The following is a 115,343-nucleotide window of genomic DNA, read 5'->3' as shown; positions in this document are numbered from 1 at the left end:
GTCTGTACACCTACGTATTTCGCGGCACGCCGCTCTACGTGCAGCTGCTGTTGATCTATACCGGCGTGTACAGCCTCGCGTTCGTGCGCTCGCACAGTCTGCTCGACGCGTTCTTTCGCAGCGGCTTTCACTGCGCGATCCTCGCGTTCGCGTTGAACACCTGCGCGTACACGACCGAGATTTTCGCGGGAGCGATTCGCTCGACCTCGCATGGCGAAGTCGAGGCGGCGCGCGCCTATGGCATGAGCTGGTTCACGATGTACCGGCGCATTGTGATACCGTCCGCGCTGCGTCGCGCGCTGCCGTTGTACAGTAACGAAGTGATCCTGATGCTGCACGCGACCACGGTCGCGTTCACGGCCACGGTGCCCGACATCCTGAAGGTCGCGCGCGATGCGAATTCGGCGACCTACCAGTCGTTCAACGCGTTCGGGCTCGCGGCGTTAATTTACCTCGTGGTGTCGTTTGCGCTGGTTGCGTTGTTCCGGCGCGCCGAGCGCCGTTGGCTCGCGCATCTCGCGGTGCGCACGCATTGAGCGCGCGTCGACATTGCAGCGGGCGCCGCGCGCTTGCGCACGGCGGCGTGCGCACCAGACCGATCCGTATCTTCACTGGGAGAGCATCTTGCTCCATACCACTCAAACCGAAGCTTGCAAGCTCGCCGTACAGGACATCCACAAGCGCTATGGCGACAACGAGGTGCTCAAGGGCGTGTCGCTGAACGCGAACAAGGGCGACGTGATCAGCATCATCGGCGCGAGCGGCTCGGGCAAGAGCACCTTCCTGCGTTGCATCAATTTTCTCGAGCGGCCGAACGCCGGCCAGATCATCGTCGATGGCGAGGCGGTGAAGACGAAGACCGATCGCGCCGGCAATCTCGAAGTCGCTGACCACAAACAGTTGCAGCGCATCCGCACGAAGCTCGCGATGGTGTTCCAGCACTTCAATCTGTGGTCGCACATGAACGTGCTCGAGAACATCATCGAGGCACCGATTCATGTGCTCGGTCTGAAGCGCAAGGAAGCCGAAGATCGCGCGCGCGAATATCTGGAGAAGGTCGGTCTCGCGCCGCGTCTCGAGAAGCAGTATCCGTCGCATCTGTCGGGCGGCCAGCAGCAGCGGGTGGCGATTGCGCGGGCTCTCGCGATGCATCCCGACGTGATGCTGTTCGACGAACCGACTTCCGCGCTCGACCCCGAACTCGTCGGCGAAGTGCTGAAGGTGATGCAGAAGCTCGCCGAGGAAGGCCGCACGATGATCGTCGTCACACACGAAATGGGCTTCGCGCGCAACGTGTCGAATCACGTGATGTTCCTGCACCAGGGCCGCACCGAGGAGGAGGGCAATCCGGCCGAGGTGCTGAGCGCGCCGCGCAGCGAGCGCCTGAAGCAGTTCCTGTCCGGCAGCCTGAAGTAACGCGCGGCCTGCTTTCACGGACACCCGATGGCCCGTACGTCCAGCCCGGCTCGCACGACCCAGGTCGCGATCGTCGCATTGCCGCCCGTGTCGATGTCGGGCGTCGGGCCGATCGTCGACGCGCTCAATCTCGCCAATGAAATCGACGGCCGCGCGCTGTATCGCGTGCAGGTCTGTTCGTGGGACGGCCGCGCGGTGCCGCTGTCGGGCGGCGCGCAATGGCCGGCCGATGCCGCGTTCGGCGACGCGATCGCGTGCGACTGGCTGATCATCGTCAGCGAGCGGTTCCAGCAGTTCGCCGACTACCGTCTGTTTCTCGCGAGCCTCGCGCGCGTCGGCCAGCGCACGCCGCTCGTGACCGGCATTCATCACGGCGTGTGGTGGCTCGCGATGGCGGGGCAACTGTCCGGCTATCGCGTCAGCGTGAACTGGGAAACCTATCAGCAGTTCTCCGAACAGTTCGAACGCTCGATCGTCACGCAGCAGATCTTCGAAATCGACCGCGATCGCGCGACCTGCGCGGGCGGTCAGGCGACCGTCGACTTCATGCTCGCGATGATCGGCCGCGAGCACGGACCCGAATTGGCGGAGCGGATCGCCGATACGCTCGGCGTCGGGACGTTGCGCGCCGGCGAGGAGCGTCAGCGCATTCCGTTCGTGACCGCGCCGGGCGAGCGTCATCCGCGCCTGAACGACGCGCTGCTGCTGATGGAAGCCAATATCGAGGACCCGCTGACCACCGATGAAATCGCCGGCCTCGTCGGCGTCTCGCGGCGGCAGCTAGAACGCCTGTTTCGCCAGTATCTCGGCTCGATGCCGTCCAAATACTATCTGGGGCTGCGGCTGTCGAAGGCGCGCATGCAATTGCAGCGCACCAGCAAATCGGTCGTGCAGATCAGCCTCGCCTGCGGGTTTTCGTCGGCGGCGCATTTTTCGAATGCTTATCGGGAGCGCTTCGGCGTCACGCCGCGCGAGGATCGCCGCAACTGGATCGAGCGGCAGACCGGCGCGCACGGCGGCGCGAGCGAGCCCCGGCCGGCCGCGCTGATCGAGCGGCCCGAGCTCGATTGATCCAAAGCGGCGCGAGCAATCGGGCATGGCTCGTGCGTGAGCTGGAAGCCGTCTGAAAGCGAAGCCGGGGCACGTCCGGCGCGGGCTGCGCGGCCGCACCGCCCAAGCCCGGCACGAGCGCGACACAAACCCGACACGAACCGCTCACAGAGTACGAACGAGACGCCTGCTCGAAAAGTGCCCGCCGCACCCGCCGTGGCGCGACGACGCGCGGAACCTCATAGAAAGCGTCGCGTATGCGCAAGACGCGCCGCGCACGGTTTCCTACACTAGCTGTATTACCTGTCACCCGTAAAAGGATTAGCCATGAACGACCTGACTGTGACACGCCAGACCTTCGACGAAGTCATGGTGCCGGTGTTTGCCCCCGCCGCCTTCGTACCGGATCGCGGTCTCGGCTCGCGCGTGTGGGACACGCAAGGCCGCGACTATATCGACTTCGCCGGCGGCATCGCCGTCACCGCGCTCGGTCATGCGCATCCGGAGCTAATGAAGGTACTGCATGAGCAGGGCAGCAAGCTGTGGCACATCGGCAATGGCTACACGAACGAACCGGTGCTGCGACTCGCGAAGCGCCTCGAAAGCCTCACGTTCGCCGACCGCGCGTTCTTCGCAAACTCGGGCGCCGAAGCGAACGAGGCCGCGTTGAAGCTGGCGCGCCGCGTCGCGTTCGACCGCTACGGCGCGCAGAAAGACGAAATCATTTCGTTTACGCAGTCGTTCCACGGCCGCACGCTGTTTACCGTCAGCGTCGGCGGCCAGCCGAAATATTCGGAAGGCTTCGGCCCGGTGCCGGCCGGCATCACGCATCTGCCGTACAACGACATCGCAGCGGCGAAGAAGGCGATCGGCGCGCAGACCTGCGCGGTGATCGTCGAGCCGATCCAGGGCGAGGGCGGCGTGATCCCGGCGGATCCGGCGTTCCTCAAAGCACTGCGCGAAGCGTGCGATCAGCACAACGCGGTGCTGATTTTCGACGAAGTGCAAACCGGCGTGGGCCGCAGCGGCTTCTTCTACGCGTATCAGGACACCGGCGTGACGCCCGACATCCTGACCACCGCTAAGGCGCTCGGCAACGGCTTCCCGATCGGCGCGATGCTGACCACCAAAGAGCTCGCCGCGCACTTCAAGGTCGGCGTGCACGGCACGACCTACGGCGGCAATCCTCTCGGCTCGGCGATCGCCGAAAAAGTGGTCGAACTCGTCAGCGACCCGAAGCTGCTAGAAGGCGTGCGCTCGCGCAGCGAAGTGCTGAAAGGCCATCTCGCGAAGTTGAACCAGCGGTTAGGGCTTTTCAGCGAAGTGCGCGGCAAGGGTCTGCTGATCGGCGCCGAACTGAACGACGCGTATCGGGGACGCGCGAAGGACTTCGTCACCGCGGCCGGCCAGCACGGCGTGATCATGCTGATGGCAGGCCCGGACGTGCTGCGCTTCGTGCCGTCGCTGATCATGCCGCTCGACGATATGGCCGAAGGCTTCGCGCGTCTCGAGAAGGCGTTCGGCGAACTCGTCGGCGCGAATGCGCAGGCGGCGTCGCATTGATGTTCGGACAGCTCCGCACGCCCACGCCGATGCGGCGATTCACGCGTCACATTCAACAGGAACGATGATGTACTTCGTACGTCCCGCCCGCCTTGCCGATCTCGATGCGCTCGAGCATATGGCGCGCACCGCGCAACCGGTGCTGCATTCCCTGCCGCACGACCGGCGCGCGCTCGAAGCGCGCGTCGCGTTGTCGGAAGACTCGTTTCGCGCGGAGGTCGACTTTCCGGGCGAGGAGTTCTATCTGTTCGTGCTCGAAGATTCGGACACCGGCAAGCTGATGGGCACCGCGAGCATCGTCGCGGCGGCCGGTTACGCGGACCCGTTCTACGTGTTTCGCAATGACGCGCTGATTCATGCGTCGCGCGAGCTGCATGTGAATCGCAAGATTCACGCGCTGACGATGTCGCACGAGCTGACCGGCAAGAGCCGGCTCGCGGGCTACTACATCGACCCGTCGCTGCGCGGCGACGCGGCCGCGCAGCTGATGTCGCGCGCGCGGATGATGTACATCGCCGCGAATCGCAAGCGCTTCACGCCCGAGGTGTTCTCGCTGCTGCTCGGCGTCACCGACGAAAACGGCATGTCGCCGTTCTGGGAAGCGGTGGGCCGCAAGTTCTTCGGCCGCAATTTCGCCGACATCGAAGTCGAATCGGGCGGCCGCAGCCGCACGTTCATCGCCGAAGTGATGCCGACCTATCCCGTGTATGTGCCGCTGTTGCCCGAAGCGGCGCAGCGCGTGCTGGGCGAGCCGGATGCGAACGCGCTGCTCGCGTATGAGATTCATCTCGAGGAAGGCTTCGAGACCGATCGCTACGTCGACATCTTCGACGCGGGTCCTGTGCTGACCGCGCAGATGGATCGCAGTGTCAGCGTGAAGCACAACGAGACGCGCGTCGTGCGCGAGGCACCGGCGCCGCACGGTGCAACGTACCTGATCGCGCACAACGGCGCCGCCGGCGAGTTCCGTTGCGTGCTCGGCGAGCTCGCGCCGGGCAAGGAGTCGGGCGCCGCGTTGTCGCCGGCGGCGCTCGCCGCGCTCGGGGTACGGGAAGGCGATACGGTGCGCTGCGTGCCGCTGCATCAGCCGCAGGACGAACAATCGGGAGACGCGCAATGATCGTCGTTCGCGTAGTGCAACGAGGCGATGTGGATGCGCTGATGAGGCTCGCGCAGGAAACCGGGCCGGGCCTGACCACGTTCAAGCCGGATCGCGATGCGCTCGCGGCGCGGGTGGAACGCGCGCGCCGCACGATGGAAGATCGGGCCGAGCCGCACGAGGCCGGCTATTTCTTCGTGATGGAAGACACGGCCACCGGCGACGTGGCGGGTGTCTGCGGGATCGAAGCGGAGGTGGGGCTGCAGCAGCCGTTCTACAACTATCGCGTGAGCACGGTCGTGCACGCGAGCCAGGATCTCGGCATCTGGACCCGCATGCACGCGCTGAATATCTCGCACGACCTCACCGGTTATGCGGAAGTGTGCTCGCTGTTCCTGAGCCCGCGCTATCGCACGAGCGGCGTCGGCGGCTTGCTGTCGCGCTCGCGCTTCATGTTTCTCGCGCAGTTTCGCGAGCGCTTTCCGCAGCGTCTGTGCGCGGAGCTGCGCGGCCATTTCGACGAGCAGGGCACGTCGCCGTTCTGGCGCGCGGTCGGCTCGCACTTTTACCAGATCGATTTCAACGCCGCCGACTATCTGAGCTCGCACGGCCGCAAGGCGTTTCTCGCCGAGCTGATGCCGCGCTATCCGGTGTACGTCGAGCTGTTGCCGGAAGAGGCGCAGCGCTGCGTCGGCCTCACGCATAGCGACACGATCCCCGCGCGCCGGATGCTCGAAGCCGAAGGGCTGCGCTACGAGAACCACGTCGATATTTTCGATGCGGGTCCGGTGCTCGAATGCCATATCGCCGACTTGCGCACCGTGCGCGAGAGCGTGCTGGTCGCGGCTGAGATCGGCGACGCGGCAGAGCCGGCCGCGCAGGACGGACTGAAGTCGATGGTATCGAATACGTCGCTCGGCGATTTTCGCGTCGGCGTCGTGGCGGGCGTGGCGCGCAACGGTGTGTTCCGCCTCAGCGCGGCCGAAGCCGACGCGCTTCGGGTAAAGGCAGGCGATCCGCTGCGGGTGCTGCCGGTGAAACACAAACAAGGATGATCATGAGCGAGCTTTTCATCGCCGGCGAATGGGTCGCCGGCACAGGACCGGTATTCGCATCGCACAATCCCGGCACGGGCGCGGTGGTGTGGCAAGGCAATAGCGCATCGGCGGACGACGTCGATCGCGCGGTACGCAGCGCGCGCCGCGCATTCGCCGCATGGTCGGCGCTGTCGCTCGACGCGCGTTGCGCGGTGGTGCGCCGCTTCGCCGCGCTCGTGACCGAGCGCAAGGAAGCGCTCGCCGAAGCGATCGGCCGCGAGACAGGCAAGCCGCTGTGGGAAGCGCGCACCGAAGCGGCGTCGATGGCCGCGAAGGTCGAGATCTCGATCCAGTCGTACAACGAGCGCACCGGCGAAAAGCGCACGGCGATGGCGGACGGCACCGCCGTGCTGCGGCATCGTCCGCATGGCGTGGTGGCGGTGTTCGGGCCGTACAACTTCCCGGGCCATCTGCCGAACGGGCATATCGTGCCCGCGCTGATCGCCGGTAACGCGGTCGTGTTCAAGCCGTCCGAACTCGCGCCCGGCGTCGCGGCGCTCACGGTGCAAATCTGGCGCGATGCGGGGCTGCCCGCCGGCGTGCTGAATCTGGTGCAGGGTGAGAAGGACACCGGCGTCGCGCTCGCGAATCACCGGCAGATCGATGGACTCTTCTTTACCGGTAGTTCGGATACGGGAACATTGCTGCACAAACAGTTCGGCGGCCGTCCAGAGATCGTGCTCGCGCTCGAAATGGGCGGCAACAACCCGCTCGTGATCGGCCCGGTCGCTGACCTCGACGCCGCCGTGCATCACACGATTCAATCGGCGTTTCTGTCGGCGGGGCAGCGCTGCACGTGCGCGCGCCGCATCTTCGTGCCCGACGATGCGTTCGGCGAGCGTTTCCTCGCGCGCCTGACGGAAGTCACCGCGCGCATCGGCGTCGGCGAATACAACGCCGAGCCGCAGCCGTTCATGGGCGCGGTGGTGTCGGCGCGCGCGGCCTCGCGTTTGATCAGCGCGCAGCAACGTCTGCTCGCGAGCGGCGCGAAGGCACTGTTGAAGATGGAGCAGCGCGATCCGCAACTCGGCTTCGTGACGCCCGCGATTCTCGACGTGACCGACGTGAAGGACCTGCCCGACGAGGAGCACTTCGGCCCGCTCGCGCAGATCATCCGCTACCGCAACTTCGACGACGCGCTCGAACAGGCGAACGATACGCAGTTCGGTCTGTCCGCGGGCCTGCTCGCCGACGACGAAGCGCTGTGGACGCATTTCCAGCGCACGATTCGCGCGGGCATCGTCAACTGGAACCGGCCGACCAATGGCGCTTCGTCGGGCGCGCCGTTCGGCGGGCCAGGCCGCTCGGGTAATCATCGGCCGAGCGCGTACTATGCGGCCGATTACTGCGCGTACCCGATGGCCTCTGTCGAAAGCGCGCAACTGAACATGCCCGCGAGCGTCTCGCCGGGTCTTCAATTCTAAGGATCGACGATGCTGCAAGCCACTGAAGCCAATTTCGACGGCCTGGTCGGCCCGACTCACAACTACGCGGGCCTGTCGTTCGGCAACGTCGCGTCGCAGAGTAACGAGAAGTCGGTCGCGAATCCGAAGGCCGCGGCGCGCCAGGGTCTGCGCAAGATGAAGCAGTTGGCGGACCTCGGCTTTCATCAGGGCGTGCTGCCGCCGCAGGAGCGTCCGTCGATGCGGCTGTTGCGCGAGCTCGGTTTTTCCGGCGACGACGCTTCGGTGATCGAGCGGGTCGCGAAGAACGCGCCCGAACTGCTCGCGGCGGCGAGTTCAGCATCCGCGATGTGGACCGCGAACGCGGCGACGGTGAGCCCGTCCGCGGATACGCACGACGGCCGCGTGCATTTCACGCCGGCCAATCTGTGCAGCAAGCTGCATCGCGCGATCGAGCATGAATCGACGCGCCGCACGCTGCGGGCGATGTTCAGCGACACCGACCGCTTCGTGGTGCACGAGGCGCTGCCCGGCACGCCCGCGCTCGGCGACGAGGGCGCGGCGAATCACACGCGCTTTTGCGAGCAATACCGGGCGCGCGGCGTCGAATTCTTCGTGTATGGCCGCAGCGAGTATCGTCGCGGGCCGGAGCCGAAGCGCTATCCGGCGCGTCAGACGTTCGAGGCGAGCCGCGCGGTCGCGCATCGTCATGGCTTGCAGGACGCGGCGACCGTCTATGCGCAGCAGAACCCGGAAGTGATCGACGCGGGCGTGTTCCATAACGACGTGATCGCGGTCGGCAATCGCAACACGCTGTTCTGCCATCAGCTCGCGTTCGTCGATCAGCAAGCGGTGTACGACGAGTTGCGCTCGAAGCTAGCGAGCCTTCACGCGGGCTTTAACGTGATCGAAGTGCCCGACGCGCAGGTCAGCGTCGCCGATGCGGTGACGTCGTATCTGTTCAACAGCCAGCTGCTGACTCGGCCCGATGGCAAGCAGGTGCTGGTCGTGCCGCAGGAGTGCCGCGAAAATCCGCGCGTCGCCGCGTACCTGGATGAGCTGACTTCGCACAGCGGTCCGATCGACGAAGTGCTCGTGTTCGATCTGCGCGAGAGCATGAAGAACGGTGGCGGCCCCGCCTGTCTGCGCCTGCGCGTTGTACTCGACGACACCGAGCGCGCGGCGGTCGCGCCGGGCGTGTGGATCGACGACACGCTGTTCGGCCGACTCGATGCGTGGATCGAAAAGCACTATCGCGATCGGCTCGCGCCGGCCGATCTCAGCGATCCGCAACTGCTGGTCGAATCGCGCAGCGCGCTCGATGAGCTGACGCAAATCCTCGCTCTGGGCTCGCTGTATGACTTCCAGCGCTGATTACGCGATCTCCGCCCCGAGCGCGATGCTCGACGATTTTCTCGCGTGGACGCTCGCGGGTTCGCGGCCTGCCGCGCATCACGCGCAAGGCACGTGTGCGAACGGTGTGCGCTGGACGTGGCAGGGCGACGGCGTGCTCGTCATCGAGCCCGCGCAGCAGCATGCGGGCGGCGTCCGCAGTGTCCTCGTCTCGGCCGGCGTGCATGGCGACGAGACCGCGCCGATCGAACTGCTGTCGCGCATCGTCGCCGATATCGCACAGGGCCGCGCGGCGCTCGCCTGCCGGCTGCTCGTGATTCTCGGCAACATCGATGCGATGCGCGACGGCGGCCGCTATCGCGACGACGATCTGAACCGGCTGTTCAGCGGCCGTCATCTGCAACTGCCGCACAGTCACGAAGCGCCGCGCGCGGCCGCGCTCGAACAGGCCGCGACGCGCTTTTTCGCGGACGCGTCCGACGCGCCCGGCGCGCGCTGGCATATCGACATGCATACAGCGATCCGCGCGTCGGTATTCGAGCGCTTCGCGCTGTTGCCGCATACCGGCAAGCCCTTTTCGCGCGCGATGTTCGAATGGCTCGGCGACGCGCGCATCAGTGCGGTGCTGCTGCACACGACGAAGGGCAACACCTATTCGCACTTCACCGCGCAAGCGTGCGGCGCAGATGCGTGCACGCTCGAACTCGGCAAGGTGCGGCCGTTCGGCCAGAACGACCTGACGCGCTTCGAGGGCGCGGATCTCGCGGTGCGCGCGCTGCTCGCCGGCACGCGAATGAACGCACGAGGCGACGCGCAAGCTGCGCTGCCGCGCGTGTTCACCGTCGTCGATCAGCTGACCAAGCAAAGCGACGCATTCGAACTGCTGCTCGCGCCCGACGTGCCGAACTTCACGCCGCTCGCCAAGGGCACCCTGCTCGCGCGCGACGGCGACTATCGATACACGGTCCAGCGCGACGAAGAGCGCATCGTGTTTCCGAACCCGGCGGTCAAGCCCGGCCTGCGCGCCGGTCTGCTCGTCGTCGATACCACCGCCGAGACGCTGCCCAAGCTTGTCTAGACAGGTCCCGTGTACAATCGCGGGCTTCGCGGCTGACGCATCTACCGGTTACGCCGGCCGCGCGAGTCCGAAGCGCGGCCGGCGTAATCCGCCTGTGCGCGCCGAATCGGCTCAGTTTCAGTCAACACCGTAAAGGAACACCCGTAATGAAGAAGAATTGGCCCAACCTGGCCGCGCTCGCGCTGTTCGCGACGGCGGCCTTGACGGCAGGCACCGCGTCGGCGGCTGAGATCAAGGAAGTGCGCTTCGGCGTCGAGGCTTCGTATGCGCCGTTCGAATCCAAGTCGCCCGCGGGCGAGCTGCAGGGCTTCGATATCGACGTCGGCAATGCCGTGTGCGCGAAGCTGAAGGCCAAATGCGTGTGGGTCGAGAATTCGTTCGACGGCCTGATCCCGGCGCTCGAGGCGCGCAAGTTCAGCGCGATCAACTCGGACATGACGATCACCGACCAGCGTCGCCAGGCGATCGACTTCACGGATCCGATCTACACGATCCCGAATCAGATGATCGCGAAGAAGGGCAGCGCTCTGCAGCCGACGCCCGCATCGCTGAAGGGCAAGCACGTCGGCGTGCTGCAGGGCACGATCCAGGAAACCTATGCGAAGGCGCGCTGGGCGCCGGCCGGTGTCGATGTCGTGCCGTATCAGACCCAGGACCAGATTTACGCGGACCTCGCGTCGGGTCGTCTCGACGCGTCGTTCCAGGACGCCGAAGCGGCATCGAAGGGCTTTCTGAAGAAACCGCAGGGCGCGGGCTTCGAGTTCGCCGGTCCGGCCGTGAGCGACGACAAGCTGCTCGGCGCGGGTGTCGGCTACGGTGTGCGCAAGAACGACAAGGCGCTCAAGGATGCGCTGAACGGCGCGTTGAAGGAACTGAAGGCCGATGGCACGATCGACCGCCTCGCCGCCAAATACTTCGACGTGAAAGTCGTGCTGAAGTAACGCTGCATCGAAATGTGCAAAACGGCCGCTGATGCGGCCGTTTTGCTTTTTGCACGCGGGTCGCAAACGTTCAACAAATATTTCGAGATATTGCCTTGTAAGCCTGTTCGTGGCCAATCACGCTGCGATAAAATTGCGACGCACGTTGCCGCGCGTCGACGAGCTTCCAACGTCACAGAAACGCGCTTACGTGCAGCGAAAAAACAGAACATAGCGGCCAGGCGCCAGCGGCGCCGAGCGGGGGACTGGAATGACCACCATCGCAATCGAGACTCTGAGCCACGGCGGCACGACCGACGACGCGTCGCTCATCGCCAGCTACGCGCGGCAGCCCATTCTGAATCGGGACGGCATGCTGTGCGGTTACGAGATCAAGGTGCGTGCGCCCGAGCTGCAGCTCGCCGACGCGGACCTCAGCGCCCCACGAACCCATACCGATCTTCATCCCGACGCGGACACGTTGCCGGGTCGCGCGCCTACGCCGGTGCAGCGCGTGGCGCGCGCGATCGTGCGCGGGCTCGTGCAAAGCGACGTACGAGGCGCGCTGACTGGCCATTCGGCCTACGTCGACGTGAGCCGCGAGCTGCTGCTCGACGACGCGATCCTGCGACTGCCCGCCGAGCGCTTCATGCTCGAGCTGCCTTCATCGCTCGAAGTCGATGACGAGTTGATCGCGCGTCTCGTGTATCTGCATGGCCGCCGCTATCGCTTCGCGCTCGACGACGTCACACAGCCCAACGAGACTTTCGCGAAGCTGCTGCCGTACGCCGAAGTCGTCAAGATCGACGTCCCGCGCACGCCGCGCGCGCTGTTGCCGAAGCTCGCGAGCGTGCTGAAGTCGGCGGGCAAACTGCTGCTCGCATCGGGTGTCGATGCGCAGGCCGACTTCGAAACGGCGCATGAGCTCGGCTTCGACCGCTTTCAGGGCTATTACTTCGCGCGGGCGCAAAGCGCATCGAGTCGCAGCGTCAGCGCGCCGCGCCACGCGCTGCTCAATCTGCTGCAACTGCTCGCGGGCGACCCGACGGTCGCGCAGCTCGAAGCCGAGCTGAAGCTGAATCCGGTGCTCGTCATGCATCTGATGAAGCTCGCGAATTCGAGCGGTCTCGCGGTCGGTCACAAGGTGACGACGCTGCGCGACGCGATCAACGCGACGGGCACCGATCGCATCGCGCGCTGGACGCAGCTGCTGCTCTACGCCGACGGCCGCAAGGTCGCGCTCGAAGACGACCCTCTGCTGCAACTCGCGGCCACGCGCGCGCGCTTCATGGAGCTCGCGATCGAACGCATGCCCGAAGCGGGCCGCGACGAAGCCGACGCGGCCTTCCTGACCGGCGTGTTTTCGTTCGTCGATGCGGTGTTCGGTGGCTCGCTCGAAAAAACGCTGAACATCCTCACGCTGTCGCGGCCGATCCAGGCCGCGATCCTGCATCGCGAGGGCAGGCTGGGCCTGCTGCTGAGCGCGGTCGAGGCGCTCGAAGTCGGCGCATGGGAGCGCGTCGCCACGCTATCCGAACGTCTTGCGCCGTTGACGCTGGAAGAGGTCGCGCAGATGGGTCTCGCGGCCGGCGCATGGGCCGGTGTCGCAGATCGCAGCGCGGAAGGACTGGAGCGGATCGAGGATTGAGTGGGGTGAAAGCCCCACAGATGCCCGGATAAAATCGTTTTCGGGCAAACACGGAAAGAATCAAGTGAAGCAGAGTGATCAGCGATCACGCCAGGTCTTCACATCGTCTCCATTTCCCGCATCTGCCCCTGGCCGAAAAAACGTCCTAACTCCTTTGCCAGTTCGTTGAGCACGCCCATCTCCTTCTGTGAGATGCGGCGCGCCTCCTGCGTATGCGACCAGTCGCCGTAGAGCAGCGCGACGGTCTGATCGGTTTCGTCGATGATCGGCAGCAGCACGAACGCGCGCGCGTCGTCGAACGAGCGCCGGAACCACTCGGGCAGCCGCGCGACCATCTTCGGATCGCGCGCATTCTCGATGAAGATGCCAACCGAGTTCGCGATCGCGAGATGAAACACATCGGGCTCGAACGCGGTGCTGAACGCGAGCTTCGGCAGCGCCGCGTCGATCTTCGGCCCGAAGCCGATGCGCGCCCTGAACGTGCCGTTGCTATGCTTGACGTAGACCACGGTGCGCGCGAAGCCGAGCGCCGCGAGCACGGTCTCGGCGGCCATCGCGAGCGCCGGCGCGAGCGGGCTGCCTTCGGGCAGGTCGCGCAGATCCTTCACCCCGACCTCGATGCGCGCTTCGGGCGTGAGCGCCTCGCGCGCGATCGCATCGGCATTGGCGCGCAGCTCGACGATTTCGCGCATCACGCTGTCGCCGCCATCCTCGCGCGCGAGCGCGACGCTCATCTGCAGCAGCACTTCGGGGTCGGTGTTCAGCGCGCTGCCGTACTCGTGCGCAAGCTCGCCGATGCGCGCCTCGCGTTCCCCCTCGGGCATGTTCTGCTGCGTGAGCACGTCGGCGACGGCGGTCGAGTAGTTGGTGATCGCGCGCAGCCACTGCACCTGGCGCGGTTGCGTCACGTCTTCCGGATCGAACTCGCCCATGCCGGAGCGAATCGTGTCGGGCAGGCGCCAGCGCACCGCGGCTTCGGCGCCGATTTCATCGAAGGTGACGCCGAGCACGAGCACGCACGCATCGGCTTCGAGTGCGCCGCCGTCGATATGGCGGCGAATCTGATCCCATTCGGCGTCGAGATAGAACACGACCAGCAGCTTGCCGATCTGCCGCATCAGCGTGCAGACCACCGCTTCCTCGCCGGCGCGCAGGTCGCCGCGCTCGGTCAGCTTGCGCGCGACGCACCCCGACAGCAGCGTGCGGTTCAATTCGAGTTTCGCGTCGATCCGGCGCGGCGCGCTTTGATGAAAGTGATCGACGATTTTCAGACCGACTACGAGGTGACCGACTGCATCCATGCCGAGCACCATCAGCGCGCGCGACACGGTCGTGATATTGCCGCCGAACGCCATGTACATCGCCGAGTTCGCAAGCCGGAGCACCTTCTGCGTGAGCGCGAAGTCCGACAGCACCACTTGCACGAGGCCGGTGAAGTCGAGGTCGTCGTTGGTCACTGCCGCCATGGTGGTGCGCAGCGATTGCGACAGCATAGGGAAATCGCCGCGCTCGCTCATTCGCGTCCAGAGCCGGTCGAGCACTGCCGCCTTTACCATGTGTGTCCCGCAAATGCCATACGTGTTCCAGTGAATGCCGTGCCGGTCGCAAGCCGGCTTGTTGCGCTGCCAGGGCGTCGTGTCCGCATCGCCCGTTATGCGCCGTGCAGCTGAAGCTCGCGCGTTTCGAAGCGCTGCGCGAGCTCTTCGGACGGCAGCGCCTTGCAGACGAGCCAGCCCTGAATGTGATCGCAGCCCATCTCGGTGAGCAGGGTGCGCTGCGCTTCCGTTTCGACGCCCTCGGCAACCAGTTCGAGATCGAGCGTCTGCGCAAGGCCGACGACCGCGCTAACGATTGCCTGATCGTTTCGCGAGGTTAGCAGATTCTCGACGAAACTCCGGTCGATCTTCAGCTTCGCGAGCGGAAAGCGCTGCAGGTACGCGAGGCTCGAATAGCCGGTGCCGAAGTCGTCGACGGCGAAGCGGATGCCCATCGCGGTCAGGTCTTCGAGCAAGCCCTTCGCGTGCGCCGGGTCGTGCATCAGCAGACTTTCGGTGATCTCGAACACGAGCCGGCGCGGATCGATGCCGGTCAGCTCGATCGCCTCGCGCACCGAGTCCTTGAAGCGCGGATCGCGAAACTGCTGCGGCGACACGTTGACGGCCACGTACTGCAGCGGAATGCCCTTCGCGTCCCACTGGATCAGCTGCATGCACGCGACCTTCATCACCCAGTTGCCGAGGAAGTTGATGAGCCCGATCGACTCCGCGAGCGGAATGAACATCGACGGCGGCACGAGGCCGTGCACCGGATGCGTCCAGCGGATCAACGCCTCGACACCGACCACGCCCCGCGTGCGGCTGCTCGTGATCGGCTGGAAGTGTAGCGAAAACTCGCCGTTGCGTACGCCGTCGTAGAGGTCGGCCTCGAGTTTCAGACGCTCGGCGTCGGCCGGGTTGTCGTCGGGCACGTAGAACGCGAGCGTGTTGCCGCCCGCGGCCTTTGCCTGCAACAGCGCGTGGTCGGCCCAGCGCAGCAGGTGCGTGTCGTGGCCGCCGGTGTCGTTGGCGTGGCGCACGTCCGGGTAGAGCGCGATGCCGATGCTGGCCGACAGGTGGACCTGCTGACCCTTGAAAACATACGGTTGCTGGATCGCGGTCAACAGACGCCGCGCCAGCGCTTCGGCGGCGGCCGCCGCGTCGGTGCGGCTCGCGGCCGGCTTCACGAGGATCGCGAATTCGTCGCTGGCGACGCGCGCGATCGTTTCGTTCGGGCTCGTCATGTTCAACAGGCGCCGCGAGGTGTCGCGCAGCATCTCGTCGCCGGCGTCGTAGCCGAGCGCGCGGTTCACCCGCTGATAGTCGTCGAGATCGAGCAGCAGCAGCGCGACCGGCGTGCCGTGCGCGTCGGCCTTCTGTTGTGCGTCGAGCAGCGCGTGCACCAGACCCGACTGGTTCGGCAGACTGGTCAGCCGGTCCAGATGCAGCGCCTGGGTCAGCCGCTCTTCGGTGGCGCGCCACGACGACACGTCGAAGCCGGCGATCGCGTAGCCATCGACGCCGTCGTGGTTGCTGCGCACGACCCGCAGTTCGACCGTGATCGGATAGGTCAGCGACTTGACGAGCCCGAGCGTCGCTTTCTCGACGTTGCCCGAGGCCGCCGCCTGCTTGAGCAGCGCATCGAGGCGCGGCACGTCGGCGGGCGCGACCAGATCGTGCAGCGTCGCGGTTTTCAGGTATTCGCGGTGATAGCCGATGAAGCGCAGGCTCGCGTCGGACACGTAGACGAAGCGCAACGCATCGTCGACGTGCGCTAGCAGGTCGACCGCGCCGACCACCTGTTCCAGTGGAGGCGGGCGGTTGGCGCTGCTCGGCCGGTCGTCGTCCTCGCGCCGGCCGAACGCCCGCAGCCGGTCGATGACCGTGCGCAAGGAGCCCCGGCGGGGCGCGGTGATCGTGTTCGCTTCCATGTTCGTCGCTGGCAACCTGGGTTCGTCCGCGGGCGGAGCTGCTTGTCCGCCGGTCCGGGCGGCCGGGAGATAGCAGCCCGCCCTATCAGAACGAGATAACGACGCAAGCGGGGAAATCTTTAGCGGCGCGCGGAGAAAAACATCCGGTAAGGAGACGCGCGGTTCAGTCGCCGGGACGATTCGGTTAAAGTGACGCCAATTCGCGGCCGTTAATACGGCGAATCTCCCTTAATTTGGCGACGCTGATGGCGTCGCGCTGCGTAGACTTTCCGAACCTTGCACCGATGATCCATCTTCGAACGCTCCGTCATCAGGTCCGCCAGCGCCGCACGGCCCGTCCCGCGGGACGCCGAGGTGCGTGATGTCGTCGCCGGCGCGTCGGCCGGCTATCCTGAGCGCGGGGACCTGGACGCGGTCCCGCAGTATGTCTACGTCGGCCGCCAGCCGATTCTGGATCGCGATGGGGCGCTTCACGCGTACGAGCTGCTATTCCGCGCCGGCACTTATAACTACGCCGAAATCAGCGACGACGCGCAGGCCACCGCGCAGGTGGTCGCGCGCACGATCGGCGGAATCGGCGTGCCGGCCGTGCTCGGCCAGCATCGCGGCTTCGTCAATATCGACCGCGCGCTGCTCTTTAGCGACATCGTCCATCTGATGCCGCCCGAGCGCTTCGTGCTCGAAATCCTCGAAACCGTGCGTTACGACGCTTCGCTCGCACGTCGGCTCGACGAACTGCACTGCGCCGGCTTCCAGGTCGCGCTCGACGACGTGCACGACCTGACCGACGAGCTGAGGGCGATGCTGCCGTACGCCGACATCGTCAAGATCGACCTCCTGCAAACGCCGCGCCGCAAGGTCGCCGAGCTCGCGTCGGCCTTGCGCGGCTACGGCAAGACGCTGCTTGCCGAGAAGGTCGAATCGCGCGAGGACTTCGCGCTCGCGCACGAACTCGGCTTCGATCTGTTTCAGGGCTACTTCTTCGCGCGGCCGCAGGTGCTGGCCGCGCCGCGCAACCGCTCGCTGCGGCCGGGCCTATTGCGGTTGCTCGCGCTGCTGTCGCGCGACGCCGGCATCGTCGAGCTCGAGGCGGAGCTGAAGGTCAATCCGGGCGTGGTCGTGCAACTGCTGCGGCTCGTCAATTCGAGCGCGTTCGGCCTCGGGCGCAATATCGCGTCGCTGCGCGAGGCGATCATCGCGACCGGCACGCGGCAGATCGCGCGCTGGGCGCAACTGCTGCTGTACGCGGATACCGGCGACCTGCCGTGGCGCGCCGATCCGCTCGTGCAACTCGCCGCGACGCGCTCGCGCTTCATGGAGCTTGCCGCGAACTGGCTGCGTCCGGCCGACGGCGAATTCGCCGATGCCGCGTTCATGACCGGGATTTTCTCGCTGGTGCATATCGTGCTCGACAGCACCCCGGACGCGGTGCTCGAAAAGCTCGGCCTCGCGCCGCAGATCCGCGAGGCGATCGTCGCGCGCAAGGGCGATCTGGGCGCGCTGCTGCTGATCGCCGAGGTCGCGGGCGAGGGCGGCGACGCGGCGCCGGTCGCGACGGCCGCGGGCTTCCACGCGCTGACGCCCGAGGTGCTGTCGCAGCTGAACCTGTCGGCGGCGGCGTGGTTCGGCGCGCACGTGGCGGAGCCGGACGCTTGATGCGCCGGGCCCGCGCGCCGCATCCTTTCGATTGGCTTGTGGTCCTGGCGGCGACCGACGCCGCGTGCGCATCCGTGGTCCAATAGAACGTTCAGCGGCGGCCTGTGACGCCGGCCGAAGCTGTCTTCGATGGACGGGATCAACTGCGTGCGCTCACGCATGGAGGAGCAGATGAAGACAAAACACATACCGGCGGTATTGGCCGCCGTCATCGCGTTCGGATTCGCAATGCATTCGCCGCTCGCCTCGGCAACCCTGAAGCCCGGCGATACGGCGCCGGCGTTCACCGCCGAGGCCTCGCTCGGCGGCAAGACCTACACGTATTCGCTGGCCGATCAGCTGAAGAAGGGGCCGGTCGTGCTGTACTTCTATCCGGCCGCGTTCACGAAGGGCTGCACGATCGAGGCGCACGAGTTCGCCGATGCGGTCGACGAATACAAGAAGTACGGTGCGACGGTGATCGGCGTATCGCACGACAACATCGATACGCTGACGAAGTTCTCGGTCAGCGAATGCCGCAGCAAATTCCCGGTCGCGGCCGACGCCGACGCGAAGGTGATCGACGCATACGACGCGGCCATGCCGATGAAGGCCGGCATGGCGAATCGCGTGTCATACGTGATCTCGCCCGAAGGCAAGATCATCTACGAGTACACGAGCCTGCAGCCCGACAAGCATGTCGAGAACACGCTGAACGCGCTCAAGGAATGGGCTGCCGCGCACAAGGGGCAGTGAAGGGGCCGCGCGCGGCATCGCGCATTGCTAGTGTCACGCCCGTGCCAGGCTAAACGCATTTACCGGATGAGCTTGCGATGCCGATTCTCGTTGCGTTGATTGCGCTGGTCGCGCTGGGGTACGGCGCGGTACGCGCCTTCGATGCGCTGCGGGCCAGTTTCGGGCTGGCGGTGGCGGAAAGCGTGGCGGTCCTGGTTGCGTTGCTGATTGCCGGTGCGCTCGCTTACTGGCGGCAGCGGCGCCGCGAAGTCGCGCCGAACGTGCGCGACGGCGACTGGACGCACGAACTGAAGGGCAGTTGGGGATTGGTGCGGCTCGCGGCGGGCAAGCGGCTCTGCGAGATTCGCGTCGGCGACGAGCAGGGTGCGTATATCTTCGCGGATCTGCTCGGCGCCGAAGCACAAGGCCGCGACGGGCAGGCGCGGCTCGCCGTGAAGGTCAAGGACGCACGGCGCGGCGAGTGGCTCGTGCCGATGTCGAACGAGCGGGTGGCGCGCCGATGGCAGCGGATTTTCTCGCTGGCCATCGAGCAGAAGCTGTGAGCGCCACCTTCACGACATCATGACGAGGTGGGCGCCGCGCCACCCGTGCGGCGCGCCTTTCTCGCCTCCCAACGCACGCGGATGCGATCCATGTACAGATACACGACCGGCGTCGTATAGAGCGTCAGCATCTGGCTGACGATCAGCCCGCCGACGATCGAAATACCGAGCGGCGCGCGCATCTCCGCGCCTTCGCCGCTGCCGAACGCGAGCGGCAATGCGCCGAGCATCGCGGCGAAGGTGGTCATCATGATCGGCCGGAAGCGCAGCAGACAGGCCTGGTAGATCGCGTCGCGCGAGGACAGCCCTTTGCGCGACGCGTCGATCGCGAAGTCCACCATCATGATCGCGTTCTTTTTCACGATGCCGATCAGCAGGATCACGCCGATCAGCGCGATGATGCTGAACTCGGTCTTGAACAGCAGCAGCGCGAGCAGCGCGCCGACGCCCGCGGACGGCAGCGTCGACAGAATCGTCAGCGGATGGATGTAGCTCTCGTACAGGATGCCGAGCACGATATACACCGCCGCGAGCGCGGCGAGGATCAGGATCGGCTGATCGGACATCGACTGCTGGAACGCCTGGGCGGTGCCCTGGAAGCTGCCGTGAATCGTGGCGGGCATGCCGATCTCGGCCATCGTGTCGTAGATCACCTGCGTGGCGGTGGACAGCGAGACACCCGGCGGCAGGTTGAACGAAATCGTCGAGGCGACGAACTGGCTCTGGTGATTGACCGACAGCGGTGTGGTGCCCGGCCCGAAGCCGGCGATCGCCGACAGCGGCACCATCGTTTCCTTCGCGATCGACACCGGCGAGCCCGACGACGCGCTCGACTTGCCGCTCGCCGCGATCGAGTTGATCGCCTGGTTGCGCGCGGAGTCGGCCGCGATGCTGGCCGCGCTCGTCGCGGTGGTGGCTGCCGTGCCGCCGGTTGCGGCGCCGCCGGCGGCCCCGCTCGTCGTGGCCGCCGTGCTGGTCGCCTTCGTTACAGTGCCGGCCGGCGCATTGGTGGTCTGCGCGCCGCTCGCGCTGCCGCCCGAGGTGCTGACGTAAATCTGGCTCAGCATTTCCGGGCTCTGCCAGTAGCGCGGTGCGACTTCCATCACCACGTGATACTGGTTCAGCGGGTTGTAGATCGTCGATACCTGGCGCTGGCCGAACGCGTCGTACAGCGTGTTGTCGATCTGCGAGGGCTTGATGCCGAGGCGCGCGGCGGTGGCGCGGTCGATCGTCACCATCGCCTCCAGACCGCCTTGCTGCTGGTCGGAGTTCACGTCCGCGAGTTCCTTGCGCGCCTGCAGCGCCTCGGTGAGCTTTGGCCCCCACTTGTACAGATCGGGCGTCGAGTCCGCGAGCAGCGTGAACTGATACTGCGCGTTCGATTGCCGGCCGCCGACGCGGATGTCCTGCACCGCCTGCAGGAAGGTGCGCGCGCCGGCCACGTCGCCGAGCGGCGCACGCAACTGCTGGATCACCTGGTCGGCGGACAGCTTGCGTTCGCTCTTCGGCTTCAGCGACAGGAACATGAAGCCCGAGTTGGTCTGCCGGCCGCCGGTGAAGCCGACCACGCTGTCGACCGCCGGGTTCTTGCTGACGATGTCCATCATCTGCGAGAACTTGCCCTTCATCGCCTGGAACGACGTGCTCTGGTCGGCCTGGATGCCGCCGATCATGCGCCCGGTGTCCTGCTGCGGGAAGAAGCCTTTCGGCACGATGATGTAGAGCGCGACGTTCAGCCCGATGGTCAGCAGCAGCACGAGCAGGATCAGCCGCGGATGCCGCAGCGCCCAGCCGAGCGTGCGCTCGTAGCCGCGCTGCATCGACGTGAAGCCGCGTTCGAGCCAGCGGCCGAGGCGGCTTTCCTGTTGCTTCTCGTGCGGCTCGCGCAGCAGGCGCGAGCACATCATCGGCGTGAGCGTCAGCGAGACGATCAGTGACACCGCGATCGCGAGCGACAGCGTCAGCGCGAACTCGCGGAACAGCCGCCCGACGATGCCGCCCATCAGCAGGATCGGCAGGAACACGGCGACGAGCGAGATGCTGATCGACATCACCGTGAAGCCGACCTCGCGCGCGCCGAGGAACGCGGCCTTCATGCGCGGCACGCCGTCTTCGATGTGGCGCGAGATGTTTTCGAGCACCACGATCGCGTCGTCGACGACGAAGCCGGTCGCGATGGTCAGCGCCATCAGCGAGAGATTGTCGAGCGAGAAGCCCATCAGGTACATCGCGCCGAACGTGCCGATGATCGAGATCGGCACGGCGACGCTCGGAATCAGCGTGGCGCGCCAGTTGCGCAGGAACAGGAACACGACCATCACGACCAGCGCGACCGCGATCACGAGCGTGCGCTGGGTGTCTTTCAGCGACGCGCGGATCGTCGTGGAGCGGTCCGAGGTCGGCGAGATTTCGACGTCTGCGGGCAGCGATGCGTGCAGTTGCGGCAGCATCGCCTTCACGCGGTCGACGGTCTCGATGATGTTGGCGCCCGGCTGCCGGTACAGGATCACGAGCACCGCGTGCTTGCCGTTGAAGAGGCCGAGGTTGCGCAGGTCCTCGACCGAATCGACGACCTCGCCCATGTCGGAGAGTTTGACCGGTGCGCCGTTGCGATAGGCGATGACCAGATCCTTGTACTGCGACGCCTTGGTGGCCTGGTCGTTGGTGTACAGCTGCACGCGGTTCTCGCCGAACTCGATCGCTCCTTTCGGGCTGTTCGCGTTGGCCGAGGCGAGCGCCGCGCGCACGTCCTCGAGGCCGATGCCGTAATGCGACAGCGCATGCGGCATCAGCTCGACGCGTACGGCCGGATTCGCCGAGCCGCTCACGTCCACTTCGCCGACCCCCTGCACCTGCGACAGCGACTGCTGCAGCACTGTGGCGGCGGAATCGTAGAGCTGGCCGGGCGTGCGCGTGCTCGACGTCAGCGCGAGAATCAGGATCGGCGCGTCGGCCGGGTTGACCTTGTGGTAGGTCGGATTGCTGCGCAGGCTCGCGGGCAGGTCGGCGCGCGCCGCGTTGATCGCCGCCTGCACGTCGCGCGCGGCGCCGTCGATGTCGCGGTTCAAGCCGAACTGCATCGTGATGCGCGTCGAGCCGACCGAGCTTTGCGACGTCATCTCGGTGACGTCGGCGATCGAGCCGAGATGCCGCTCGAGCGGACTCGCGACGCTGGTCGCGACGGTCTCCGGGCTCGCGCCCGGCAGCGTCGCCTGCACCGAGATGGTCGGGAAGTCGACCTGCGGCAGCGGCGCCACCGGCAGCCTGGTGAACGCGAACACGCCCGACAGCGCGATGCCGATCGCCAGCAGCGTGGTGGCGACCGGGCGGGAAATAAACGGACGCGACAGGTTCATCGCTCAGTTCCCTGCATCGGTCGCGGGCGGCGTGGCGCTACCGGACGATTCGCCGCGGCTGAAGCGCTCGCGCAGCCGGCGGCCGAGCGAATCGAACGCGAGGTAAATTACCGGCGTCGTGAACAGCGTCAGCAGCTGGCTCACGATCAGGCCGCCGGCGATCGCGATACCGAGCGGCCGGCGCAGTTCCGAGCCCGCGCCGGTGCCGAGCATCAGCGGCAGCGCGCCGAGCAGCGCGGCGAGCGTGGTCATCAGGATCGGCCGGAAACGCAGCAGACACGCCTGGTAGATCGCTTCGCGCGGCGGCTTGCCTTCCTCGCGCTCCGCGTAGAGCGCGAAGTCGATCATCATGATCGCGTTCTTCTTCACGATACCGATCAAAAGTACGATCCCGATGATGCCGATGATGTCGAGATCGTGGCCGGTGATCAGCAGCGCGAGCAGCGCGCCGACGCCGGCGGACGGAAGAGTGGACAGAATCGTGATCGGATGGATGAAGCTCTCGTACAGCACGCCGAGCACGATGTACATCGTGACGATCGCCGCGAGGATCAGGAACAGCTCGTTCGCGAGCGACGCCTGGAACGCGAGCGCCGCGCCCTGGAAGCGGGTCTGGAACGACGCGGGCAGGCCGATGTCCTTCTCGGCCTGTTCGATCGCCTTCACGGCCGCGCCGAGCGACGAACCCGGGGCGAGGTTGAACGACACCGTGGTGGCCGGGAACTGGCTCAGGTGTGTGACCAGCAGCGGCGCGGGCCGCTCGATGAACTTCGCGATCGACGACAGCGGCACCTGGCCGCCCGCCGACGTGGAAGAGGGCAGGTAGATGTTGTTCAGCGACGTGGTGTAGTGCTGCATCGTCGGCTGTGCTTCGAGAATCACGCGGTACTGGTTCGACTGCGTGAAGATCGTCGAAATGATGCGCTGGCCGAACGCGTCGTACAGCGCGCTGTCGATCGTGGCCGGCGTGATGCCGAAGCGCGCGGCGGTCGCGCGGTCGATCTCGATGAATACCGAGCGGCCGTTGTCCTGCAGATCGGTCGCGACGTCCGCGAGTTCGGGCGACTGCTTCAGGCGCTCGACCAGCTTCGGCACCCACGTCGCGAATTCGCCGATGTTCGGATCGGTCAGCATGAACTGATACTGCGTCGGGCTGACCGTCGAGTCGATCGTCAGGTCCTGCACCGGCTGCATGTACAGCGACGCGCCCGGAATATGCGCAACGTCCTTCTGCAACTGGCGGATTACTTCGCTCGCGGTGCTGCTGCGGTCGTCGCGCGGCTTCAGGTTGATCAGCATGCGGCCGCTGTTCAGCGTGATGTTGCTGCCGTCCACGCCGATGAACGAGGTCAGGCTTTCGACGTCCGGGTTCTTCAGGATCTGGTCGGCGAGCGCCTGCTGGCGCTCGGCCATCGACGCGAACGACACCGACTGCGGCATCTGCGTGATCGCCTGGATCACGCCGGTGTCCTGCACCGGGAAGAAGCCCTTCGGTATGAACACGTACAGCAGGCCGGTCAGCACCAGCGTGAGGACAGCTACGACCAGCGTGGAGCGCTGACGGTTCAGCACCCAGGTGAGCGCGACCGCGTAGCGCGCGATCACCCAGTCGATGAAGCGGTGCGCCTTCGCCTCGAAGCGATGACTGTCGTGCGGCGGCGTGTGGCGCAACAGTTTCGCGCACATCATCGGCACCAGCGTCAGCGACACGACCGCCGAAATGACGATCGTCACCGCGAGCGTGATCGCGAATTCATGGAACAGGCGGCCGACCACGTCGCCCATGAAGAGCAGCGGAATCAGCACCGCGATCAGCGAGACCGTCAGCGAAATGATCGTGAAGCCGATCTGCTTCGAGCCCTTCAGCGCGGCTTCGAGCGCACTGTCGCCTTCCTCGACATAGCGCGCGATGTTCTCGATCATCACGATCGCGTCGTCGACGACGAAGCCGGTCGCGATGGTCAGCGCCATCAGCGACAGGTTATCGAGCGAGAAGCCGCACAGGTACATCACGGCGAGCGTGCCGATCAGCGACAGCGGCACCGACAGGCTCGGAATGATCGTCGCGTAGATGTTGGCGAGGAACAGGTACATCACCAGCACGACCAGCACGACCGACATCGCCAGCTCGAATTGCACGTCGCGCACCGACGCGCGGATCGTCGTGGTGCGGTCGGTGACGACCTCGACGTCGAGCGCGGCGGGCAGCGACTGCTGCAAGCGCGGCAGCAGCGCCTTGATGCTGTCGACCACCTGGATCACGTTCGCACCCGGCTGGCGCTGCACGTTCAGGATGATCGCGGGCGTGTTGTCGACCCACGCGCCGAGCTTCGTGTTCTCCGGACCCGGCACGATGCTCGCGACGTCGGTCAGCATCACCGGGCGGCCGCTCTTGTATGCGACGACGGCGCTCTTGTATTCGTCGGCGTCGGTCAGCTGATCGTTCGAGTTGATGGTGTAGTTGCGCGTCGGGCCGTCGAAATTGCCCTTCGGCGTGTTGACGTTCAGGTTCGAGATGGTGGTGCGCAGATCGTCGAGATTCAGGCCGTACGCGGCGAGCGCGCGCGGGTTTGCCTGAATGCGGATCGCCGGGCGCTGCCCGCCCGACAGGCTCACGAGACCCACCCCCGCGACCTGCGAGATCTTCTGCGCGAGACGCGTGTCGGCGAGATCCTGCACCTGCGTGAGCGGCAGCGTTTTCGACGTGATCGCGAGCGTGATGATCGGCGCGTCGGCCGGGTTGACCTTCGCGTAGATCGGCGGCGCGGGCAGGTCGGAGGGCAGCAGGTTGCCCGCCGCGTTGATCGCCGCCTGGACTTCCTGCTCGGCGATGTCGAGCGGCAGATCGAGGCTGAATTGCAGCGTGATGATCGACGAGCCGGCCGAGCTTTGCGACGACATCTGGTTGAGCGACGGCATCTGCCCGAACTGCCGCTCGAGCGGCGCCGTTACGGACGACGTCATCACGTCCGGGCTCGCGCCCGGATAGAAGGTCTGCACCTGGATGGTCGGATAGTCGACTTCGGGCAGCGCGGACAGCGGCAGAAAGCGCAGCGCGACGAGGCCGACCAGCATGATCGCCGCCATCAGCAGCGCGGTGCCGACGGGACGCAGAATAAATGCGCGGGATGGATTCATGCGGTAAGTGCCGTGCCTTTACTTTATTGCGATGCTTGCTGCGCGCGCCGGCCGCGACGCGCTGGTGCGCCCGAGGCGGCCGCCGGAGCGCTCGCGCCGTGCGCGCCGGACGCGCCACGCGGCCGCTCGGCCGGGATCGTGATCTTCGAGCCTTCGCGCAGCCGGTCCGAACCGTCGATCACGACGCGCTCGCCGACCGCGAGACCCGACTGGATGCTGGTGCGCTCGCCATCGACCGGGCCGACCTTGACCTGGCGCACGGTGACCGTGTCGTCGGGCTTCACGATGTACACGAAGGTACCGATCGAGCCGTTGAGCACCGCCGAGGTCGGCACGATCACCGCGTCCTTGATCGTATCGACGAGCAGGCGCGTGTTGACGAACTGGTTCGGGAACAGGCCGTTGTCCTTGTTCTCGAAGATCGCGCGCAGCTTGATCGTGCCGGTGGTCGTGTCGATCTGGTTGTCCATCGTCTTCAGCGAGCCGACTTCGAGCGGATGGGTGTTGCTGCGGTCGTACGCGGTGGCCGACAGCGACTCGCCGTTGCGCGTGTGCTGGATGATCTGCTGCAGATTGTCTTCGGAGGTCGAGAACACTACGCTGATCGGATCGAGCTGCGTAATCACGACGATGCCGTTGGCGAGGCCCGAGGTCACGTAGTTGCCCGGGTCGACCTGACGCAGACCGACGCGGCCCGACACCGGCGCGGTGATGCGCGCGTACACGAGGTCGAGCTTGAAGCTGTCGACGTTCGCCTGGTCGGCCTTCACCGTGCCTTCGTATTGCCGCACCAGCGACGCCTGCGTGTCGACCTGCTGACTCGCGATCGAGTCTTGCGCGAGCAGCGTCTGATAGCGCTTCAGATCGAGACGCGCGGTGGCGAGCAGCGCCTCGTCGCGCACCAGCGTGCCCTCGGCGTTGCGCAGCGAAATCTCATACGGGCGCGGGTCGATCTGGGCGAGCACGTCGCCCTTCTTGACCATCTGGCCTTCCTTGAAATACACGTCCTGCAGCACGCCGCTCAGTTGCGGCAGCACCGTGACGGTGGCGAGTGGCGTGACTGTGCCGAGCGCGGTCAGCACGACCGGCATCTCGCCCTGCGTCGCGGCGGCGACGTGCACCGGCTGCGGCATGTTGGCCATCGCGTTCGGACCGCCGCCGCCGAGGCGGCCGCTGCGCGCGCCGCTCGCGGCACCCGGCGCGCTCGCCCCGCTGCCGGGGCTGCCCCACGGATGCCAGCGCCACAGTACGACACCGAGCACGACCAGCGCCGCGACGATCAGCGCGACAGTGCGGCCGCGGTGGCGTTTCACCGCACCGGGCGCGCTCGATTGCGCGCCGCTCGCGGACGGCTGGGAAGCGGCGGGGCGTTGGGTTTCCGGGTGCTTTTGTTGTTCGTCCATCGGTTCGGTCAGGTGGCTGGCTTTGTGATGTGAGCCGCCGATGCGGTCGCCGCCGTTCGAAAGACGGCGGGCCGGCATATGGGCGGCGTGTCAGGCGGTCGTGGCGGCGCGCGCCGCGCAATATTCAGCGCGATGCTATCCGAGGCGCGGGACAGAGATGTTAACGCAATGCGGAATCATCACGGATCGGCGAGGCCTTTTTGACGGCGCTCGCGGCTCGCGGCGCGGTCCCGCGACGGGGATGCGTGATCGTACGTTGCGGTGTCTGTAACAGTCCAGCCGCGTATTTTTCGGTTAATTACGAAGGTTACAGGCTGTTGGCGAATTGCAGGGCAAGGGTGGACGGGATGCCTTCGTCACTGCACAGACCGCAGGCGGCCGGCGCCGCGTTCGGTCTGCGCGGGGCGCCGCGTTGGCGCCCATTGCCGTCGCCCGGCTATTCGTCGAGCCGGCGCCCCGGCGTGCCGCCGATCTCAAGCACGATCTTGTCGATGCATTCGAGCAGCGCGGGTGCGGCGTCCGAGATCAGCCAGTCGCGCGGACACTGGTCGGCCGAGCCGCCGCAATTGACCGCGTAGCGCTCGCCCGACGGCCCGACGAAGCCGAGCGCGATCGCGTTCAGCCCGTTGTACCACTCGCCGGTGGCGATCGCGAAACCGCGTTCGAGCGTGTCCTGGATCGCACTGACGAGACGGCTGCCGATATAGCCCCAATCATCGCCCTCCGCCGTCTGCAGGCCGACGAGCAGGCGGTCGCGGTCCGCTTGCGCGAGCGCGGCGAGATACGCCCGGCCGACGGCGGTGCGCGTCAAGCTCATGCGTGAGCCGACTTCGAGTCGCGATACGAGCACCGCCGAACGCGGCCGGATCGCGTCGATAACGACCATGTCGTAGCGGTCGCGCACCGCGAGATGCACCGACAACGCGGTGCGTTCCGCGAGTTCGATCAGGAATGGCCGCGCGCGCGAGCGGATGTCGAAGTTGCGCAGAAAGCCGTTGCTCAGTTCGAGCACCGACGAGGTCAGCACGAAGCGCTCGCTTTCGGGCAGTCGTAGCAGAAAACCGGTGCCCACGAGCGTCGCGGTGATGCGCGACACGGTGGGCTTCGGGATGCCGGTTAACTCGGCGAGTTCGCGATTGCTGAGCGGTGCGTGCGCGGCGGCGACGGCGCGCAATACGGTCAGGCCGCGCGCGAGCGCGGTGACTTCATCACCCGGGCCGTCCCGGTCTTTGCTCGCGGGGGCTTTGGCGACGACGGCCTGGTTGGGTGTGGATCGGTTCATGCTTTTTTTGGAACGGTATTTCAGGTTGTTCGTTCGTTAACCTATTGACGACCGCCCGCGCGGGGCGGGGGCATCTCCAAACCGGGGCATCCATTTCATATATCTTGGGAAAATCATTGTATCGGAACAAATTGCCGATCGATGAGCGACTATATCTTTTTGCTTGACTTAGTCAGGATAACCATAAAAAATGGAACCGCATTTCGAAAGTCGCATCTTTTCGCTGCATTTTGGTGCAGGCAAGCGCAAAATCCCGGAATCCAGGATCGATTGCCCGTCCAAGGCGCTTGCGCCTTTCGAAATACCTTCTCTCAGGTTCTAGCACGGCCCTCGGAATGGCTAGAACTTTTAAGGCGTCACGGCAACGTGACGCCTTTTTTTTGGGCCATATGACCGCACAACAGCCGACATGTAATGCCAATGCACCGCAGTATTCCGGACGAGAAAGTTCGCAAAAAATCGGCACCCAAATGCAAGCATTAGATCACGCCTTCTGAAATCTCAAGAGACTTCCGTCTCCGCCCAAAGGATGATGCGCAACAATTACCGGGCAAATTACCGGCTCGTTTAATCTCCGGCCGGTTGTGAATTTATTTGCAAACGCAAATGGTGAGAAAGTGCCATGCCGGCTTAGCGCGGTTAAACGAATCATGCTCCGCATATTGAGCGATGTAAATACCTTCGAAAATGAAAATCGGCGCAATGAACGGATACTTCACTAAGAAAAAGAAATGACGGCGATGCTCCCGGGTCTGACTGTCCTGCGCTCGTGCTGGCCTGCTATCTGGTCGTCCTTCGCCCGCTCGAGTTTCTTCTTTATCACGTCGGGATTTAATCTGTCGTACGGTCTCGGCGCAGAATATTTGTTATCAACTGCTTTAGCATATTTATCCGATTCACGTTATTACGCTAGCTCTGAGCGCTGCATTAATGGCTGTGAACTCCCACCCTTTCGACACTGAGCTGAGCAACATCGATTCAGCGCCGCCGATCGTGCACACCACGAGCGGTGTGGAGGTAGCCGTCAATGCGGCTTTACAGTTTCTGGTGTTGCAGGCGTGGAATTCCCTTTATTTGTCATTCAACATTCCGTCGCGGTTGTTGTCGACGCTGTCTTTTTCTTCTTGTTGTTTCCGGTGCTCGCGCCACGGCTGCTGTCGATGCGCTCCACGTGGGCAATGCTGATGGCGATGCGGGGCGGCAAGTCGTGGTGATTTTCCTTTGCGCGAGCGCGCTGCAAAACGCGTCGCCGCGCGTGACCGCCTGGACGAGACGGCTCGGCAATGTGATCACGGGATAGGCGAGGCGTAGCCGGTTCCGAACAGCACGGCGCTGGTCGGGTGAAAGAGCGTGTGATACGGACCGGCGAACATTGCTGCATTGCCAGGCAGCATCAACACGCCTCAGCGCGCCAGCAGCGAAACCGTCGCGATGCCGAGAATCGTCATGATCAGCGACGTGCTCACGTGAATCGCCACTTCGCCAGCTGCCCAGCCGAGCCGGCCGTCTTGCAGGCGCTGCACCACTTCCGCGGAGAACGTCGAGAAGGTCGACAGCCCGCCCATCAGACCGGTGATGACGAACAGCCGCCATTCCGGCGAGAGCTGGGGCACCCGCGCAAAGCCCGCGACCGCCACACCGATGATGTAGCCGGCGATCACGTTGGCGGCGAGCGTGCCAAGCGGCAGGTCGCTAAAGACCGGGTTCAGTCGAAAGCCGAGGAACCAGCGAAACAGCGAGCCGAGTGCGCCGCCAATCGCGACAGCGAGAAAAGACCAATACATGGAAGAGGATCGAACCGGGAACGTCGACAAACCGGTTGATGCGGGCGAATTGATGCCGCGTCCGCATAACCGAGCGTAGCAGGCATCATCAGCCCCATGGGCGGTTAATGGAGAATGCCATCTCCAGCCGCGAAGTCTAGCATCGGCGCGCGGATTTTGGGGACAGGCATGTGGCCCGCGACTCACCGCGCCTCTAGCCGCGTCTCTTCCGTTCTCCGCGAGCGCCGACCTCGTTCACTCCGGCGTCGCCGAAATCTTGTGAATCGACAGATCGGCGCCGTTGTATTCCTCTTCCTGGTCGAGCCGCAGGCCGACCGTCATGCGGATCGCACCGTACACGACCGTACCGCCGAGCCCCGACACGACGATCCCGCCGAGCGTGCCGATGATCTGCGAGGCGAACGACACACCGCCCAGCCCGCCGAGCGCGTGAGCGCCGAAGATGCCGGCCGCGATGCCGCCCCATGCGCCGCACAGGCCGTGCAGCGGCCACACGCCGAGCACGTCGTCGATGCGCCAGCGGTTCTGCACGCACGTGAACATATAGACGAACAGCACGCCGGCGATGCCGCCCGTCACCAGCGCGCCAAGCGGATGCATGATGTCCGAGCCCGCGCACACCGCGACGAGCCCGGCGAGCGGGCCGTTGTACGTGAAGCCCGGGTCGTTGCGGCCCGCGAACCACGCGCTCAGCGTGCCGCCGACCATCGCCATCAGCGAGTTGACCGCGACGAGGCCGCTGATCTTGTCGAGGGTCTGCGAGCTCATCACGTTGAAGCCGAACCAGCCGACCGTCAGCACCCATGCGCCGAGCGCGAGAAACGGAATGTTCGACGGCGGATGCGCGGCGATGCCGCCGTCGCGGTGATAGCGGCCGTGGCGCGCGCCGAGCAGCAGCACGGCCGGCAGCGCGACCCAGCCGCCGAACGCGTGCACCACCACCGAACCCGCGAAGTCATGGAACGGCGCGCCGAACGCCTGCGTGAGCCAGTCCTGAATGCCGAAACGGTCGTTCCACGCGATGCCTTCGAAGAACGGATAGACGAAGCCGACCAGCACGAACGTTGCGAACAACTGCGGGTTGAACTTGGAGCGCTCGGCGATGCCGCCCGACACGATCGCGGGGATCGCGGCGGCGAACGTCAGCAGGAAGAAAAAGCGCACGAGCGCATAGCCGTTGTGCTGGGCGAGCGTCGCGGCGCCGTCGAAAAACTGCACACCGTATGCGATCGTGTAGCCGATGAAGAAGTACGCGATCGTCGACACCGCGAAGTCCACCGGAATCTTCACCAGTGCATTGACCTGATTTTTCTTGCGCACAGTGCCGAGCTCCAGGAAGGCGAATCCTGCGTGCATCGCCAGCACCATGGCGGCGCCGATCAAAAGAAACTCGGTATCGGCGCCGTATTTCAGACTTTCCATCGATATGTCCCGCTTGTGCGAAAAAAGTGCGCTATGCGAGCAAGAAGCGGGCCAAGATTGTGCTGGCCGCGTCGGCCCGGTGCAATCGGGCACCGGGATGGGAATCTGGATGGTGTCGAGCGATGCGCCGTCCGAGCGCGCCATGCACCCGAACAGAGAAGAGAGGCACAGCGAAAGTGCATAAATCGTCACGGCCACGCTGGATGACCCAGAAAAGGGCGAAATATTAGATTTAGATTACATTTTTTATTCGGAATCCTGACGCAACGAGATGCTGTCGATGCCCAATCCTGGCGCGCACTCGACCAGCGGGGGTACGGTGGTCGACGGGTTCGTGGCCCTCTTTCTTTTCCCGCGCAAACGCCGACATAATGTGCCGACTCCGTGCACGATCCGCCGGCCAACCCCTCCCATGGGCCCGCATGAGACTGACCACTAAAGGCCTGTTGCTGATTGCGATTCCGGCCGTTTTCGAACTCGCGCTGCTCACCGGCGTCGTGAAGGCGCAGGCCGATGCGACGATGGCCGAGCGTCAGGCGATGCACACCGAGGAGGTGCTGCGCCAGAGCACGGCGATTCTCGATCCGGTGCTGTCCGAATCGGTCGCGCTGCGCGGCGCGGTACTTGCCAACGACGCACGCTTCACGACCCCGATCGCAGTATGGATGGACGTCGACCGGCGCATCGACGAGCTCGCCGATCTCGTCGGCGACAATCCCGCGCAAGTCGAGCGCGTGGTTGAGGTGCGCCAGGCGGTGCAGGCATACCGCCAGTGGTCCGACCGCATCCAGGATATGCTGCGCGCCGGGCGGCGCGCCGAGATTCTCGCGCGCTTCCACGATCTCGCCCAGGCCGACGTGCTCGATCATTTCCGCTTGCAGGTGAGCGCGTTCCAGGCCGAGGAGCGCCGTCTAGACATGTCGCGCTCGAATGCCGTCGCCGCCGTGCGCGAGCGCGAACAAACGCTGATCGTCGCGGCCGCGTTGGGCTCGCTGCTGTTCGTCGCGCTCGCCATCGGGATGTTCACGCGCGGCGTGCGCGGCCGGCTCGCGCTGCTGTCCGACAACGCGGGCAGGCTTGCCGGCAACGAGCCGCTCGCGCCGCTCGGCGCGGGTCGCGATGAAATCGCGCGGCTCGATCTGACCTTGCACGAGACGAGCCGCCGTCTGCTCGAAGCCGAGCGCATCGAGGCGCGTTTTCACGCGGACCTCGAACGCCGCGCCGCCGAGCTTGCCCGCATCAACGAGACGCTGCGCCAGCAGACTCAGGAAAACGAAATGTTCATCTACAGCGTGTCGCACGATCTGCGCGCGCCGCTGGTGAACCTGCAGGGATTTTCGAAAGAGCTGATTCGCGCCTGCGACGAGTTGCGCGACGCGGTGCGCGGCTCGTCGCTCGCGACCAGCACGCGCGAGCGGATCGAGCGGATCGTCGACGAGGACATTGGCGAGGCGCTGCACTATCTGCAGACCGCGGTGATGCGCGCGTCGCACATCATCGACGCGCTGCTGCGGCTGTCGCGGGTCGGGCGTGTCGAGTACCGGCGCCAGAAGGTCAATGTGCGCGACATCGTGCAGCGCGTCGTCGATGCGATGCAGGGGTCGATCCGCGTGCGGCGCGCGCGCGTGACGGTCGGCGAACTGCCCGCGGTATGGGGCGATCCGACCGCGCTCGAGCAGATCTTCGCGAACCTGATCGGCAACGCGGTCAACTATCTGGACGCGGCGCGCGAGGGCCGCGTCGAAATCGGCACGACGCCCGCGCCGCCGGGCGTGCATTCGCTGCGAATCTTCTACGTGCGCGACAACGGCCTCGGCATCCCGGCGATCGCGCTGCCGCGGCTGTTCACCGCGTTCCAGCGCCTGCACGGCAACGCGGCGGCCGGCGAGGGGATTGGCCTCGCGCTCGTGCGGCGGATGGTCGAGCGACACGGCGGCCGAGTGTGGGCGGAATCGAAGGAGGGGGTGGGCACGACTTTCTATCTGTCGCTGCCAGAGGCGGCGGGTGCCGCGGGCTCGGAACCGGCCGCGGCTGGCGCGCCAACGCTCGTCGTGGCGGCTCCGGCTCCGGCTTCGGCGGCGCGCGGTGCGCGCGAGAGCGCGCAGGGCGCCGCGGGGGCAGGCCTTAGCGCCGGCAGCGGGTTTCCCGCGCCTTCGATCGATGCGGTGCGAGGAATCACTACGCGTTAGGGGCGCTCGATCGTGCGTGCGGTGCGGGTGGCGCCCGCCCGTTGCTTAACCGGCGAAAATCCGTCGCGGCTTCAGCAGTCTGCGGCCGCGCACCGACCAGTAGCAGCTGCATGCCAGCAGCACGGCGATGCCGGCGGACGACTCGGCCGGCGTTGGCCGAACGCCGGCAATCCCTTCGACGGCAAACAGGCCGTTCGTGACAGCCAGCAGCGCCGCCCACAGCGCGCACGCGGCCTGCATCAGCAGACGGGTTCCCTTCATATGCCGGGCGCGGGAGTCGTGCGACCAGCTGGACGGCCGGCGCGCACAGAAGAAGACGATCACCATCAGCATGATGACGAGGGTGACGATCCAGTCGATCAGTTTCATCGAAACAGCACTCCCTAAAAGCAGCCGCGACTATAGGGAGGTATTTCGTCTACAACCGTCGGAAGATTCTGAAATGTGGGAGAGCGTTGAACGATGTCGAGGCGAGCGCCGCTGCATGCCGGTGCCCGCTGCAGGATTGCATCAATCCTCGCAGGGTTCAGAATCGAATCCCGCCTTGGCCAGGCCTTCCGTGAAGACGGCAAGGTTTTCGTCGCGCCGGATCGGCATCCAGTCGGTCAAGTTGCCGAGGCGCAAGTCGGGAATCAGCTCGCGTAAGCGAATCGCAGCTCGTCGAGCTTCCGCTGGTTTGCCGAGCCAGGCCTGACTCGCGGCGAGCGTTGCGTAGGCCAGGCCGAAACTCGGCAAATCCCGGATGGCTTTCTCGGCCCACAGAGCGGCTTCGACGAAGTTGCCCATGAACAAATGCGCAGCCGACAAGCCAAACTGCATCCGATAACGCTCTGGATCCAGCGGGCTCAATTGCATCGCATGGGCAAATTGCCTGATCGCCTGTTCCGTTTCGCCATGCCACAAGCGGAGAAATGCGCCGAGAAACCACGCGGCGGCAAGATTGGGATTCAATTCGAGTGCCCGATCCAGCAAGGCGATACCTTCAGGCAGATCGCCGGCCAGATGCGCTAGCGCATGACCGCTGCGCGCGAGAGCGACGGCGTCGTACTTGCCCAACTCCACGGCACGACGCGCCCACTGGGCGCCTTCCGCCATTTCTCTTGGGCGATCGTGCATCCAGCCATTGACCTTGCGCCAGCAATGACACCAGGCCGCCATCGCGTACGCCGATGCAAGCTCAGCGTCGCACGCAAACGCGCGCTGAAATAACGGCAACGCTTCGTCGATCGCTTCGCGGCTGCCTCGATGAAGCTGCGCCATGCCACGCAGGTAGTAGTCGTACGCACGCAGACTTTCGGTCGGTTTGAACCGCGCGCGAGCGATCTCGGCCTGTTCGACCTGCGGCGCAATCGCGCCGACCACACTGTCGGCGATCTGGTCCTGGAACTCGAAAATATTGTCGAGCACGCCTTCGAAGCGGCCAGCCCAATGGGTCGCGCCGGTGCCCGCATCGACGAGCTGGCCGGTGATGCGAACGCGGCCCTGTGCCTGCCGCCAACTGCCCTCGAGCACATAGCGCACGCCGAGCTCTCGCCCGATCTGCTTCACATCCACGTTGCGATGCTTGTAAGTGAAGCTCGAGTTGCGCGCGACGACGAACAACCAGCGGTATCGCGACAGCGCGGTGATGACGTCCTCGATCACACCGTCGGCCAGGTAGTCCTGCTCCGGGTCACCACTGAGATTGACGAAAGGCAAGACGGCGATGGACGGCTTGCAGGCCTGCGCCGCATCCGGCGATGACGTCTCGGTTGGCGTCGATGTTTTCTCGCTGGCCTGATCCGATGCCGGATGTTCGATGACGTCGGCGACGAACCGGAATCCCTTGCGCGCCACGGTTTTGATCACCCGCTGCTGCTGACCGTCATCGCCGACCGCGCTGCGCGCGGCGTTCACGTGGCTGGCCATGGTGGATTCGGAAATCACGCGTCCGTCCCACACCGCATCGATCAACTCATCCCGGCCCACGACCCGGTTGCGATGGCTCGCCAGATAAACCAGCAGATCGAACACTTTCGGCGTCGTGGCGACCGCCTGCGAAGCGCGGCGCAAGTCGCGACGCTCCAGGTCCAGCGTGCAGTCAGCGAAAACCCATTGCATTGGGGACTCCAGGACGAGAAAGCCGCCAGGTATGCGCTACCCGGCGCGCTGATGAAGCGGATGGAGGAATTTTGGACGGAAATGCAAGGCGCAGACAAAGCGGCGCCGGCGGCTGGAAATGATACTGCACCCATCGGATCAAGCGGCAAGCGCTTCGTCAACCGAACCGGAGGGAGTGGAACATGAAAGTGGTCGTCATTGGTGGCAGCGGACTGATCGGCTCGAACGTGGTGCGGCGGCTTCGCCGCGATGGTCACGACGTGGTGGCCGCATCCACGTCGACCGGGGTGGACTTGATGACGGGCGACGGGTTGGCGAAAGCGCTCGAAGGCGCGCATGTCGTCGTCGATGTCGCCAACGCGCCGTCCTTCGAGGACGAGGCCGTGATGAGCTTCTTCCAGACGGCGGGGCGCAACCTGTTGGCCGCCGAACAAGCGGCGGGCGTCGAGCACCATCTTGCTCTGTCCGTCGTGGGCACCGAACGCCTGCAGCAAAGCGGGTATTTTCGCGCCAAGGCTGCGCAGGAGACGCTGGTCAAGGCGTCGCCCGTCCCGTACACGCTGCTGCGTGCCACCCAGTTCTTCGAATTCGTCGGCGGCATCATCGAGGCCAGCGCCCAGCGAGGCGAGGTGCGCCTTTCTCCCGCGCTGATCCAGCCGGTCGCCGCCGACGACGTCTGCGCAGTGATCGCCGATCTTGCGGCGGGAATGCCGCTGAACGACATGACCGAACTCGCCGGTCCAGACCGCTTCCCACTCGACGAACTAGCCCGCAAGTTCCTCGCCGCGCACAACGATCCACGCACGGTGATCGCCGATGTCCACGCCTGCTATTTCGGCGCAGAGCTGGACGACCGCACCCTGGTCGCCGGCGGCGGTCATCGCATCGGCCCGACGCGCTTCCACACCTGGCTCAGCCGCTCCGTCGGAGTTGTCCGACCTGACCTTTCAGGTGATGTCGATCAACGCGTGGAATCGGGTCAACATTGGCTTTCGCATCCCGCCGGGCATCTACGACAAAGCCTTTGGCGTGGACAAGTCGGGCCTCGCCTGAGCGACGCGCAACGGAGCACCGTCATGCATAGTTCCAGATGGCTGATCGCATCACTGCTGCTCGCAGCGGGCGCCGCACACGCGCACGAGCCGCCGCAAGCGCAAGTTACGCCGCTGATGACCAGGGCGCTGGAAGACTATCCGGGCAAGGAAGTCACGGTACTCTCGGTCGAGTATCCGCCCGGCAGTGCGGACCCGGTACATCGGCATGATGCACACGGCTTCATCTATGTGCTGGAAGGCTCGATCGTGATGGGCGTGCGCGGCGGCCGGACCGTCACGCTGAAGCCGGGGCTAACCTTCTACGAAGGGCCGAACGACGTGCACACGGTCGGGCGCAATGCCAGCAAGACCAAGCCGGCTAAATTCCTGGTTTTTCTGCTGAAGGATGCCGGCGCACCGATACTGACGCCGGCGAATTAACTGGCTCGGTGATATTCGCGCATCGGCGATTCAGGCGAGCAGCGGCTCGGCGAAATGCCGAACCGCTGCTTTCTTCGCTTACGCAGCGAAGTCGGTTGATGAAGACAGCTGTTTCCACGCTTCCGTTTCCTGGCCCGGCGATGATCGCATTGGTCGACGCGGGGTTGTGGTTCAGTTGCATGGCCTTGCGGCGAACCGCACGCGAGGTTTCGTCGTCATCGTCGATGGCTCGCGGGGTGACTCGAAGCGGCCGCGCGGCGCAACGGCGGTATCATGGGCACATCTTCGCAAGTGCGAGCCGCTCGGTGCGGCTCCTTCTGATCATGATTTCATCTGTTTCCTCATCCTTATTGCGCCGCGCGGCGGTCGTGGTCTTCGTGTTCGGCGCGCTGGCCGCGTGCCAGAAAAACGACGCTTCGGCCGGCCAGGTCGCGGGCAAGCTCAACGACGCCGCGCAGCTTGCCGGTCAGAAGCTCGATCAGGCCGCGAGCTACGTCGGCCAACAGGTCACCGCGACCAAGGACGCCGCGCAGCAGAACCTCGACTCGGCCTCCGCGCCGTCGATCAGGATCGACCCGGCCGCGCTCGCGTCGAGCGCGCAGGCCAACCTGCAGAATGCGGCGAGCGCGGCCAACGCGCAGCTCGGCAGGGCCGCGTCGATCACGGGCCAGGGCCTCGAAACGGCGGGGCGCAAGCTGCAGGCGTGGTCGGCGCAGAATGCGAGCTCGTCGGCTTCGTCGAGCGCATCGACCGAGTCCGCCGACGCGCAGAAGCAGATGGACAAATGATCCGCGCGCGGTTCGATCCGGCTTTCGCCGTTTGACTTTGGAGGTATATGTAATTACGATGGTTACACATTGTCGTTGCGGGACGGATCTGCCGTGAACACGAGTAGCCGGTTTGCCTTTGCCGTGCATGTGCTCGCACTGCTGTCGTTACAGGGCGGCGTGCCGTTGTCGTCGGAGATGATCGCGGGCAGCGTGAACACGAATCCCGCACTGATCCGCCGGCTTCTGGCCATGCTCTCGGAGGCCGGCCTCACCACGTCGCAGATGGGAGCCGGTGGCGGCGCGTTGCTCGCACGGCGGCCGGAACAAATCACGCTGCTAGACGTCTATCGCGCAGTGGAGGACGCGCAGTTGTTCGCGTTGCATCGCGAGGAGCCGAATCCCGCGTGCATGGTCGGGCGCAATATCCAGAGCGTGTTGAGCGGGATCATCGACGAAGCGCAGCGGGCGATGGAAGCGGCGCTGGCCGCACGCACGCTCGCCGATGCGACCGCCGACGTGGTCCGCTCGGAGAAGCATCGCGAGCGCAAGCGCCGGGCTTGACGGTGACTAACCAATGAACGGGGTGAGGGCCCCGCTTTTTTTCTCGTTATATGTAACTATAAGAGTTACATACAAGACAACCTGAGGAGTACGCTGATATGAGCAAGCAACTGAAGATCGCCTTGTTTGGCGCGACCGGCATGATCGGCTCGCGGATTGCCGCGGAAGCCGCGCGTCGCGGGCATCAGGTGACGGCGCTGGTGCGCGATCCGGCGCGCGTGCCGGCCGGCGTCGCGAATCTGCATGCGGCGCAGGCCGATCTGCTCGATGCCGCGAGCGTCGGCGCGGCGGTGCGCGGCCAGGACGTGGTCGCGAGCGCGTATGCGCCGCCGCAAGGCGATCTCGCCAAGCTTTCGCAAGCCACACGCGCGCTGGTCGAAGGGGTGCGCGCGGCGGGGCTGAAGCGCGTCGTCGTGGTAGGCGGCGCGGGCTCGCTCGAAGTCGCGCCGGGCAAGCACCTGGTCGATACCGACAGTTTTCCGGACGCGTACAAGGGCATCGCGCTCGCGCATCGCGACGCCTTGGACTACTACCGCGGCGTGACCGATCTCGACTGGACGTTCTTCGCGCCGGCCGCGCTGATCGCGCCGGGCGAGCGCACCGGCAAGTTCCGCAGGGGCGCGAACACGCTGATCGCGGATGCGGACGGCAACAGCCGCATTTCGGCCGAAGACTACGCGATCGCGTTCGTCGACGAACTGGAGCAGGGCCGCTTCGTCCGCCAGATCGCGACGGTCGCGTACTGACGACCGGCGCATCGAATTCGCCGGCCGCGCAAGCGTACTAACATTCGGTTACGCATGTTCGGGCGCGCCGGGCGTAACTGCGGCTACACTGGCGTCTGCCGTTTTCTCACGGATTGCCATGCAGTCATGCCCGTCGCGGCGTGAGTCCGAGGCTGCGCCGTCTGGCGGCGGGCAGCAGCCGGCGATTCTCACCGCCCCTCATCTCTCCTCCGATCACGCCGCTCGCGGCACTGCCAGCGGCGCCGCCCACCCGCGTGCGAGCGCATATGTGCTGGGTTGGTTGACCGCGCTCGTGTGCGCCGCGCTGATTCTGTGCCTCGGCGCGCTGCCGCGCATCGCGCAGGCCGCCGGCCCCGCGGTCGGCGGCGGCACGCCGGTGATCCCGGCATTGCAGAGCCTGATCAACAGCGCGACGGTGAACGCGGCGCCCGCGTCCGCGGCCTCGGGTGCGTCGGCGCCCGAGGCGGCGTCGGCGCCGTCGCCCGCGAGCCAGGCGGAGCTTGCGCGCTCGCTCGACAGCGTGATCGCCACGCTCGACAACGACCGCCAGCGCAGCGCACTCGTCGCCCAGCTGAAGAAGCTGCGCGACGTATCGCAAAGCGCCGCGCAAACCGTCGGCCCGCCTTCGCCTGCGGCCGCGCAACCTAGTCCGGGCCTGCTCGGCGCGATCGCATCGGGTATCGCGTCGTTCGAATCCGACGTGCATCAGGGCCGCACGCCAGTGCGCTACTGGAGCGGGCGCGTGACCGCTGCCGGCAATGAGCTGTACACGATCGTCTCCGGCCAGGGGCGCGAGGGTCTCGGCTCGATCGTGCTGGCGATGCTGGGGATGCTGGCCGGCTGGGGCGCCTGTGCGGGCGCGCTGATCTATCTGCAGCATCGGCTGCACCGGCGCTTCGGCGTCGAGCTGGTGCTGCGGCCCAATCCCACCACGCGCGAGCTGCTGATCTTCGCGTTGCGCCGCGTCGGTCCGTGGATCATCGCGTTCATCGCGGCGCTACTGTTCATGCGCGCGATGCCCGATGCGCTCGGCCGCACGCTCGGCATGGTGGTCGCGTATGCGATCGTCGCGGGCGCGGTGTTTTCCGCGATCTGCCTGATCATGTTCTCGCTGTTCGGCTCGGGCCACCGGCGCGTCGCGGTGCGCCTGCTGATCGATCACGCGCGCCGCGTGCTGTTCGTGATCGGCGTGTGCGGCGCGCTCGGCGACGCGGCCGTCAATTACGACGTCGAGCATCAGATCGGCACCAACCTCGCCGCGCTGATTTCGACCGCGGCCAACATGACGGCCGCCGTGCTGACCGGCTATTTCGCGCTCGCTTTCCGCCGGCCGGTCGCGCACCTGATCCGCAACCGGCCGTACGAGCAGCGCAACGACCACAGGGCCGCGACCGATGCGTTCGAGGTGCTTGCCGCGATGTGGCACGTGCCGGTGCTGGTGCTGGCGGCCGCGTCGGTGGTCGCGACGCTGGGCGGCTCCGGCTCCAGCGAAAACGTGCTGCAGATCTCGATCGTGACCGCGCTGCTGCTGGTGCTGGCGTTTTTCCTGTCGGCGATCGTGCTGCGCATGACGCGCCCGCGCAGCGCCCGCGCGCGTCGCCGCTCGCCGTATCTGACGCGCCTGTTGCGCTTTTGCGGCACCTTGCTGACCTTGTTCATCTGGCTGTTTTTCTTCGAATTGGCCGCGCGTCTGTGGGACGTGTCGCTGGCCGAGGTGATCGAGAGGAACGTGGCGGCGCGCGGCATCGCGCATGCGATCACGGCGATCGTCGCCACCGTATTTATCGCGTGGCTGCTGTGGATTCTGGTCGACACCGCGATCACCGAAACGCTCAATCCGGGCAGCCCGCGCAACAAGGCGCGCAGCCCGAGCACGCGCGCCCGCACGATGCTGCCGCTGGTGCGCAACGTGTTGCTCGTGTCGATCATGACGATCGGCGGCATCGTCACCGCCGCGAACCTCGGCATCAACGTGACGCCGCTGCTTGCCGGCGCGGGCGTGATCGGTCTGGCGATCGGCTTCGGCGCGCAGTCGCTGGTGACCGACCTGATCACCGGGCTCTTCATCATCATCGAGGACACGATCTCGGTCGGCGACTGGATCGACGTCGATGGCGGCCATGCGGGCACGGTCGAACATCTGTCGATCCGCACCGTGCGGCTGCGCGACGGGCAGGGCGCGATCCATGCGATTCCGTTCTCGCAGATCAAGATCGTGAAGAACCTGTCGCGCGATTTCGCGTATGCGGTGTTCGAGGTGCGCATGTCGTTCTCGACTGATGTCGACGAGATCACGCAGCTGATCCGCGAAGTCGGCGCGGAGCTGATGGCCGACTTCCGCTACCGGCGCGAGATGCTCGGGCCGATCGAGGTGTGGGGTCTCGACCGCTTCGATCCGAACTGGATGGTCGTCAAAGGGCAGATCAAGACGCGGCCGCTGCAGCAATGGAGCGTCGCGCGGGCGTTCAATTTGCGGCTCAAGCGCAAGATGGACGAGGCGGGCATCGAGATTCCGGTCGCGCAGATGCGGGTGTACACGTCGTCGAAGGATAGCGAGGGCGAGCCGTTGCGCGACGATGAGATGACCGGGTTCGTCGCGCCTGTGGATGCGGGTGCCGACGCGCACCAGCGGGCGGGCGACGGCGCGCACGGCAAAGACCATCAAAGGGCGCATGAACCCGCGCGCGAACGAACCCGCGAAGCGGCGCACGAGCATCTGCGCGAAGCGGAGTATGAAGTGGGCGCCGTCGGCCCGTCGGCGCGCGCATCGACACAAGTGCCGCTTGCGCCCGCGCGTGACGTGTCGCACGAACCGCGTCCGGCGCCGCCGCCGACCGGACAGACCGCACCGGTTCCGCCGCAGATTCCGACGGCGGGCGATGTCGGTGGGAAGAGCTGAGGCGGGGGTTTGTCGGGGACCGTGCGAGGACGGTCGCGTGCTTGTGTGCTCGCATGACTTCGTAGTCGCGCGAACGCGTCACATCACATCACGTCACGTGTCGTCGTGACGTGCAACCGTTGTTGAACCATCTCCGCGGCGTCGGCCGTGCGCACGATGTCGTTCACGTGCGTGCCGATCCGCGCGCCTTCGACGCCGTAGATATGCAGCGACACCGCCGGCGCATCGCTGCTGTTGCCGAGCCGATGAATCGCGGCACGGCCGCCGCGCACGTACGACACCGCGCCGCGTTTGCGTGTCTGAATGCGCAGCGCACTCGCGCATTGCTGCGCGTCGTCCCATTCGAAGACCGTTTCGCTCAGCTTGCCCTCGACCACCGCGTAACCGCACCACGTGTGATGCGCATGCACGGGGCTCGCCTGGCCGGGCTGCCAGACCAGCGCGGCGATCGCATAGCGGCCTTGCGGATCGGCGACGAGCAGATGGCGCCGATAGGTGTCGGCGGAGCCTTCGCGTTGTATCGGTGCGAGCAGCGCCGGATCGGCGGCCGCCTCGGCGAGCGCGAGCCGCATGCTGCGCGCGAAGAACGTCGAATGCGACGGTTCCGGAAATTTCGCGCAGGCTTCGAACATCGCGTCGAGCGTGTCGCACAGGCGCTCGATCGGTGTGCGCTTCATATGGCGCAGCGTGTGCGTAGATAACGCGGCCGCTTCGAGTCGGGCCGGGTCCGGCAGCGACTTCAGGTAGTCGGGAAGATGCTCGAAAGCGGTGGCGCGAAGGTCGTCGCTCATGGTGTTGACGCAGCACGGCCGCTGCTGGTCGGCAATTTTCGGTATCGATATTTATACCGGTTTGCCCGGAGAAAGAGTTTCCATATAATTCCCTCGACCAACAGAAAAGTAGAATAATTTCCTATGAGGGGTGGGGGTATGGGTATGGATATCATCGATCGGAAGCTGCTCGAATTGCTGCAGGCGGACGCGACGATGCCGATCGCCGAACTTGCGCAGCGCGTGAATCTGTCACAGACGCCTTGCTGGAAGCGGCTTCAGCGCCTGAAGGAGGCGGGCGTGATTCGCGCGCAGGTGGCGCTGTGCGATGCGCGCAAGCTCGGCGTCGGGACCACGGTGTTCGTGGCGGTGCGCACGAACCAGCACACGGAGACATGGGCCGCCGCGTTCACGCAGGCGGTGCGCGATATTCCCGAAGTGGTCGAGGTCTACCGGATGAGCGGCGAGACCGACTATCTGCTGCGCGTGGTGGTCTCCGATATCGACGACTACGACCGGATCTACAAGCAATTGATCACGGCCGTGCCGCTGTACGACGTGAGTTCGAGCTTCGCGATGGAGCAGATCAAGTATTCGACGGCGTTGCCGGTGCGTTCGTCGGCGGTAACGTGATGCTCGTGGAGCATCCGTGAGTGCCAGGAGCGCCGCTTGCTGTTTCGATAGCAAACGCGCCACGGCGCATCCATACCGCTCCCGTCGGCTGCAAGCCGCGTGCAAGCTCACTGGGCGTAGAATGCCGCCTTCTCCGACCCATCCGCGACTGCTACGCGAACCGAGCCCGCTTCATGACCAGACCGCCGCGCAAGAAGAACCCGACCTTTGGCATCGCCGTCTTTATCGTGGTGGCGATTCTGCTCGTGATCGCAACGCTGATCTACAACGCGATCCGTCAAAAGCACGAGTTCGAGAGCCAGCCCACCCACGTGCCGCCGGTGGCCTCGGAGGCAGCCGCGGCAGTCAACGCACTGAAACCGGCGAGCGGCGCAGCGCAATAACGCCCGCGTGCCTCGCAGCTTCACTCCTCCGGCAACCGGATGATGCTCGCGTCCTTGCGAATCTGCGCGGACGCCGCGAGCATCTGCTTGCATTGATGCGCGAGCAGCTTCGTGTCGTGCACCGCATCGGCCGTATAGTCCGGCGATTTCTCCGTGTTGACGACCATCGCATCGAGTTCGCGACTCATCAGTTTGATCTGCTCGCTCTGCTCGGCGGGCAACGCGGTGCCTGCTTCGGCGGCGCTCAGGTTGTCGCGCACGAGGCTCAGTGCGCGCTGCAGCGGCTGTAGGGAGATGTCCTCGACCTGTTGCTGCTGTTGCGCGGAGGTGCGCAGCAGCGGCGCGGCGGCCGTGATCTGCGACGCGAGCACGTGGCTGCGCACCAGCAGACCGTTCAACTCCGGCACGAACTTCTGCGCGGACTTCGGTTCGAGCATCATGCGCTGGAACGCCTGGCCGAGATTCGCGAACGCGACGTGAACGTTCTTGCGCGCGAGCCGGTAGCGGTAATCACGGTCGAGCGCGGTCGCCGCCGCGGCGGCGGCAGCCGATGCACCGCTTGCCGGGCGCGCGGTCGGATTGCGGATCGTGGTCGTGCTTTGGGCTGCGTCGCCCGCGTTCGCCTCGGCACCAGCTTCGGCGACCGGCTGTGCACGGCTCGCGCGCACCGCGCGGCGCGCACCGGCGCCACTCTCCACTTCGGCTTCGGCTTCGGCTCTAGCGACAGCGAGCGCCGGCCCGCCAAAGCCGAGCGCCGGGTCCGCCATCGCGGCCGCTGGCGCGCGCGCGCCCGCTTCGGTCACGGCCGCGACCACCGCGGCGGCCGGCTTGCCGCTCCACCACCAGCTCGCTTCAAGATACTGCCGCGTCGCGCTGATCATGTTGTTGACGAGCTTGCCCATCAAGCGGTACTCCCAGTACGGGAACAGGTGGCTCGCCGCGATCGCGATCGCGCAGCCGACCACGGTGTCGATCGCGCGCTCGCCGATGATGCGCAGACTGCCCGGCGCAAGCAGATGGAACAGCAGCAGTACATACGACGACGTGAACACGACGCTCGCCGTGTAGTTGAACAGCAGCAGGCTGTAGCTCATCACCATCGACGCGAACATCACGACCATCAGGATGTGCGGCTCCTTCACGAAGATGATCAGCGCGATGCTCGCCGCGCAGCCGATCAGCGTGCCGATGATCCGCTGACCGTTGCGCTGCTTGGTCAGCGAGTAGCCGGGCTTCAGGATGATGACCGTGGTCATCACGATCCAGTACGCGTTGGTCAGCGGCAGCAGGCGGCCGAGCCAGAAGCCCACGGCGACCGCGATCGTCACGCGCAATGCATGGCGAAAGCTCGGCGAGGCCATGGTCAGATTCGAGAAGATCTGCCCGAACGGCACGCGCCGGCTCGTCACGAAGCGGCTCAGCGCCTGATCGATGCGCAGTTCCGTTTCGGTCGGGCTCGGCTCGGTGGTGAGGCTGCGGCGCATCTTGTCGATCAGCCGCGTGGCGCTCCAGATGCGGCGGAAATTCGACGACACCGCCGAATATGCCTCCGGGTTCTGGGTCGGCAGTTCCTGCTTGCGCATCAACTCGATTTCATACTCGATCGCGCGCAACTCGGCCTTCACGTTCACGCGCTTGCGCGGCGCCTGGTTCTGCAGCACCGCGAGGCCGATCTCCTCGAGATCTTCGGCAGCCTTGCGGATCAGATCGCGATAGAACACCAGCAGGTCGGAGCCGCCGAACGTGCTGCGCACGAGCGTGTAATCGGTTTGCGCGCCGACGAACAACTCGTGCAGATCGACGGTATTGATGAACAGGTTGTACAGCATCGCGCGGCGTGGTTCGAGCTTGCCGCGTTTGAGCCTGGGCAGATTGCGCAGCACGATGTCGCGCGCGGCCTCCTGGCGATCGACCGCGGAGATCTGCTTGTCGACGAGGTTGCGGTAGCACTCGTCGAGGTCGTTGTCGAGATCGTAGAACGCGGCGCGCGCAAGCAGATAGTCCGCGCATGCGAACACGCTTTCGGCGAGCGCCTGCTGCTCGATCCGATGCACCATCCAGCGGCTCACGAGGGTCGACCAATACGTGTACCAGAGGCCGCCGAGCAGTATCCACGACGCATTGACGAGCGCCTGCAGCGGCGTGAAGTGCTCCTCCAGCGTCATGATCATCATGAACAGCGTCGCGAAGCTGATCTGCGGCCAGCGGTTGCCGTACACGACGATCAGCGACAGCACGAACGTAAGCGGCACGACCGTACACCACAGCGCGATCGGATTGACGGTGGCGAGGCCGGTGGCGAGCGCGGACAGAAAGCCGATCACCGAGCAGGCCAGCATCTCGTTGTGCTTGTACTTGAGCGGGCCCGGCATGTCGACGACGCAGGCGCCGAGCGCGCCGGTCGCGATCGTGAAGCCGAGTTCACGATTGTGAAACACGATCAGGCACAGGATGGCCGGCAACGACACGCCGACCGCGATGCGCAGGCCGCCATAAAAGTACTGGCTATAAAGGAATTTTCTTATTTCGACCGAATAGCGCATCGACTACCTGAATCCATTCACCGAGAAAACCGCAGTTGGAAAGACAGCGCGAAACTGCCGTCGAGTCTAACTGATTTTGCGCGCGATCTGACCTCGTCCATTCGGCCAGGTTATGCCCTGAGGATCGGTTTGTTATGCTGTCGCTTCAATGTCCGCTGTGGCCCGCGAGCATCACTCGCGGGCCATCAGCGTGCCAAATATGATCTGGAATCCATGCTTCAGCTCTTCTACTCGAACCGCTACGAAACGCTGGTGGGCGCGCTGCTCGACGACCTCGCGCAAGCGCCGTCCGACCCTTGGACCGCGCGTCCCGTGATCGTGCCGAGCGCGGCCGTGCGCCGGCGGCTCGAACTCGATATCGCCGCGCGCCAGGGCATCTGCGCGAACGTGAACTTTGGTTATCTCGCGCAATGGCTGTGGGCGCAGATCGGCGGCGTGATCGAGGTGCCGAAGCATTCGCCGTTCGCTCCGGACCGCCTCGTATGGCGCTGCTACCGGCTGCTCGACGACACGGACGAGGCGCTGCCGTGGAATGCGTCGCCGCGTTTGCGCACCTATCTCGATGCGGCCGACGCGTCGATGCGCTACGAACTCGCGCGGCGCGTCGCGACCGTGCTCGACCACTATCTGACCTATCGCCCCGAATGGCTGCTGCAGTGGCAGAAGGGCGGCTCGATCTTCGCGAGCGGCGCGGCGGACGACACCGGTCCTCGTCTGACCGGCGCGAGCGATGCGGCGCGCGAGGACGAGCGCTGGCAGGCGGCGCTGTGGCGCGCGGTGCTCGCCGAACTCGCGCAAGCCGGGGGGCATGCGCAAACATCCGCGGCCGCGCTGCCGCCCGCGTATCGGTTCCTCGATGAAATCGCTGCGCTCGATCTCGAGGCGATCTCGAACGCGCAATGGCCCGAGGCGGTCAGCGGGTTCGCGCTGCCGACCATGCCGCCGCTGCATATCGCATTGCTGCGCGCGCTGTCGCGCTGGATCGACGTGCGTCTGTACGTGATGAACCCATGCCGCGAGTTCTGGTTCGACGTGGTCAGCGAAGGGCGCGTGCAGGCGCTCGACGCGGCGGGGCAGCTCGACTATCAGGAAGTCGGTCATCCGCTGCTCGCCGAATGGGGACGGCAGACTCAGGCGCAGTTGCATATGCTGCACGAGCTGACCGAAAGCGCGGCATCGGCCGAGACCGGTGACTTCACCGAGAACCCCGAGCCGAGCTGGCTCGCTGCCGTGCAGAACGGCATCCTCGATCTGCGCAATGAAGCCGATGCCGACGAGTTGCCTATCGAGCGCGGTATCGAGGTACACGTTTGCCACAGCCTGTCGCGGCAGCTCGAAGTGCTGCACGATCGCCTGCTCGGCTGGTTCGACGAGTTCGACGATCTGCAGCCGTCCGACGTGCTGGTCGCGGTGTCCGATCTGGCGGCGGCCGGTCCGCTGATCGATGCTGTGTTCGGCACCACGCCCGCCGGCGACACCCGCCGCATTCCGTACCGGATCACCGGCTTGCCGCCGTCGCAGGCCAATCCGGTCGCGCGTCTGTTGCTCGACTGGCTCGCGCTGCCCGAGCGCAGCGTCGGCGCGCCGGATCTGATCGAATGGCTGCGTGTCGATGCGGTCGCGGTGCGTTACGGCATCGATGCGAATTCGCTCGAAGCCGCGCAGGAATGGCTCGCGGCCGCCGGCGCGCGGCGCGGGCTCGCGCCGCTCGAACCGGTCGCTGAGCATGTGCCGGTCGCGCGTCATACGTTCGCCGATGCGCTGACGCGCCTGTACCTCGGCTATGCGATGCCGGCCGGCGGCGAGCCGGTCGATGCGTGGCTGCCGGTCGAAGGCGCAGACGGTTCGGATGCCGAATTGCTCGGCCGTCTGTCGCGCTTCGTCGACGATATCGACAGCTTCGCGGCGAGCTGCGCGATCGAGCGCCCGCCCGCTGGCTGGTCGCAACTGCTGCTCGAAACGCTCGGGGAGTGCTTCGACGGCGGCGTCGAGTTCGCCGATTCGCTCGCGGACGTGCGCGACGCGCTCGATGCGATGAGCGCCGCGATGCAGGCCGGCGCGCATGATGTGTTGCTGCCGGCCTCGGTGGTGCGCACCGCGCTCACCGAAGCGCTCGACGACCCCGCGCGCGGCGGCGTGCCGTGGGGCAGCGTGACGTTTTCTTCGCTGACGAGTCTGCGCGGCTTGCCGTTCCGTGTGGTCTGCCTGCTCGGCATGGACGACGGCGTGCTGCCGTCGCTCGCGCGCGCCGACGAATTCGATCTGATGGCCGCGTTCGGCAAGGCCGGCGACCGTCAGCGCCGCGACGACGAGCGCAATCTGTTCCTCGATCTGCTGCTCGCCGCGCGCGAGCGGCTCTTCATCGCGTACACGGGCCGCAGCATTCGCGATAACGCGCCGCTGCCGCCGGCCGCGCTCGTCGACGAACTGCTCGATCATCTCGCGCAGGTGTCGGCGGGCGAGGACGCGAGTCCGGCCGAGGTCGACAGCGCGCGGCGCGAGTTCATCGTCGAGCATCCGTTGCAGGCGTTCGCGTCGGACTATTTTGCGGCGAAGCCCGATCTGTTCACCTACGACGCCGATCGCGCCGAGCTGGCCACATTGCTCGCCGAACCGCAGCATGCCGCCGCCGCGCCGTTCTTCGATCAACCGCTGCCGCCGGAAGATATGCACGAGGTGCAGTTCGACGACTTCGTGCGTTTCTGGCGTCATCCGGCGCGCGCGCTGTTGCGCGACCGGCTCGGCATCGCGTTGTCGGATGCGCAGGGCGAGCTGCTCGATACCGAGCCGTTCGATCTCGACTATGCGGGCCGGGACGCGCTCGCCGAGCGCCTGCTGCCGGTGCTGCTCGACGCCGACACCGCAGATGAGGTGACGTACAGCCGCGTGCAGCGCGTCGCCGAGGCGAGCCCCGAGTTGCCGGGCGGCGCGACCGGCGCGGTGTGGCGCGCGCGCGAACTGTCCGCGCTGCGGCAGTTGGCGCAAAGCGTGCGGCGCGAAGTGGCCGCCGGTGTCGAGCGCTTGCCGTTCGTGCTCGACATCATGCCGCGCTGGCCGCAAGACGGTGATCGCACCGACAACGCCAATTCGCTGTTCGGCGACTACGACGCGCTGCTGCGCGAGTCCGCCGAAACGCCGCTGCAAATGCGCGGCACGTTGAACCTGCTGACCGGAACGGGACAAGTGATCTTTCGTTATGCCAAAGCCAGCGCGCGCGACTATCTGTCCGCGTGGCTCGCGCATCTGGTCTATTGCGCGGCGCAGCCGGACGGTCCGCGCCGCACCGTGTGGCACGGCAGCGGCGAGAGCTTCGAGCTCGCGCCCGTCGCGGCGCCGCTCGACGAACTCGCGCCGTTGGCGGCGCTCTTCAATGCCGGCCGCCGGCTGCCGCTGCGCTTCTTCCCGAAGAGCGCATGGGCGAGAGTCAGCGAAAGCGAATCGGCGGCACAGGGCGTATGGATCAACGACCGCGTGCGCGGCGAGTCCGACGACCCCGCGTTGCGCATCGCGCTGCGCGGCACGCCGCTCACGCTCGCCGAACCGTTCGGCAGCCTCGCCGCGATCGTCTTCAAGCCACTGATCCGGCATCTGCGGAGCGCCTCATGAGCGAAGCGCTGCGCCATCAAAACCTCGTCGCCGACGAGCTCGACGTGTTCGCGTGTCCGCTCGACGGCGTGAACCAGATCGAAGCGTCGGCGGGCACCGGCAAGACGTGGAACATCTGCGCGCTGTACGTGCGGCTGCTGCTCGAAAAGAACCTGAACGCCGATCAGATTCTCGTCGTCACGTTCACGAAGGCCGCGACCGCGGAGTTGCACGAGCGCATTCGCGGCCGTCTCGCGGAACTGCATCGCGCGATCGAGATGGACGACGACGGCGACGATCCGTTCATCCGCCGGCTATTCGAAACGACGCTCGCGCCGCAGAACGGTGTCGAGCGCGAGGCGGCGTTGAAGGTCGTGCGCCGTGCGCTGCGCACCTTCGATCAGGCCGCGATCCACACGATCCACGCGTTCTGTCAGCGCGCGTTGCAGGAAGCGCCGTTCGCCGCCGCGATGCCGTTCGCGTTCGAAATGGAAGCCGACGACGCGGCGCTGCGCTTCGAACTCGCCGCCGACTTCTGGCGCGAGCAGGTCGAGCCGGTTGCGCATGCGCATCCGGCGTTCGCCGCGTGGCTGGTGGCGAGGCGCGCCGGTCCCGCGTCGCTCGACGAACAGTTGGCGCGACGCCTGAAAAAGCCGCTCGCGCAATTGCGCTGGGGCGGCGTCGACGCGGACGGCGCCAGCGCCGATCCGCAGGCCGGCTTCGATGTCGCGTGCGCGATCTGGCAGGCCGAGCGCGACGCGATCGTCGCGCTGCTAGCGGAGGCCCAGGAGCGCCTGAGCAAGACCACGCACAAGCCCGATCACGTCAGCGCCGCGATCGCCGCGTGGACCGACTACTTCGCGCGGGGCGACTGCCATGCGCCGCCGCCGCGCGCGGCGTTGAAGCTGACGGCGTCGGCGCTGAAGAAGGCGACCAAGGTCAAGTTCGAGCCGCCCGCGCATCCGTTCTTCGAGCATGCCGAAGCGCTGGCCGCGGCCGTGGTCGCCGCCGAGGCCGCGCAGCGCGCGCGCTGGCTCGGGCTCGTGCAGACATGGCTCGAGTTCGCGCCGGCCGAGCTGGTGACGCGCAAGCGCACGCGCCGCGTCGTGTCGTTCGACGATCTGCTCGCGAATCTGTATCGCGCGCTGGCCGCGCATCCGTGGCTCGCCGACGCGTTGCGCAACCGCTATCCGGCCGCGCTGATCGATGAGTTCCAGGACACCGATCCGCTGCAATTCGCGATCTTCAGCCGCATCTTCGCGCCGGCCGGGCCGCTGTTCCTCGTCGGCGATCCGAAGCAGGCGATCTACAGCTTCCGTGCGGCGGATCTGCATACGTACCTTGCGGCGCGCGAGGCGGCGTCCGCGTGCTACACGCTCGCGGTCAACCAGCGCTCGACCGCACCGATCGTCGACGCGTGCAACCGGATCTTCGAAGCGAACCCTCGAGCGTTCGTGCTCGACGGGCTCGACTATCAGCCGGTGCGCGCGGGCGAGCGGCGGCGTGCCCCGTTCGCCGATCCCGACGCGGGCGGCGGCGATTTCCGCATCTGGACGTTGCCGCAAGGCGAGACCGCATTGAGCAAACGCGACGCGCAGCGCGCGGCGAGCGAAGCGTGCGCGGCCGAGATCGTGCGGCTATTGCGAGGGGCGCGTGAAGGCGTCGTGACGATTGGCGACAAGCCGCTCGCGCCGGGCGATATCGCAGTGCTCGTCCAGACGCACAAGCAGGGCAGCCTCGTCAAACGCGTGCTCGCGGCATGGGGCGTCGGCAGCGTGGAGCTTGCGCAGGTGTCGGTGTTCGCGACGCTGGATGCCGAGCAGATCGAGCGCGTGCTGGCCGCCATCGACACGCCCGGCGATCTGCGGCGTCTACGCGCCGCGCTCGCCACCGACTGGCTCGGGCTCGACGCCGCCGCGCTGTGGCGTCTTACGCAGGTCGCCGAGGCGCCAGCGCCTGAGGCCTTTGACGAACCCGCGCCAGCACTCGATCCCGCCGACGCGATGGGCTGGGTCGAACGTTTTTCGCGCTACCGGATGCTGTGGCACGAACGCGGCTTCGCCGTGATGTGGCGTACGCTGATACGCGAGCTGCGCGTTGCGCAGCGGCTCGTCGCGGGTGTCGACGGCGAGCGCCGGCTGACCAACGTGAACCATCTCGCCGAGCTCGTACAGGCGCGCGCGGCCACCCAGCCCGGCATCGCGCCGACCTTGCGCTGGCTCGCCGCGCAGCGCGAGCAGGGCGGCGGGGAAGAGGCGCAACTGCGGCTCGAGTCGGATCGCAATCTCGTGCAGATCGTCACGGTCCATAAATCGAAGGGACTCGAATACGCGGTCGTGTTCTGTCCGTTCCTGAACGATGGTGGCTTGCGCGAGCCGCCGTCGTCGGGCTTACCCGATGCGCGTGAGTATCACGACGACAGCGGCGACGCGGTGCTGCACTACGGTTGCGACGAACAGGAAGCCGAGCACGCGTCGCATTACGCGGTGCGCGAGCAGGCAGCGGAACGCGCGCGGCTCGTTTATGTGGCGCTCACGCGCGCGGTGTATCGCTGCTACCTGGTCGCGGGCACCTATCTGTCTTCGCGCTCGACCAGGGAGTCGCGCCGCAGCGTGCTGAACTGGCTCGTCGGCGGCAGCGGCCATACGTTCGACGCATGGCTCGCCGAGCCGCCCGATGAAGCCGCGCTCGCGGCGAGCTGGCATGCACTCGCGGGCGGACCGGTCACGTTGCGGGCGTTGCCCGAAGTGACGCGTCGCGTGCCGCTCGAAAGTCTGCAGGACCAGGGCGCACATCTGCACGCGCGCGCGAATCGGCGGCCGTTGCGCGATCAGTGGCGCATGGCGAGTTTCAGCGGCCTGATCGCGTCCGGCGCGAGGAACGGGGATGCGCACGCGCATGCGCCGCAGGAAGACGTGCGGCCCGATCACGATGAGATCGCCGACGCGCTGCAGTCCGCGCCGTTGCTCGCACCGGTCGCCGCGACCAACGCCCCGGCGCATGCCGACGACGACATCCTCGCGTTCCCGCGTGGTGCGGCGGCTGGCGATTGCCTGCATCGGATGTTCGAGCTCGCCGATTTCAGCGACGCGCGCAGCTGGCCCGACGCGATCCGCGGCGCGCTGCGCGAGCGACCGGCGCCGGCCGCGCCCGAGCTCGCCGCGCGCTTGCCCGCGATGATGCATCGGCTGATCGGCGACGTCGTCTCGACCGAACTGGTGCCGGGCATGACGCTCGCGCGGCTCGATCCGCGTCGGCGCCTGAACGAACTCGAATTTCTGTTCGCGGCGCCGTCGCTTGATTTTCCGGCGCTGCGCGAGCTGATGATCGAATACGGCTATCCCGACGTCGCGTTGGAGCCGAGCGTGCTGCGTGGATACATCAAAGGATTTATCGACATGATCGTCGAGCACGACGGCCGCTTCTGGATCGTCGACTGGAAATCGAACCATCTCGGCGACACCGCGGCCGATTACGCGGCTGCGCCGCTCGAAGCGGCGATGGCGAGCCACGCGTATCACCTGCAGGCGCTGCTTTATACGGTCGCGTTGCATCGCTATCTGAAGACGCGCGTGCGCGACTATGCGTACGACACGCATATCGGCGGCTATCTGTATCTGTTCGTGCGCGGCGTGCGGCCGGACTGGCGCGATGTCGACGGCGCCGCCGGCGTGCATAGGCGGCGCGCGCCGTTCGAACTGGTGGCGCTGCTCGACGCGGCGATGGTCGGAGGTGGCGCATGAGTACGCGCGGCACGCTTGGCGAGCGCGCGGCCGCGCCGCTCGGTCTCGAAGACATCGGCGTCAACCTGCCCGCGCCGGCCGATTTCAGCATCGCGCTGGCCGAAGGGTTCGCGCGTCGGATCGGCATGCTGGCGCGGCGCGGTGGTGCATCGACCGAGGTGGTGAAATGGGCCGCGCGCGGCGCCTTCGCGGCGAGCCGTGCGACCGCCGAAGGGCACGTGTGCGTGCCGCTCGCGGCGCTTGCGCGCCGCTTCGACGCATCGAGCGCCGAGGTGCGCGCGGCGCTGCTCGCGAGCGGCATGGCAAGCGATGGCGCAGCGGACGCGGCGAGTGCGGCGGCGTTGCGGCCGCTCGTGATCGACGCGCAGGGGCGTCTTTATCTTGCGCGCTACTACGACTACGAGCGGCGCCTGGCGCACGCTCTGGTCGTACAGGCGACGGCCGACGCGAACACTGCGAATGTCAACGCCGACTCCGCGCCCGCCGCGTTGCGCGAACGCCTGCTGCGCTACTTCGGCGCGCCGAAAGACGACGAAGTCGACTGGCAGCGCGTCGCGGCAGTGATGGCGCTGTCGGGGCGGCTGACGATCGTCAGCGGAGGGCCGGGCACCGGCAAGACCACGACCGTGGTCGGCGTGCTCGCGTGTCTGCTCGATGCGCGCGCCGATTTGCGCATTGCGCTCGCGGCGCCGACCGGAAAGGCGGCGCAACGGATGCAGGAAGCGTTGCTCGCACGCGCGGGCGAGCTGCCGCCGGAGCTCGCCGAGCGTTTGCCGCAGACGTCGTACACGCTGCATCGATTGCTGGGCTCGGGGCCGGGCGGACGCTTTCGGCATCATCGCGATAATCCTTTGCCGTATGACGTGGTCGTGATCGACGAGGCGTCGATGATCGACGTCGCGATGGCCACGCATCTGCTCGACGCGATCGGGCCGCAAACGCGGCTCGTGATGCTCGGTGACAAGGACCAGCTCGCCGCAGTCGAAGCCGGCGCGGTGTTCGCCGAACTCAGTGCGCGGCCGGCGTTGAGCGCGAGCGGATTGCGACGGGTCGCGCAGGCGCTCGACATCGACGAGGCGCGGCTCGCGCGGGCTTTGCCGCGTGCGTCGCGTCAGGACGATGAAGCGCCGGTCGATGATTTTTTTGTGCCACCCGAGGCGCTGCACACGTTCGGGCCGGATGCATCGGGCGATCTGTTCGCCGGTGTCGCGACGGCGGCGGCTGACGAAGAGACCGATCGCGATATGCAGTTGGCGAACGAACGCAATCCGCTCGCGGACTGCGTCGTCTGGCTCGAGCGCAACTACCGGTTCGGCCTCGAGTCGCCGATCGGGCGTTTGTCGGTTGCGATTCGCAACGGCTCAGCGAGCGCGGCGCTCGACGTATTGCGGACCGACCCGACCGAGGACTGCGCCGCGGCGCTGCACGAGGACGCGCACACGACGCTGGCCGAGCGCACCGTCACGCGCCTTGCCGCCGGCTTCACGCCGTACGCCGACGCACTTGCCGCGGCGCTCGCCACCGATACGCCCGATCCATTGCCACTGTTCGACGCGCTCAACCGCTTCCGCATCCTCTGTGCGACGCGGCTCGGACCGCGTGGCGTCGATCCGGTCAATGCGGCGATGGCGGCCCAGGTGCGCCGTGCTGCGGGCCTCACGCTCGCGGTCGGCGCGCAGTGGTTTGCCGGACGTCCAGTGATGGTTACGCGCAACGACTACGCGCTGGGGCTGTTCAATGGCGACATCGGCATTGCGTTGCCGGGTGCGGGCGGCGCGCTGCGCGTGTACTTCCGCACCGGCGACGGCCGGGTGCGCGCGGTGTCGCCAGCCGCGCTGCCGCCGCACGATACCGCGTTCGCGCTGACGGTCCACAAGTCGCAAGGTTCGGAGTTCGAGCACGCGGTGCTGGTGCTGCCGTCGGCGTTCAGCCGGGTGTTGTCGCGCGAGCTCGTGTACACGGCGATTACTCGCGCGCGCGAACGCGTCGAGGTGATCGGCGCGCGGGCCGTGCTCGCGCAGGCGATCGCGACGGCGACGCAGCGTGGTTCGGGGCTGGCCGCGCGAATTGCGGAGGCGTCGCGTTGATCACGCGAGCGCGGGCGGAACACGCGGAGTGGGGGCCCAAAGTGCGAGTGGCGCTCAACCGGCCATGCCACTCGCCCGCTCGATGGCTTCGACGCGGCTGCGCATCGTCTTGCGATACCACAGCGTCCACAGCGCGAGTCCCGCGTAGATGCCGTAGCCGATAAAGGGCGACACGACGAGGAAGCGTTCGATCGGCCACGTCAGCGCCATCCACGCGCGTAGCGCGGTTTCGGCGGTCAGGCCGACGCCCCACACGAGCGTCATGGTTCGCATCGCGGGGGCGAGACCGGGGCGTTCGCGCCACAGCGCCTCGAAATGCGCGGCGCCGCCTTCCATTTCGCGCGCGACCGTCGCGCGCGCGAGGTAGAAGATCAGGGGACGGCGCATCGGCAGCGACAGCAGAAACACGACGCCGACCGCGCCGGATACCAGCGACTCGCGCAACAGCAGCATGCGCGGACTGCCGCCGAGCGCCATGGCCGCCACCGACAACACGATGCCCGCAACCACCATCACGCTGAGCGCATCGACGCGCCTGAAGCGCGCGAGCTCGATCGCGCTCCAGATGAGCGGCGGCACGGCGGACGCGATCAGCGCGCCGGTCTCGCCTACCCGCGGTAACGCGAGCCGGTAGGCCAGCCACGGCAGCAGAAAGTTGACCGCCAGTTCGAGCACGAAACCGGGACGGATTTTCATTTGAATTTACGCCGTAAGCGAAAGAGCCAGTATCGATGAACCGGTCGCGCCGACGCAACTGGTTTTTTTCGTAACGCGATGGCAAGCCGGCGCCGCCGAGCACTGCACCTGGCGCTCTGGCGTGCTCCGGCGACCTCGGGCATCTCGCGCCGAGCGCTTGTACACTGATGCATCTCTCTTCCCGACCGCCCATGACATCCCGCTACCCGATCCCGCCCAACGAAATCGAATTGACCGCCGTGCGCGCGCAAGGGGCGGGTGGGCAGAACGTCAACAAGGTATCGAGCGCGATCCACCTGCGTTTCGACGTGCGCGCCTCGTCGCTGCCGGAGGTGCTGAAGATGCGTCTGCTCGCGCTGTCCGACCATCGGCTCACGCGCGACGGCGTCGTGGTCATCAAGGCGCAGGAGCATCGAACCCAGGAGATGAACCGCGCGGCGGCGCTCGCGCGGCTCGATGAACTGATCGAAAGTGTCAGCGTGACCCGCAAGCATCGGGTCGCGACGCGGCCGACCCGCGCGTCGAACCTGCGGCGGCTCGACAGCAAGGCAAAGCGCAGCGAGGTGAAGTCGGGGCGCGGCCGCGTGCACGAGTAGCGGCGCGGTTCGCTAACGCTTCGCGCCGCGCCTGCCGGTGCGCACATCCGGCGGCGATGCCTCCGGCACGAAGTCGACGCACAGCACGTTCGTGCCGTCGCGCTCGAACGCGATCGCCGCGGTGTAGCAGTCCTGACCATCGGCGAGCGAATAATGCGGCCCCATCATCGCGACGCGGCCCGGCGCCGCGAGCGCGTGCCGGAAATACGCACGACGCGACCAGTTGCTGCGCGTCTCCGTATAGAGCGGCGCGAGCCGCTTCGGGGGCGGTGAGACGGAGGCTGCCGTCACCGAAGGCTGGGTCTGCTCCCCGTGGCCGTCGGTGAGGAATACACGGCGCGCTTCGGGCAGATGCCAGACTTTTTGCGCAGCCTGCTCGAGGTCGCCGGTCGCCTTGTAGGTGTCGGCGGCGGCCAGCACCGCTTCCGCGAAGCCCTCGAAGCCGAGCCGCTGGTGACCGGCGTGCGCGCGCTCGTAGTCGGCGAACTTGCTCCAGATCGACTCGACGAGCGCGGGCACCTTCGTGCAGGCGGCCCGCACGCTGCTCTTCGGCTGGCCGAACCAGAAGCCCTGCACGAAATCGACGTCGGCCTGCATCAGGATCATCAGCTCTTCATCGGTTTCGACGCCTTCGGCGAGCACCAGCGTGCCCGACTGATGCAGCATCGCGATCAGGTGGCTGATCATCGATTCGTCGCCCTCGCGCTTGCCCGCGCGCGCAACGAGCGAACGGTCGAGCTTGACGATGTCGGGGCGGAAGCGCCACACGCGGTCGAAGTTCGAGAAGCCGGTGCCGAAGTCGTCGATCGCAATCAGGAAATCGCGCGGCTGCGAGGCGGCGAGCATGCTGGCGACGGCGGATTCGTCGTCGGCGGGTTGCTCGAGCACTTCGATCACGATGCGCTCCTGCGGCAGCCCGAAATGCGCGGACAACTCGTCGATGAACGCGCGCTGCGGCCAGCCGGTCTCGAATACCTGCGGGCGCGTGTTCAAAAACAGCCACCCGGTGCTGATGCCTTGCTCCATGAAGTTCGCCACGTGCAGGCAGCGCGCGATGCGGTCGAGTTCGCGCGCTTCGGCGGCCGAGCGCGTGCCGGAGAACAGTACTTCGGGCGAGACGGGCAGGCCGACCGGATCGAACGCGCGCAACAGCCCCTCGTAGCCGACCACGCACTGATGCGTGACCGACAGCACCGGCTGGAACACGCTGTGCAATGTCAACGCGCGCCAGGTCGCGGTCCAGCCCGACTCGCCGCGGACCAGGTGCGGGAGCACGCCGCTCACGGTCAATTCGCTGACGGATGGCATAGAAGCGGGCATCAGAGCTGACATGGGATTGTTGCGGCAAGGGGTGAAGGGGCTCGCAAACCCATTCGGCGCGCAGCGCTCGCACACCCGAAGCGTCGCCGGGACGTCAGGAATGCGTCCCGCGAACGCGGAGGGCAGTACCAGCTACGCTGGACTCCGGCGAATTGGTCAAAATGAGTCTAGCAGTTTGCAGCGTGCATCAATGTGCGGGTTATCACAGAGGCATCAGCGCGAAAATTGTCCGCAAAACGGCTGCCAACGGCCGTGCGGCAACCCGTTGCGGTCATGCGCCGGAGTGTTTCGCGCGCTTGCCACGCGTGAAACCGATTCTCAATCGCAATCAGTTGCCGTACCACGCCGAGGGTAGCAGGGCGCCCAGTGGTCGCCCGCCAAACTCCAGGCGCCGACGGTGCACACGTATTAGTGCCGGTGCGGTGGCTGATGTGGCGGTTCGGGCAGCGGGCTTCGCACTGCTTCGCCGGGCGGATTCTGGCTTGACGCGACGGTGGTCCGGCATGGCGGCCAGAGGCGAGATTCGTGCGTCGCCAGGCTGGTTAGCGCCGTCGTCGGCAGGTTCAGCGACCGGCGGGTATGCTGCTCGTTTTCTTAAGGAGGAGATCAGGCATGGCGGAAATCGCGGTGGTCGCAATTTCGGTAGCGAAACCGGGGCACGAGGAGCTGTTGCGCGAGGCGCTCGAAGGCATCGTCGGGCCGACGCGCAAAGAAGCGGGTGTGCTGCAGTACGACTTGCACCGCGACGTGCAGGAGCCGCGCCGGTTCGTGTTCGTCGAGCGATGGGAAAGCCAGGACGCGCTCGCGGCGCATGCGAAATCCGCGCATATCCAGGCTTATAAGAAAGCGGCCGCGGATTGGATCGAGCACGCGGAGATTCGCGTAGTGTCGAAGATCGCCTGAGTCCGGGTGCGGGCGTCAGCGGCGCGCGGACAACACGCCGGCCAGGTGCGGCGGCACCGCGGCCGCCGGCGCGCCGTCAGCGATTAGTGAGTTGCTTGCGGGACATCGAGAATCAGGATGATGGTCCAGTCGGCGTCGCCGTCATGGTGATACTGACGCTCCGCGACGATGAACGGCTGCTGCTTGCCCGCCGGGCCGAGAAACAGCACGTCGCCTTCCATCGGCAGGCATTCGACGGGCGGCAGCGCGAGGTACGCTTCCTGACCGCCGCGCGGCATCAGTTTTTCGATCTTGCGAGATGCTGCTTCGGTCCATTCGATATCAAGCTGGATGTTGCTCATGCTGTCCTCCGCACCAGGGTGCGCACGGGTTAGGGGATGCCGGCGGCTCGCCGGTCGGTGCGCGACTTTAGCATACAGAATGCTGTGCGCCGGAGGCTTCGCCAGACCGGTGTGCGTTCGGAGGGCCTCGTCGGCAGCGAGCCGATCACGCAAATAAAAAAGCCGAAACCGGCGCTGCCGGCTTCGGCTTTTTCACCTTCACGACGAGGCCGCGAGGCGAGCTCCGCGAAGTCGCTCAGGTACCCGACGTATCCGCACCCTTCTTCGGATGATGCGGAGCCATCTTGTGATGCTTGGCCGGGGCGGCGGGTGCGCTTTCCATCGACTGCTCGCGGTTTTGCAAAGCTTGCGCACGCTGCTCGACGTCGGCGGCCTTGGCCGGATCGGTGCTCGTCGTGATGCCCTGGTCCTGCGCGTAAGCTGCGCCGGCCGCGGCACACAGGGAAACCAGGATCGCCATGGACACTTTCTTCATCGTTACCTCCATAGAGTGGTGGTGGACCCGAGTATTGCCCGTCCAGTGGGAAAGACAATTCATTCTATCGAGCAAACTCCGCTCCAGCCGATGGCTTTGTAACCGCGCTCAACATTTGTTACGTTTTGTAATGGCTTCGTCGATCTGCGAGAGCGGTCGGCCTACATCGTTCGTCAGAACCAGCCGATCGCGCGATACAGGTGAAACTGCGCGAGGCCGATCAGCTCATGCAACGCTATCTCCGCCGCCACGAGATTACCGAAGCGCGGCAACACGCCGAGCCGCACGCGCCGCGCGCTGGAAATCTGCGGCTGTGGCTCGACGCCGAAACGGCGAAAGTCGAGCAGCGCACGCGGCATGTGATACGCGGAAGTGACGAGTATCAACGTGTCGTAATGTGATTGGCCGACAATGACCGAGACGTTGCGCGCGTTCTCGTAGGTCGTGCGGCTGCTTTTCTCGAGCACGATGTCCGAGCGCGGCACCTGCTGGCGCAGCAGATAGGGCAGGTAGGTGTCGGCTTCCGTCGCGCTGTGCCGCTGAGGATTGCCGCCGCTCACGATCACCTGGCAGACGATCGCCGTGCGCTTGCAGGCCGCATAGTTCTGCGCGCTGACTTTGATGCGCGAAAGCACGTCGCGCGGTGGCACCAGCAAGTGGTCATGGTCGTAGATCGTGCCGCCGCCGAGCAGGATGATCGCGGTGCGTGGCGCGAAGGTCGCGGCCTCGGCGCTCTGTCGTTGCGGCTGCGCGAGATCGAGCAGTGGCGCGCTCAGCCAGCCGGCCGAGAGCAGCCAGAACAGCGCGATCGTGCAGACGATGAGCGGCCGTCGCGCACGTTTCCATAGCACGATTGCTGCAAAAAAAAGCGCTAATAAAGTGAATAGAATCAATTTAAATGGGGTAACGTATGTCTTTCGGGATAAATCCACGGGCCAGCCATCGCGCCGCGGCGGTCGCATCGTCGGTTCGGGGAGAGAACGCTAACATGCCGTTCTGACGGGGGTTCCGAAAACGAGACCAGGCAGCATCTGGCGGGAATCCGCTGTCGAACAGGCGGCGAGCTTCTGACCAGGAGCGGGTGCTACGCGCGTCGCCGGTGGCGCAGCGACGCGTGGGCATGAATGTGTCATAGCTGCACTTTAAGAAAGAAGTGAGATGACCACGTATTCCAACGAAGCGGTACTTGAAGCGCTGCGGCGAGCGCAATATCGCCAGGTTCCTTGGGCCAGAAGGCCGGGTGTCTTCCAATATCTTCGCGCGCTGGGGCTGATGGACACCGTTCGTCAGCGAACCGTCGCACCGGCGCCGGGCTTTCATGCCCCCGTCGACATCGCCGTGCTCACCGAACGCGGCAAAGCGGAGTTTGCGCGGCTCGAGCACGACGAGCGTCTGCTCACATGGACAGCGCAACGCATGAATGATTACGTTCTCGGCGCGGCTGAAACGCAGTCCGCGGCGACAGCCGAAGTCAGGCCTTAGCTCAAGGTTCATCGCTTATCTGAATCACTGTCCGCCCGGGCCTGTCACCCCCACGGCGGGCGGTCTCTACCGTCGGCCGGTCGCTGTGCGCGTCCGCGGGCGACTCTCGGCTTCCCCATCGACGATGCGGCGACGCGTTCCGCGCCGGCCGTTTGCCGTCGCGCGCCTGTCATGCCATCAACGCCACGGGGGCGAAAAAAAGCCCGTATCACGAGGATACGGGCATACCGGAATTACTACTGCCACGCTGTGCTAATGGCGTTGAGTCAGACTGGTGCCGCGTCCGGTGGTTCCCCGATCGTGCATACGGAATGCGAGAGACTTGGTGCCGCGCCGCACGACGCGCCATCCACGCGGCGACACACGACATCAACGCCGTCGCTGTTCCGCGCGCGGCGCATCGGGCCGTGCCCGCACATTGCTGGCGATATCGCCGCGCAGATCGCCTCGCGGCGTCGGCGGCGTGAAGTCGCGATTGTGGGCCTCGCTTTGCTGCCACGCTTCCAGCGTAGCCTGACGGTCCGGGCGCCAGTTCCACCCTTGCGGGCGTTGTTGGGCAAATGCCGGCGCGGCCATCGATGAAATCGCAATGCCGCACAACAGCAGTGACATTGGTTTCATTCCGAAATCCCCCTCAACCTCGAGCCTGTTGGCTCAAGGCCTGTTTGCATAAGTATTAAGTTATGCCGGGGTAAGAAAGGATGCTGTAATTAATAGTAAATGGATGTTTCACCCGGAGCTATCGGGCAGTTTGCGAATCTGAGGCAGAGAGCAATGATCACTCTGGCGGCCGTGCGGATGGCGCGCCGAAAGTGGGCGCGAAACCAGGGGCGTCCCGCGGCGCCCGTCAAATGCTGGCGGGCCGTGGCGTGCACGCAATCGAGAATAAGGCGGCTGGATAAAAAACCGGGCGCCCCCAGGCGCCCGGTGACAACGTAGTTTCGCGTCAGGCCATCTTGACCGGCGCGCGCCACGATTCCGGATTGGTCCAGAACGCGCCGCGCATACGGTCGCGGCTCGGTGGTGCCGGGGGTTTCGCGGCCGTTGCGCCGATCCTGCCGCGCAACGAGATTTCACGGCCGCTGGTGCCGAGCCGCTTCACAATTTCAGCGAGCGTGCCATCGGCCTGCCACTCGTCGAAACGCCGGCGGCAAGTCGGCGGGGACGGATAGCGGCCCGGCAGCTTGGACCAGCCTTCGCCCGTCGACAACACCCAAAGTACGGCGTTGACCACCGCCCGAGCTTCCACGCGCGGTCGACCGCGCCGTTCGCTGCGCGCCGGCTCGGCACAGAACAAAGCCTCGACCAGCGCCCACTCGTTATCTCTCAAATCGTCGAACAGCATCATGTATCACCTCAGCGAAGCTAACTCCGGTGCGCTGCCCCGCGCCGCGCACTCTTCATACACTCGATAGGCGAGTGCCAAAGGGGACGGGCTTGCCACGGATTGCCATTTCAGTCGGAAATCATGGCGCCGACCCTGCGCGTCTCATAACGCACGAAGTGTGCCAATTTGATATCGATTGCCTGAAAGCCCCGTGGCGGCGGGCCAACGCGGGCGCCAACCAGGGCCGTATATGAATCCAAAAAGCCCATCTCGCAAATCGGGACAATCACCAATCTTGTGCAGATGGGCCCGGCCAGCGGGCGTTCGCGCCTTTTTGCTGCATCCCGATGCCCGTTGTGACCGGCGCTATGCCGCGCGGATTTAACCTACAATGTGCATTAAATTGCCTTATTGATGAGGTCAACAAATGAATGTCACGCTGCGACAGCTCAGGGTTTTCATCGAGGTTGCGCGCTTGCAAAGCTTCAGTCGGGCCGGCGATGAAATCGGCCTCACACAGTCGGCGGTCAGTCGTTGCGTGCGCGAGCTCGAAGGCGAAATCGGCCTGAAGCTCATCGATCGCACGACGCGCGAAGTGCAACTAACCGACGTCGGCGGCAATCTGGTGTCGAGCGTGTCGCGGCTGCTGTCGGATCTCGACGACGCGTTGCGCGAGATCCGCGAAATCGGCGAGCAGCGCCGTGGACGCGTGGTGGTCGCGGCGAGCCCGACCGTTGCGTGCCGGCTGATGCCGCGCGTGGTCGCATCGTGCGGGCAGCAGTTTCCTTATGTGACGCTTGGCTTGCGCGACGACGTGCAAAGCGACGTGGTGCGCAAGGTGAAGTCGGGTGAAGTGGACTTCGGCGTGATCATCGGTCCGTTCTCCGACGACGACCTGCTCAGCGAAACGCTGATGACCGACTCGTTCTGCATCGTGTCGCGTGACGATCACCGGCTCGCCGCGCGCAAACAGGTTACGTGGAAGGACCTCGACGGTGAGCAATTCGTGATGCTCGACTATGCGTCCGGCAGCCGCCCACTCATCGACGCCGTGATGCAGGCGCAGGGCGTGAACGCCACCGTGGTGCAGGAACTCGGCCATTCGGCGACGGTGTTCGGGCTTGTCGAGGCGGGCGTCGGCATCAGCGTGCTGCCGTGGCTCGCGCTGCCGCTGCCGGCGGGGGCGTCGCTGGTCGCGCGTCCGCTGGTGCCGCGCGCGGAGCGCCGCGTCGAGTTGGTGCGGCGGCGCGACCGGTCGCTGTCGCCCGCGGCCGAGGCGGTGTGGGATCTGATCCGGCAGTTGCCCGGGCGGGCCGAGGAGTTGAATTAACGGGCGGGATCGTGTGCGGTCTGTCCGACTGGTGGAGGCGGTGGACCTGTCGGTGGACCTGTAGGCCTGGCCCGCCGCCCACCCGGCGTCTGCTTCGCCGCTGTCCGGTCACCCGGCGCGCTAAACTACCGCCGTCATCGCGCACGCCTTCGCGGTTGCGCCCAGAGCCCCTTATCCTCCACCCTCCCGGAAGCCTCGATGAGCGAATTGGACCTGCCCGTGCCCTCCATCCCGAATGCGCGCGACGCCGTGCGCGCGCTGCGTCCATCACAAATCCGGGAAGTCGCGAACGCCGGTTTCGGCGTCGGCGACGTGCTGCCGTTCTGGTTCGGCGAGTCCGACCGCGTCACACCCGCATTCATCCGCGACGCCGCGAGCACCGCGCTCGCCGCCGGCGCAACGTTTTACACACACAACCTCGGCATCGCGCCGTTGCGCGCAGCGCTCGCGGGCTATGTCAGCGAGCTGCATGGCGCAACGTCACTGGAGCACATCGCGGTCACGAGCGCGGGCGTCAACGCGCTGATGCTCGCCGCGCAACTGGTGGTCGGCGCCGGTGACCGGGTCGTTGCGGTGACACCGCTATGGCCGAATCTGGTCGAGATTCCGAAGATTCTCGGCGCGCATGTCAAAACCGTCGCGCTCGGCTACGGTGAACGCGGTTGGGCGCTCGACGTCGGGCAATTGCTTGCCGCGCTGACACCCGACACGAAGATGCTGATGATCAACTCGCCGAACAATCCGACCGGCTGGGTGATGAATCGCGACGACCAGCGCACCGTGCTCGAACACTGCCGGCGGCACGGTATCTGGATCGTCGCTGACGAGGTCTACGAGCGGCTCTACTATCCCGCTGATGACGCGGCGCAGGCGGCCGGCGCGCGCACGGCGCCTTCGTTTCTCGATCTCGCGACGCGCGACGAACGCGTGATCTGCGTGAATTCGTTTTCGAATGCCTGGCTGATGACCGGGTGGCGGCTTGGCTGGATCGTCGCCCCGGACGCGTTGATGGATGACCTGGCGAAGCTGGTCGAGTACAACACGTCATGCGCGCCGTCGTTCGTGCAGCAGGCGGGCATCGCGGCGCTCGAACAGGGCGAGCGCTTTACGCAGGAGCTGGTGCGCGACCTGAGGAGCTCGCGTGATCATCTGGTGCGCGCGCTGTCGACAGTTCCCGGCGTCGACGTGAAGGCTCCGTTGGGCGCGATGTATCTGTTCTTCGCGATGCCGGGCTCGACGCGCAGTCTCGATTTGTGCAAGGCGATGGTGCGTGAGGTCGGGCTCGGCGTGGCACCGGGCAGCGCGTTCGGGCCGCAAGGCGAGGGGTTCGTGCGCTGGTGTTATGGGTGCGATACGGCGCGGCTCGATGCGGGCGTCGAGCGCTTGATGCGGTTTCTGGCGCGCCACGCCGGCGCGTGAGCGCATGGCGTCGCGTGTCCGTCGCGGATTGTCCTGGCGCGCCGCAAGCGGCGAAAGGCCGCGAATCGTGGAAATCTTCTCATTGGCGACCCCGTCCCGGCGAGCGCGGGCACACTGGTCGCCGCCGCGGCAGAAGATGCACGGAGGATCGCGGCTTTACGCCCCGGTCGTTTTTGCGTAATATGGCGCTCAGTTCACGCGAATCCCTTCAGGATATCGCCGCTCCGTCCGGCTGGGTCTGGCTCGATAAGTCTGTTCGCCACCCCCCGGTGCGTGCTCCCATCAATATGACCGATCAGAATCGGGCGAGCGCGTCTTCAGTTCCACATCGTCTGTTTGATCCGGTTCTTTGACCACAGGGTCTGACCTAGCTGCATGAATACCCAAGAGGCGAAGATCGTCCTCGAGACTGCCTTGATCTGCGCGCAGGAGCCGTTAAAGCTCGGCGAATTGCGCAAGCTCTTTGCCGACGGCGTGTCGGCAGACACTGTTCGGACTTTGCTCGAAGACCTGAAGCGGGACTGGTCCGGGCGCGGTGTGGAGTTGGTCGGGCTGGCGTCGGGCTGGCGGTTTCAAAGCAAGCCCGCGATGCGTACGTATCTGGATCGACTGCATCCGGAAAAACCGCCGAAATATTCGCGCGCGGTGCTCGAAACTCTCGCGATCATTGCCTACCGGCAACCGGTGACGCGGGGCGATATCGAAGAAATTCGCGGTGTGACGGTGAATACGCAGGTCGTCAAGCAGCTCGAGGATCGCGGCTGGATCGAGGTGATCGGTCATCGCGACGTGCCGGGGCGTCCAGCGCTATATGCGACCACGCGTCAGTTTCTCGACGACCTTGGCCTAACAGCGCTCGACGAATTGCCGCCGCTGGCCGATCCGTCCGCGCAACTGAACGCGGATCTGCTGGGTCAGCACGCAATCGAATTTGCCGAAGGCGACGAGCATCGCGTGCCGCAGCCGGATCAGGATGCAGGACTCGACACGGCGGGTGACGCGGGCGAGCCGGCTTCGCCGGAAGCGGGGCAGCAGTCGGCGTCGGGATTTGCAGCAGCGCCGCCCGAGACCGTAGCCGCGTCGACGTTCGAGTCGGAGCCCCGTGCAGAAGCGACTGGGCAGTCCGGCACGACGAATGCGTCAAGTGCATCAGACGCGTCGAGCGCGCCGCACGACGCGCAACAACAGCCAGAACCGGCACCCACGGCAACGCAGACCAGCGTCGCCGGTTCGGCACAGCATCAAGCTCCGGTCACCCCGACCGATCCGGCAACACCCGCGCACGACTCGGGCGTGGCTCGCAATACGGAGCACGCCGCCGAGCCGAACCCGATCGAGGCGGCGCACGACGGTCCCGAGGACCGCCGGGATGCCGCGCAGGACGCAGGTTTTCTGACCGACGACGAAACCGAGTCGCGCAGCGCCTGACGTAACCGAACTTTTTTGCCGCGCCCGCAACGGGCGCGCGCGACCTGACATTTTGAGGTTGTTTTGACACATACCCACGACACCGATTCGTCCGAATCCGAGCGCCCCGTGCCGTCGGCGCGGACCGACGAACGCACTACGCAAGCGTCGGCAGGCGAGGGCGAGCGCCTGGCTCACGGCGCGGAAGCAGAAGGCGAAGAGCGACCCCGCCGCGGTCTGCGTCGCGGGCCGCGCAGCCTGATCGCGCGACGCCGCGCCGGCGCGAAGACAAAGGCAGCCGAGGGCGCGCCGGTCGTCGCCGAAACACCGCCGGACGGCGAGGTTGGCGCCCAGGCGCGTGCGCCGCGCAAGGACGCGGGCGCGAAACAGGGCGGACGTCGCAATGCCGGCGGCGCGGCGAAGCGCGAGGGCGCGTCGCGCGAAGGCCAGCGCGAGCGTCAGCCGCGCGAAGGTCAACGTGAGGGCCAGCGCCAGAATCGACGCGGCGCCGATGCGGCCGCGGCTACCGAATCGGCTCAGGACGATCTGTTCTCGTACGTGACGTCGCCTGCATTCGATGCCGACAACACCACGACTGGCGGCGTACGCGCGCCGATGTTGCGCCGTGGCAAGGCAGCGGGCCCGAAGCGGGTGTTGTCGCCCGATGACGACGCGCCGAAGCTGCATAAGGTGCTCGCCGAGGCGGGCATGGGCTCGCGCCGCGACATGGAAGAGCTGATCATCGCCGGCCGCGTGTCGGTGAACGGCGAGCCGGCGCACATCGGCCAGCGCATCATGCCGACCGATCAGGTCCGCATCAACGGCAAGCCGGTCAAGCGCAAGCTCGCCAGCAAGCCGCCGCGCGTGCTGCTGTACCACAAACCGACCGGCGAAATCGTCAGCCACGCGGACCCGGAAGGCCGTCCATCGGTGTTCGACAAGCTGCCGCCGATGAAAACCGCCAAGTGGGTTGCGGTCGGGCGTCTCGACTTCAACACCGAAGGTCTGCTGATGCTGACCACATCGGGCGATCTCGCGAACCGCTTCATGCATCCGCGCTATAGCGTCGAGCGCGAATATGCGGTGCGTGTCGTCGGCGAACTGGCCGAGGGTATGCGCCAGAAACTGCTGCACGGCGTCGAACTCGAGGACGGCCCGGCGAACTTCCTGCGCATCCGCGATGGCGGCGGCGAAGGCACTAATCACTGGTACCACGTCGCGCTCGCCGAAGGGCGGAATCGCGAAGTGCGCCGCATGTTCGAGGCGGCCGGCCTGATGGTCAGCCGGCTGATCCGCACGCGTCATGGCCCGATCTCGCTGCCGCGTGGTCTGAAGCGCGGCCGCTGGGAAGAGCTCGAGGACAATCAGGTGCGCGCGCTGATGGCCTCGGTCGGCCTGAAGGCGCCGACCGAGGAACGCGGTAGCCGCAATGCGGCGCCGGAGCGTCGTCAGCCGGATCCGATGCAGACGTCGATGGGCTTCATCAGCCGCGAGCCAGTGCTGATGTCGCATAGCCGCTTCGAGCAGCAGCCGCGCGGCCAGGGCCGCCGCGGCGCGGCGGGCGGCGGCTTCGGCGCGGGCATGGGGAGCGGCGCTGGTTTCGGTGCCGGCGCAGGCAATCGTGGCAGCGGGGGGCAGCGCGGCCGCGACGTCGACGGCAATCGCGCGCCGTCGCCCAACGGCAATCGTGCGCGCACGGGCGGCAAGCGTGCTGGCCCGGCCGGCAACAGCGGCGGCAATCGCGGGCCGGGTGGAAATCGTGGCGGCAACACCAACCGCGCCGGTGGTAACGCGGGTCCGGATGGCGCGAATCGTGGTGGTGGCACGGCGCGCGGTCGCTCGCGGGGCCGTTAAGCGGGGCGCTGTACCGATGCGGTCATTCCCTTCGGTGCAGTTCGTACGACCTGCAAGGGCACGGCTCCTTCAGACGGCTTGTTCGGCAAACGCGACGCACGTCAATGCGGAGTGCTTGCCGGACGAGCCGTTTTTTGTTCTTGCCGGTTTGATGCCGCCTCTCTTTTGCTGCGTTCATGCGAGCGGCTTTCCGATGCGTCAAACTCCATGCGAGACGGCGCCGAATGCCATAAGCACGATTCACCGCAACGCGCTGAGGTAACCTGTCCGGGTCCCTTTCCGCACGGCTCGCGCGACCTTGCAAAACCCCGGATTTGCCGCCACATTGTCGAAAGATTCCTATCAAATCAAGCGGAAATGCGCATCGCCCGTCGTTCTGCAGATTGCCTTTGGGCCGGAAAATGGCTACAATCGCGAAGTCGCTGGGCGTACGGTTTCATGTGCGGCTCAGGTGCGACCACCGGCAATAAGATGATGGGCGTTCAGCCCATTTTTTTTTTGCCGCTCAGTTCATCGTGGTTCGGCATCTCGGGTTCGCACCAACGTGCGCCGGCTTGGCGCGCGGCCCGCATTGGTTGTTTGCAGAAGAGGCGAGGCTCGCTGCGCGAACATCTAAGAGGGCACTGTGCAACTGACGGAACTGATTGAAACCACGGTCGTGGGACTCGGCTACGAGCTCGTCGATCTCGAGCGCACCGGGCGCGGCATGTTGTGTATCTATATCGACCAGCCAGCCGGCATCGCAATCGAAGACTGCGAGAAAGTCACGCGTCAGCTCCAGCACGTTCTGACGGTCGAAAATATCGATTACGAGCGGCTCGAAGTTTCGTCGCCCGGTCTCGACCGCCCGCTGAAAAAACTGGCGGATTTTGAACGTTTCGCGGGCAGCGAAGCGGTTATCACACTGAAAAAGCCATTGGACGGTCGGAAATCGTACCGGGGTATTTTGCATGCTCCGCAGGGCGAGACGATCGGTCTGGAATTTGAAGGAAAAGAAGGCGCCGCGATGCTCGATTTCACGCTCGCGGACATGGACAAGGCGCGCCTTGTTCCGAAAGTTGACTTTAGGAGCCGCAAACAATGAGTCGCGAAGTGTTGATGCTGGTGGATGCGCTGGCACGCGAGAAGAATGTCGACAAGGACGTGGTATTTGCCGCGCTCGAAGCGGCTCTCGCTTCGGCCTCCAAGAAACTCTTCGAAGAAGATGCGGATATCCGCGTCCACATCGACCGTGAAAGCGGCGAGCACGAAACGTTTCGCCGCTGGAAAGTGGTGCCGGACGAAGCCGGTCTGCAGGAGCCGGATCAGGAAATCCTGCTGTTCGAGGCGCGCGAGCAGCAGCCCGACATCCAGCTGGACGAGTTCATCGAGGAGCCGGTGCCGTCGATCGAATTCGGCCGTATCGGCGCGCAGGCCGCCAAGCAGGTGATCCTGCAGAAGGTGCGCGATGCCGAGCGCGAGCAGATCCTGAACGACTTCCTCGAGCGCGGCGAACACATCATGACCGGCTCGGTGAAGCGCCTCGACAAGGGCAACTTCATCGTCGAGTCGGGCCGCGTCGAGGCGCTGCTGCGCCGCGACCAGCTGATCCCGAAGGAAAACCTTCGCGTGGGCGACCGCGTGCGCGCGTATATCGCGAAGGTCGACCGCACCGCGCGTGGTCCGCAGATCGAGCTGTCGCGTACGGCGCCGGAATTCCTGATGAAGCTGTTCGAGATGGAAGTGCCGGAAATCGAGCAGGGCCTGCTCGAGATCAAGGCGGCGGCTCGCGATCCGGGTGTGCGCGCGAAGATCGGCGTGGTCGCTTATGACAAGCGCATCGATCCGATCGGCACCTGCGTCGGTATTCGCGGCTCGCGTGTGCAGGCAGTGCGCAACGAGCTCGGTGGCGAAAACGTCGACATCGTGCTATGGTCGGAAGACCCCGCCCAGTTCGTGATCGGCGCGCTCGCGCCGGCAGCCGTGCAGTCGATCGTCGTCGATGAAGAAAAGCATTCGATGGACGTCGTCGTCGACGAGAACGAACTCGCGGTCGCGATCGGCCGCAGCGGCCAGAACGTGCGACTTGCCAGCGAGCTCACCGGTTGGCAGATCAACATCATGACGCCGGACGAATCTGCGCAGAAGCAGAATCAGGAGCGCGGCGTCCTGCGTGACCTGTTCATGGCGCGTCTCGATGTCGACGAGGAAGTCGCCGACATCCTGATCGACGAAGGCTTCACGAGCCTGGAAGAGATCGCCTACGTGCCGCTCAACGAAATGCTCGAAATCGAGGCATTCGACGAAGACACCGTTCACGAACTGCGCAACCGCTCGCGCGACGCGCTGTTGACGATGGCGATCGCGAACGAAGAAAAGGTCGAGAATGTAGCGCTCGACCTGAAGAGCCTGGACGGCATGGACGCCGACCTGCTCGCGAAACTGGCCGAACATCAGATCCAGACGCGCGACGAACTCGCCGAGCTGGCCGTGGATGAACTGGTCGAGATGACCGGAGTGGAAGAGGATGCCGCTAAGGCGTTGATCATGAAAGCACGTGAACACTGGTTCCAGTGAGAAATGACCATGGCGCACTAAATTGAACGCGGCCGTTAGGCCGCATGACACGATGCTAACCGCAAGGAATCGGTCCTTGCATTAAGAGGAATGAATGGCGAGTAACAACGTAGCCCAATTTGCCGCGGAACTGAAAATGCCTGCAGGCGTGCTGCTCGAGCAGCTGCAGGCGGCGGGCGTCACAAAAGCGAGCGAAGACGACAACCTGTCCGAGGCGGACAAGGCGCGTCTGCTCGACCACTTGCGCAAGTCTCACGGCTCGACTGACGCGGACAAGCGCAAGATCACGCTGACGAAACGGCATACGTCGGAAATCAAGCAGTCCGATGCGACGGGCAAAGCTCGCACCATTCAGGTCGAGGTGCGCAAGAAGCGCACGTTCGTCCGCCGCGACGAGACCGTCGCGGAAGGCGGGGATGCATCGAATCATGTGGCCGAAAGCGCGGACGTCGAAGATCTCGAACTGCAGCGTCGTGAGGAAGAAGCACGTCACGAAGCCGAGCTGCTGGAAAAGCAGGCGCAGGAGCTGAAGGCGCGTCAGGAACAGCTCGAGCGCGAAGAGGCCGAGCGTCAGGCGCGCGAGCAGGCTGCGGAAGCCGAGCGTCAGCGCGCGGAAGAAGAAGCGAAGAAGCGCGCAACGGCGGCGGCCGAGGCGGCGGCTCGAGAGAAGGCCCAGCAGGCGGCCGCGCAAGCGGCAGCGCCGGCCGCCGCGAAGTCGAGCGAGCAGGACGACCAGCGCGCGGCAGCTGAACGCGCAGCGCAACGCGAAGCCGCGAAGAAAGCGGAAGACGCCGCGCGTGTCGCGGCCGAAAAGGCGCGCGCCGAACAGGAAGAAATCGCCAAGCGCCGCGCGGCAGCCGAGGCCGAAGCGCGCGCGATTCGCGAAATGATGAACACGCCGCGCAAGGCGCAGGTGAAGGCGCCGGAACCGGCACCGAAGCCCGTTGAGCCGGCCAAGGCGGCCGAAGCCAAGGGTACGCTGCACAAGCCGGCGCGTCCGGCTGGCGAAGCACCGGCTCGCCCGGCAGCCAGGAAGCCGGCAGCCGCGGCTCCGGCACCCGCAAGCGCTCCGTCCGCGGGCGACAAGAAGAAGCCCGGCGCCGGCGGCAAGGGCGGCGGCAACTGGCAGGACGACGCAGCGAAGCGCCGCGGCATCAAGACGCGCGGCGATTCGAGCGGCGGCGTCGATCGCGGCTGGCGCGGCGGTCCGAAGGGTCGTGGCAAGCATCAGGAGCAGACCACTACGTTCCAGGCGCCGACCGAACCGATCGTGCGTGAAGTGCACGTACCGGAAACCATCACGGTGGCGGATCTCGCGCACAAGATGGCGGTGAAGGCTTCGGAAGTCATCAAGGTGATGATGAAGCTCGGCCAGATGGTCACGATCAACCAGATGCTGGACCAGGAAACGGCGATGATCATCGTCGAGGAACTGGGCCACCGTGCGCTCGCGGCGAAGCTGGACGATCCGGAAGCCATGCTGGTCGAAGGCGAAGCGAGCGATGCCGAAGCGCTGCCGCGTCCGCCGGTCGTTACCGTGATGGGTCACGTCGACCACGGCAAGACCTCGCTGCTCGACTACATCCGCCGCGCTAAGGTTGCGGCAGGCGAAGCGGGCGGTATTACGCAGCACATCGGCGCTTACCACGTGGACACGCCGCGCGGCGTGATCACGTTCCTCGACACGCCGGGTCACGAAGCCTTTACGGCGATGCGTGCCCGCGGTGCGAAGGCGACCGACATCGTGATTCTGGTGGTGGCCGCCGACGACGGCGTGATGCCGCAGACAAAGGAAGCGATTTCCCACGCGAAGGCTGGCGGCGTGCCGCTCGTCGTCGCGATCAACAAGATCGACAAGCCGGAAGCGAATCCGGAGCGCGTGAAGCAGGAACTCGTCACGGAAGGCGTCGTGCCGGAAGAGTACGGCGGCGACTCGCCGTTCGTGCCGGTGTCGGCGAAGACCGGCGCGGGCATCGACGATCTGCTCGAAAACGTGCTGCTGCAGGCCGAAGTGCTGGAATTGAAGGCACCGGTCGAATCGCCGGCCAAGGGCCTCGTGATCGAAGCGAAGCTCGACAAGGGCAAGGGTCCGGTTGCAACGATCCTCGTCCAGTCGGGTACGCTGAACCGTGGCGACGTCGTGCTGGCAGGCAGCGCCTACGGTCGCGTGCGGGCCATGCTCGACGAAACCGGGAAGCCGACCAAGTCCGCGGGTCCGTCAATCCCGGTCGAAATCCAGGGTCTGTCGGAAGTGCCGCAGGCAGGCGAAGAAGTGATCGTGATGCCGGACGAGCGCAAGGCGCGTGAAGTAGCGCTGTTCCGTCAGGGTAAGTTCCGCGACGTCAAGCTCGCCAAGCAGCAAGCCGCGAAGCTCGAGACCATGCTCGAGCAGATGGGCGAAGGCGAAGTGCAGTACATGCCGCTCATCGTCAAAGCCGACGTGCAGGGTTCGCAGGAAGCGCTGGTGCAGTCGCTGCAGAAACTCTCCACCGACGAAGTGCGCGTGCAGATCGTGCATGGCGCGGTCGGCGGCATCAGCGAGTCGGACGTCAACCTCGCGACGGCGTCGAAGGCGGTCATCATCGGCTTCAACACCCGCGCGGATGCGCAGGCTCGCAAGCTCGCGGAAGCCAATGGCGTCGATATCCGCTACTACAACATCATCTACGACGCCGTGGATGACGTGAAGGCGGCGATGTCGGGCATGCTGGCGCCGGAGAAGCGCGAAGTCGTGACGGGCACGGTCGAAGTGCGCCAGGTCTTCAAGGTACCGAAGGTCGGCACGGTGGCGGGCTGTATGGTCACGGACGGTTTCGTCAAGCGCTCGTCGTCGGTGCGCGTGCTGCGCAACAACGTCGTCATCTTCACGGGCGAGCTCGATTCGCTCAAGCGCTTCAAGGACGACGTGAAGGAAGTCCGTCAGGGTTTCGAGTGCGGTATGTCGATCAAGAACTTCAACGATATCGTCGAAGGCGATCAGTTCGAAGTCTTCGAGGTCACCGAAGTCGCGCGTACGCTGTAATCCACGCGACACGGCACAACGGGCGGAACGGGCTTGACGCCCGCTCCGCCCGTTGTTTTTGAGCCCGCTGCGTCGAGTTTGTCGCTGGCTTCGTTGCCGCGTTCGTCGCAAATGGACTCTCGCTGGCCGCGGCGAGCGCGACGCCGTTGTATCGAACGGATAACGAACACAGCTCGCGCGAACCAATTTTTGCATCCGTTATAGCGGAGCACTTAACACCATGCCTAAGAAACGTACTACTCCCAATCGCAACGTGCAGATCGCCGATCAGATCCAGCGCGACCTGGCCGAGCTGCTGCGCGAGGTCAAGGATCCGCGCATCGGCATCGTCACGTTTCAGAGCGTCGAGCTGACACCCGACTACGCGCACGCGAAGGTCTACTTCACGACGCTGACGGGCGACCCGCAGCAGACGCTCGAAGCGCTGACGCACGCGGCCGGCCATCTGCGCAATCTGCTGTTCAAGCGCCTGCATATCCATACGGTGCCGACGCTGCATTTCCACTACGACAAGACGATCGAGCGCGCCGTAGAGATGTCGCGGTTGATCGACGAGGCAAATTCCACGCGCGCGAAAGACGACTGAGGGTCTGCCATGCCGTCGCGTTCCATGTAGCGCGCGGCGCCGTTTTTCGTGTTTCCCGAACGTTCTGCCTCCCTCGACATGACCGCACCTCAACGCCCCCGCGTGCCGCGTCGCGCGCTCGACGGTGTGCTGCTCCTCGACAAGCCGCTCGGCCTGTCGAGCAACGACGCGCTGGTTCGCGCGAAACGTCTCTATCTGGCGAAAAAGGCGGGCCACACCGGCACGCTCGATCCGCTCGCTACCGGCTTGCTGCCGCTGTGTTTCGGCGAGGCGACCAAGTTTTCGCAAGACCTGCTCGAAGCCGACAAGACCTACGAGGCCACGATGCGCCTCGGCATCCGCACGACCACCGGCGATGCCGAGGGCGAGGCGCTCGACATCCGCGCCGTCGACTGCGACGAAGCGGCGGTGCGGGCGGCCTTGCCGAGATTCATCGGCGAGATCGTTCAGGTTCCGCCGATGTACTCGGCGCTCAAGCGCGACGGCAAGCCGCTGTATGAGTACGCGCGCGCCGGCCAAACGGTCGAGCGCGAAGGGCGGCAGGTGACGATTCACGCGCTCGAGCCGATTGCGTGCGCGCTGCCGGATGTCACGTTTCGCGTGACGTGCAGCAAGGGCACGTACGTGCGCACGCTTGCCGAGGATATCGGCGAGGCGCTCGGCTGCGGCGCGCATCTGGTCGCGCTGCGCCGTACGGGCGTCGGCGCGCTGACGCTCGATCATTCGGTCACGCTCGATGCGTTGAGCGACGCGACCCTACCCGAACGCGACGCATGGCTGCAACCGGTCGACGCGTTGCTGTCGACGTTCCCGCAGGTCACGCTGAACGACGACGACACGCGTCGCTTCTTGCACGGCCAGCGCCTGAAGCTGTCGTCGTTGACGATCGCCGCCGATGCCGTGAATGCCCCGCGGGTAAGGGTGTACTCGGCGCAAGGGCGGCTTCTGGGGGTCGCGAAACCGGGCGAAGGCGTGCTCGCACCCGAACGTCTGGTCGTGACGACGGAGAGCTAAAGGCCGCCGTTTTGCCAGCACGGCGCAGACAATAAAAAAGCGGGAACGCCATCGTGCGATCCCGCTTTTTTATGCCCTACAGTGGAGCGGGTCGAACTCAAGCAACACCGCGAACAACCCACTCAATGCGCCGCGGCCGCCGCCGCTCCCGAGTCACCACCCGCCCGTTCCGGCCGCGTGATCCAGATCAGCGCGATCAGCGCGACAAAAATACCGGCCGAAATGAAGAACAGATCGTTCACGCCGAGTTGCGCCGCCTGCTGCGTGACCATGGTATTGAAGAGACCATAGGTCTGCTGTTGATCCAGGCCCGCTGCGCCCATCTGATGAATCGACTGACCAAACACCGGGTTGTAAGCGTTGGCCTGCTCGGTCAGTTGGGCGTGATGCATGATCGTGCGGTGATCCCACGCGGTCTGGAAAATCGACGTGCCGATACCGCCGCACATGATCCGCACGAAGTTCGACAGCCCCGAGGCCGCCGGAATCCGATGGCCCGGCAAGCCCGACAGCGTGATCGACACGAGCGGAATGAAGAAGCCGGCCATGCCGATTCCCTGAATCAGCGTCGGCAGCATCAGTGAGTATGTATCGACGCCCGTCGTATAGCGCGAGCGCATCCAGAAACACAGCGCGAAAATCAGGAACGACAGCGTCGCGATATAGCGCGGATCGGTGCGCGGCAACACCTTGCCGGTGATCGGCGACAACAGGATCGCGAACACGCCGACGGGCGCCATCACGAGTCCCGCTTCGGTCGCGGTGTAGCCGATATCGGTCTGCAGCCACAGCGGCAACAGCACGAGATTGCCGAAGTAAAGCCCATAGCCGATCGACAACGCGATCGTGCCGCCGGTGAAGTTACGCCGGCTGAACAGCGACAGGTCAACCACCGGATGCTCGGCCGTCAGCTCCCACACGATGAAAAACGCGAGCGCGATCACCGCGACGAGCGCTAGCACGACGATCGTCGTCGACGAGAACCAGTCAAGGTCCTTGCCCTTGTCGAGCATGACCTGAAGCGAGCCGACCCAGACGATCAGAAGACCGAGGCCGACGCCGTCGATTGGCGCCCTCTTGATCACCGAGTCGCGGTTGCGGAAGATCATCCACGTCGCGGCGGCCGCGACCGCGCCGACCGGAATGTTGACGTAGAAGATCCACGGCCACGAGATGTTGTCGGAAATCCAGCCGCCGAGAATTGGACCGGCAACCGGCGCGATCAGCGTGGTCATCGCCCACATCGATAGCGCCATTGGCGCCTTTGCGCGCGGATAGCTCGCGAGCAGCAGCGTCTGCGACAGCGGGATCATCGGGCCGGCCACCGCGCCTTGCAGCACGCGCGACGCGAGCAGGAACGGCAGGTTCGGCGACAGCCCGCACATCCATGACGACAGCACGAACAGCACGATGGACGCCATGAACAGCCGCACCTGGCCGATGCGGTCGGTGAGCCAGCCGGTCAGCGGTACCGAGATCGCGTTGGCCACCGCGAACGACGTGATCACCCAAGTGCCCTGGTCGGACGACACGCCGAGGTCGCCGGAAATCGACGGGATCGACACGTTGGCGATCGACGTGTCCAGCACGTTCATGAACACGGCGAGCGACACCGCGATGGTGCCGATCACCAGTTGCGCGCCCTCGAGCGGCGGGTGAGGGACTTGCGCCTGAGCCTGAGCCATTAAAAGAGCCTTCTAGGAATCGTCGGGCGGAGCCTTAGCTCTTGTGGGCTGCCGGTTTCGTGGCGGCCGCGGCGCTCGCCGCGGTCGACTTCTGCGCGCCGCCGTTCGCGTTCTGGCCAGCGTTTTCCGCGATGATGCGCGCGATTTCAGCGTCGGCTTCCGCGCCGTACTTGTCGAAGACGTTGGTCTGGTAAGCCGTGGACGGCGCCTGACCGAGCTGGCCGCCGGTGTCGTCCTTGATGTTCACGTCAGCCTGCATCGACAGGCCGATACGCAGCGGATGCTTCTCCAGTTCCTGCGGATCGAGCGAAATACGCACCGGCAGACGCTGCACGACCTTGATCCAGTTGCCGGTCGCGTTCTGCGCGGGCAGCAGCGAGAACGCCGAGCCCGTGCCGGCCGAGAAGCCGATCACCTTGCCGTGATAGGGCACCGCCGAGCCGTAGACGTCGGCCGTCAGTTCGACCGGCTGGCCGATGCGCATGTGCTTCAGTTGCACTTCCTTGAAGTTCGCGTCGACCCACACGTCGTGCAGCGGCACGATCGCCATCAGCGGCGTGCCCGGCGATACGCGCTGGCCGACCTGCACAGAGCGTTTCGCGACATAGCCGGTGACCGGCGCGGGCAGCGTATTGCGAGCGTGGTTCAGGTACGCGTCGCGCAGCTTCGCGGCGGCGGCCTGCACGTTCGGGTGATTGGCGATCGTGGTGTTCGCGGTCAGCGCGCGGTTGGCCGCGAGTTGCTGTTTGGCGGCGTCGAGCGCGGCTTGTGCGCTCTTCACGGCGTCGCGTGCGTGCGAGATTTCTTCCTGCGATACCGCGCCGGTCTGCGCCACCGTCATCCGGCGCTTCAGGTCGTCCTGGGCTCGCGACAGGTCGGCCTGGCTCGCTGCGACCCGCGCTTCGTACTGGCTGTCGTCGGCGAACAGGCCACGCACCTGGCGCACCACCTGCGCAAGATTGGCCTCGGCCTGTTCGAGCGCGACGCGCGCGTCGGCCGGGTCGAGCACGACGAGCGGGTCGCCGGCCTTGACGACCTGGGTGTCGTCCGCATTGACCGCGATCACGGTGCCCGTGACCTGCGGCGTGATCTGCACGACGTTGCCGCTCACGTAGGCGTCGTCGGTGTCTTCATGGAAGCGTGCGTCGAGGAAGTAGTACAGGCCGTACGCGACCGCGGCAATCAGGATCACGATGACGAGCAGCGTCATCATGCGCTTGCGTTTGCCGTTGTTGGCCGCTTGCGGTGGAGTGGCGGGCTGCTGGGGGGTGCTCATTGATGTGCTCCGGGTTCTTTTGAACGTCGTCGTTTATTCGGGTGTTCGTGTGTATGCGTGTGGGTTGGCGCGGGCGGTCTCGCTCAGTTCGCGGCGGTGCTCGTGGCGCGGTTCGCGGCGTTGGCCGATGCGGGAGCATCGGTCGGCACGACGAGACCGGTCTGGGTCGCGTCGAAGCCGCCGCCCAGTGCCTTGATCAGGCCGATCTGCAGACTGCGGCGGCGCATCTGCAGACCGGTGACCGTCTGCTCGGCGGCGAGGCGGTTGTCGTCCGCGGTCAGCACCTGCAGTTGCGGCGACAACCCGGCCTTATAGCGGATCACGGCGAGCTGGTACGCCTTGCTCGACGCCTCGAGCGCGCGCTGGGCGTCGCCTTCCTGGCGGTCGATCGAGCGGATCGACGACACCTGCGTGGACACGTCCTGCAGCGCGTTGATCAGCGTCTGGTTGTAGTTCGCGACGTCGCCCTCGAAGTCGGCGTAGCGGCCCTTCAACTGCGCGCGCAACGCGCCGGCGTCGAAGAGCGGCAGATGGATCGCTGGGCCGAACTGGATCTGACGGCTCGACGAGGTCAGGAAACGGCCCCAGCCGAAGGCGTCGAAGCCGAAGCCGGCCGCGAGATTCACGTCCGGAAAGAACTCGGCTTTCGCTTCCTTGACGTCGTGCATCGCGGCCTCGACCTGCCAGCGCGCGGCGACGATGTCCGCGCGACGCGCCACGAGGTCGGCCGGGATGTTGTCCGGCAGCGCGACCACGTTGCCGCCGGTGAGCACCGGCTTGTCGATCTGCAGGCCACGGTCCGGGCCTTTGCCGAGCAGCGCGCCCAACTGGTAGCGCACGACGGTGATCTGGCCGTCGAGGTCGGTCAGGTTCGACTGGCTCGTCGCGATGTTGCCGGCGGCGGTCTGCTTCTCGACGTTGGTGTCGAGACCGGCCGTCACGCGGTTATCCGTGATACGGCCGACGTCCTGGCGGTTCGCGATTTCACGCGCGGCGATGTCGCGGAACGCATACAGTTGCGCGAGCTGGTTGTAGGTGCTCGCGACCGACGCGGCGAGCGTCACGCGCGCCTGCTGCATGTCGGCTTCGGCGGCTTTCTGCTGCGATACGGCCTGGCCGAGGCGCTGACGATTCTTGCCCCACAGGTCGAGATCCCACGACGCGCTCGCGAGCACGTTGTTCTCGCTAAACCAGCTGCCGCCGAACGGAGGCGGGAAGAGGGCGTTCGCCGAGTACAGTTCGCGGGTCCACGAATAGCTTAATTCGGCCTTCGGGAACAGCGCCGAGCGCGAGCTTTCGATATACGACGAAGCCTTCGCGAGCCGCGCCTGCGCCTGGGCGATCGACGGGCTGCCCTCGAGCGCTTCCGCGATCAGCTTCGGCAGTTGCGGGTCCCCGAACTGGTTGGCCCAGTCGAGCGATGGCCACTGGCCGCCCTCGTTGGGCAGACTCTGCGTCGACTCATACTGCGTCGGCGAGGCGATCTGCTTGTCGCTCTTGACGCCGATGTAGTTCGCGCAGCCTGTGAGGGCGAGCGCCGTCACCGCGGCGGCGACAGCAGCCCGGCTCGACAGCGCGGGCGCGGACAGGGGAAGGGATTTCATCGCTCGACTCTTCTTTGAGTGGAATGTATTGATGGATGCAGCAAGCAAGCTATTACGATTTGTTATCGGGATGGCTTGAGGCATCGCGGGAAAGTCCCGTGTGTTCGCCGGAATTGGCGAGCACGCGGCGCAGCATGCTCTTCAGGAAGCCCACTTCCTCCGGGGTGAACCCGTTCAGCAGGGTATCGAGCACGCCGTTGAAAATTGCCGGCATGCGGGCCGCGATCGCATTGCCCTCCGGCGTCAAGGCGAGGCGCACGACGCGCCGGTCTTCGTTACTGCGCACCCGCGTGAGCAGGCCGCGCTTTTCGAGCCGGTCAATCAGGCGCGTGACGGCGCTTGCGTCGATACCATATTCACGCGCCAACTCGGCCGCGAGCAGGCATTTGCCGCTCGCCACCATGAACAGGATGCTGCCTTGCTGGCTAGTGATGCCGAGCTCGGCCATGCTGCGCTGCGTAACCAGATTGTGCAGAGTCGATTTCACCCGCGAGATGAGATAACCGACGCTTTCGCCGAGTTGATACTCGCTGAGATCCGGCGTGGGTTCGTTGGACGGCTCCGTCATGATTCTCGTGCGATTGCAATGGTTGACTAGGCATTAGTATAGCTGGCTGTTGATTGACACGACAAGCGTAAATACAGCTTAGGCAAGGATTATTTCCTGCTCAAGTAAGATGCCGCACGGATCGGCGTAGGGCGCGGGCGACGCGGAATTCGCGAAGTCAGCGGGGGCGGAGGGCGTACGGTCTATCGGGGAATACCAGAAAGGATCATCCGCGCGTGCTATAATTTTGGGTTCCCAAAAGTGCGCTTTGGGCTTGTTGTCGTGGTTTGGCTTCTCAACCAGCAGCATAAGCAAGCGGCGCACTCAACCGTCTTCAGGTTTCCTATGACCCGCGCCCTACGCAACATCGCCATCATTGCTCACGTCGACCACGGCAAGACCACGCTCGTCGATCAGCTCCTCCGTCAGACCGCCACGTTCCGCGAGAACCAGCAGATCGCCGAGCGCGTGATGGACTCGAACGACATCGAAAAAGAGCGCGGCATCACGATCCTGTCGAAGAACTGCGCGGTGGAGTACGAAGGCACGCACATCAATATTGTCGACACGCCGGGGCACGCCGACTTCGGCGGCGAAGTGGAGCGCGTGCTGTCGATGGTCGACTCGGTGCTGCTGCTCGTCGACGCGGTGGAAGGCCCGATGCCGCAAACCCGTTTCGTCACGAAGAAGGCGCTCGCGCTCGGCCTGAAGCCGATCGTCGTGATCAACAAGGTCGACCGTCCGGGCGCGCGGGTCGACTGGGTGATCAACCAGACCTTCGACCTGTTCGACAAGCTCGGCGCGAGCGAAGAGCAGCTCGACTTCCCGATCGTCTACGCGTCGGGGCTGAACGGCTATGCGGGTCTCACGCCTGACGTGCGCGACGGCGACATGCGTCCGCTGTTCGAGGCAATCCTTCAGCACGTGCCGGTGCGCCCGGCCGACCCGGAAGGTCCGCTGCAACTGCAGATCACGTCGCTCGACTACTCGTCGTACGTCGGCCGTATCGGCATTGGCCGTATCACGCGCGGCCGCATCAAGCCGGGCATGGCCGTCGCGGTGCGCTCGGGCCCTGAAGGCGAAATCCTCAATCGCAAGATCAACCAGGTGCTGTCGTTCAAGGGTCTCGATCGCGTGCAGGTCGATTCGGCTGAAGCGGGCGACATCGTGCTGATCAACGGTATCGAGGAAGTCGGCATCGGCGTGACGATCTGCTCGCCGGAGCAGCCGGAAGCGCTGCCGATGATCACCGTCGACGAACCCACGCTGACGATGAACTTCCTCGTCAACTCGTCGCCGCTCGCGGGCCGCGAAGGCAAGTTCGTCACCAGCCGTCAGATTCGCGATCGCCTGATGAAGGAGCTGAACCACAACGTCGCGCTGCGCGTGCGCGATACCGGCGACGAAACCACGTTCGAAGTGGCAGGCCGCGGTGAGTTGCACCTGACCATTCTGGTCGAAAACATGCGCCGCGAAGGCTACGAGCTGGCCGTGTCGCGTCCGCGTGTCGTGATGCAGGAAATCAACGGCGAGAAGCACGAGCCGTACGAAAACCTGACCGTCGACATGGAGGACACCCACCAGGGCGGCGTGATGGAAGAACTCGGCCGCCGCAAGGGCGAAATGCTCGACATGGCGTCGGACGGCCGTGGCCGCACGCGTCTCGAGTACCGTATTTCGGCACGTGGTCTGATCGGCTTCCAGTCGGAATTCCTCACGCTGACGCGCGGCACGGGTCTGATGAGCCACACGTTCGATTCATACCAGCCGGTCAAGGAAGGTGCGGTCGGCGAGCGCCGCAACGGCGTGCTGATCTCGCAGGACGACGGCGCGGCAGTCGCGTACGCACTGTGGAAGCTGCAGGATCGCGGCCGCATGTTCGTGTCGCCGGGCGAGGCGCTATATGAAGGCATGATCATCGGCATTCACAGCCGCGACAACGACCTCGTCGTGAACCCGATCAAGGGCAAGCAGCTCACCAACGTGCGCGCGTCGGGCACCGATGAAGCCGTGCGTCTCGTGCCGCCGGTTCAGCTGTCGCTCGAATACGCGGTCGAGTTCATCGACGACGACGAGCTGGTCGAAGTCACGCCGAAGTCGATCCGTCTGCGCAAGCGCTACCTGAAGGAACATGAGCGCCGCAGCGCGAGCCGCAACAAGGTTGCCGGCGAATAAGCGGGTTTCGAATCCGTCTGGATAGCAGGAAACGGAAGCCACCTTCGGGTGGCTTTTTCGTTATCGGCGCATCGACACGTGTGGCGCTGCATCATGCCCGGCACCGTCCGGGCGGCACAGGTGTAGACACCTATTGCGCAATTCGCCTTCTCATTTTCTACAGAACACTATTGCGCGCTGTGAAGAAGCACCCCGTCACCCGCGAAACGCCCGCCATCACTGGCTTTGCCGCGTGTGCTGTCCGCTATCTGGGCTATTCGTTCTGTGCTATGCTCCCGGGTGCAAAGTTTTAGGTCCTTCCAAGCAAGACTTGATTCGCGCAATCCGCTAAACGGTCAGGCCGTGTCGCGGAAGGTTCTGTAACCCGCTATTTCTCGAGAAACTCGAAGAAAGGTGAGCGTAAAAATGATGAAGCAATTCCAGTCGAACTCTTATCTGTTCGGCGGCAATGCTCCGTACGTTGAAGAAATGTACGAAGCGTATCTCGATAATCCGGCGTCAGTGCCCGAGACCTGGCGCAGCTATTTCGATGCGTTGCAGAACGTGCCTGCATCGGATGGCAGCAACGCCAACGACGTGGCCCACGGCCCGATCGTCGAATCGTTTGCACAGCGCGCCAAGGCCAATGCCTTCCTGCCGCGCGCAACTACCGGCGGCGAAGATCTCGCAACCGCCCGCAAACAGGTTTACGTCCAGTCCCTCATCGGCGCATATCGCTTCCTCGGCTCGCAATGGGCCAATCTCGATCCTCTGAAGCGCCGCGAACGTCCCGCGATCCCCGAGCTTGAGCCCGCGTTCTACGACTTCACCGAAGCCGACATGGACCAGGAGTTCAGCGCAACGAATCTGTACTTCGGGTTCGAGCGCGCGACGCTGCGCGAGATCGTCAAAGCCCTGCGCGACACGTACTGCGGCACGATCGGCGCCGAGTACATGTACATCAGCGATCCGGAACAGAAGCGCTGGTGGAAGGAACGCCTCGAATCGATCCGTTCGACGCCGAACTTCAGCAACGACAAGAAGAAGCACATCCTGAACCGCCTGACGGCCGCCGAAGGCCTCGAGCGTTTCCTGCACACCAAGTATGTCGGCCAGAAGCGCTTCTCGCTCGAAGGCGGCGAAAGCTTCATCGCGGCGATGGACGAAGTCGTGCGTCACGGCGGTCTGCGCGGCGTTCAGGAAATCGTCATCGCGATGGCTCACCGTGGCCGTCTGAACGTGCTGGTCAATACGCTCGGCAAGATGCCGGCCGACCTGTTCGCCGAATTCGAAGGCAAGCACGTCGACGATCTGCCGGCCGGCGACGTAAAGTACCACAAGGGCTTCTCGTCGGACGTCGCGACCGAAGGCGGTCCGGTTCACCTGTCGCTCGCGTTCAACCCGTCGCACCTCGAAATCGTCAACCCGGTGGTCGAGGGCTCGGCGAAGGCGCGTATGGACCGCCGCGGCGACGAAAACGGCGTCCAGGTGCTGCCGGTGCAGATCCACGGCGACGCGGCGTTCGCAGGCCAGGGCGTCGTGATGGAAACGCTGAACCTCGCGCAAACGCGCGGTTATGGCACGCACGGCACGCTGCACATCGTCATCAACAACCAGATCGGCTTCACGACGTCGGACCCGCGCGATTCGCGCTCCACGTTGTACTGCTCGGACGTCGTCAAGATGATCGAAGCGCCGGTGCTGCACGTGAACGGTGACGATCCCGAAGCGGTCGTGCTGGCCATCCAGATGGCGATCGACTTCCGCATGCAGTTCCACAAGGACGTCGTCGTCGACATCGTCTGCTTCCGCAAGCTCGGCCACAACGAGCAGGACACCCCGGCGGTCACGCAGCCGCTGATGTACAAGACGATCTCGAAGCACCCGGGCACGCGTGCGCTGTACGCTGAAAAGCTCGTGCAGCAGGGCGTCATCAAGGCCGACGAAGGCGAGGAATTCGTCAAGGCCTACCGTAAGGCAATGGACGAAGGCCATCACACGGTCGACCCGGTGCTCTCGAACTACAAGAGCAAGTACGCGGTGGACTGGGTGCCGTTCCTGAACCGCAAGTGGACCGACTCGGCCGACACGGCCGTGCCGCTGGCGGAACTGAAGCGCCTCGCCGAGCGCATCACCACGATCCCGGAAAACTTCAAGGTTCACCCGCTCGTCGAGCGCGTGATCAACGACCGTCGCGCAATGGGCCGCGGCGAAGCGAAGCTCGACTGGGGCATGGGCGAGCACCTCGCGTTCGCATCGCTGGTCGCATCGGGCTACGCAGTTCGTCTGACCGGCCAGGATTCGGGCCGCGGCACGTTCACGCACCGTCACGCGGTGCTGCACGACCAGAACCGCGAGCGCTGGAACGACGGCACCTACGTGCCGCTGCAGAACATCGCCGAAGGTCAGGCGAAGTTCACGGTGATCGACTCGGTGCTGTCGGAAGAAGCGGTGCTTGGCTTCGAATACGGTTACTCGACCGCTGAACCGAATACGTTCGTCGCGTGGGAAGCGCAGTTCGGCGACTTCGTGAACGGCGCGCAGGTCGTAATCGACCAGTTCATCTCGTCGGGCGAAGTGAAGTGGGGCCGCGTGTCGGGCCTGACGATGCTGCTGCCGCATGGCTACGAAGGCCAGGGTCCGGAGCACTCGTCGGCGCGTATCGAGCGTTTCCTGCAACTGTGCGCAGACCACAACATGCAGGTCGTACAGCCGACTACGCCGGCGCAGATCTTCCACCTGCTGCGTCGCCAGATGATCCGTCTGTTCCGCAAGCCGCTGATCGTCGCAACGCCGAAGTCGTTGCTGCGTCACAAGGAAGCCGTGTCGGATCTGTCGGAACTCGCGAAGGGTTCGTTCCAGCCGGTGATCGGCGAAGTGGACGAAACCATCGACGCGAAGAAGGTCAAGCGCGTGCTGGTCTGCTCGGGCCGCGTGTACTACGACCTGGTCGCGCATCGCCGCGAAGCGAAGGTGAACGACGTCGCGATCGTCCGTATCGAACAGCTGTATCCGTTCGCTCACAAGCAGTTCGAAGCGGAAATGAAGAAGTACGACAACGCAACCGAAGTGGTGTGGGTGCAGGACGAGCCGCAGAATCAGGGCCCGTGGTTCTACATCGAGCACCATCTGAAGGAAGGCATGAAGGAAGGGCAGAAGCTGGCGTACAGCGGCCGTCCGGCTTCGGCTTCGCCTGCGGTGGGCTACTACGCGAAGCACTACGAGCAGCAGAAGGCGCTGGTCGAAGGCGCTTTCGGCCGCCTCAAGAGCGCGTCGCTCGCCAAGTAAAAAAACAGACGAGCCCGGGAAAACGCAGTGCGTTTTTCCCGCGCCGCGCCGAACGATCCCATGAGATTCAGGCGCGGCGCTCGTGGTTCGCAGGCGGTCGCGATGAAGCGCCGTCACCCGATACGTATTCAGGATACTCATAATGGCTATTGTTGAAGTCAAGGTTCCCCAGCTCTCCGAGTCGGTTTCGGAAGCGACCATGCTGCAGTGGAAGAAGAAGCCCGGCGAGGCTGTCGCTCAGGACGAAATCCTCATCGAAATCGAGACCGACAAGGTCGTGCTCGAAGTGCCGGCTCCGGCAGCAGGCGTGCTCGCGCAAGTCATCTCGAACGACGGCGACACGGTCACGGCGGACCAGGTGATCGCGAAGATCGACACCGAAGGCACCGCAGGCGCCGCCGCTGTCGAAGCCGAAGTGAAGCCGGCTCCGGTCGCCGCAGCGGCTCCCGCGCCGGCGGCGCAGTCGACAACTGCGGCTGCTGCCGCAACGGGCTCGAACACCGCAGCTTCGCCGGCTGCCGGCAAGCTGATGGCCGAGAAGGGTCTGGCCGCTGGCGACGTCGCCGGCACGGGCCGCGACGGCCGCATCACCAAGGGCGACGTGCTGACCGCAGGCGCTCCGGCTGCCAAGGCTGCACCGGCTCCGGCTGCCGCACCGAAGGCTGCGAAGCCGTCGCTGCCGGACGTCAAGGCTCCGGCATCGGCCGACCAGTGGTTGAAGGACCGTCCGGAACAGCGCGTGCCGATGTCGCGTCTGCGTGCGCGTATCGCCGAGCGTCTGCTCGAGTCGCAGCAAACCAACGCCATCCTCACGACGTTCAACGAAGTGAACATGGCGCCGGTCATGGATCTGCGCAACAAGTACAAGGACAAGTTCGAGAAGGAACACGGCGTGAAGCTCGGCTTCATGTCGTTCTTCGTGAAGGCGGCCGTTCATGCGCTGAAGAAGTTCCCGCTCGTGAACGCGTCGATCGACGGTAACGACATCGTCTATCACGGCTACTTCGACATCGGTATCGCGGTCGGTTCGCCGCGCGGTCTGGTGGTGCCGATCCTGCGCAATGCAGATCAGCTGAGCCTCGCCGACATCGAGAAGAAGATCGCCGAATTCGGCCAGAAGGCGAAGGACGGCAAGCTGTCGATCGAAGAAATGACCGGCGGTACGTTCTCGATCTCGAACGGCGGCGTATTCGGCTCGATGCTGTCGACCCCGATCATCAACCCGCCGCAGTCCGCGATTCTCGGCGTGCACGCCACCAAGGAACGCGCTGTGGTCGAAAACGGCCAGATCGTGATCCGCCCGATGAACTACCTCGCGCTGTCGTACGACCACCGTATCATCGACGGCCGCGAAGCCGTGCTGTCGCTGGTCGCGATGAAGGACGCGCTGGAAGATCCGGCACGTCTGCTGCTCGACCTGTAAGCGCCCGCTCGGACCGCGCCGGCTTGTGAATCCGCAAACCGGCGCCATCTAGTCAGTACGTATCTCGCATTCCGCAGTACAGGAACGGCGCGCGCCACCTTGGGTGGTCCGGCGCCGTTCCGCTATCAAAGGGATTGTCATGTCCAAAGAATTTGACGTCGTCGTGATCGGCGCAGGCCCTGGCGGTTACATCGCCGCCATCCGCGCAGCGCAGCTCGGCAAGACCGTCGCATGTATCGAAAAGTGGAAGAACCCGGCCGGCGCGCTGAAGCTTGGCGGCACCTGCCTTAACGTCGGCTGCATTCCGTCGAAGGCGCTGCTCGCGTCGTCGGAAGAGTTTGAAAACGCGTCGCATCACCTCGCCGACCACGGCATCTCGGTGGATAACGTCTCGGTCGATATCTCGAAGATGATGGCCCGCAAGGACGGCATCGTCGAGAAGATGACCAAGGGCATCGAATTCCTGTTCCGCAAGAACAAGATCACGTGGCTCAAGGGCCACGGCAAGTTCACTGGCAAGACCGACGCCGGCGTGCAGATCGAAGTGAGCGGCGAGGGTGAAACCGAAGTCGTCACCGCGAAGAACGTGATCATCGCGACGGGTTCGAAGGCGCGTCATCTGCCGGGCATCCCGGTCGACAACAAGCTGATCGCCGACAACGAAGGCGCACTGTCGTTCGACACGGCACCGAAGAAGCTCGCCGTGATCGGCGCAGGCGTGATCGGTCTGGAGCTCGGCTCGGTGTGGCGCCGTCTCGGCGCCGACGTGACCGTGCTCGAAGCGCTGCCGGAATTCCTCGGCTCGGCTGACCAGGCGCTGTCGAAGGAAGCGGCCAAGCAGTTCAAGAAGCAGGGTCTCGACATCCACGTCGGCGTGAAGGTCGGCGAAGTGAAGACGGGCGCGAACGGCGTGACGATCGCCTATACGGACAAGGACGGCAACGCGCAGACGCTCGAAGCCGACCGCCTGATCGTGTCGGTCGGCCGCGTGCCGAACACCGACAACCTCGGCCTCGAATCGATCGGCCTGAAGGCCAACGAGCGCGGCTTCATCGACGTCGACGACCACTGCGCGACGGCTGTGCCGAACGTGTACGCGATCGGCGACGTGGTGCGTGGCCCGATGCTCGCGCACAAGGCTGAAGACGAAGGCGTGATGGTCGCGGAAGTGATCGACGGTCAGAAGCCGCACATCGACTACAACTGCGTTCCGTGGGTGATCTACACCGAGCCGGAAATCGCGTGGGTCGGCAAGACCGAGCAGCAGCTGAAGGCCGAAGGCCGCGAGATCAAGACCGGCCAGTTCCCGTTCATGGCGAACGGCCGCGCGCTCGGCATCAACAAGGCGGACGGTTTCGTCAAGATGATCGCCGACGCGAAGACCGACGAACTGCTCGGCGTGCACATCATCTCGGCAAACGCATCGGACCTGATCGCGGAAGCCGTGGTGGCGATGGAGTTCAAGGCGGCGTCGGAAGACATCGGCCGGATTTGCCATCCGCACCCGTCGCTGTCGGAAGTCATGCGTGAAGCGGCACTCGCCGTCGACAAGCGCGCGCTGAACATGTAAGCGCGCACGCCCGACCGAAACGCAACCTTGGCATCACCAAAGGCGGGCGGGGTTCACTCCCTCCCGCCTTTCTTTTTGCAGCAACACGATGAACGTCACCGAATACTACGAAAAAGAACTGCAGACGCGAGGTTATCAATCCGATCCGGCGCAGCGCGCGGCGGTCGACCGCCTGCAGCGGTGCTATGAAGAGTGGACCGGATACAAGGCGCGCCGCTCGAACGCGTTCAGGAAGCTGATCATTCACCCGGATCTGCCGCGCGGCGTGTACATGTGGGGCGGCGTGGGCCGCGGCAAGAGCTTCCTGATGGACAGCTTCTACATGATCGTGCCGTTGCATCGCAAAACCCGTCTGCACTTCCATGAGTTCATGCGTGAAGTGCATCGCGAGCTCGAAGAACTCAAGGGCCGCGCCGATCCGCTCGACGAACTCGCGCGTCGCATCGCGAAGCGCTATCGGCTGATCTGCTTCGACGAATTCCACGTGTCGGACATCGCCGACGCGATGATCCTGTATCGCCTGCTCGACAAGCTGTTCGAGAACGGCGTGCAGTTCGTGATGACGTCCAACTACGCGCCCGACACGCTGTATCCGGACGGCCTGCATCGCGACCGCATGCTGCCCGCGATCGAGCTGATCAAGCAGAGGCTCGACGTGGTCAACGTCGATGCGGGGATCGACTATCGCCAGCGCACGCTGGCCCAGGTCGAGGTCTATCACACGCCACTGGACGCCGCTGCCGGCAAGGCGCTGCGCGACGCTTTCGCGCGCCTCGCCGCGGTGCCCGACGAAAGTCCGCTGCTGCATATCGAGAAGCGCGAGCTGAAGGCGCTGCGCCGCGCGGACGGCGTCGTCTGGTTCGACTTCGCGACGCTGTGCGGCGGGCCGCGCTCGCAAAACGACTACCTCGAACTCGCGACCCGGTTTCACGCGGTGATCCTGTCGGACGTGCCGCAGATGTCGGTGCGCATGGCGTCGGAAGCGCGCCGCTTTACGTGGCTCATCGACGTGTTCTACGACCACAAGGTCAAGCTGCTGATGTCGGCCGCGGTGCCGCCGGAGGAGTTGTACGTCGATGGCCCGATGGCCAACGAATTCACGCGGACGGTGTCGCGAATCGTCGAGATGCAGTCGAAGGAGTATCTCGACACACCTCGCCGGATCGTCGACACGTCTCTAACCTGAGCATCGGCGTACGACAGTTTTTAGGAATCGGAGTGGTCTTATATTCCGCGCGCGGGTGACTGGCTATCTTTTGTCGTTGTTCTGACAAAGGAGGAAGCATGAACTCGTACCGCGAAATCACCGATGAAGAATGGCAGCGCGTTGCGCCACTGCTGCCCGAACTCCGGCCGCGTAGCGAAATGCGTGGCCGTCCGCTTGCCAATACCCGCTCAGTGCTCAACGGCGTGCTTTGGGTCATGTATAGCGGCGCCACCTGGTCCACCATGCCGCGCCGCTACCCGTCGTATCAGACCTGTCATCGCCGCTTCAAGTCCTGGTACCAATCGGGCGTGCTCAAACACGTGACGGAACAACTGCTCGGTACCGCGAGCGAAGATCTCTGCAGATTGATGGAAGCGCGTATGCGCACGCACGCGAGCGCGCAGCACAAGCGCGCCGCGGCCCGTCGCGCAGCCGCGGCGTTCCGTGTTCCGCCCGCCACGTCGGTGCCGGCGACGCCGCTAGGTTACGCTGCATCGTTCAAGCAGGCAGCATGACCCTCGCAAACAACTTGCCCCAATGAAGAACGGCCGCGCGATTGTTGATCGCCGGCCGTTTTTTTATGCTGTACCTGCTGGGGCTGAGCGCGCCACCGTTGCGGCATGAGGCGATCATTCAGGCAATGTGCGAGGCGCCGCACATGGGCCCCGCGTCGAAGCTCACTGCTGCCGGATCCACGTCTGCGAGCGGCCGAGCAGCGCGACGCCAATATAGCCTCGCACCACGAGCTTGTTGCCGCCGTCTTCGAGATGCATCTTGCACTTGTAGACCTTGCCGTTTTCAGGATCGAGAATCTGGCCATGATCCCACGCGTCGCCATCTTTCTTCATGCTGTTGATGATGGTCATGCCGAGGATCGGTTGGTCCTTGCGCGCGTCGGTGCATGCACTGCAGCGGCGATCCGGCTGGTCGTTCGCGCCGAGACCCTTGATGACCTTGCCGTTCAATTCGCCATTGGCGTCTTGTGTGATCTGCACGAGCGCTTTCGGCTGGCCCGTATGATCGTCGATGGTTTGCCACGTGCCGATCGGTGTCTCAGTCTGCGCCATCGCGGTCACGGCGCTGGCGAGCAGGGCGCCGGCGAGCGCGGCGTGACGGGCGGTGCGCAGCGCGAGCGCGCGCGCACGTTGAGTGAATCGAGTCATTACCTTCCTCCTTGATATGAGACGGCGCGATCGTGGTCGCGCGGCATTATGGGCATCGTGGTCGGATCTGCGGCACCAGTCTTCGCGATGCGGGACCATGCTAACGGCGTGCCGTTTGCATCGCCAGCGCAGAATACGCGAAAGTGCATGCGCCGTTTGATAGAGGAGCTTCTAATCGGCACGCGGTACTTCGGAGGTGTGTCAATTCAGCTATTCGGAAGAGCCTCGCGTTGATGCGCTGTCCACCAGCGCATCCATGACCGCTTTCGCGACGAAAAGATCGAGGCTGTAGTACCGCGCCGCCAAGGGAGCAAACGCGCAACTGCCATATTTTCGACGAAGAGCCCGGAACTCGCGAAATTGAGTAATAATTCCCCGTTTCCTACTAAAACAAGATCTGTTCAACAGGTGTCACATGGACCGAAAGTCAAAGCTACGAAAGATTGCTCTGGCCGCATGCATCGTAATGGGGGCCCTTCAGGGCGCGAATGCACAGGCTCTGCAGAACAGTGATGCGAGCGGTACGATCGTGTCCCAGCCGGGTCCCACGAGCGCGCCGACCGACACGTCGCAGGGCGGCCAGGCAGAGACCACTGCGCTGACGCCGGATGAAAGCCGGCAATCCGCCACCGGGAACGTGGCTGAATTGCAGCAGATGATCCACGGCTCGGATCTGAGCGAATTGCGCACCACGTATAACGGCAGCTATGGCGCGAGCCTGCTGTTCTACGGCAAGGAGATGACCTACTACGTCGCGCTGTTCCAACAGAAAAACTTCTGGCGCGTGATCAAGACGCAGGACGCCGGGCGCGCCGAGCTGATCTACAAGGATTTCGCGCGGCAGACGATGCAGTTGTCGGACGTTGAGATCCGCCGTACGCAACTCGAAGCGCAGAAGGCGTTCACGCAGCGCCTGGTCGCGTTGTCGCAGGAACGCGCGAGCCGGCTGCAGGCCGACCTCGACGTCGCGCGTCAGCAGCAGAGCATCGTCGCGAGCCAGCAGGAGCAGAAGCGCGCCGAGGCGACCGAGCTGGCGCAGCAGAAGGCCGCGGCGCAGGATCAGTTGCGCGTCGCGCAGCGTCAGGTCCGCAACCTGCAGCGTCAGCTCGAGAGCGGCTTGCCGCTGCATTGAGCACGACGATGTGAGCCTCGGTGGAGGGGCGGGACGGCGCGCAAACCGATGCGCCGTCCGTCCCGTCCGCGAGCGTTACCGTCGTTAAGTCTGATGGGTGCTTTCCGCACCTGCCAACCCGCGCCTCGCACTCTGGCCGCCGGGCTTTTCGGCATTTCCACTCGACATTGTTCGCAAGCCACGATGGCTGGCTGCCGCGCCGCCGTGCGACCCAAGACGGCGCGACTTCAATGGCGCTTGCGCGTATCCGCCTGAGTCTTGCGCATCCGCTCGCGAAACGGCTCCGTCACATCGACGGCGATCGGATCGCTGGCGGGAAAGCTTTCCATCAGCGCTTCATCGAGCCGCGTGTCGGCGGACGTCGGTGGTGTCCGGCGCGTGCGCGCAGGCCGGGAGGCATGCTGGCTTTTGCTGGTCATGGCGCGCTCCATCGGTAGAGGATCAATAATTCAGCATAGCGCATTGCGGCTATCGACGAACGTCGGCCGAATCGCGCAGGCGCGTCGTTTGAAACCGGCCCGCATCGATTCGTTCTCCGAGTGTCCCTGGCGCGCTTGAGCCGCGTTTGAGCCGCGCTTTTGCCGCAAGCGACACCTCCATCGATCGATCAGACAGCGAACCACATGAACGGGAAAAAGCCGGCGACTACGCGACGAGTGCTCGCAGCTCACGTCGTGGACGCCGAACTGGAACACCTGGATTGGGCGACGCGGCAACCGGCGCTGCACCTGTTCGACGCCGGCTACTGGCGGCGCCGCGTGCTGGCGGTCAAGGGGAGTTTCGAGCTGACCGAGCGGCAGCTGATCCAACTGGAGAAAATTCTGCAGCGCCTCGGTCTGTCAGCGGACTAGCGAGGCGCGGGCGTTACCGCTTCTTCGTATTTATTCCTGATTGCCGCCGGGGCTGCCGCTGCCGTGGTTGCCGCCATGATTGCCGCCTTCGCCGCCCGTGCCGAATAGACGCCGCCGCCGCGTGACAACGACCGGGCCCTCGGAGTTGCCGCTGCGCTCGCCCGGCGCGCGTTCCGCCGCCGGCGCGCCATACGGTTCACGTCCCTCGCGCGGCTCGCGATGTTCGCGCGAACCATGCGGACCGCGCGCGCCATGTTCGCCATGCGACGTTCGGCCCGTGCGCGGCGCCGGCCGCGTGCCGGTATCGAGCTGGATCGTGGAGATCGCGCGCTTGTAGATGCCTTGCAGGCCAACCGGCGTGCGCAGCATCACCAGGTACTGATCGAACGACTCGATGCATCCGGTCAGGCGGATGCCGTTGACCAGATAGATCTCGACGCGCTTTCGTTCCTTGCGCGCGGCGTTCATGAAGTCGTTTTGCGGATGCGATTCTGCGGAAGCCATGGACAATTCAGGTTAGATAGACGGTGGTTCGCCGCGATTCTACCCTTTCTGTTCCAGGCGGGGCAGCACGCGTCGACGGGGCGAACTTCGTCCACTATAACGGCTTGTGAGCCCATAAGCATCCGATACCGCGAGACTGTAACGTTGAGTTACGAATCTGCTGGTCAATGGCGTCTTCTTCCGGTCTCTCCAGGCATTGCCGGCAAGGTTGGCGGAAAAGGAAGAACATAGTGGTGTGCTGCGCGAGCACCCGCGGCGGCGTCGAAGCGCCCGAAAAAAGCCAAAAATTTCGGAGAAAGCAGCGCAACCGCAGCGCAGCGACACGGCGCCACGACCGCGGTGGAATAAACCAGGCGGTCGCAGCGTTAAGCCCAGTATGGCAGCACCGCACTGCGCGGCCTGCCGCCCACCGCCCGCCGCGCCCGTCGGTCGATCGCGCGCTGGGCATCCGTGAGGAGATTCAACATGATGAAAGCATCCCGTATTCTGTCAGCGCTCTTCGTCCTGCTCGCGCTCGCGTGCGGCTCCCTTGCTCACGCGGCCGACACCGACAACGCCGCGTCGAGTTCGAGCGGCAACAGCAACAGCAGCGGCGGCTACTAGAGCCGCGACCGGGCCTGGCACACCGGGTGACCTTCGAATCGGAAGTGATCGCGTGGCTGCCCCAGCTGCGCCGCTATGCGCGCGCACTGACGGGCGACCGCGCCTGGGCCGACGATCTCGTTCAGGATACGGCGGAGCGCGCGCTTGCGCGCTGGTCGGCATTCCGGCCGAACAGCAACCTGCGCGCGTGGTTGCTGACGATCCTGCGGCATCTGTATATAGACCAACTGCGCGGGCGGCGCGAGATCGCCGTCGACGAGGAAAGCGCGCCGTGGCGCAATCTCGAGGCGCCGCACGGCGAGGTCGACGGTCTGGTACTGCGCGACGTGCAGCGCGCGCTGTACTGCCTGCCACTCGAGCAGCGTGAAGTGCTGCTGCTGGTGTGCGTGGAGGAATTGTCGTACCAGGAGGCATCGAGTGCATTGGGGGTGCCGATCGGTACAGTGATGTCGCGGCTGTCGCGGGCGCGCGAGCATATGCGCGCGTTGCTGTGCGAGGAGCCACCGGGGCCAATGCACGGACCGCAGCCCCGTGCGCCGCGGACGGCGCACAAAGCAGCGCCGCTGAAAGTGGTGAGAAACCGATAATGAACAACGATAACCCCGAATCCGGATTGCCCGACGAGCCCGATCTGCGCTCGCTGTCGGCTTATGTCGACGGCGAATTGACGGATGAGCAGCGCGCCGCGGTCGAAACTCAGCTTCGCCAGCATCCGCAGGCCGCCGCGCGCGTCGCGGCGTGGCGCGCGCAGAAGGCGGCGCTGCGCGCGCTGTGCGGCGTGCCGGGCAGCGATGCATGGCAAGCGCAAGCGGGGCACGGGGCCGACTTTGAGCAGCAAGCCGCTGAATCGGGCGAGCGACGCTACGCCCGCAGCCAGCCCGCGGAGGCGGAGGAGCCGGCCTTTATCGTGGTGCGGCGTGCGCGGCCGTGGTGGCAGCGCGCGGGTCTCGCCGCCTGCTGGCTCGCGGCCGGCGCGGGGCTCGCGCTGGTGCTCGGCCCGCTCGCGCCGCGGCTGAGCGGCGGCGCGTGGAGCGGCTTCGGCGGCCAGCCGCCCGGTTTTGCGCAGCGCGCGGATGTCGCGTACGCGGTGTACTCGCCGGAGCGGCGTCATCCGGTCGAAGTCGCGGCGAGCGAAGAGGCGCATCTGATCGCGTGGCTGTCGAAGCGGCTGAATCGTCCGCTGTCGGTGCCGTCGCTGCAGGAGTATGGTTATTCGCTGGTGGGCGGCCGGCTGCTGCCCGGCGAGGCCGGGCCGGCCGCGCAGTTCATGTACGAAAACCAGGACGGCGCGCGCCTGACGCTGTACGTGACGGGCGTCACGCGCGACGAAACCGCGTTCCGCCTGTTTCGCGACGGCAACCGCCGCACCTTCTACTGGATCAGCGACCGCATGGGCTACGCGCTGTCCGGCGCGATCGCGGAAGGCAAGCTGCGCGAGATCGCGATCGACGTTTGCAGCGACCTCGGCGGTAAGCCAGAGACGTGGCAGCAGTAGCGCGCGGTAGCGTGTCGTAAAGGCCGTTGGCGGCCACGCACGCATGGCTGCTGCCATGCGGGACCGCACCCTCGGCTTACCCGACCGACAAGGAGACGCCTTGCCCCAGCCGCTGCCGCCCAACCTGACCGCCGCGCAGTTCGACCGTGCGCTTGCCGGCTGGCGCGCGATCGTCGGGGACGCGCACGTGCTGGGTTCCGACGCCGGCCTCGCCGTCTATATCGATCCGTTCGCGCCCGGGGAGCCGGCCGCGTTTGCCGCGAGCGCCGCTGTGCTGCCCGCGTCGGTCGATGAAATCCGCGCGGTGCTGCGCATCGCCAATCAGTACCGGATTCCACTGTGGACGGTGTCGACCGGGCGCAACTTCGCGTACGGCGGCGCCGCGCCGCGTCTGACCGGGTCGGTCGTGCTCGACTTGCAGCGCATGAACCGCATTCTCGAAGTCAACGAAACGCTCGCCTATGCGCTGGTCGAACCCGGCGTCAGCTATTTCGATCTGTACGCGCATCTGCGCGACAGGGGCTACAAGCTGTGGGTCGATCCACCGGCCGCCGGCTGGGGCAGCGTGGTCGGCAATACGCTCGAGCGCGGCTTCGGCTATACCGACTACGGCGACCACGCGGCCGCGCAATGCGGGATGGAGGTGATGCTCGCCAACGGCGACCTGCTGCGCACCGGCATGGGCGGCGTCGAGATCGGCACGGCGTGGCAGCTGTATCAGCCGGGCTACGGGCCGTCGTTCGATGCGCTGTTCATGCAGTCGAACTACGGCATCGTGACCAAGCTCGGCGTGTGGCTGATGCCCGCACCGCCCGCGTATCTGCTCGGCGAAATCCAGTTTCGCCGCGAGGCCGATCTGGAGGCGATCGTCGAGACTCTGCGGCCGTTGCGGCTCGACGGCACGATCCGCAATCACGCGGTGATCGAGGGCGGCTTGCGGCGCGCGGCGGGCCTGTCGCCACGCCGGCAGTGGTACGTCGGCGCGGGCGCGATGCCCGAGAGCGCGGTGCAGGCGATGCTCGACAAACTCGGCGTCGGCCGCTGGAACCTTCATTTCGCGCTATACGGCACGCCCGGACTGATCGACGCGCGCTACGCGCTGATCGAACGCGCGTTCGCGCGGGTGCCGGATGCGCGGCTCGCGGCGGCGCGTTATGCGGGCGACGCGCAGCCGAGCGGCGGCGGCGACCGCAACATGGCCGGCATTCCCGCGATGACGGCGTTTCGCATGCTCGACTGGCGCGGCGGCGCGGGTGCGCACGTCGACTTCGCGCCGATCTGTCCGGCGACCGGGCGCGACGCGATGCGCCAGTACACGATGGTCAAAGCACGCGCCGCCGAATACGGCTTCGACTACTACGGCGGCTTCACGGCAGGTACGCGGCATCTGCATCACATTTTCGCGGCGATTTTCGACCGCAACGACGCGAACCAGGTGGAGCAGGCCGGCGAACTGCTGCGCTCGCTGATGAGCGACGCGCGCGCGGCCGGCTACGGCGAATACCGCGCGCATCTCGCGTATATGGATTTCGCGGCCGCGCAATACAGCTTCAACGACGGTGCGTCGCTGCGCTTCGCGGAAACGCTGAAGGATGCGCTCGACCCGAACGGCATTCTCGCGCCGGGCAAGCAGGGCATCTGGCCGGCGGCGTGGCGCGACCGGCGAGGCTATACATGAACAAGCGCATGAACAACGAGTGAATGGAACGTACACGCCAATGGATCGACGCACTTTCATGCTCACCGGTGCATGGCTCGCGACGGCGGCGGGCGGCGCATGGCCGTGGCTGGCGCGAGCCGCCGCGTGCGCCGACGATGCGCGCGCGTTCGCGATCGTCGACTCGACGCTCGAATGCGGCGCGTCGTTCGCGCGCTATGCCGCGCACCTGCGGTTGCCGACCTTCGAAACCGGCGACGATGCCGGCGCGCTGTGGTTCACCACCCTCGCGCCCCTGCTAGACGGCGGCCGGACCCCGCACGCGATGCCCGCGCTGATCGGCTTCACGCGCGCGTCCGACTACTTCGTGCTGCAACACCTCGCGCTGCGCACCGGACGCTTCGTCGAGCATCGTCACGAAGCGCGCGAGGGGCTGCATCAGCAACCCGCCCACGTGGCCTTCGCGCTGACGCCGCGCAGCGGGCGCGGCTAAAACCCGGCTAGAACTTATAGTCCTTGTTGTTCGGATCGAAGGTCGAATCGTCGAACGTCTTCGGCGTGATGCTCTCGAACACGATCTGCTCGAAAATCTTGCCGTCGTTGTCATAAGACTCGATGGTGCGAAAGAACGGATGCCGCAAATCGAGCCCGAGCGTTTCCTTTTTCGCGTAGAACTGCGGCTGGCCGACCGGTGTTTCGAACGTGAACGCGACGACGCGCACATCGTCGATCGTCTTCACTTCGATCTGCACCGAACGCGGCAAACCGGTCTGGCTGTATTTTTTCCCTTCATTCAGGTATTGGTCGGCCACGTACTCGGTGCCGAGATCGCGCACGCTGTGATTCGATTGCGAGCGTGCGAGCGCGCCGGTCAGCGACGTCCACAACGGCATCACGTTCATGATGCCGCCGAGGTGGCCGAACGTTTCGTCGCTGCGTTTCGACTCGTCATAGATGATTTCCTGGCCCGCGTGCGCGCCGTCGGGCAGCCACTTGGCGTAGATGCGCAGCGGGTCGTGCGCGACGCGCACGAGCATGTGATCGGGCTTGTCGGGCCAGATGCCGCGAATGCGCTCGGAGCGCGACATCGTGAATTCGTACGACGGGTAGCCGTTCGGACCTTCCTTGATATAGCGTGGCAGCGTCAGCGGATCGAGCGACTTGAACAGCGCGACCAGTTGCGCGTCGTCGAGTTTTTCGAGCGTGCCGCTTTGCTGCGCGGCGCGCAGCCATTTGACCTGCTGGTCGAGCGTCAGCTTGCCGACCTGCGCGGGCGGCGTGGTGGGCGGCTTGACGGCGCTCGCGGTGTCGAGCGGGGGCGGACGGTCGTCGTTCTGCGCGAACGCCATCGGTCCCGAAAGCAGGGCGAGCATGACGAGCAGCGCACCCGGCAGCAAGCGGGGTCGCAAGCGGGGTCGCAAGCGGGGTCGCAGACGATGCGAACGGGCGGACATGCGGTGCTTCATGAATTGCTCCAGAAAGTGACGCGGCCGCTCATGCAACATGCAAGGCAATAACGCCAAGCAACAAAGCTATAACGCATTGAAGCAATGTTTATTCCCGTCAGGCAGACCCCTGTTTCGCGAGTTCCTCGTCGCGCAACGCACGGCGCAGAATTTTGCCGACATTGGTTTGCGGCAGCTCGTCGCGAAACTCCACGAGCTTCGGCACCTTGTAGCCAGTCAGATTTTTGCGGCAGTACGCGATCACCTGCTCGGCGGTCAGTGTCGGCGTACGCCGCACGATGAACACCTTCACGCGCTCGCCCTGCGCGGGATCGGGCACGCCGATCGCCGCCACTTCGCGCACGTCCGGATGCGCGGCGATCACATCCTCGATTTCGTTCGGATACACGTTGAAGCCCGACACGAGGATCATGTCCTTCTTGCGATCGATCAGACGGATAAAGCCGCGCGAGTCCATGACGCCGATGTCGCCGGTTGCGAGCCAGCCGTCGTCGTCGATCACCTTCGCGGTTTCGTCGGGGCGGTTCCAGTAGCCCTTCATCACCTGCGGGCCCTTCACGCACAGCTCGCCCGCCTCGCCGATATTGGCCCAGCTGCCGTCGTCTTTCCTGAAGCGCACCTGCGTGGACGGCGCGGGCAAGCCGATCGAGCCTTCGAAGTCGCGCAGATCGACCGGATTCATCGACACGATCGGCGAGCACTCGGTCAGCCCGTAGCCTTCGACGATCGGCTTGCCCGTCACCGCCTTGAAGCGCTCCGCGACGCTCTTCTGCGTCGCCATGCCGCCCGCCATCGCGAGCTTGAGGTCCGAGAAGTCGCGCCGGCAAAATTCCTCGTTGTCGAGGAACGCGTTATAGAGCGTGTTGACCGCGGTCATGCCGGTGAATTTTTCGTGACGCAGGATCATCATCACGCGCTTCATGTCGCGCGGATTCGCGATCAGGATGTTGCGCCCGCCGAGCCCCATGAAGATCAGCGCGTTCACGGTCAGCGAGTAGATGTGATAAAGCGGCAGCGGCGTGAGCACCGTTTCTCCTTCGCCGGACAGTTGCCCCGCGGCCCACGCCTTCGCCTGCAGCAGATTGGCGATGATGTTCCGGTGCGTGAGCATCGCGCCTTTCGCGACGCCGGTGGTGCCGCCCGTGTATTGCAGGAACGCAATGTCTTCGTGGCTCGCGCGCACCGGCGTGTGCGGCCGCGCGTAACCGATCGAAAGCGCTTTGAGCAGCGGCACAGCCTGCGGCAGCTGGTACGCGGGCACCATCTTTTTCACGTGACGCAGCATGAAATTGAGCAGGTGGCCCTTCAAATTCACGCCGTCGGCGAGCAGATCGCCGAGGCCGGTCACGATCACGTTGCGCACCCTGGTGCCGGGCAACGCGTCTTCGAGCGTCTTCGCGAAGTTTTCGAACACGACGATCGTCTGCGCGCCGCTGTCCTTTAGCTGGTGCGCGAGTTCGCGCACCGTGTAGAGCGGATTCACGTTGACGACTACGGCCCCCGCCTTGATCGTGCCGAACAGCGCGACCGGATACTGGAACGTGTTCGGCAGCATGACCGCGACGCGCTCGCCGGGCTCCACGCCGATGCTTTGCAGGTAGGCCGCGAACGCGCTCGCCTTGCGGGCCAGCTCGCCGTACGTCAGGCTCGCGCCGACGCTGACGTACGCGACGCGCTCGCGGAACTGCGCGGTGCATTCGTCGAAGAACTGATCGAGCGATTCGTATTGCGTGACGTCGATGTCGCGCGGCACGTCGTCCGGGTAGGACGCGTACCAGATGCCGTCGGTGTTCGGCGCGGGGCTTGGCGCCGGGTTTGGCGCACGAGCGCTTCCTGCATCCGGCACGTGCTGCGGCGCTTGGGCGGTGGGCTCGATCATCGGTTGCTCCTGAGATGTTGGTATCCGCTGCCGCGCTAGCGTTCCAGAATCGCGACGACCCCCTGGCCGCCCGCCGCGCAGATCGAGATCAGCCCGCGTGCGCCGCCAGCCGGTTTGTCGAGTTGCGCGAGCATCTTCGCGAGCGCGGCGACGATACGTCCGCCCGTCGCCGCGAACGGATGGCCGGTCGCGAGCGAACCGCCGTTCACGTTGAGCTTGGTGCGATCGATCGACCCGAGCGCGCCGGCGAGGCCAAGCTGCGTGCGGCAATATTCGTCATCCTGCCATGCCGCGAGCGTGCACAACACCTGGGCCGCGAACGCTTCGTGGATTTCATAGAGATCGAAGTCCTGCAACGCGAGGCCGGCGCGCGTGAGCATGCGCGGCACCGCGTAGGCGGGCGCCATCAACAGGCCTTCCTGCTTGTCGAAAAAGTCGACCGCCGCGGTTTCCGACCAGCTCAGATACGCGAGCACCGGCAAGCCGCGCTCGGCCGCCCATGCTTCGCTCGCGAGCAGTACCGCGGATGCGCCGTCGGTCAGCGGCGTCGTGTTGCCGGCGGTCAGCGTGCCGGCATCGCGGTCGAACACCGGCTTCAGATTCGAAAGCTTTTCGAGCGACAGGTCGGCGCGCAGGTTGTTGTCGCGCGCGAGGCCTTTGTACGGCGTCATCAGATCGTTGACGAAGCCGCGCGCGTACGCATCGGCGAGCTTGCGATGGCTCTCGTACGCGAGCACGTCCTGCGCCTCGCGCGAGATGTTCCAGCGCTTGGCCATCAGCTCGCAATGCTCGCCCATCGACAGCCCCGTGCGCGGCTCGACGTTGCGCGGCAACAGCGGCTTGAAGAACATGCCGGGCCGCAGCCTGCTGAGCGCGGCAACACGTTGCCCGGTGCTTTTGCCGCGATTCGCTTCTAGCAGGATCTTGCGCATCCGCTCGTTGACGCCGATCGGCGCATCGGACGTGGTATCGACGCCGCCCGCGATGCCCGCGTCGATCTGCCCGAGCGCGATCTTATTGGCGACGAGGATCGCGGTTTCGAGGCCGGTGCCGCAGGCCTGCTGCACGTCGTAGGCGGGGGTTTCCTTCGCGAGCGTGGTGGACAGCACGGACTCGCGCGTCAGGTTGAAGTCGCGCGAATGCTTGATCACCGCGCCCGCCGCGACTTCGCCGAGACGCACGCCGTGCAGGTCGTAGCGATCGACCAGCCCTTGCAGCGTGAAGGTCAGCATGTCCTGATTCGATGCGCTCGCGTACGCGGTGTTCAAGCGCGCAAACGGAATCCGGTTGCCCCCGATGACGGCGACGCGGCGCACGGCGGGTTGCGGGTGGGACATGCTCGGCTCCTTGGGTCGTACCCAGATTATTGGTGGAAGCAAACGATGCAAACGCTACGAACGGCGCGCTCGCGGCTCACAGCAGCCGCCACTGCATGCGCGCGCGCAAATGCGGCTTGACCCCGGTGATATCGCGCACCTCGAGATCGCGCTCGATCAGCGAAGGCGAGGCGCTCCACAGCGACGCTTCGCCGGGCAGCAGCATCGGCAGCTTGAACTCGGCGGCGAGCGTCGCTTCGGCGAGCGGCTTGGGCGGCTGCAGCGACGACGCGGCGCGCGCAAGCGTCCACATGCCATGCGCGATCGCGCGCGGAAAGCCGAACGCCTTCGCCGACAACGCGCTGAGGTGGATCGGGTTGTAGTCGCCGGACACGCTCGCGTAGTCGCGGCCCAGTTGCGGCGCGAGCTGCCAGCGCGCGATCCGTTGCAGCGCGTCGGGGCCGAGCGTCAGCGCTTCGAGCGGATGGCCGAGCGCCGGCACCGCGCGCTTCAGATAGATGCTGTCGCCGTCCCACACCGCCTCGCCGCGTCGATAGATGCGCGTATGCACGACGAACGCCTGGCCCTTGTCGTGACGCAGCAGCGCGCCGAATTCGACCTCGATGCGCAACAGATCCTTGTAGGCGAGCGGCCGGCGCAGCCGCACGTGATTGGCCAGATGCACGAGACCGAGCGCGGGCCACGGAAACGCGGGGTCGGTCAGCATCAGCAGATGCAGCGGAAACGCCAGCAGATGCGGGTAGGTGAGCGGCACGCCGTGCTCGGGAATGAAGCCGCACACGCGCGCATAGCGCCACGCGGGGCCGGGCTCGAGCACGACGGCGGGGCGCACGAGCCGCAACGGCGGCAGCCGCGATTCGCGGCCGCGCTTGACGATGCCCGTCAGCGCGCGCCCGTACAGTTTCGCCGGCGCGGGCAGCGTTTCGATCACGACGGTTTTCGGCCGCGCGCCGTCGCCGCCCGGCGCGGGTGCGAGATGACGGCTGCCGAACGGATCACGCGGTTCGTCCATGCCCATGCTCCCGTTCAGGCGCCGATCAGGCTTTGACCGCACACGCGCACGACCTGGCCCGTCACGCCGGCCGAGCCCGGATGCGCGAGCCACGCGATGGTTTGCGCGACGTCGACCGGCTGGCCGCCCTGGCTCATCGAGTTCATGCGGCGGCCGGCCTCGCGGAGCGCGAGCGGAATCTTCGCGGTCATCTGCGTTTCGATGAAGCCGGGCGCGACCGCGTTGATCGTGATGCCGCGCGCGCGCAGTTGCGGCGCCATGCTCTCTACGCGGCCGATCACGCCGGCCTTCGAGGTCGCATAGTTGGTCTGGCCGGCATTGCCCGCGATGCCGCTGATCGACGACACCGCGACGATGCGCCCGCCATCACGCAGGATGCCGCCCGCGAGCAGCGCGTCGTCGATGCGCTCCTGCGCGCTCAGATTGATGTCGATCACGCTTTGCCATGCGGCGTCGGTCATCCTCGCGATGGTCTTGTCCTTCGTGATGCCGGCGTTGTGCACGACGATGTCGACGCCGAGCTCATCGAGCGCCGCTGCGATCTGCGCGGGTGCTTCGGGCGCGGCGATGTCGAACGCGAGCGCGCTGCCGTTCAGCTGACGCGTCGTCGCATCGAGCGCGTCGCGCGCGGACGGAACGTCGACGCCGATCACATGCGCGCCCTCGGCCGCAAGCACGCTCGCGATAGCAGCGCCGATGCCGCGCGCGGCGCCCGTGACGAGCGCACGCTTCCCGGCGAGCGGCTGGCGCCAGTCGAACGCGGGCGCGTGGGGCGGCGGCGCTTCGTTGCGGCTGCCCGCGATCCGCACCACCTGACCCGACACATAGGCCGAGCGCGGCGACAGGAAGAAACGCAGCGTCGCGTCGAGGGCGCTTTCCGAGCCGTCCTCGACGTACACGAGGTTCGCGGTGATGCCGCGACGCGCTTCCTTGCCGAGCGAGCGCACGAGCCCTTCGAGCGCGCGCTGGGCGGTCCACTGACGCGGGCGCGCGCAGGCCTCGGGCGGCCGCCCCAGCACGACGATGCGCCCGCACTTGCCGAGCGAGCGCAGCGTGTCGTGGAAAAAGCCGTGCAGCGGTTGGAACTGGCTGCTGTCGTCGATACCGCTCGCGTCGAACAGCAGCGCGGCGAGCTTGCCCGGCGCACCGGCTTCGGCCGGCTCGAAGCGGCCGGTCATCAGGCCGTGGCGAGTGGCGAGCGGCACCCACAGCCCGGCGCTTTCGTGCGCGACGCTCGTCATGCCGATGCTGGCGATCAGACCGGCGAGCGCGTCGAACAGACGCGGCTCGCGGCCCGCGCCGATCGCGATCAGACCGTCGAACTCGGGCCGGTCCGCGCGGTAGCGTCGCAGCACCTCGGGCTTCGGCAGGCCGAGCGAGCGCGCGAGGCGGCCGCCGAACGGCGAGTTGACGAACTTCAGGTAGGAGTCGTTCATGTTATCGGTTGCTCCGCTGGACGCGCCGCGGGCAGCCCCATCGATGTTTCAGGGGTGCCGGACGTGTGTCAGTGTGCCTTGAGTTGCGTGACTCGGGTACGGTTTGCCGCGCCGCGTCGGTAGTTTTTTCTGCGTGAGCGCGCGCGTCAGGCCGCGAGATCCAGCGCCTTTTCGAGCGCCTGCTTGCGCTGTTGCAAGCTCGCGAGCAGGTCGAAATCGGCCGGGAAATCGTCGACCTTGACGACCTGCGCGCCGTAGCGCGCGTAGTCGTCGAGCACGCGCCGCTCGTCGGCGTCGATCAGGCCCTGGCGTTGCGCCGCATCGGTCCATGCGACGAACTGCGGCAGGCTTTGCGGCAGCGGATCGAGCAGGCCCTGTTTGACCGCGTCGCGCAGCTTGTGCTCGATTAGCGTGAACTGCGGATTCAGCGCGAACACGAGCTCGCCGTAGCCGAGCGCGTCGACGTCGGGATGCGGCACGTAAGAATCGGCGACGAGCCGCTCGCGCGCGGCGCCGGGCGTCTGCATCAGTTCGGCGATCTCGCTGCCGAGGCGGTCCGACGGCTCGCGATGCGGCAGGCCGAACGGGAACGCAAGCATGCGCACGAGCGTCGCGGCGAGCCGGTTCGGATAGTTCGCGAGCACGCCGTCGAGTGCATGCTGCGCCTTGTACAGCGCATCCTCGACGCCCCAGCGCACGAGCGGCAGGTCGTCCCGCTGACGCCCGTCGTCCTCGAAACGCTTCAGCGTGGCCGAGATCAGGAACAGTTGCGACAGCACGTCGCCGAGGCGTCCCGAGATGCGTTCACGGCGCTTCAGATCGCTGCCGAGCACCAGCATCGACACGTCGGCGAGCAGCGCGAATACGGTCGACAGACGGGTCGCCGCGCGGTAGTACGCCTGCAGCGGCGCATACGCGCGGCGCGGCTTCGCGATCAGCGCGCCGCCGGTCAGCCCATACACGGCGCTGCGTAGCACGGTCGATACCGTGAAGTTCACGTGACCAAAGAAGGCCGCGTCGAATTCGCGCAAGGCCTTCGCGCGATCGGGCTCGCGCGTCGCCGTCATTTCCTTCAGCACGTACGGGTGGCAGCGGATCGCGCCCTGGCCGAAGATGATCAGGCAGCGCGTCAGAATGTTCGCGCCTTCGACGGTGATCGAGATCGGCATCTGCTGATACGCGCGCGCCAGAAAATTCGACGGCCCCATGCAAATACCCTTGCCGGCGACGACGTCCATGCCGTCGTTGATGACGCTGCGCGCGCGCTCGGTGATGTGATATTTGGCGATCGCCGAAATGACCGACGGCTTTTCGCCGAGATCGACCGCCAGCGCGGACAGGCGGCGTGCGGCGTCCATCACGTACAGGTTGCCGCCCATGCGGCCGAGCGCTTCCTGCACGCCCTCGAACTTGCCGACGGCGGCGCGGAACTGGCGGCGAATCGCCGCGTACGCGCCGGTGCTGCGGACCGCGACCTTCGCCATCCCGACATTCGACGACGGCAGCGAGATCGCGCGGCCCGCCGCCAGACACTCCATCAGCATGCGCCAGCCGTTGCCGACCTGCGCGCGTCCGCCGATCACCCAGTCGAGCGGAATGAATACGTCCTTGCCCGAGTTCGGGCCGTTCTGGAACACCGCGTTCAACGGCCAGTGACGGCGGCCGATATTCACGCCAGGGTGGTTGGTCGGAATCAGCGCGCAGGTGATGCCGGGTTCGTCATTCGCGCCGAGCAGATGGTCGGGATCGAGCGCGCGGAACGCGAGGCCGAGCACGGTCGCGATCGGTCCGAGCGTGATGTAGCGCTTGTCCCACGTGACGCGAAATCCGAGCGTCTCACGACCCTCGTGCATGCCGTTGCAGACGATGCCGACATCGGGAATCGCAGCGGCGTCGGAACCGGCATACGGGCTCGTCAGCGCGAAGCAGGGGATTTCCTCGCCGCGCGCGAGACGCGGCAGATAGTGGTTCTTCTGCGCGTCGGTGCCGTAGTGCATCAGCAGCTCGGCGGGGCCGAGCGAGTTCGGCACCATCACCGAGACGGCGGCGGCCGTGCAGCGCGTCGCGAGCTTCATGATCACCTGCGAATGCGCGTACGCGGAGAACTGTTTGCCGCCGTACTGCTTCGGAATGATCATGCCGAGAAAGCCGTGCTGCTTGATGAACTGCCACGTTTGCGGCGACAGGTCCTGCCAGACCATCGTGGTTTCCCAGTCGTTCGCGAGCTCGCACAGCTGCTCGCATTCGACGTCGAGAAACGCCTGTTCTTCGGCGCTGAGCGTGGCCGGGCCGTAACCGAGCAGCGTGTCCCAGTGCGGGCGGCCCGAGAACAGCTCGGCGTCCCACCACACCGTGCCGGCTTCGATCGCGTCGCGCTCGGTCGGCGACATCTCAGGCAGGATCTTGCGGAACGTGTCGAGCACCGGTTTCGCGAGCCATGCGCGGCGCAGCGGCTTGATCGTCAGCACCAGGGCGGGGAGCACGAACACGATCGCGAGCAGGGTCGTCAGCAGCGGGCCGGCCGCGCCGCTCAGGTGCGCGGCCGCGACCCAGACGATCAGCGCCGCGAGCCACCACGAGGCGCGCGCCTGAACGTAGACGAGAGCGAATGCGGCGACGACGAGCGCCAGGATGAACCACGGCATGATGCTTCCTCCTCTGTCGATGCTGCGGGCGAGTGCGTCCCACGGGCGCGGACCGCTCGCGCTCTGCTGATTTTCTCGCTGCCTTTTCTATGGTGATGCAATCGCCGGGCCACCTGTGAGCCGCGCTAGGCGTCACATGCCGCGGCGTACGCAGCCGCCTCGCCGCTGGTGTCTCGGTGCGCACTAGCTAACGTGCCGAGCGCGCCGTGGTCGTCGGTCGCATCGCTGAGTACCGCCGCGAATGCGGCCAGTTGCGTGCCGTCCGGCAGCGGCGCCTTCAGCGCGGCGACGATCAGCGACGCGAGGCGCGCGATCAGCCGCAGATCGTTCATCGGCTTGCCTTGCGAGAACTCGCCAATCAGGCTGTCGGTATCGGTGCCGGCAAGCACGCCCGACAGCGCGCCGATCGCGAAATGCAGCCGCCAGCCGAGCTCCTCGCGCGGCAGATGCGGCAGCGCGCGCTGGAACGCGTCGAAGAAGCGCATCGCCACCGACTCGTAATGCGCGTTCAGAAAGTCGCGGATGAACGACGACGGCTCGGTGTACGCACGCCCGAGCAGGCGCAGAAACGCTTTGCCGCCGACACGCGGATCGCGCGACAGACGCAGAGCCGGAATGAACATCGCGCCGAGCACGTGCTCGCAGCTCAGGCGCGCGCCGAGCATCGCGTCGAAGCGGTCGATGAGCTTCACGCGCTCCTCGTTCAGCGGATCGAGCCGGCGCGACAGCATCGAATGAATCAGCGATTCCTTGTGGCCGAAGTGATAGTTGACCGCCGCGAGGTTGACTTCGGCGCGCGAAGTGATCTGGCGCAGTGACAGCGCCTCATAACCGCATTCGATGAACAGCGTCTCCGCGGCGTCGAGAATGCGTGACTTCGTATCGCCGGCATGCCGGCCCGTGGTGCGAACTGCCATGTTGCGTCTCCCAGTTGCCGGCGCCGCCGGCTCGCAAACACGCGATTCAAATTGATATTTGAAACAATCGTTTTTTGCAGGATAAAAAAGGAGGAACGGTGCGAGCAAGGAGCGGGCTCGACTAACTCCTCTAGAAGATCCGACGAAAGCCGGGCTTGCGAGGTGCGGCTCGTGATACCGCGTCGGAAATGAAAAGGCCGTTCCGGGCGAATCGGAACGGCCTCGTATTGTGTTGCGATTTGATGGGCGCCAGGCGTTCATTCGGACGCCTGAAGCGGTTATATGCGCTGTCCTCCGACCGCGCCGCCCGTCGATCCCGCGCCGACGATCTCGCGCGCGGACTGCGTCATGTCGATGCCGCGGCGCTCGCGGCTGAACGGAATCAGCGCGCAGATCACGATCGCGACGATGCCGATTACGACCGCCATCACGAGCGCGTAGTTGTTGTCGTGCATCTCGGCGATCTTCGATTGCATCGGACCGTTGACCGACGCGATCAGATTGCCCAGCTGGTACACGAGCCCGGGGAAGGTCGCGCGGATTTCATCGGGCGAGATTTCGTTCAGGTGCACCGGAATCACGCCCCACGCGCCTTGCACCGAGATCTGCATCAGGAATGCGCCGAGCGCGAGCAGAAACGGCGTGGTCGAGAACGCCCATACCGGCAGCACCGGCAGCGCGATCAGCGCGGCGATGAAGATCGCGCGCTTGCGGCCGATCTTCTCCGATGCCCAGCCGAAGAACAGACCCCCGCAGATCGCGCCGATGTTCAGGATGATCGTGATCCACGACACCGTGTGCGGATCGAACTTGAGCTGGACGCGCAGGAAAGTCGGATACAGATCCTGCGAGCCGTGCGAGAAGAAGTTGAACGCGGTCATCAGGATGATCGCGTAGATCGACAGGCCGATGTTCTGCCTGAGCGTCGCGACGAGGCCCGGACGTGCCTTCTTTTCGAGCGTCTGGAACGCGGGCGATTCCGGCACGTGCGCGCGAATGTACAGCACGAGCAGCGCCGGCAGCACGCCGACGAAGAACATGCCGCGCCAGCCGATGTATTGATAGAACACGCCGAACACGACCGACGCGAGCAGATAGCCGCTCGGATAACCGGCTTGCAGCAGACCCGAGACGATGCCGCGCGATTTCGGCGGCACGGTTTCCATGGTCAGCGCGCCGCCGACACCCCATTCGCCGCCCATCGCGATACCGAACAGCGCGCGCAGCACGAGCAGCGTCATCAGGTTGGGCGACAGACCGGACAGCAGTTCGAGCAACGAGAAGCACCCGATGTTGACCATCAGCGTCGGGCGGCGGCCGTATTTGTCGGCGAGCCAGCCGAAAATCAATGCGCCGAGCGGGCGCATCATCAGGGTCAGCATGATCGCGACCGCGACCGACGGAATGTCCGTATTGAATTCCTGCGCGATATCTTTCAATACGAACACCATCAGAAAGAAATCGAATGCGTCGAGCGTCCAGCCTAGATAGGCGGCGATCGTGACGTTTCTCTGTTCCCGAGTCCAGCTCATTGATTGTCCTCCTGAGTATTCGCAAATCCGCGTTCGATCGCGGCCGGAATCGCAGCCCTTGCGCCTTATGGCAAGCGCTTCCCAGCGAGTGTACGCCGAGCATTAAGCGTTTGCATGGTTGAGGCCGTTTTTCTCCGTGTTAATGCCCACAGCAATATTCGTGCTGAATTCGTCATGCCTCGTCTAATGTCGGCAAATGTAATTGTCGGTTTATTGGCGGCGTTTTTGTAATATTTATCTGGATTTTCGGCGAGCCAATTTTTTATAGAGTTTATGGCAATGCCGTTTGTGCGCGGAACGGTTTCATGCGCGCCGAAGCCCGGGATGAGCGGGGGAGGCCGCATCCCGGCACAACGACGCGGTGACTTCCGCGCCGAACAGGAACACCGCCGCGCAGAAGTACAGCCACATCATCAGCACCGCGAGCGAGCCGGCCGCGCCGAACAGGCCCGCCGTGCCCGCATGCACGAGATAGAAGCTGAACAGATGCCGGCCCGCCGTGAACAGCAGGCTCGCGACGCTGCCGCCCACGAGCGCGGGGCGCAACGGCACCGCCGCGTCGGGCAGCCACTTGATCAGCGCGCCGAGCCCGACGGCCAGAATGACGAAACCGAGTAACGATTGCAGCACATAGGCAACGATGCCCAGCGCCGAATTGCCGAACAGCGCACCGCCGAGGGTCTGGATCGCCGCATCGACGACGAGCGACACGACCAGCAGAAAGCTGAGCCCGATAAGCAGACCGATCGATACGAGCCGCGCGCGCACCAGCAGCGCCAGCCCGGCAATGCCTTTGCGCGGGTGCGCGGCAAACACGATGTCGAGCGCGGTATTCAACGATGAAAACGTGGCCGACGCGCCGACCAGCAGCAGCGCGATCGAGAACGCGGCGGCGACGCCGCTGCCGCCCGAGTAGTGCGCATGGGCGACGATGTCCTGCATCGCGTGCGCCGCGTCGTTGCCGACCAGCTGCCGCGCCTGCTCGAAAAGCCGCCCCTGCGCGGCATCGCGGCCGAAGATCCAGCCGATGACCGCGAGCACGAGCAGCAGCGTGGGCGCTAGCGAGAACGCCGAATAGAACGCGATGCTGGCGCCGAGCATCGCACATCGGTCCGACAGAAAGCGGCCGGCGGCGTCGCTCGCGACGTTGATCGTGTGGCGCCAGCGAGCGGGTCTCGCTGCGGTTCCCGGTTGCGGTGCTGACATGCTGTCCTCCGCTTGCGGCAGCGCGCGAACGCTCGCCTCGCGCTGCCGCGACGATAAAGTGGCTCCGTCGAGCGCTGATGCAGCACGACGCGCGCCAGCGCGAGCGGTCCGTGCCGGTCCGCGCGCCGCACCGAACCTTCAGGTAAAGTTATTTCGCCAACTTATCGACATATCGCTATGTCCGTGACGCCATCGCCTTCGTTGCTCGACGAGATGCTCGACGCTGTCGTGCGCCGCTATCGCCTGCCGGCGCTCGCGGCCGTCTGCGCGCCGACGCCGCAAGCGAGTCCCGCCACCGTGCTGGCGCTCGCGATCGAGCAGGCTCGCGAGGCGAGCGCGCGTGGCGAAGCGCCGGATGCGGCGAACCGGCGCTTCTTCGTCGAGGCGCTGGCGCGCATGATCCGCGAGGCGCTGCGCGAGGAAGCCGGCGACCCGGTGTTTCAGGCGATGCTGCTACGGCATCGCAGCGCGGTGGTGCGCGAGTACGCGTCGCTGGCCGCGCACGCGAGCGTCGATCGCCGGCTGATCTACGCGGCCGTCAATGCGATCGCGCATCCGGCCAAACAGCAGCGGCTGCTCCCCGGTCCGCAACGCGACGCGCTGGCGCGTCTGCATGCGCTCGCGGTCGCCGAAGCGTGGCCCGAACTGGCCGAAGCCGTGCAAACTTGCATCGATACGCCGCAAATCGCGCACGACGCGGCGCTGCAACGCGGCCTCGCGCAATTGCTGGAGAGTGCCGCGCTGCAGCGCTTACGGCGCCTTGACGCGCTGACGTCCGACGAGCGCGTGCGCCACTACCAGACGCTGTGGGATCGTCAGGGGCCGCGCCCGGGAAGCTCGAGCGCGGTCGAGCGAGGCTTGAGTTCGAAACAGCGCGGCGCCGCGGTCGAAGCGTTGGCCGCCGATGCACTCGACGCGCTCGCGCAGCGCCTCAATGACGCTCAGGGAGCGGTCGCCACCTACCGCGTCGTGAACTCGATGCGCGTGCCGGCCGCGATACCCGCAAGCCATGAGCGCGCCAAAACCGAATGGGATGTGGTGCTGCTGCGCCAGGCACAGCCCCCGGCCGACGCAGCGGCGTGGGACGTATGCCTGCTCGTCGAAGCGAAGGCATCGGTCGACGCGGCCACCACCGATCTGCCGCGGCTCGTGCGCGGACTGACGCTGCTGGCGCACGCGGAGCCGCACACTGTCTACTCGTTTCGCACGCAGCAGGGGACGGTGCATTTGAGCGGCGCGTCGCTTGCCGCGCTGACGAGCGACGCAACCGGTCTTCGCAGCACCGTGCTCTATTGCTGTGACGCTCCCGTCGAAGCGGCGCCGCGCGTGCTGAGTCCCGCGAGCCGGATGCAGCTGCTGTCGGCCCAGGCTAGCCTCGATTTCGCAGGTGCGCTGGCGGACGGACGCGACGCCGACTGCGCGGATCTCGAACCGGTGTGGCATCAGTTGCTCGAATCGCCGAGATGGCGGACGGTGCTCGACCAGTACGCGACGCTGCGCGAGGTTCGGGAATTAATGGTTCATCCTGACGACTTGCGGGCCGCGGTCGGCATCGCGGACGCAAGACGCTTGAGCGCGGCGCGCTAGGCCTCTGATGAAGAGGTGGCGCGCGCGTTGCTCGTGGCGATAGATCTACGAGCAAAAAGGAGTGGTGATGGAAACACCGTCGAAGCGACTGTCGGACACGCAGGTGCAGGTTGCCAGCAAGATCTACCAATTTCGCTCGCCGCAGGAGGCGGACCGTTTCGTGCAATGTCTGCGCGGCGGCGATGCGAGCCGCTGCGTCGCGGACGTTCCGCCCGAGACCGCAACCGATGCCTATCCGCCGGGGACTCGCACAGGGTCGGGCGCGGGCATCACGATCGGGCCGCCGCCAGGCGGGCTCGATAGCGACGATTAACGCGGTTGCGACCTGCGCGTGTGCGGCTCACGCGTCAGCGCACCGGCTCCAGCATCACCGTGAGCGTTCCTCGCTCGCTTTGCACGCCTGCCGCGAGATCGATCCGGTGCGGTGTCAGCGCGGCGATCGCTCGCTGCAGCCTTGGGGCGAATGTCGTGGCGAACCGCGCGAGCGCCGCTTCGCGTGCGGCGCCTTCATCGTTGGCGACGTCGCGCAGTTCGTCGAGCGGCAAACCGACGAACAGATCGAGCGGGTAGGGTGGCACTCGCGGTTCCATCGCGATGTCCGGACCGGCCGGCACACGAATGCGTATTCCGGGCTGCAAATGCTCGTGCAGTTCGGCGAGAACTTCGTAATCGGCGTCGGCGGGAAGAGCGCTTCTGGCTTCTTCCCGCAGGAACGGCTCGACACCTTCCAGCCGCGCCAGTTCTTCATCGCTCAGTAGCATGTGAGTCTCCTCCGAATCGGTCCGTGCTTATCGCTCGTCGTCGCGCCGCGGCTGCGACGCCGACAGGGTGGCGGCGTGCTCGCCCAGGGTCCGGTCGATCAGATAGCGACCCTGTTCGATGCCGGCGCGCAACGCTTCCTCCTCGGTGAGCCATTCCGGCGTCACGGGCTCCACGTTGGCCAGATTGGCCGGTATCTCCATCGGTCGACCGTCGCGGGAAATCGACACGTCGGCGATCCAGGCGCCTCGCGAGTTCCGATGCGTGGTCACCGTGATCAGCGCGCCGCGGTGCGCGTCATGCATCGCGTGGTGAAAGCCGCGCTCGTCGCGCGCGGCCGGCATCGCGCGTCCGTCCGCGGTAGCCATATCGGAGCCGGTCTCGCCGATGCCGGCGCCGGCGGTGTGGTCAGTGTGATCGGTTGGGGGGAGCGGGGTCATGCTGTCCTCGGCGAGCGAATTGATCTGCCCGATTCCAGCAAACTGTGTGCCGCCACCGCGAACGCGTAAAGGCATCCATCCGGCTACGGGCACGCGGCGTGCGATCGCGTTCAGCGCGGGCCCGGCTCTTGCGCTGCGTTCAACGCGGGTGCCGCTTCGCTCTGTCGGCCAAGGAGCGAAGTGTTTTGCTTGTCGCAGCCGGCGCAAATGAATCGTGAGGAGGACGGAATGTCAATCCATGCGAAGGTCACGAGGTGGCGCAACGTCGGCCGATTCTGCGTCGAGCGCGTCACCGACTATAGCGAACTGTTCGCGCTGGAAATCGAGGAGACGCGAAAGCGCCTGGTGCGCGAGTTGAGCGCACTCGTCGCGTTGGCGGTCGCGGGGCTGTTCACGCTGTCCTTCATTTGCATCGCGATCATCGCCACCGCGTGGCAGACGCCTTACTTTCTTGAGGTGGTCTGGGGCGTGGCTGCCGCGTGGCTGCTCGTGTGCATCGTGTCTTTGCTGGTTTTGCGGGCGCAAAAACCGGCGCAATCGCTTCACGTGCTCAAGGCCGAGATTCACTCCGATCTGGACGCTCTCAGGGAGTCGCTCAAATGAGTCAGCCACGTCACGCAAACGAGCTTGCCCGGCTCACCATTCTGGAACGCATGGAGGCATCGCGAACCGCCCTGGTAGTGGCGAACCGGACTGCCGCGTTGCCCGCGGCGCGCGCGGCGTCGCGCTTCCCGGTCGGCACGGT

The 115,343-nt window shown here is 65.6% G+C and carries 92 protein-coding genes, 2 pseudogenes and 1 riboswitch (2 of these 95 cut by a window edge); of the genes and pseudogenes, 57 read left to right on the top strand and 37 right to left on the bottom strand.

The window, feature by feature from the left end; all coding sequences use genetic code 11:
* The 11 genes from QFZ91_RS09355 to QFZ91_RS09305 form a co-directional block, all read left to right on the top strand.
* Window positions 1-536 carry the 3' portion of an ABC transporter permease gene (locus tag QFZ91_RS09355; protein ID WP_176378038.1) on the top strand. Its footprint begins 178 nt before the window's first position, so 536 of the gene's 714 nt are visible here — the last part of the coding sequence; its start codon lies off the left edge, out of view; the stop codon is at window positions 534-536.
* An 88-nt stretch (window positions 537-624) separates the two neighbouring features.
* Complete coding sequence (locus QFZ91_RS09350) at window positions 625-1,416, top strand: ABC transporter ATP-binding protein (protein WP_176120081.1); 792 nt, start codon at window positions 625-627, stop codon at window positions 1,414-1,416.
* A gap of 27 nt (window positions 1,417-1,443) precedes the next feature.
* Entirely contained in the window at window positions 1,444-2,487 is a 1,044-nt protein-coding gene (locus QFZ91_RS09345) for a GlxA family transcriptional regulator (protein WP_176108960.1), read from the top strand.
* 306 nt (window positions 2,488-2,793) lie between these two features.
* Window positions 2,794-4,029 (top strand): aspartate aminotransferase family protein, encoded by a 1,236-nt coding sequence (locus QFZ91_RS09340; RefSeq protein WP_176365734.1) that lies wholly within the window; start codon window positions 2,794-2,796, stop codon window positions 4,027-4,029.
* Window positions 4,030-4,096: 67 nt separating this feature from the next.
* Window positions 4,097-5,149, top strand: coding sequence for an arginine/ornithine succinyltransferase subunit alpha (gene aruF, locus QFZ91_RS09335; RefSeq protein WP_176120079.1), 1,053 nt, complete (start codon window positions 4,097-4,099; stop codon window positions 5,147-5,149).
* Window positions 5,146-6,183 (top strand): arginine N-succinyltransferase, encoded by a 1,038-nt coding sequence (gene astA, locus QFZ91_RS09330; protein ID WP_176108957.1) that lies wholly within the window; start codon window positions 5,146-5,148, stop codon window positions 6,181-6,183. The genes aruF and astA overlap by 4 nt, the downstream gene beginning before the upstream one ends.
* A 2-nt stretch (window positions 6,184-6,185) precedes the next feature.
* The gene (astD, locus tag QFZ91_RS09325; RefSeq protein ID WP_184225577.1) at window positions 6,186-7,649 is read left to right on the top strand and encodes a succinylglutamate-semialdehyde dehydrogenase; all 1,464 of its coding nucleotides are present in this window, start codon (window positions 6,186-6,188) and stop codon (window positions 7,647-7,649) included.
* Between the two features lie 12 nt (window positions 7,650-7,661).
* Window positions 7,662-9,002, top strand: coding sequence for an N-succinylarginine dihydrolase (gene astB, locus QFZ91_RS09320; protein ID WP_429568613.1), 1,341 nt, complete (start codon window positions 7,662-7,664; stop codon window positions 9,000-9,002).
* Window positions 8,986-10,059 (top strand): succinylglutamate desuccinylase, encoded by a 1,074-nt coding sequence (gene astE / locus QFZ91_RS09315; protein WP_429567063.1) that lies wholly within the window; start codon window positions 8,986-8,988, stop codon window positions 10,057-10,059. The genes astB and astE overlap by 17 nt, the downstream gene beginning before the upstream one ends.
* 146 nt (window positions 10,060-10,205) lie before the next feature.
* Window positions 10,206-11,000, top strand: coding sequence for an ABC transporter substrate-binding protein (locus QFZ91_RS09310; RefSeq protein WP_176378033.1), 795 nt, complete (start codon window positions 10,206-10,208; stop codon window positions 10,998-11,000).
* A gap of 250 nt (window positions 11,001-11,250) precedes the next feature.
* Window positions 11,251-12,627, top strand: a complete 1,377-nt coding sequence (locus tag QFZ91_RS09305) for an EAL and HDOD domain-containing protein (protein ID WP_429567062.1) — start codon at window positions 11,251-11,253, stop codon at window positions 12,625-12,627.
* A 98-nt stretch (window positions 12,628-12,725) separates the two neighbouring features.
* On the opposite strand, the gene QFZ91_RS09300 is transcribed toward QFZ91_RS09305, so the two are convergent.
* The gene (locus tag QFZ91_RS09300) at window positions 12,726-14,183 is read right to left on the bottom strand and encodes an HDOD domain-containing protein (RefSeq protein ID WP_176120073.1); all 1,458 of its coding nucleotides are present in this window, start codon (window positions 14,181-14,183) and stop codon (window positions 12,726-12,728) included.
* Window positions 14,184-14,278: 95 nt separating this feature from the next.
* On the bottom strand, window positions 14,279-16,093 hold the full coding sequence (locus QFZ91_RS09295) for a putative bifunctional diguanylate cyclase/phosphodiesterase (protein ID WP_429567061.1): 1,815 nt from the start codon (window positions 16,091-16,093) through the stop codon (window positions 14,279-14,281).
* A 354-nt stretch (window positions 16,094-16,447) separates the two neighbouring features.
* On the opposite strand from QFZ91_RS09295, the gene QFZ91_RS09290 reads away from it, so the two are divergent.
* The 3 genes from QFZ91_RS09290 (at window position 16,448) to QFZ91_RS09280 (ending at window position 19,026) form a co-directional block, all read left to right on the top strand.
* Window positions 16,448-17,749, top strand: a complete 1,302-nt coding sequence (locus tag QFZ91_RS09290; RefSeq protein ID WP_429567060.1) for an EAL and HDOD domain-containing protein — start codon at window positions 16,448-16,450, stop codon at window positions 17,747-17,749.
* A 171-nt stretch (window positions 17,750-17,920) separates the two neighbouring features.
* Entirely contained in the window at window positions 17,921-18,484 is a 564-nt protein-coding gene (locus tag QFZ91_RS09285; RefSeq protein WP_429567059.1) for a peroxiredoxin, read from the top strand.
* 77 nt (window positions 18,485-18,561) lie between these two features.
* A complete protein-coding gene (locus QFZ91_RS09280; RefSeq protein WP_429567058.1) occupies window positions 18,562-19,026 on the top strand; it encodes a hypothetical protein in 465 nt (154 codons plus the stop codon).
* Between the two features lie 17 nt (window positions 19,027-19,043).
* Here the strand turns inward: QFZ91_RS09280 and QFZ91_RS09275 are convergent, their stop codons facing one another.
* From QFZ91_RS09275 to QFZ91_RS09260, 4 genes are all read right to left on the bottom strand, one after another.
* On the bottom strand, window positions 19,044-22,382 hold the full coding sequence (locus QFZ91_RS09275; protein WP_429567057.1) for an efflux RND transporter permease subunit: 3,339 nt from the start codon (window positions 22,380-22,382) through the stop codon (window positions 19,044-19,046).
* A gap of 3 nt (window positions 22,383-22,385) precedes the next feature.
* Window positions 22,386-25,520: an MdtB/MuxB family multidrug efflux RND transporter permease subunit gene (locus QFZ91_RS09270; protein WP_429567056.1), complete on the bottom strand. Its 3,135-nt coding sequence runs from the start codon at window positions 25,518-25,520 to the stop codon at window positions 22,386-22,388.
* Window positions 25,521-25,543: 23 nt separating this feature from the next.
* On the bottom strand, window positions 25,544-26,923 hold the full coding sequence (locus QFZ91_RS09265) for an MdtA/MuxA family multidrug efflux RND transporter periplasmic adaptor subunit (RefSeq protein ID WP_429567055.1): 1,380 nt from the start codon (window positions 26,921-26,923) through the stop codon (window positions 25,544-25,546).
* A 436-nt stretch (window positions 26,924-27,359) separates the two neighbouring features.
* Window positions 27,360-28,205, bottom strand: coding sequence for an IclR family transcriptional regulator (locus QFZ91_RS09260; RefSeq protein ID WP_429567054.1), 846 nt, complete (start codon window positions 28,203-28,205; stop codon window positions 27,360-27,362).
* 1,058 nt (window positions 28,206-29,263) lie between these two features.
* Here QFZ91_RS09260 and QFZ91_RS09255 point away from each other — a divergent pair.
* Window positions 29,264-29,419 carry a hypothetical protein gene (locus QFZ91_RS09255; protein ID WP_429567053.1) on the top strand — a complete coding sequence of 52 codons (156 nt, stop codon included), beginning with the start codon at window positions 29,264-29,266 and terminating at the stop codon, window positions 29,417-29,419.
* A 189-nt stretch (window positions 29,420-29,608) separates the two neighbouring features.
* Here QFZ91_RS09255 and crcB read toward each other — a convergent pair whose 3' ends face one another.
* Window positions 29,609-29,989: a fluoride efflux transporter CrcB gene (gene crcB, locus QFZ91_RS09250; protein WP_176108943.1), complete on the bottom strand. Its 381-nt coding sequence runs from the start codon at window positions 29,987-29,989 to the stop codon at window positions 29,609-29,611.
* A 72-nt stretch (window positions 29,990-30,061) separates the two neighbouring features.
* Window positions 30,062-30,123, bottom strand: a riboswitch (Fluoride riboswitch).
* Between the two features lie 100 nt (window positions 30,124-30,223).
* A complete protein-coding gene (locus tag QFZ91_RS09245; protein ID WP_429567052.1) occupies window positions 30,224-31,411 on the bottom strand; it encodes an ammonium transporter in 1,188 nt (395 codons plus the stop codon).
* 422 nt (window positions 31,412-31,833) lie between these two features.
* On the opposite strand from QFZ91_RS09245, the gene QFZ91_RS09240 reads away from it, so the two are divergent.
* Complete coding sequence (locus tag QFZ91_RS09240; RefSeq protein ID WP_429567051.1) at window positions 31,834-33,600, top strand: sensor histidine kinase; 1,767 nt, start codon at window positions 31,834-31,836, stop codon at window positions 33,598-33,600.
* Window positions 33,601-33,645: 45 nt separating this feature from the next.
* Here the strand turns inward: QFZ91_RS09240 and QFZ91_RS09235 are convergent, their stop codons facing one another.
* Window positions 33,646-33,969 (bottom strand): hypothetical protein, encoded by a 324-nt coding sequence (locus QFZ91_RS09235; RefSeq protein WP_429567050.1) that lies wholly within the window; start codon window positions 33,967-33,969, stop codon window positions 33,646-33,648.
* A gap of 141 nt (window positions 33,970-34,110) precedes the next feature.
* The gene (locus QFZ91_RS09230) at window positions 34,111-35,700 is read right to left on the bottom strand and encodes a winged helix-turn-helix domain-containing tetratricopeptide repeat protein (RefSeq protein WP_429567049.1); all 1,590 of its coding nucleotides are present in this window, start codon (window positions 35,698-35,700) and stop codon (window positions 34,111-34,113) included.
* Window positions 35,701-35,882: 182 nt separating this feature from the next.
* On the opposite strand from QFZ91_RS09230, the pseudogene QFZ91_RS09225 reads away from it, so the two are divergent.
* The 7 genes and pseudogenes from QFZ91_RS09225 to QFZ91_RS09195 all read left to right on the top strand — a co-directional run.
* Window positions 35,883-36,623 (top strand): annotated as a pseudogene (locus QFZ91_RS09225) (SDR family oxidoreductase); the annotation flags it as partial.
* Window position 36,624: 1 nt separating this feature from the next.
* Window positions 36,625-36,753, top strand: a pseudogene (locus QFZ91_RS09220) (carboxymuconolactone decarboxylase family protein); the annotation flags it as partial.
* Window positions 36,754-36,776: 23 nt separating this feature from the next.
* Entirely contained in the window at window positions 36,777-37,175 is a 399-nt protein-coding gene (locus QFZ91_RS09215) for a cupin domain-containing protein (protein ID WP_429568612.1), read from the top strand.
* Between the two features lie 323 nt (window positions 37,176-37,498).
* On the top strand, window positions 37,499-37,963 hold the full coding sequence (locus QFZ91_RS09210) for a hypothetical protein (RefSeq protein WP_176120057.1): 465 nt from the start codon (window positions 37,499-37,501) through the stop codon (window positions 37,961-37,963).
* 93 nt (window positions 37,964-38,056) lie between these two features.
* On the top strand, window positions 38,057-38,506 hold the full coding sequence (locus tag QFZ91_RS09205; RefSeq protein WP_429567048.1) for an Rrf2 family transcriptional regulator: 450 nt from the start codon (window positions 38,057-38,059) through the stop codon (window positions 38,504-38,506).
* Window positions 38,507-38,604: 98 nt separating this feature from the next.
* A complete protein-coding gene (locus QFZ91_RS09200; RefSeq protein ID WP_429567047.1) occupies window positions 38,605-39,252 on the top strand; it encodes an NAD(P)-dependent oxidoreductase in 648 nt (215 codons plus the stop codon).
* A 118-nt stretch (window positions 39,253-39,370) separates the two neighbouring features.
* Complete coding sequence (locus QFZ91_RS09195) at window positions 39,371-42,151, top strand: mechanosensitive ion channel family protein (protein WP_429567046.1); 2,781 nt, start codon at window positions 39,371-39,373, stop codon at window positions 42,149-42,151.
* An 83-nt stretch (window positions 42,152-42,234) separates the two neighbouring features.
* Here QFZ91_RS09195 and QFZ91_RS09190 read toward each other — a convergent pair whose 3' ends face one another.
* On the bottom strand, window positions 42,235-42,942 hold the full coding sequence (locus QFZ91_RS09190; RefSeq protein ID WP_429567045.1) for a cysteine dioxygenase: 708 nt from the start codon (window positions 42,940-42,942) through the stop codon (window positions 42,235-42,237).
* 138 nt (window positions 42,943-43,080) lie between these two features.
* Between QFZ91_RS09190 and QFZ91_RS09185 the strand changes: the two genes are divergently transcribed.
* Together QFZ91_RS09185 and QFZ91_RS09180 are read left to right on the top strand one after the other, a co-directional pair.
* Window positions 43,081-43,554, top strand: a complete 474-nt coding sequence (locus QFZ91_RS09185; RefSeq protein WP_013089133.1) for an Lrp/AsnC family transcriptional regulator — start codon at window positions 43,081-43,083, stop codon at window positions 43,552-43,554.
* A 173-nt stretch (window positions 43,555-43,727) separates the two neighbouring features.
* A complete protein-coding gene (locus QFZ91_RS09180; protein WP_429567044.1) occupies window positions 43,728-43,937 on the top strand; it encodes a hypothetical protein in 210 nt (69 codons plus the stop codon).
* Between the two features lie 20 nt (window positions 43,938-43,957).
* Here the strand turns inward: QFZ91_RS09180 and QFZ91_RS09175 are convergent, their stop codons facing one another.
* Window positions 43,958-46,480: an FUSC family protein gene (locus tag QFZ91_RS09175; protein WP_429567043.1), complete on the bottom strand. Its 2,523-nt coding sequence runs from the start codon at window positions 46,478-46,480 to the stop codon at window positions 43,958-43,960.
* 213 nt (window positions 46,481-46,693) lie between these two features.
* Between QFZ91_RS09175 and recC the strand changes: the two genes are divergently transcribed.
* The 3 genes from recC to QFZ91_RS09160 are packed head-to-tail and all read left to right on the top strand — an operon-like array spanning window position 46,694 to window position 55,895.
* Window positions 46,694-50,086, top strand: a complete 3,393-nt coding sequence (gene recC, locus QFZ91_RS09170; protein ID WP_429567042.1) for an exodeoxyribonuclease V subunit gamma — start codon at window positions 46,694-46,696, stop codon at window positions 50,084-50,086.
* On the top strand, window positions 50,083-53,808 hold the full coding sequence (gene recB / locus QFZ91_RS09165) for an exodeoxyribonuclease V subunit beta (protein ID WP_429567041.1): 3,726 nt from the start codon (window positions 50,083-50,085) through the stop codon (window positions 53,806-53,808). The genes recC and recB overlap by 4 nt, the downstream gene beginning before the upstream one ends.
* Entirely contained in the window at window positions 53,805-55,895 is a 2,091-nt protein-coding gene (locus tag QFZ91_RS09160; RefSeq protein ID WP_429567040.1) for an AAA family ATPase, read from the top strand. Before recB ends, QFZ91_RS09160 begins: the two co-directional genes overlap by 4 nt.
* 54 nt (window positions 55,896-55,949) lie before the next feature.
* On the opposite strand, the gene QFZ91_RS09155 is transcribed toward QFZ91_RS09160, so the two are convergent.
* Window positions 55,950-56,591, bottom strand: a complete 642-nt coding sequence (locus QFZ91_RS09155; RefSeq protein WP_176378010.1) for a VC0807 family protein — start codon at window positions 56,589-56,591, stop codon at window positions 55,950-55,952.
* 191 nt (window positions 56,592-56,782) lie between these two features.
* On the opposite strand from QFZ91_RS09155, the gene arfB reads away from it, so the two are divergent.
* Complete coding sequence (gene arfB, locus QFZ91_RS09150; protein ID WP_013089140.1) at window positions 56,783-57,187, top strand: alternative ribosome rescue aminoacyl-tRNA hydrolase ArfB; 405 nt, start codon at window positions 56,783-56,785, stop codon at window positions 57,185-57,187.
* Between the two features lie 12 nt (window positions 57,188-57,199).
* Here the strand turns inward: arfB and QFZ91_RS09145 are convergent, their stop codons facing one another.
* The gene (locus tag QFZ91_RS09145; protein ID WP_176120123.1) at window positions 57,200-58,495 is read right to left on the bottom strand and encodes a sensor domain-containing phosphodiesterase; all 1,296 of its coding nucleotides are present in this window, start codon (window positions 58,493-58,495) and stop codon (window positions 57,200-57,202) included.
* Window positions 58,496-59,119: 624 nt separating this feature from the next.
* Between QFZ91_RS09145 and QFZ91_RS09140 the strand changes: the two genes are divergently transcribed.
* Window positions 59,120-59,410 carry a putative quinol monooxygenase gene (locus QFZ91_RS09140; protein WP_176108925.1) on the top strand — a complete coding sequence of 97 codons (291 nt, stop codon included), beginning with the start codon at window positions 59,120-59,122 and terminating at the stop codon, window positions 59,408-59,410.
* An 83-nt stretch (window positions 59,411-59,493) separates the two neighbouring features.
* On the opposite strand, the gene QFZ91_RS09135 is transcribed toward QFZ91_RS09140, so the two are convergent.
* The 3 genes from QFZ91_RS09135 to QFZ91_RS09125 all read right to left on the bottom strand — a co-directional run bounded on the left by QFZ91_RS09135 (window position 59,494) and on the right by QFZ91_RS09125 (window position 61,119).
* A complete protein-coding gene (locus tag QFZ91_RS09135) occupies window positions 59,494-59,751 on the bottom strand; it encodes a hypothetical protein (RefSeq protein ID WP_008923870.1) in 258 nt (85 codons plus the stop codon).
* A gap of 235 nt (window positions 59,752-59,986) precedes the next feature.
* Window positions 59,987-60,226, bottom strand: a complete 240-nt coding sequence (locus QFZ91_RS09130; protein WP_018432260.1) for a hypothetical protein — start codon at window positions 60,224-60,226, stop codon at window positions 59,987-59,989.
* Window positions 60,227-60,399: 173 nt separating this feature from the next.
* Window positions 60,400-61,119 (bottom strand): YdcF family protein, encoded by a 720-nt coding sequence (locus QFZ91_RS09125; RefSeq protein ID WP_429567039.1) that lies wholly within the window; start codon window positions 61,117-61,119, stop codon window positions 60,400-60,402.
* 265 nt (window positions 61,120-61,384) lie between these two features.
* Here QFZ91_RS09125 and QFZ91_RS09120 point away from each other — a divergent pair, with 265 nt between their 5' ends.
* A complete protein-coding gene (locus QFZ91_RS09120; RefSeq protein ID WP_176378009.1) occupies window positions 61,385-61,708 on the top strand; it encodes a hypothetical protein in 324 nt (107 codons plus the stop codon).
* Between the two features lie 369 nt (window positions 61,709-62,077).
* Here QFZ91_RS09120 and QFZ91_RS09115 read toward each other — a convergent pair whose 3' ends face one another.
* Both QFZ91_RS09115 and QFZ91_RS09110 read right to left on the bottom strand, forming a co-directional pair.
* Window positions 62,078-62,329, bottom strand: coding sequence for a hypothetical protein (locus QFZ91_RS09115; RefSeq protein ID WP_429567038.1), 252 nt, complete (start codon window positions 62,327-62,329; stop codon window positions 62,078-62,080).
* Between the two features lie 325 nt (window positions 62,330-62,654).
* Entirely contained in the window at window positions 62,655-63,056 is a 402-nt protein-coding gene (locus tag QFZ91_RS09110; protein ID WP_013089147.1) for a transposase, read from the bottom strand.
* Window positions 63,057-63,462: 406 nt separating this feature from the next.
* On the opposite strand from QFZ91_RS09110, the gene QFZ91_RS09105 reads away from it, so the two are divergent.
* The 9 genes from QFZ91_RS09105 to truB all read left to right on the top strand — a co-directional run bounded on the left by QFZ91_RS09105 (window position 63,463) and on the right by truB (window position 76,223).
* Window positions 63,463-64,365, top strand: coding sequence for a LysR substrate-binding domain-containing protein (locus QFZ91_RS09105; RefSeq protein ID WP_429567037.1), 903 nt, complete (start codon window positions 63,463-63,465; stop codon window positions 64,363-64,365).
* 198 nt (window positions 64,366-64,563) lie between these two features.
* Window positions 64,564-65,784, top strand: a complete 1,221-nt coding sequence (locus tag QFZ91_RS09100) for a pyridoxal phosphate-dependent aminotransferase (RefSeq protein WP_429567036.1) — start codon at window positions 64,564-64,566, stop codon at window positions 65,782-65,784.
* A 375-nt stretch (window positions 65,785-66,159) separates the two neighbouring features.
* Window positions 66,160-67,212: an SMC-Scp complex subunit ScpB gene (scpB, locus tag QFZ91_RS09095; RefSeq protein WP_429567035.1), complete on the top strand. Its 1,053-nt coding sequence runs from the start codon at window positions 66,160-66,162 to the stop codon at window positions 67,210-67,212.
* Between the two features lie 63 nt (window positions 67,213-67,275).
* Window positions 67,276-69,045, top strand: a complete 1,770-nt coding sequence (gene rluB, locus QFZ91_RS09090) for a 23S rRNA pseudouridine(2605) synthase RluB (protein ID WP_429567034.1) — start codon at window positions 67,276-67,278, stop codon at window positions 69,043-69,045.
* Between the two features lie 625 nt (window positions 69,046-69,670).
* Window positions 69,671-70,129: a ribosome maturation factor RimP gene (rimP, locus tag QFZ91_RS09085; RefSeq protein ID WP_006052964.1), complete on the top strand. Its 459-nt coding sequence runs from the start codon at window positions 69,671-69,673 to the stop codon at window positions 70,127-70,129.
* Window positions 70,126-71,601, top strand: coding sequence for a transcription termination factor NusA (gene nusA, locus QFZ91_RS09080; RefSeq protein ID WP_176378004.1), 1,476 nt, complete (start codon window positions 70,126-70,128; stop codon window positions 71,599-71,601). The genes rimP and nusA overlap by 4 nt, the downstream gene beginning before the upstream one ends.
* A 94-nt stretch (window positions 71,602-71,695) precedes the next feature.
* Window positions 71,696-74,623, top strand: a complete 2,928-nt coding sequence (gene infB, locus QFZ91_RS09075) for a translation initiation factor IF-2 (protein WP_429567033.1) — start codon at window positions 71,696-71,698, stop codon at window positions 74,621-74,623.
* A gap of 220 nt (window positions 74,624-74,843) precedes the next feature.
* The gene (gene rbfA / locus QFZ91_RS09070) at window positions 74,844-75,209 is read left to right on the top strand and encodes a 30S ribosome-binding factor RbfA (RefSeq protein ID WP_008922231.1); all 366 of its coding nucleotides are present in this window, start codon (window positions 74,844-74,846) and stop codon (window positions 75,207-75,209) included.
* 78 nt (window positions 75,210-75,287) lie between these two features.
* Window positions 75,288-76,223, top strand: coding sequence for a tRNA pseudouridine(55) synthase TruB (truB, locus tag QFZ91_RS09065; RefSeq protein WP_429548708.1), 936 nt, complete (start codon window positions 75,288-75,290; stop codon window positions 76,221-76,223).
* A gap of 122 nt (window positions 76,224-76,345) precedes the next feature.
* Here truB and QFZ91_RS09060 read toward each other — a convergent pair whose 3' ends face one another.
* The 4 genes from QFZ91_RS09060 to QFZ91_RS09045 all read right to left on the bottom strand — a co-directional run bounded on the left by QFZ91_RS09060 (window position 76,346) and on the right by QFZ91_RS09045 (window position 81,356).
* The gene (locus QFZ91_RS09060; protein ID WP_368717251.1) at window positions 76,346-77,908 is read right to left on the bottom strand and encodes a DHA2 family efflux MFS transporter permease subunit; all 1,563 of its coding nucleotides are present in this window, start codon (window positions 77,906-77,908) and stop codon (window positions 76,346-76,348) included.
* A 34-nt stretch (window positions 77,909-77,942) separates the two neighbouring features.
* The gene (locus QFZ91_RS09055; protein WP_429567032.1) at window positions 77,943-79,184 is read right to left on the bottom strand and encodes an EmrA/EmrK family multidrug efflux transporter periplasmic adaptor subunit; all 1,242 of its coding nucleotides are present in this window, start codon (window positions 79,182-79,184) and stop codon (window positions 77,943-77,945) included.
* An 83-nt stretch (window positions 79,185-79,267) separates the two neighbouring features.
* Complete coding sequence (locus QFZ91_RS09050; protein WP_429567031.1) at window positions 79,268-80,788, bottom strand: efflux transporter outer membrane subunit; 1,521 nt, start codon at window positions 80,786-80,788, stop codon at window positions 79,268-79,270.
* A gap of 52 nt (window positions 80,789-80,840) precedes the next feature.
* Window positions 80,841-81,356 carry a MarR family winged helix-turn-helix transcriptional regulator gene (locus QFZ91_RS09045; protein WP_176108911.1) on the bottom strand — a complete coding sequence of 172 codons (516 nt, stop codon included), beginning with the start codon at window positions 81,354-81,356 and terminating at the stop codon, window positions 80,841-80,843.
* A 324-nt stretch (window positions 81,357-81,680) separates the two neighbouring features.
* Between QFZ91_RS09045 and typA the strand changes: the two genes are divergently transcribed.
* The 6 genes from typA to QFZ91_RS09015 all read left to right on the top strand — a co-directional run bounded on the left by typA (window position 81,681) and on the right by QFZ91_RS09015 (window position 91,492).
* Window positions 81,681-83,510: a translational GTPase TypA gene (typA, locus tag QFZ91_RS09040; protein WP_176108910.1), complete on the top strand. Its 1,830-nt coding sequence runs from the start codon at window positions 81,681-81,683 to the stop codon at window positions 83,508-83,510.
* 405 nt (window positions 83,511-83,915) lie between these two features.
* Window positions 83,916-86,777, top strand: a complete 2,862-nt coding sequence (locus tag QFZ91_RS09035; protein ID WP_429567030.1) for a 2-oxoglutarate dehydrogenase E1 component — start codon at window positions 83,916-83,918, stop codon at window positions 86,775-86,777.
* Between the two features lie 142 nt (window positions 86,778-86,919).
* Window positions 86,920-88,200, top strand: coding sequence for a 2-oxoglutarate dehydrogenase complex dihydrolipoyllysine-residue succinyltransferase (gene odhB / locus QFZ91_RS09030; RefSeq protein WP_176108908.1), 1,281 nt, complete (start codon window positions 86,920-86,922; stop codon window positions 88,198-88,200).
* A 139-nt stretch (window positions 88,201-88,339) separates the two neighbouring features.
* Window positions 88,340-89,770, top strand: coding sequence for a dihydrolipoyl dehydrogenase (gene lpdA, locus QFZ91_RS09025; protein ID WP_176108907.1), 1,431 nt, complete (start codon window positions 88,340-88,342; stop codon window positions 89,768-89,770).
* 88 nt (window positions 89,771-89,858) lie between these two features.
* On the top strand, window positions 89,859-90,956 hold the full coding sequence (zapE, locus tag QFZ91_RS09020) for a cell division protein ZapE (protein ID WP_429567029.1): 1,098 nt from the start codon (window positions 89,859-89,861) through the stop codon (window positions 90,954-90,956).
* Between the two features lie 98 nt (window positions 90,957-91,054).
* Window positions 91,055-91,492 carry a transposase gene (locus tag QFZ91_RS09015; protein ID WP_368717255.1) on the top strand — a complete coding sequence of 146 codons (438 nt, stop codon included), beginning with the start codon at window positions 91,055-91,057 and terminating at the stop codon, window positions 91,490-91,492.
* Window positions 91,493-91,654: 162 nt separating this feature from the next.
* On the opposite strand, the gene QFZ91_RS09010 is transcribed toward QFZ91_RS09015, so the two are convergent.
* Window positions 91,655-92,140 (bottom strand): DUF2147 domain-containing protein, encoded by a 486-nt coding sequence (locus QFZ91_RS09010; RefSeq protein ID WP_176365765.1) that lies wholly within the window; start codon window positions 92,138-92,140, stop codon window positions 91,655-91,657.
* 415 nt (window positions 92,141-92,555) lie between these two features.
* Between QFZ91_RS09010 and QFZ91_RS09005 the strand changes: the two genes are divergently transcribed.
* Window positions 92,556-93,272, top strand: coding sequence for a DUF2968 domain-containing protein (locus tag QFZ91_RS09005; protein ID WP_176365766.1), 717 nt, complete (start codon window positions 92,556-92,558; stop codon window positions 93,270-93,272).
* Window positions 93,273-93,499: 227 nt separating this feature from the next.
* Here the strand turns inward: QFZ91_RS09005 and QFZ91_RS09000 are convergent, their stop codons facing one another.
* Window positions 93,500-93,691, bottom strand: a complete 192-nt coding sequence (locus QFZ91_RS09000; RefSeq protein ID WP_018432239.1) for a hypothetical protein — start codon at window positions 93,689-93,691, stop codon at window positions 93,500-93,502.
* A gap of 204 nt (window positions 93,692-93,895) precedes the next feature.
* On the opposite strand from QFZ91_RS09000, the gene QFZ91_RS08995 reads away from it, so the two are divergent.
* A complete protein-coding gene (locus QFZ91_RS08995; protein WP_429567028.1) occupies window positions 93,896-94,123 on the top strand; it encodes a hypothetical protein in 228 nt (75 codons plus the stop codon).
* Between the two features lie 30 nt (window positions 94,124-94,153).
* Here QFZ91_RS08995 and hfq read toward each other — a convergent pair whose 3' ends face one another.
* Complete coding sequence (gene hfq / locus QFZ91_RS08990) at window positions 94,154-94,627, bottom strand: RNA chaperone Hfq (RefSeq protein WP_176108900.1); 474 nt, start codon at window positions 94,625-94,627, stop codon at window positions 94,154-94,156.
* A 465-nt stretch (window positions 94,628-95,092) separates the two neighbouring features.
* Between hfq and QFZ91_RS08985 the strand changes: the two genes are divergently transcribed.
* From QFZ91_RS08985 to QFZ91_RS08965, 5 genes are all read left to right on the top strand, one after another.
* Window positions 95,093-95,230: a hypothetical protein gene (locus QFZ91_RS08985; protein WP_176108899.1), complete on the top strand. Its 138-nt coding sequence runs from the start codon at window positions 95,093-95,095 to the stop codon at window positions 95,228-95,230.
* Window positions 95,231-95,256: 26 nt separating this feature from the next.
* Window positions 95,257-95,817 (top strand): sigma-70 family RNA polymerase sigma factor, encoded by a 561-nt coding sequence (locus QFZ91_RS08980; protein ID WP_429567027.1) that lies wholly within the window; start codon window positions 95,257-95,259, stop codon window positions 95,815-95,817.
* A complete protein-coding gene (locus QFZ91_RS08975) occupies window positions 95,817-96,725 on the top strand; it encodes a zf-HC2 domain-containing protein (RefSeq protein ID WP_429567026.1) in 909 nt (302 codons plus the stop codon). The genes QFZ91_RS08980 and QFZ91_RS08975 overlap by 1 nt, the downstream gene beginning before the upstream one ends.
* A gap of 100 nt (window positions 96,726-96,825) precedes the next feature.
* On the top strand, window positions 96,826-98,403 hold the full coding sequence (locus QFZ91_RS08970) for an FAD-binding protein (RefSeq protein ID WP_429567025.1): 1,578 nt from the start codon (window positions 96,826-96,828) through the stop codon (window positions 98,401-98,403).
* 40 nt (window positions 98,404-98,443) lie between these two features.
* The gene (locus QFZ91_RS08965) at window positions 98,444-98,875 is read left to right on the top strand and encodes a hypothetical protein (RefSeq protein ID WP_429567024.1); all 432 of its coding nucleotides are present in this window, start codon (window positions 98,444-98,446) and stop codon (window positions 98,873-98,875) included.
* A 7-nt stretch (window positions 98,876-98,882) separates the two neighbouring features.
* Here QFZ91_RS08965 and QFZ91_RS08960 read toward each other — a convergent pair whose 3' ends face one another.
* The 9 genes from QFZ91_RS08960 to QFZ91_RS08920 all read right to left on the bottom strand — a co-directional run bounded on the left by QFZ91_RS08960 (window position 98,883) and on the right by QFZ91_RS08920 (window position 111,812).
* The gene (locus QFZ91_RS08960; protein WP_429567023.1) at window positions 98,883-99,848 is read right to left on the bottom strand and encodes a DUF1571 domain-containing protein; all 966 of its coding nucleotides are present in this window, start codon (window positions 99,846-99,848) and stop codon (window positions 98,883-98,885) included.
* Between the two features lie 97 nt (window positions 99,849-99,945).
* On the bottom strand, window positions 99,946-101,727 hold the full coding sequence (locus QFZ91_RS08955; RefSeq protein ID WP_429567022.1) for an AMP-binding protein: 1,782 nt from the start codon (window positions 101,725-101,727) through the stop codon (window positions 99,946-99,948).
* Between the two features lie 35 nt (window positions 101,728-101,762).
* Window positions 101,763-103,064 (bottom strand): acetyl-CoA C-acetyltransferase, encoded by a 1,302-nt coding sequence (locus QFZ91_RS08950; RefSeq protein ID WP_429567021.1) that lies wholly within the window; start codon window positions 103,062-103,064, stop codon window positions 101,763-101,765.
* A gap of 76 nt (window positions 103,065-103,140) precedes the next feature.
* A complete protein-coding gene (locus tag QFZ91_RS08945) occupies window positions 103,141-104,076 on the bottom strand; it encodes a MaoC/PaaZ C-terminal domain-containing protein (protein ID WP_429567020.1) in 936 nt (311 codons plus the stop codon).
* A 14-nt stretch (window positions 104,077-104,090) separates the two neighbouring features.
* The gene (locus tag QFZ91_RS08940) at window positions 104,091-105,512 is read right to left on the bottom strand and encodes a 3-oxoacyl-ACP reductase (protein WP_429567019.1); all 1,422 of its coding nucleotides are present in this window, start codon (window positions 105,510-105,512) and stop codon (window positions 104,091-104,093) included.
* Window positions 105,513-105,658: 146 nt separating this feature from the next.
* A complete protein-coding gene (locus QFZ91_RS08935; RefSeq protein WP_429567018.1) occupies window positions 105,659-108,157 on the bottom strand; it encodes an acyl-CoA dehydrogenase in 2,499 nt (832 codons plus the stop codon).
* A gap of 125 nt (window positions 108,158-108,282) precedes the next feature.
* Window positions 108,283-109,074, bottom strand: coding sequence for a TetR/AcrR family transcriptional regulator (locus QFZ91_RS08930; protein ID WP_429567017.1), 792 nt, complete (start codon window positions 109,072-109,074; stop codon window positions 108,283-108,285).
* A 278-nt stretch (window positions 109,075-109,352) separates the two neighbouring features.
* The gene (locus QFZ91_RS08925; RefSeq protein WP_429567016.1) at window positions 109,353-110,606 is read right to left on the bottom strand and encodes an MFS transporter; all 1,254 of its coding nucleotides are present in this window, start codon (window positions 110,604-110,606) and stop codon (window positions 109,353-109,355) included.
* Window positions 110,607-110,909: 303 nt separating this feature from the next.
* Window positions 110,910-111,812, bottom strand: coding sequence for a YihY/virulence factor BrkB family protein (locus tag QFZ91_RS08920; RefSeq protein WP_429567015.1), 903 nt, complete (start codon window positions 111,810-111,812; stop codon window positions 110,910-110,912).
* A 177-nt stretch (window positions 111,813-111,989) separates the two neighbouring features.
* On the opposite strand from QFZ91_RS08920, the gene QFZ91_RS08915 reads away from it, so the two are divergent.
* Complete coding sequence (locus QFZ91_RS08915; protein WP_368598504.1) at window positions 111,990-113,399, top strand: 3-deoxy-D-arabino-heptulosonate 7-phosphate synthase; 1,410 nt, start codon at window positions 111,990-111,992, stop codon at window positions 113,397-113,399.
* A 67-nt stretch (window positions 113,400-113,466) separates the two neighbouring features.
* The gene (locus QFZ91_RS08910; RefSeq protein ID WP_368717270.1) at window positions 113,467-113,712 is read left to right on the top strand and encodes a hypothetical protein; all 246 of its coding nucleotides are present in this window, start codon (window positions 113,467-113,469) and stop codon (window positions 113,710-113,712) included.
* 34 nt (window positions 113,713-113,746) lie between these two features.
* Here the strand turns inward: QFZ91_RS08910 and QFZ91_RS08905 are convergent, their stop codons facing one another.
* Window positions 113,747-114,160, bottom strand: coding sequence for a hypothetical protein (locus tag QFZ91_RS08905; protein ID WP_176377977.1), 414 nt, complete (start codon window positions 114,158-114,160; stop codon window positions 113,747-113,749).
* Window positions 114,161-114,187: 27 nt separating this feature from the next.
* On the bottom strand, window positions 114,188-114,598 hold the full coding sequence (locus QFZ91_RS08900; RefSeq protein ID WP_176377976.1) for a DUF6566 family protein: 411 nt from the start codon (window positions 114,596-114,598) through the stop codon (window positions 114,188-114,190).
* Between the two features lie 228 nt (window positions 114,599-114,826).
* On the opposite strand from QFZ91_RS08900, the gene QFZ91_RS08895 reads away from it, so the two are divergent.
* Both QFZ91_RS08895 and QFZ91_RS08890 read left to right on the top strand, forming a co-directional pair.
* Entirely contained in the window at window positions 114,827-115,201 is a 375-nt protein-coding gene (locus QFZ91_RS08895) for a phage holin family protein (RefSeq protein WP_429567014.1), read from the top strand.
* Window positions 115,198-115,343: the start of a hypothetical protein gene (locus QFZ91_RS08890; RefSeq protein WP_368598506.1), read on the top strand. Its footprint extends 157 nt past the window's final position; the window shows 146 of its 303 coding nt (coding positions 1-146); the start codon lies at window positions 115,198-115,200; its stop codon lies off the right edge, out of view. The genes QFZ91_RS08895 and QFZ91_RS08890 overlap by 4 nt, the downstream gene beginning before the upstream one ends.

The sequence above is a fragment of the Paraburkholderia sp. JPY419 genome (assembly GCF_050435705.1).
In the GTDB taxonomy this organism is placed as follows: Bacteria; Pseudomonadota; Gammaproteobacteria; order Burkholderiales; family Burkholderiaceae; genus Paraburkholderia; species Paraburkholderia youngii.
Note: the sequence above shows the minus strand (reverse complement) of the source record. Positions and strands in the feature narration are given on the sequence as shown.

What these genes read in the sequence shown, in the direction of transcription:
- astA (WP_176108957.1), top strand. Translation starts at nt 5,146, where the DNA reads ATGATCGTCGTTCGCGTAGTGCAACGAGGCGATGTGGATGCGCTGATG.
- QFZ91_RS09155 (WP_176378010.1), bottom strand. Translation starts at nt 56,591, where the DNA reads ATGAAAATCCGTCCCGGTTTCGTGCTCGAACTGGCGGTCAACTTTCTG.
- QFZ91_RS08955 (WP_429567022.1), bottom strand. Translation starts at nt 101,727, where the DNA reads ATGATCGAGCCCACCGCCCAAGCGCCGCAGCACGTGCCGGATGCAGGA.
- QFZ91_RS09280 (WP_429567058.1), top strand. Translation starts at nt 18,562, where the DNA reads ATGCCGATTCTCGTTGCGTTGATTGCGCTGGTCGCGCTGGGGTACGGC.
- QFZ91_RS09240 (WP_429567051.1), top strand. Translation starts at nt 31,834, where the DNA reads ATGAGACTGACCACTAAAGGCCTGTTGCTGATTGCGATTCCGGCCGTT.
- QFZ91_RS08975 (WP_429567026.1), top strand. Translation starts at nt 95,817, where the DNA reads ATGAACAACGATAACCCCGAATCCGGATTGCCCGACGAGCCCGATCTG.
- arfB (WP_013089140.1), top strand. Translation starts at nt 56,783, where the DNA reads ATGACATCCCGCTACCCGATCCCGCCCAACGAAATCGAATTGACCGCC.
- QFZ91_RS09195 (WP_429567046.1), top strand. Translation starts at nt 39,371, where the DNA reads ATGCAGTCATGCCCGTCGCGGCGTGAGTCCGAGGCTGCGCCGTCTGGC.
- QFZ91_RS08895 (WP_429567014.1), top strand. Translation starts at nt 114,827, where the DNA reads ATGTCAATCCATGCGAAGGTCACGAGGTGGCGCAACGTCGGCCGATTC.
- QFZ91_RS09140 (WP_176108925.1), top strand. Translation starts at nt 59,120, where the DNA reads ATGGCGGAAATCGCGGTGGTCGCAATTTCGGTAGCGAAACCGGGGCAC.
- QFZ91_RS09310 (WP_176378033.1), top strand. Translation starts at nt 10,206, where the DNA reads ATGAAGAAGAATTGGCCCAACCTGGCCGCGCTCGCGCTGTTCGCGACG.
- QFZ91_RS09130 (WP_018432260.1), bottom strand. Translation starts at nt 60,226, where the DNA reads ATGAAGAAAGTGTCCATGGCGATCCTGGTTTCCCTGTGTGCCGCGGCC.
- QFZ91_RS08940 (WP_429567019.1), bottom strand. Translation starts at nt 105,512, where the DNA reads ATGAACGACTCCTACCTGAAGTTCGTCAACTCGCCGTTCGGCGGCCGC.
- QFZ91_RS09305 (WP_429567062.1), top strand. Translation starts at nt 11,251, where the DNA reads ATGACCACCATCGCAATCGAGACTCTGAGCCACGGCGGCACGACCGAC.
- QFZ91_RS08960 (WP_429567023.1), bottom strand. Translation starts at nt 99,848, where the DNA reads ATGAAGCACCGCATGTCCGCCCGTTCGCATCGTCTGCGACCCCGCTTG.
- aruF (WP_176120079.1), top strand. Translation starts at nt 4,097, where the DNA reads ATGTACTTCGTACGTCCCGCCCGCCTTGCCGATCTCGATGCGCTCGAG.
- QFZ91_RS09275 (WP_429567057.1), bottom strand. Translation starts at nt 22,382, where the DNA reads ATGAACCTGTCGCGTCCGTTTATTTCCCGCCCGGTCGCCACCACGCTG.
- QFZ91_RS09260 (WP_429567054.1), bottom strand. Translation starts at nt 28,205, where the DNA reads ATGAACCGATCCACACCCAACCAGGCCGTCGTCGCCAAAGCCCCCGCG.
- QFZ91_RS09200 (WP_429567047.1), top strand. Translation starts at nt 38,605, where the DNA reads ATGAGCAAGCAACTGAAGATCGCCTTGTTTGGCGCGACCGGCATGATC.
- QFZ91_RS09180 (WP_429567044.1), top strand. Translation starts at nt 43,728, where the DNA reads ATGACCAGACCGCCGCGCAAGAAGAACCCGACCTTTGGCATCGCCGTC.
- QFZ91_RS08945 (WP_429567020.1), bottom strand. Translation starts at nt 104,076, where the DNA reads ATGGACGAACCGCGTGATCCGTTCGGCAGCCGTCATCTCGCACCCGCG.
- QFZ91_RS08930 (WP_429567017.1), bottom strand. Translation starts at nt 109,074, where the DNA reads ATGGCAGTTCGCACCACGGGCCGGCATGCCGGCGATACGAAGTCACGC.
- QFZ91_RS09105 (WP_429567037.1), top strand. Translation starts at nt 63,463, where the DNA reads ATGAATGTCACGCTGCGACAGCTCAGGGTTTTCATCGAGGTTGCGCGC.
- QFZ91_RS09145 (WP_176120123.1), bottom strand. Translation starts at nt 58,495, where the DNA reads ATGCCATCCGTCAGCGAATTGACCGTGAGCGGCGTGCTCCCGCACCTG.
- QFZ91_RS09160 (WP_429567040.1), top strand. Translation starts at nt 53,805, where the DNA reads ATGAGTACGCGCGGCACGCTTGGCGAGCGCGCGGCCGCGCCGCTCGGT.
- QFZ91_RS09285 (WP_429567059.1), top strand. Translation starts at nt 17,921, where the DNA reads ATGAAGACAAAACACATACCGGCGGTATTGGCCGCCGTCATCGCGTTC.
- recC (WP_429567042.1), top strand. Translation starts at nt 46,694, where the DNA reads ATGCTTCAGCTCTTCTACTCGAACCGCTACGAAACGCTGGTGGGCGCG.
- QFZ91_RS09000 (WP_018432239.1), bottom strand. Translation starts at nt 93,691, where the DNA reads ATGACCAGCAAAAGCCAGCATGCCTCCCGGCCTGCGCGCACGCGCCGG.
- QFZ91_RS09185 (WP_013089133.1), top strand. Translation starts at nt 43,081, where the DNA reads ATGGGTATGGATATCATCGATCGGAAGCTGCTCGAATTGCTGCAGGCG.
- hfq (WP_176108900.1), bottom strand. Translation starts at nt 94,627, where the DNA reads ATGGCTTCCGCAGAATCGCATCCGCAAAACGACTTCATGAACGCCGCG.
- QFZ91_RS09175 (WP_429567043.1), bottom strand. Translation starts at nt 46,480, where the DNA reads ATGCGCTATTCGGTCGAAATAAGAAAATTCCTTTATAGCCAGTACTTT.
- QFZ91_RS09210 (WP_176120057.1), top strand. Translation starts at nt 37,499, where the DNA reads ATGATTTCATCTGTTTCCTCATCCTTATTGCGCCGCGCGGCGGTCGTG.
- QFZ91_RS09190 (WP_429567045.1), bottom strand. Translation starts at nt 42,942, where the DNA reads ATGAGCGACGACCTTCGCGCCACCGCTTTCGAGCATCTTCCCGACTAC.
- QFZ91_RS08910 (WP_368717270.1), top strand. Translation starts at nt 113,467, where the DNA reads ATGGAAACACCGTCGAAGCGACTGTCGGACACGCAGGTGCAGGTTGCC.
- lpdA (WP_176108907.1), top strand. Translation starts at nt 88,340, where the DNA reads ATGTCCAAAGAATTTGACGTCGTCGTGATCGGCGCAGGCCCTGGCGGT.
- QFZ91_RS09005 (WP_176365766.1), top strand. Translation starts at nt 92,556, where the DNA reads ATGGACCGAAAGTCAAAGCTACGAAAGATTGCTCTGGCCGCATGCATC.
- QFZ91_RS08985 (WP_176108899.1), top strand. Translation starts at nt 95,093, where the DNA reads ATGATGAAAGCATCCCGTATTCTGTCAGCGCTCTTCGTCCTGCTCGCG.
- QFZ91_RS09300 (WP_176120073.1), bottom strand. Translation starts at nt 14,183, where the DNA reads ATGGTAAAGGCGGCAGTGCTCGACCGGCTCTGGACGCGAATGAGCGAG.
- QFZ91_RS09045 (WP_176108911.1), bottom strand. Translation starts at nt 81,356, where the DNA reads ATGACGGAGCCGTCCAACGAACCCACGCCGGATCTCAGCGAGTATCAA.
- astE (WP_429567063.1), top strand. Translation starts at nt 8,986, where the DNA reads ATGACTTCCAGCGCTGATTACGCGATCTCCGCCCCGAGCGCGATGCTC.
- QFZ91_RS09060 (WP_368717251.1), bottom strand. Translation starts at nt 77,908, where the DNA reads ATGGCTCAGGCTCAGGCGCAAGTCCCTCACCCGCCGCTCGAGGGCGCG.
- typA (WP_176108910.1), top strand. Translation starts at nt 81,681, where the DNA reads ATGACCCGCGCCCTACGCAACATCGCCATCATTGCTCACGTCGACCAC.
- QFZ91_RS09345 (WP_176108960.1), top strand. Translation starts at nt 1,444, where the DNA reads ATGGCCCGTACGTCCAGCCCGGCTCGCACGACCCAGGTCGCGATCGTC.
- QFZ91_RS09100 (WP_429567036.1), top strand. Translation starts at nt 64,564, where the DNA reads ATGAGCGAATTGGACCTGCCCGTGCCCTCCATCCCGAATGCGCGCGAC.
- rbfA (WP_008922231.1), top strand. Translation starts at nt 74,844, where the DNA reads ATGCCTAAGAAACGTACTACTCCCAATCGCAACGTGCAGATCGCCGAT.
- recB (WP_429567041.1), top strand. Translation starts at nt 50,083, where the DNA reads ATGAGCGAAGCGCTGCGCCATCAAAACCTCGTCGCCGACGAGCTCGAC.
- QFZ91_RS09270 (WP_429567056.1), bottom strand. Translation starts at nt 25,520, where the DNA reads ATGAATCCATCCCGCGCATTTATTCTGCGTCCCGTCGGCACCGCGCTG.
- QFZ91_RS09235 (WP_429567050.1), bottom strand. Translation starts at nt 33,969, where the DNA reads ATGAAACTGATCGACTGGATCGTCACCCTCGTCATCATGCTGATGGTG.
- QFZ91_RS09135 (WP_008923870.1), bottom strand. Translation starts at nt 59,751, where the DNA reads ATGAGCAACATCCAGCTTGATATCGAATGGACCGAAGCAGCATCTCGC.
- QFZ91_RS09050 (WP_429567031.1), bottom strand. Translation starts at nt 80,788, where the DNA reads ATGAAATCCCTTCCCCTGTCCGCGCCCGCGCTGTCGAGCCGGGCTGCT.
- QFZ91_RS09035 (WP_429567030.1), top strand. Translation starts at nt 83,916, where the DNA reads ATGATGAAGCAATTCCAGTCGAACTCTTATCTGTTCGGCGGCAATGCT.
- QFZ91_RS09245 (WP_429567052.1), bottom strand. Translation starts at nt 31,411, where the DNA reads ATGGAAAGTCTGAAATACGGCGCCGATACCGAGTTTCTTTTGATCGGC.
- QFZ91_RS09340 (WP_176365734.1), top strand. Translation starts at nt 2,794, where the DNA reads ATGAACGACCTGACTGTGACACGCCAGACCTTCGACGAAGTCATGGTG.
- infB (WP_429567033.1), top strand. Translation starts at nt 71,696, where the DNA reads ATGGCGAGTAACAACGTAGCCCAATTTGCCGCGGAACTGAAAATGCCT.
- QFZ91_RS09055 (WP_429567032.1), bottom strand. Translation starts at nt 79,184, where the DNA reads ATGAGCACCCCCCAGCAGCCCGCCACTCCACCGCAAGCGGCCAACAAC.
- QFZ91_RS09110 (WP_013089147.1), bottom strand. Translation starts at nt 63,056, where the DNA reads ATGATGCTGTTCGACGATTTGAGAGATAACGAGTGGGCGCTGGTCGAG.
- QFZ91_RS09295 (WP_429567061.1), bottom strand. Translation starts at nt 16,093, where the DNA reads ATGGAAGCGAACACGATCACCGCGCCCCGCCGGGGCTCCTTGCGCACG.
- QFZ91_RS08915 (WP_368598504.1), top strand. Translation starts at nt 111,990, where the DNA reads ATGTCCGTGACGCCATCGCCTTCGTTGCTCGACGAGATGCTCGACGCT.
- QFZ91_RS08920 (WP_429567015.1), bottom strand. Translation starts at nt 111,812, where the DNA reads ATGTCAGCACCGCAACCGGGAACCGCAGCGAGACCCGCTCGCTGGCGC.
- nusA (WP_176378004.1), top strand. Translation starts at nt 70,126, where the DNA reads ATGAGTCGCGAAGTGTTGATGCTGGTGGATGCGCTGGCACGCGAGAAG.
- scpB (WP_429567035.1), top strand. Translation starts at nt 66,160, where the DNA reads ATGAATACCCAAGAGGCGAAGATCGTCCTCGAGACTGCCTTGATCTGC.
- astD (WP_184225577.1), top strand. Translation starts at nt 6,186, where the DNA reads ATGAGCGAGCTTTTCATCGCCGGCGAATGGGTCGCCGGCACAGGACCG.
- QFZ91_RS09120 (WP_176378009.1), top strand. Translation starts at nt 61,385, where the DNA reads ATGACCACGTATTCCAACGAAGCGGTACTTGAAGCGCTGCGGCGAGCG.
- QFZ91_RS08950 (WP_429567021.1), bottom strand. Translation starts at nt 103,064, where the DNA reads ATGTCCCACCCGCAACCCGCCGTGCGCCGCGTCGCCGTCATCGGGGGC.
- truB (WP_429548708.1), top strand. Translation starts at nt 75,288, where the DNA reads ATGACCGCACCTCAACGCCCCCGCGTGCCGCGTCGCGCGCTCGACGGT.
- QFZ91_RS09010 (WP_176365765.1), bottom strand. Translation starts at nt 92,140, where the DNA reads ATGACTCGATTCACTCAACGTGCGCGCGCGCTCGCGCTGCGCACCGCC.
- QFZ91_RS09215 (WP_429568612.1), top strand. Translation starts at nt 36,777, where the DNA reads ATGCATAGTTCCAGATGGCTGATCGCATCACTGCTGCTCGCAGCGGGC.
- odhB (WP_176108908.1), top strand. Translation starts at nt 86,920, where the DNA reads ATGGCTATTGTTGAAGTCAAGGTTCCCCAGCTCTCCGAGTCGGTTTCG.
- QFZ91_RS08905 (WP_176377977.1), bottom strand. Translation starts at nt 114,160, where the DNA reads ATGCTACTGAGCGATGAAGAACTGGCGCGGCTGGAAGGTGTCGAGCCG.
- QFZ91_RS09015 (WP_368717255.1), top strand. Translation starts at nt 91,055, where the DNA reads ATGAACTCGTACCGCGAAATCACCGATGAAGAATGGCAGCGCGTTGCG.
- QFZ91_RS09230 (WP_429567049.1), bottom strand. Translation starts at nt 35,700, where the DNA reads ATGCAATGGGTTTTCGCTGACTGCACGCTGGACCTGGAGCGTCGCGAC.
- crcB (WP_176108943.1), bottom strand. Translation starts at nt 29,989, where the DNA reads ATGTATTGGTCTTTTCTCGCTGTCGCGATTGGCGGCGCACTCGGCTCG.
- QFZ91_RS08995 (WP_429567028.1), top strand. Translation starts at nt 93,896, where the DNA reads ATGAACGGGAAAAAGCCGGCGACTACGCGACGAGTGCTCGCAGCTCAC.
- QFZ91_RS09115 (WP_429567038.1), bottom strand. Translation starts at nt 62,329, where the DNA reads ATGAAACCAATGTCACTGCTGTTGTGCGGCATTGCGATTTCATCGATG.
- zapE (WP_429567029.1), top strand. Translation starts at nt 89,859, where the DNA reads ATGAACGTCACCGAATACTACGAAAAAGAACTGCAGACGCGAGGTTAT.
- QFZ91_RS08925 (WP_429567016.1), bottom strand. Translation starts at nt 110,606, where the DNA reads ATGAGCTGGACTCGGGAACAGAGAAACGTCACGATCGCCGCCTATCTA.
- QFZ91_RS08935 (WP_429567018.1), bottom strand. Translation starts at nt 108,157, where the DNA reads ATGCCGTGGTTCATCCTGGCGCTCGTCGTCGCCGCATTCGCTCTCGTC.
- QFZ91_RS09265 (WP_429567055.1), bottom strand. Translation starts at nt 26,923, where the DNA reads ATGGACGAACAACAAAAGCACCCGGAAACCCAACGCCCCGCCGCTTCC.
- QFZ91_RS08900 (WP_176377976.1), bottom strand. Translation starts at nt 114,598, where the DNA reads ATGACCCCGCTCCCCCCAACCGATCACACTGACCACACCGCCGGCGCC.
- QFZ91_RS08965 (WP_429567024.1), top strand. Translation starts at nt 98,444, where the DNA reads ATGGATCGACGCACTTTCATGCTCACCGGTGCATGGCTCGCGACGGCG.